The sequence below is a fragment of the Micromonospora sp. NPDC050397 genome (assembly GCF_044901685.1).
GTDB lineage: Bacteria > Actinomycetota > Actinomycetes > Mycobacteriales > Micromonosporaceae > Micromonospora_G.
Genome location: NZ_JBJDPS010000011.1, coordinates 111,488 through 210,358, shown reverse-complemented (window position 1 = coordinate 210,358; position 98,871 = coordinate 111,488). Strand labels below are relative to the sequence as shown.

Annotated in this window: 85 protein-coding genes and 2 pseudogenes (1 of these 87 running past the window's edge); 38 read left to right on the top strand and 49 right to left on the bottom strand. The window is 71.8% G+C overall.

The window, feature by feature from the left end; genetic code table 11:
- Positions 1–97: 97 nt before the first annotated feature.
- The 5 genes from ACI2K4_RS28215 to ACI2K4_RS28195 form a co-directional block, all read right to left on the bottom strand.
- On the bottom strand, positions 98–403 hold the full coding sequence (locus ACI2K4_RS28215) for a hypothetical protein (RefSeq protein WP_404515669.1): 306 nt from the start codon (positions 401–403) through the stop codon (positions 98–100).
- Positions 404–461: 58 nt separating this feature from the next.
- Positions 462–929: a DUF948 domain-containing protein gene (locus ACI2K4_RS28210; RefSeq protein WP_404515667.1), complete on the bottom strand. Its 468-nt coding sequence runs from the start codon at positions 927–929 to the stop codon at positions 462–464.
- 159 nt (positions 930–1,088) lie between these two features.
- Complete coding sequence (locus tag ACI2K4_RS28205) at positions 1,089–1,733, bottom strand: hypothetical protein (RefSeq protein WP_404515695.1); 645 nt, start codon at positions 1,731–1,733, stop codon at positions 1,089–1,091.
- A gap of 2,462 nt (positions 1,734–4,195) precedes the next feature.
- Positions 4,196–5,695 carry a replication-associated recombination protein A gene (locus ACI2K4_RS28200; protein WP_404515665.1) on the bottom strand — a complete coding sequence of 500 codons (1,500 nt, stop codon included), beginning with the start codon at positions 5,693–5,695 and terminating at the stop codon, positions 4,196–4,198.
- 74 nt (positions 5,696–5,769) lie between these two features.
- Complete coding sequence (locus ACI2K4_RS28195) at positions 5,770–5,976, bottom strand: hypothetical protein (protein ID WP_404515663.1); 207 nt, start codon at positions 5,974–5,976, stop codon at positions 5,770–5,772.
- A gap of 106 nt (positions 5,977–6,082) precedes the next feature.
- On the opposite strand from ACI2K4_RS28195, the pseudogene ACI2K4_RS28190 reads away from it, so the two are divergent.
- Positions 6,083–6,748: pseudogene (locus ACI2K4_RS28190) on the top strand (GNAT family N-acetyltransferase); the annotation flags it as partial.
- Between the two features lie 17 nt (positions 6,749–6,765).
- Here ACI2K4_RS28190 and ACI2K4_RS28185 read toward each other — a convergent pair.
- From ACI2K4_RS28185 to aspS, 4 genes are all read right to left on the bottom strand, one after another.
- Positions 6,766–8,181: an MFS transporter gene (locus tag ACI2K4_RS28185; protein WP_404515661.1), complete on the bottom strand. Its 1,416-nt coding sequence runs from the start codon at positions 8,179–8,181 to the stop codon at positions 6,766–6,768.
- A complete protein-coding gene (locus tag ACI2K4_RS28180) occupies positions 8,178–8,870 on the bottom strand; it encodes a winged helix-turn-helix domain-containing protein (RefSeq protein ID WP_404515659.1) in 693 nt (230 codons plus the stop codon). Before ACI2K4_RS28180 ends, ACI2K4_RS28185 begins: the two co-directional genes overlap by 4 nt.
- A 114-nt stretch (positions 8,871–8,984) precedes the next feature.
- Positions 8,985–9,806 (bottom strand): SDR family oxidoreductase, encoded by an 822-nt coding sequence (locus ACI2K4_RS28175; protein WP_404515657.1) that lies wholly within the window; start codon positions 9,804–9,806, stop codon positions 8,985–8,987.
- 4 nt (positions 9,807–9,810) lie between these two features.
- On the bottom strand, positions 9,811–11,619 hold the full coding sequence (gene aspS / locus ACI2K4_RS28170) for an aspartate--tRNA ligase (protein ID WP_404515655.1): 1,809 nt from the start codon (positions 11,617–11,619) through the stop codon (positions 9,811–9,813).
- A gap of 456 nt (positions 11,620–12,075) precedes the next feature.
- On the opposite strand from aspS, the gene ACI2K4_RS28165 reads away from it, so the two are divergent.
- The 14 genes from ACI2K4_RS28165 (at position 12,076) to ACI2K4_RS28100 (ending at position 27,115) form a co-directional block, all read left to right on the top strand.
- Positions 12,076–13,638 (top strand): ABC transporter substrate-binding protein, encoded by a 1,563-nt coding sequence (locus tag ACI2K4_RS28165; RefSeq protein WP_404515653.1) that lies wholly within the window; start codon positions 12,076–12,078, stop codon positions 13,636–13,638.
- Positions 13,639–13,651: 13 nt separating this feature from the next.
- Complete coding sequence (locus tag ACI2K4_RS28160) at positions 13,652–14,602, top strand: ABC transporter permease (RefSeq protein WP_404515651.1); 951 nt, start codon at positions 13,652–13,654, stop codon at positions 14,600–14,602.
- Positions 14,599–15,501, top strand: a complete 903-nt coding sequence (locus ACI2K4_RS28155) for an ABC transporter permease (RefSeq protein WP_404515649.1) — start codon at positions 14,599–14,601, stop codon at positions 15,499–15,501. The genes ACI2K4_RS28160 and ACI2K4_RS28155 overlap by 4 nt, the downstream gene beginning before the upstream one ends.
- Positions 15,498–16,319 (top strand): ATP-binding cassette domain-containing protein, encoded by an 822-nt coding sequence (locus ACI2K4_RS28150; protein WP_404515647.1) that lies wholly within the window; start codon positions 15,498–15,500, stop codon positions 16,317–16,319. The genes ACI2K4_RS28155 and ACI2K4_RS28150 overlap by 4 nt, the downstream gene beginning before the upstream one ends.
- Complete coding sequence (locus tag ACI2K4_RS28145; RefSeq protein ID WP_404515645.1) at positions 16,316–17,140, top strand: ABC transporter ATP-binding protein; 825 nt, start codon at positions 16,316–16,318, stop codon at positions 17,138–17,140. Before ACI2K4_RS28150 ends, ACI2K4_RS28145 begins: the two co-directional genes overlap by 4 nt.
- Positions 17,137–17,925, top strand: a complete 789-nt coding sequence (locus tag ACI2K4_RS28140; protein ID WP_404515643.1) for a DUF1684 domain-containing protein — start codon at positions 17,137–17,139, stop codon at positions 17,923–17,925. The genes ACI2K4_RS28145 and ACI2K4_RS28140 overlap by 4 nt, the downstream gene beginning before the upstream one ends.
- A gap of 858 nt (positions 17,926–18,783) precedes the next feature.
- A complete protein-coding gene (locus tag ACI2K4_RS28135; RefSeq protein ID WP_404515693.1) occupies positions 18,784–20,373 on the top strand; it encodes a cellulose binding domain-containing protein in 1,590 nt (529 codons plus the stop codon).
- Positions 20,374–20,753: 380 nt separating this feature from the next.
- A complete protein-coding gene (locus ACI2K4_RS28130; protein WP_404515641.1) occupies positions 20,754–21,056 on the top strand; it encodes an urease subunit gamma in 303 nt (100 codons plus the stop codon).
- 192 nt (positions 21,057–21,248) lie between these two features.
- The gene (locus tag ACI2K4_RS28125; RefSeq protein WP_404515639.1) at positions 21,249–21,572 is read left to right on the top strand and encodes a DMT family transporter; all 324 of its coding nucleotides are present in this window, start codon (positions 21,249–21,251) and stop codon (positions 21,570–21,572) included.
- Positions 21,573–21,636: 64 nt separating this feature from the next.
- Positions 21,637–22,332 carry a DUF998 domain-containing protein gene (locus tag ACI2K4_RS28120; RefSeq protein ID WP_404515637.1) on the top strand — a complete coding sequence of 232 codons (696 nt, stop codon included), beginning with the start codon at positions 21,637–21,639 and terminating at the stop codon, positions 22,330–22,332.
- 103 nt (positions 22,333–22,435) lie between these two features.
- Complete coding sequence (locus ACI2K4_RS28115) at positions 22,436–23,272, top strand: GDSL-type esterase/lipase family protein (RefSeq protein ID WP_404515635.1); 837 nt, start codon at positions 22,436–22,438, stop codon at positions 23,270–23,272.
- A gap of 125 nt (positions 23,273–23,397) precedes the next feature.
- Entirely contained in the window at positions 23,398–23,922 is a 525-nt protein-coding gene (locus tag ACI2K4_RS28110; RefSeq protein WP_404515633.1) for a PadR family transcriptional regulator, read from the top strand.
- A complete protein-coding gene (locus ACI2K4_RS28105; RefSeq protein ID WP_404515631.1) occupies positions 23,919–24,755 on the top strand; it encodes an ABC transporter ATP-binding protein in 837 nt (278 codons plus the stop codon). The genes ACI2K4_RS28110 and ACI2K4_RS28105 overlap by 4 nt, the downstream gene beginning before the upstream one ends.
- Positions 24,752–27,115 carry an FtsX-like permease family protein gene (locus ACI2K4_RS28100; protein ID WP_404515629.1) on the top strand — a complete coding sequence of 788 codons (2,364 nt, stop codon included), beginning with the start codon at positions 24,752–24,754 and terminating at the stop codon, positions 27,113–27,115. The genes ACI2K4_RS28105 and ACI2K4_RS28100 overlap by 4 nt, the downstream gene beginning before the upstream one ends.
- A 69-nt stretch (positions 27,116–27,184) precedes the next feature.
- Here ACI2K4_RS28100 and ACI2K4_RS28095 read toward each other — a convergent pair whose 3' ends face one another.
- The 3 genes from ACI2K4_RS28095 to ACI2K4_RS28085 form a co-directional block, all read right to left on the bottom strand.
- Positions 27,185–28,129: an acyl-ACP desaturase gene (locus tag ACI2K4_RS28095; RefSeq protein WP_404515627.1), complete on the bottom strand. Its 945-nt coding sequence runs from the start codon at positions 28,127–28,129 to the stop codon at positions 27,185–27,187.
- A gap of 90 nt (positions 28,130–28,219) precedes the next feature.
- Positions 28,220–29,548 carry a histidine--tRNA ligase gene (gene hisS, locus ACI2K4_RS28090; RefSeq protein WP_404515625.1) on the bottom strand — a complete coding sequence of 443 codons (1,329 nt, stop codon included), beginning with the start codon at positions 29,546–29,548 and terminating at the stop codon, positions 28,220–28,222.
- A gap of 70 nt (positions 29,549–29,618) precedes the next feature.
- Positions 29,619–30,335 carry an MBL fold metallo-hydrolase gene (locus tag ACI2K4_RS28085; protein ID WP_404515623.1) on the bottom strand — a complete coding sequence of 239 codons (717 nt, stop codon included), beginning with the start codon at positions 30,333–30,335 and terminating at the stop codon, positions 29,619–29,621.
- Between the two features lie 365 nt (positions 30,336–30,700).
- Here ACI2K4_RS28085 and ACI2K4_RS28080 point away from each other — a divergent pair, with 365 nt between their 5' ends.
- Positions 30,701–31,585 (top strand): peptidylprolyl isomerase, encoded by an 885-nt coding sequence (locus ACI2K4_RS28080; protein ID WP_404515622.1) that lies wholly within the window; start codon positions 30,701–30,703, stop codon positions 31,583–31,585.
- A gap of 64 nt (positions 31,586–31,649) precedes the next feature.
- A complete protein-coding gene (locus tag ACI2K4_RS28075; RefSeq protein ID WP_404515620.1) occupies positions 31,650–32,492 on the top strand; it encodes a peptidylprolyl isomerase in 843 nt (280 codons plus the stop codon).
- A 99-nt stretch (positions 32,493–32,591) separates the two neighbouring features.
- Here the strand turns inward: ACI2K4_RS28075 and ACI2K4_RS28070 are convergent, their stop codons facing one another.
- The 8 genes and pseudogenes from ACI2K4_RS28070 to ruvC form a co-directional block, all read right to left on the bottom strand.
- Positions 32,592–34,991, bottom strand: coding sequence for a RelA/SpoT family protein (locus ACI2K4_RS28070; protein ID WP_404515691.1), 2,400 nt, complete (start codon positions 34,989–34,991; stop codon positions 32,592–32,594).
- An 822-nt stretch (positions 34,992–35,813) separates the two neighbouring features.
- Positions 35,814–36,377 carry an adenine phosphoribosyltransferase gene (locus ACI2K4_RS28065; protein WP_404515618.1) on the bottom strand — a complete coding sequence of 188 codons (564 nt, stop codon included), beginning with the start codon at positions 36,375–36,377 and terminating at the stop codon, positions 35,814–35,816.
- Positions 36,378–36,483: 106 nt separating this feature from the next.
- Complete coding sequence (secF, locus tag ACI2K4_RS28060) at positions 36,484–37,704, bottom strand: protein translocase subunit SecF (protein ID WP_404515616.1); 1,221 nt, start codon at positions 37,702–37,704, stop codon at positions 36,484–36,486.
- A 72-nt stretch (positions 37,705–37,776) separates the two neighbouring features.
- Positions 37,777–39,678 carry a protein translocase subunit SecD gene (secD, locus tag ACI2K4_RS28055; protein WP_404515615.1) on the bottom strand — a complete coding sequence of 634 codons (1,902 nt, stop codon included), beginning with the start codon at positions 39,676–39,678 and terminating at the stop codon, positions 37,777–37,779.
- A 160-nt stretch (positions 39,679–39,838) separates the two neighbouring features.
- Positions 39,839–40,132: a preprotein translocase subunit YajC gene (gene yajC, locus ACI2K4_RS28050; protein ID WP_404515689.1), complete on the bottom strand. Its 294-nt coding sequence runs from the start codon at positions 40,130–40,132 to the stop codon at positions 39,839–39,841.
- Between the two features lie 192 nt (positions 40,133–40,324).
- Positions 40,325–41,383 (bottom strand): Holliday junction branch migration DNA helicase RuvB, encoded by a 1,059-nt coding sequence (gene ruvB / locus ACI2K4_RS28045; RefSeq protein ID WP_404515613.1) that lies wholly within the window; start codon positions 41,381–41,383, stop codon positions 40,325–40,327.
- Complete coding sequence (gene ruvA / locus ACI2K4_RS28040; RefSeq protein ID WP_404515611.1) at positions 41,380–41,982, bottom strand: Holliday junction branch migration protein RuvA; 603 nt, start codon at positions 41,980–41,982, stop codon at positions 41,380–41,382. The genes ruvB and ruvA overlap by 4 nt, the downstream gene beginning before the upstream one ends.
- A gap of 128 nt (positions 41,983–42,110) precedes the next feature.
- A pseudogene (gene ruvC, locus ACI2K4_RS28035) lies at positions 42,111–42,635 on the bottom strand (crossover junction endodeoxyribonuclease RuvC); the annotation flags it as partial.
- Positions 42,636–42,853: 218 nt separating this feature from the next.
- Here ruvC and ACI2K4_RS28030 point away from each other — a divergent pair.
- Together ACI2K4_RS28030 and ACI2K4_RS28025 are read left to right on the top strand one after the other, a co-directional pair.
- Positions 42,854–43,636, top strand: a complete 783-nt coding sequence (locus ACI2K4_RS28030; RefSeq protein ID WP_404515610.1) for a 3-hydroxybutyrate dehydrogenase — start codon at positions 42,854–42,856, stop codon at positions 43,634–43,636.
- Between the two features lie 17 nt (positions 43,637–43,653).
- On the top strand, positions 43,654–45,570 hold the full coding sequence (locus tag ACI2K4_RS28025) for a helix-turn-helix domain-containing protein (protein WP_404515608.1): 1,917 nt from the start codon (positions 43,654–43,656) through the stop codon (positions 45,568–45,570).
- A gap of 45 nt (positions 45,571–45,615) precedes the next feature.
- Here ACI2K4_RS28025 and ACI2K4_RS28020 read toward each other — a convergent pair whose 3' ends face one another.
- The 3 genes from ACI2K4_RS28020 to ACI2K4_RS28010 form a co-directional block, all read right to left on the bottom strand.
- A complete protein-coding gene (locus tag ACI2K4_RS28020; RefSeq protein WP_404515606.1) occupies positions 45,616–46,224 on the bottom strand; it encodes a TetR/AcrR family transcriptional regulator in 609 nt (202 codons plus the stop codon).
- A 10-nt stretch (positions 46,225–46,234) separates the two neighbouring features.
- On the bottom strand, positions 46,235–47,818 hold the full coding sequence (locus tag ACI2K4_RS28015; RefSeq protein ID WP_404515604.1) for an MFS transporter: 1,584 nt from the start codon (positions 47,816–47,818) through the stop codon (positions 46,235–46,237).
- A gap of 150 nt (positions 47,819–47,968) precedes the next feature.
- A complete protein-coding gene (locus ACI2K4_RS28010) occupies positions 47,969–49,027 on the bottom strand; it encodes an aminotransferase class V-fold PLP-dependent enzyme (RefSeq protein ID WP_404515603.1) in 1,059 nt (352 codons plus the stop codon).
- A 90-nt stretch (positions 49,028–49,117) separates the two neighbouring features.
- Here ACI2K4_RS28010 and ACI2K4_RS28005 point away from each other — a divergent pair, with 90 nt between their 5' ends.
- Positions 49,118–49,858, top strand: a complete 741-nt coding sequence (locus ACI2K4_RS28005; RefSeq protein ID WP_404515602.1) for a phosphatase PAP2 family protein — start codon at positions 49,118–49,120, stop codon at positions 49,856–49,858.
- 20 nt (positions 49,859–49,878) lie between these two features.
- On the opposite strand, the gene ACI2K4_RS28000 is transcribed toward ACI2K4_RS28005, so the two are convergent.
- A complete protein-coding gene (locus ACI2K4_RS28000) occupies positions 49,879–51,069 on the bottom strand; it encodes a hypothetical protein (RefSeq protein WP_404515600.1) in 1,191 nt (396 codons plus the stop codon).
- Between the two features lie 213 nt (positions 51,070–51,282).
- Positions 51,283–52,677, bottom strand: coding sequence for a cation:dicarboxylate symporter family transporter (locus ACI2K4_RS27995; RefSeq protein WP_404515599.1), 1,395 nt, complete (start codon positions 52,675–52,677; stop codon positions 51,283–51,285).
- Between the two features lie 139 nt (positions 52,678–52,816).
- Between ACI2K4_RS27995 and ACI2K4_RS27990 the strand changes: the two genes are divergently transcribed.
- Positions 52,817–54,424 carry an ATP-binding protein gene (locus tag ACI2K4_RS27990; protein ID WP_404515597.1) on the top strand — a complete coding sequence of 536 codons (1,608 nt, stop codon included), beginning with the start codon at positions 52,817–52,819 and terminating at the stop codon, positions 54,422–54,424.
- On the top strand, positions 54,421–55,104 hold the full coding sequence (locus ACI2K4_RS27985; RefSeq protein ID WP_404515595.1) for a response regulator: 684 nt from the start codon (positions 54,421–54,423) through the stop codon (positions 55,102–55,104). Before ACI2K4_RS27990 ends, ACI2K4_RS27985 begins: the two co-directional genes overlap by 4 nt.
- Positions 55,105–55,135: 31 nt before the next feature.
- Here the strand turns inward: ACI2K4_RS27985 and ACI2K4_RS27980 are convergent, their stop codons facing one another.
- Positions 55,136–55,486 carry a hypothetical protein gene (locus tag ACI2K4_RS27980; RefSeq protein WP_404515594.1) on the bottom strand — a complete coding sequence of 117 codons (351 nt, stop codon included), beginning with the start codon at positions 55,484–55,486 and terminating at the stop codon, positions 55,136–55,138.
- A 305-nt stretch (positions 55,487–55,791) separates the two neighbouring features.
- On the opposite strand from ACI2K4_RS27980, the gene ACI2K4_RS27975 reads away from it, so the two are divergent.
- The 5 genes from ACI2K4_RS27975 (at position 55,792) to ACI2K4_RS27955 (ending at position 63,793) form a co-directional block, all read left to right on the top strand.
- Positions 55,792–56,616, top strand: a complete 825-nt coding sequence (locus ACI2K4_RS27975; RefSeq protein WP_404515593.1) for an RNA methyltransferase — start codon at positions 55,792–55,794, stop codon at positions 56,614–56,616.
- A gap of 170 nt (positions 56,617–56,786) precedes the next feature.
- The gene (locus ACI2K4_RS27970) at positions 56,787–59,159 is read left to right on the top strand and encodes a glycosyl hydrolase family 95 catalytic domain-containing protein (RefSeq protein WP_404515592.1); all 2,373 of its coding nucleotides are present in this window, start codon (positions 56,787–56,789) and stop codon (positions 59,157–59,159) included.
- A 213-nt stretch (positions 59,160–59,372) separates the two neighbouring features.
- Positions 59,373–61,265 (top strand): LamG-like jellyroll fold domain-containing protein, encoded by a 1,893-nt coding sequence (locus ACI2K4_RS27965; RefSeq protein WP_404515591.1) that lies wholly within the window; start codon positions 59,373–59,375, stop codon positions 61,263–61,265.
- A 157-nt stretch (positions 61,266–61,422) separates the two neighbouring features.
- A complete protein-coding gene (locus tag ACI2K4_RS27960) occupies positions 61,423–62,619 on the top strand; it encodes a low temperature requirement protein A (protein ID WP_404515590.1) in 1,197 nt (398 codons plus the stop codon).
- A 1,027-nt stretch (positions 62,620–63,646) separates the two neighbouring features.
- Positions 63,647–63,793, top strand: coding sequence for a hypothetical protein (locus ACI2K4_RS27955; RefSeq protein WP_404515589.1), 147 nt, complete (start codon positions 63,647–63,649; stop codon positions 63,791–63,793).
- An 84-nt stretch (positions 63,794–63,877) separates the two neighbouring features.
- Here the strand turns inward: ACI2K4_RS27955 and ACI2K4_RS27950 are convergent, their stop codons facing one another.
- From ACI2K4_RS27950 to pgsA, 7 genes are all read right to left on the bottom strand, one after another.
- Complete coding sequence (locus tag ACI2K4_RS27950; protein ID WP_404515588.1) at positions 63,878–64,627, bottom strand: YebC/PmpR family DNA-binding transcriptional regulator; 750 nt, start codon at positions 64,625–64,627, stop codon at positions 63,878–63,880.
- 240 nt (positions 64,628–64,867) lie between these two features.
- Positions 64,868–65,473 (bottom strand): pyridoxal 5'-phosphate synthase glutaminase subunit PdxT, encoded by a 606-nt coding sequence (gene pdxT / locus ACI2K4_RS27945; RefSeq protein ID WP_404515586.1) that lies wholly within the window; start codon positions 65,471–65,473, stop codon positions 64,868–64,870.
- 25 nt (positions 65,474–65,498) lie between these two features.
- On the bottom strand, positions 65,499–66,416 hold the full coding sequence (pdxS, locus tag ACI2K4_RS27940) for a pyridoxal 5'-phosphate synthase lyase subunit PdxS (protein ID WP_404515585.1): 918 nt from the start codon (positions 66,414–66,416) through the stop codon (positions 65,499–65,501).
- 212 nt (positions 66,417–66,628) lie between these two features.
- Positions 66,629–67,195, bottom strand: coding sequence for a hypothetical protein (locus ACI2K4_RS27935; protein ID WP_404515584.1), 567 nt, complete (start codon positions 67,193–67,195; stop codon positions 66,629–66,631).
- Positions 67,196–67,277: 82 nt separating this feature from the next.
- On the bottom strand, positions 67,278–68,438 hold the full coding sequence (locus tag ACI2K4_RS27930; protein ID WP_404515583.1) for a glycosyltransferase family 4 protein: 1,161 nt from the start codon (positions 68,436–68,438) through the stop codon (positions 67,278–67,280).
- Between the two features lie 13 nt (positions 68,439–68,451).
- The gene (locus ACI2K4_RS27925) at positions 68,452–69,384 is read right to left on the bottom strand and encodes a phosphatidylinositol mannoside acyltransferase (protein WP_404515582.1); all 933 of its coding nucleotides are present in this window, start codon (positions 69,382–69,384) and stop codon (positions 68,452–68,454) included.
- Positions 69,385–69,481: 97 nt separating this feature from the next.
- Entirely contained in the window at positions 69,482–70,111 is a 630-nt protein-coding gene (gene pgsA / locus ACI2K4_RS27920; protein WP_404515687.1) for a phosphatidylinositol phosphate synthase, read from the bottom strand.
- A 196-nt stretch (positions 70,112–70,307) separates the two neighbouring features.
- On the opposite strand from pgsA, the gene ACI2K4_RS27915 reads away from it, so the two are divergent.
- The gene (locus ACI2K4_RS27915) at positions 70,308–72,479 is read left to right on the top strand and encodes an elongation factor G-like protein EF-G2 (protein ID WP_404515581.1); all 2,172 of its coding nucleotides are present in this window, start codon (positions 70,308–70,310) and stop codon (positions 72,477–72,479) included.
- Positions 72,480–72,561: 82 nt separating this feature from the next.
- On the opposite strand, the gene ACI2K4_RS27910 is transcribed toward ACI2K4_RS27915, so the two are convergent.
- Positions 72,562–73,572: an aldo/keto reductase gene (locus ACI2K4_RS27910; protein WP_404515579.1), complete on the bottom strand. Its 1,011-nt coding sequence runs from the start codon at positions 73,570–73,572 to the stop codon at positions 72,562–72,564.
- A gap of 145 nt (positions 73,573–73,717) precedes the next feature.
- On the opposite strand from ACI2K4_RS27910, the gene ACI2K4_RS27905 reads away from it, so the two are divergent.
- A complete protein-coding gene (locus ACI2K4_RS27905) occupies positions 73,718–75,262 on the top strand; it encodes an MFS transporter (protein WP_404515577.1) in 1,545 nt (514 codons plus the stop codon).
- Positions 75,263–75,270: 8 nt separating this feature from the next.
- Positions 75,271–76,020 carry a TetR/AcrR family transcriptional regulator gene (locus ACI2K4_RS27900; protein WP_404515575.1) on the top strand — a complete coding sequence of 250 codons (750 nt, stop codon included), beginning with the start codon at positions 75,271–75,273 and terminating at the stop codon, positions 76,018–76,020.
- On the opposite strand, the gene ACI2K4_RS27895 is transcribed toward ACI2K4_RS27900, so the two are convergent.
- The 3 genes from ACI2K4_RS27895 to thrS form a co-directional block, all read right to left on the bottom strand.
- Entirely contained in the window at positions 76,000–76,470 is a 471-nt protein-coding gene (locus tag ACI2K4_RS27895) for an HIT family protein (protein WP_404515685.1), read from the bottom strand. The genes ACI2K4_RS27900 and ACI2K4_RS27895 overlap by 21 nt on opposite strands.
- Positions 76,471–76,558: 88 nt before the next feature.
- A complete protein-coding gene (locus ACI2K4_RS27890; RefSeq protein ID WP_404515573.1) occupies positions 76,559–77,614 on the bottom strand; it encodes a pectinesterase family protein in 1,056 nt (351 codons plus the stop codon).
- 138 nt (positions 77,615–77,752) lie between these two features.
- The gene (thrS, locus tag ACI2K4_RS27885) at positions 77,753–79,810 is read right to left on the bottom strand and encodes a threonine--tRNA ligase (protein ID WP_404515571.1); all 2,058 of its coding nucleotides are present in this window, start codon (positions 79,808–79,810) and stop codon (positions 77,753–77,755) included.
- A gap of 114 nt (positions 79,811–79,924) precedes the next feature.
- Here thrS and ACI2K4_RS27880 point away from each other — a divergent pair, with 114 nt between their 5' ends.
- The 3 genes from ACI2K4_RS27880 (at position 79,925) to ACI2K4_RS27870 (ending at position 83,355) form a co-directional block, all read left to right on the top strand.
- A complete protein-coding gene (locus ACI2K4_RS27880) occupies positions 79,925–81,067 on the top strand; it encodes a class I SAM-dependent methyltransferase (protein WP_404515569.1) in 1,143 nt (380 codons plus the stop codon).
- A gap of 177 nt (positions 81,068–81,244) precedes the next feature.
- A complete protein-coding gene (locus tag ACI2K4_RS27875; RefSeq protein WP_121159681.1) occupies positions 81,245–81,934 on the top strand; it encodes a response regulator transcription factor in 690 nt (229 codons plus the stop codon).
- Positions 81,935–82,068: 134 nt separating this feature from the next.
- Entirely contained in the window at positions 82,069–83,355 is a 1,287-nt protein-coding gene (locus tag ACI2K4_RS27870; protein WP_404515683.1) for an ATP-binding protein, read from the top strand.
- A 632-nt stretch (positions 83,356–83,987) separates the two neighbouring features.
- On the opposite strand, the gene ACI2K4_RS27865 is transcribed toward ACI2K4_RS27870, so the two are convergent.
- Entirely contained in the window at positions 83,988–85,013 is a 1,026-nt protein-coding gene (locus tag ACI2K4_RS27865) for an adenosine deaminase (protein ID WP_404515567.1), read from the bottom strand.
- Complete coding sequence (locus ACI2K4_RS27860; protein WP_404515565.1) at positions 85,010–85,834, bottom strand: trans-aconitate 2-methyltransferase; 825 nt, start codon at positions 85,832–85,834, stop codon at positions 85,010–85,012. The genes ACI2K4_RS27865 and ACI2K4_RS27860 overlap by 4 nt, the downstream gene beginning before the upstream one ends.
- A gap of 85 nt (positions 85,835–85,919) precedes the next feature.
- Here ACI2K4_RS27860 and ACI2K4_RS27855 point away from each other — a divergent pair, with 85 nt between their 5' ends.
- Entirely contained in the window at positions 85,920–86,903 is a 984-nt protein-coding gene (locus tag ACI2K4_RS27855; RefSeq protein WP_404515563.1) for an aldo/keto reductase, read from the top strand.
- Between the two features lie 103 nt (positions 86,904–87,006).
- On the opposite strand, the gene ACI2K4_RS27850 is transcribed toward ACI2K4_RS27855, so the two are convergent.
- The 7 genes from ACI2K4_RS27850 to ACI2K4_RS27820 all read right to left on the bottom strand — a co-directional run bounded on the left by ACI2K4_RS27850 (position 87,007) and on the right by ACI2K4_RS27820 (position 91,542).
- Positions 87,007–87,210, bottom strand: a complete 204-nt coding sequence (locus ACI2K4_RS27850; RefSeq protein ID WP_091424054.1) for a cold-shock protein — start codon at positions 87,208–87,210, stop codon at positions 87,007–87,009.
- A 337-nt stretch (positions 87,211–87,547) separates the two neighbouring features.
- Positions 87,548–87,820 carry a DUF4235 domain-containing protein gene (locus ACI2K4_RS27845; RefSeq protein WP_404515560.1) on the bottom strand — a complete coding sequence of 91 codons (273 nt, stop codon included), beginning with the start codon at positions 87,818–87,820 and terminating at the stop codon, positions 87,548–87,550.
- Complete coding sequence (locus ACI2K4_RS27840; protein WP_404515558.1) at positions 87,817–88,167, bottom strand: DUF3618 domain-containing protein; 351 nt, start codon at positions 88,165–88,167, stop codon at positions 87,817–87,819. The genes ACI2K4_RS27845 and ACI2K4_RS27840 overlap by 4 nt, the downstream gene beginning before the upstream one ends.
- On the bottom strand, positions 88,164–88,598 hold the full coding sequence (locus ACI2K4_RS27835) for a phage holin family protein (RefSeq protein ID WP_404515556.1): 435 nt from the start codon (positions 88,596–88,598) through the stop codon (positions 88,164–88,166). Before ACI2K4_RS27835 ends, ACI2K4_RS27840 begins: the two co-directional genes overlap by 4 nt.
- A 165-nt stretch (positions 88,599–88,763) precedes the next feature.
- Positions 88,764–89,993 (bottom strand): mechanosensitive ion channel family protein, encoded by a 1,230-nt coding sequence (locus ACI2K4_RS27830; RefSeq protein WP_404515554.1) that lies wholly within the window; start codon positions 89,991–89,993, stop codon positions 88,764–88,766.
- Between the two features lie 218 nt (positions 89,994–90,211).
- On the bottom strand, positions 90,212–91,045 hold the full coding sequence (locus tag ACI2K4_RS27825) for a DUF1206 domain-containing protein (RefSeq protein WP_404515552.1): 834 nt from the start codon (positions 91,043–91,045) through the stop codon (positions 90,212–90,214).
- 167 nt (positions 91,046–91,212) lie between these two features.
- Entirely contained in the window at positions 91,213–91,542 is a 330-nt protein-coding gene (locus ACI2K4_RS27820) for a hypothetical protein (RefSeq protein ID WP_404515550.1), read from the bottom strand.
- A 100-nt stretch (positions 91,543–91,642) separates the two neighbouring features.
- Here ACI2K4_RS27820 and ACI2K4_RS27815 point away from each other — a divergent pair, with 100 nt between their 5' ends.
- On the top strand, positions 91,643–92,872 hold the full coding sequence (locus ACI2K4_RS27815) for a cysteine desulfurase-like protein (protein WP_404515548.1): 1,230 nt from the start codon (positions 91,643–91,645) through the stop codon (positions 92,870–92,872).
- A gap of 98 nt (positions 92,873–92,970) precedes the next feature.
- On the opposite strand, the gene ACI2K4_RS27810 is transcribed toward ACI2K4_RS27815, so the two are convergent.
- Both ACI2K4_RS27810 and ACI2K4_RS27805 read right to left on the bottom strand, forming a co-directional pair.
- On the bottom strand, positions 92,971–93,750 hold the full coding sequence (locus tag ACI2K4_RS27810) for a DUF6042 family protein (RefSeq protein ID WP_404515546.1): 780 nt from the start codon (positions 93,748–93,750) through the stop codon (positions 92,971–92,973).
- A gap of 108 nt (positions 93,751–93,858) precedes the next feature.
- A complete protein-coding gene (locus ACI2K4_RS27805; RefSeq protein WP_404515544.1) occupies positions 93,859–95,397 on the bottom strand; it encodes a glycoside hydrolase family 3 protein in 1,539 nt (512 codons plus the stop codon).
- Between the two features lie 149 nt (positions 95,398–95,546).
- Between ACI2K4_RS27805 and ACI2K4_RS27800 the strand changes: the two genes are divergently transcribed.
- The 3 genes from ACI2K4_RS27800 (at position 95,547) to ACI2K4_RS27790 (ending at position 98,237) form a co-directional block, all read left to right on the top strand.
- Positions 95,547–95,681 carry a hypothetical protein gene (locus ACI2K4_RS27800; protein WP_404515542.1) on the top strand — a complete coding sequence of 45 codons (135 nt, stop codon included), beginning with the start codon at positions 95,547–95,549 and terminating at the stop codon, positions 95,679–95,681.
- Positions 95,682–95,846: 165 nt separating this feature from the next.
- Positions 95,847–96,350 (top strand): hypothetical protein, encoded by a 504-nt coding sequence (locus ACI2K4_RS27795; RefSeq protein WP_404515540.1) that lies wholly within the window; start codon positions 95,847–95,849, stop codon positions 96,348–96,350.
- 60 nt (positions 96,351–96,410) lie between these two features.
- Entirely contained in the window at positions 96,411–98,237 is a 1,827-nt protein-coding gene (locus ACI2K4_RS27790) for a protein kinase (protein ID WP_404515538.1), read from the top strand.
- 95 nt (positions 98,238–98,332) lie between these two features.
- On the opposite strand, the gene ACI2K4_RS27785 is transcribed toward ACI2K4_RS27790, so the two are convergent.
- Positions 98,333–98,871: the 3' portion of a hypothetical protein gene (locus tag ACI2K4_RS27785; RefSeq protein ID WP_404515536.1), read on the bottom strand. Its footprint extends 490 nt past the window's final position; 539 of the gene's 1,029 nt are visible here — the last part of the coding sequence; its start codon lies off the right edge, out of view; it ends in the stop codon at positions 98,333–98,335.

Here is a 98,871-nt window from a genome sequence, read left to right as displayed (position 1 = left end):
TTCGGATCGTTGATGGCGGGCAGCGGAGCGGACGGCACCACGGTATGGCCATTCGCCGCGAAATGCGCCAGGTACCGCCGCTTGATCTCCGCCGTTTTCATCGGGAGCCATCCTCCGGGAAAATCTCGTGATCGCCGATCCGCGGGTCCCCGCGCAGGTCGGCAAACTGGTCGTCGAACGTCACGCCCTCGGCGAACGCCTCGTGGATCTGCTGCTCACGTTCGGCCATGCCGGCCCGAACGTCGTCGATGAAGCTACGGAACGACTCGACCGCGCCGCCAGCGGACTCGGACAGCGACGTGGCGATGCCACCCGGTGTGTACGACTGCGCCTTCTGGGTCACCTTCCGGACGACCAGCGCCCCGACGGCGAGCCCGATGCCCAGCCAGAGCAAACGCCTCATGGCCCTATCCTCTCTCCCCGGTCCGGCGACGCCGGCACCAGGTCGGTGGCGCTCGCGGTCAGTGGCCCTCGCCGCGCTTGGCCGCCCGGCGCTGCTGCTTGAGCGTGGCGCGTACCTCGCGGTCCTCCTCCGCGTTACGGCGGGCAGCCGCCGCCTTACGTACGCCGTAGCCGAAGGCGGCGACCTTGACCAGCGGGTTCGCCGCGGCGGCGGAGACGACGGTGGCGAGGTTGGCGACGTTCGCGGTGACGTTCTGCGCGTGGCCGGTCATCGTGTCGATCTTGGCGAGCTGGATGTTCACCCCGTCCAGCGAGGTGTGCACCTGGGTGAGAGCGACGTTCACGTTCTCGATCGTGGCGTTCGCGTTGCCCAGCAGCGGCGCCGTACGGTCGTTCAGGTCGTTAATCGCCCGGGTCGCGGCGTCGACCGTGTGCCGCAGCCGCAGGATGGGCACGATCAGCGCGCCCACCAGCAGCAGGAACGCCCCCGCGGCAACGAGCGCGGCGATCTGTCCAAGGGAATACACCCGTGTTCTCCTCTACCGAACCGTCTTACCGGACGTCGTCGTGGGCATGGCCGCCGCTACCTAGGCGCGGTACGCCAGCGGTAGGCAAAGCGGCACCGGGCACGTAACAGCGCACTCCGTACCAACAGGCAGACCCTACCGTCCGTGACGAGACCCGTCTCACGACGGTGGGGCGGTGAGCCCGCTGAGCGGATCGTCGGTCAGGATCGGATCGGGATCCTCACCGGTGAGCGACGGGTCCGTACTCGGCTGCGGCTTGAGTCGTTCGTCGTCGATCGCGTTCCGTACCTTGATCGACACCACCGCGCCGTCGCAGGCCGGCGGCTCCGCGCCGGGTGAGACCGGCGCCCCCTCCTCATCGGCCGGTGGTTCGACGGTCGGGCGCCCGGCGAGCGGATCGGTGGTGCAGGTGGGCGGCCGGACCCACAGGTCCAGGGTCAACTCGTCTCGCCGCCAGCAGGTGTAGTGCCCCTCGACCTTCTGCTCCGGACAGGGCTTGACCTGCCAGGTCTTCCAGCCGTCATCGGTGAGCGCCTGCTGGTACGCCTGCGCGGTCTGGTCCGCGCCCTGCTCGGACTCGACGGTCCGCTCCCGGAACCGGCACTCGTACAGGCACCACCGGCTGCCGTACACGTCGTCCTCGACCTGGGTCGCGGCCCACTGCGGCACGCTCAGCGCGTCGAGCGCGCTGAAGACCGGGTCACGGGTCGCGGCCCGGATGCCGAAGAAGAGCGGCAGCGCCCCCAGCACCAGCAGGGTGGCCAGGACCAGCGCCGCCACCTTCAGCCGACGCTTCTCCCGCATCTGCCGCCGGATCTCGGACCGGGGTTCGCGGATCTCCCCGGTGCCCGTGGTCGCGGGTCCGTCGAGCGCACCGTCGTCGTCTCCCGCCGGGCCGCCGGAGGCCGACACCCGCCCGGGTACGGCAGCCGACCGCACCAGGGCGTTGCCGGCCGGTACGACCGCAGCCTTCGCCACCGTTCCCGGGTTCGCCTCGCCCATCGGGCGCGGCCCACCCTGGCTGGGCCCACCCATCGGGTTCGCGCCCATCGGGTTCGGCCCACCGGGCGGCCCCGGCTGGTGGCTTCCCGGCTGGTTCGGTGCGCCGGTCGGCGTGGGCGCGGTTACCGACGCCGCTCCGGCGACCGGGACGGAGGCGGCGCCACGGCCCGCCTGAGCCGGGCCGGCGCCACGCGCGGGCGGCATCGCACCGGCGGGTCCCATCGGCCCGCCCGGCGGCATTAGACCGGCCGGCGGCATCGGGCCAGCCGGCGGCATGGCCCCGGTCGGTGGCACCGGACCAGCCGGCGGCATCCCACCGGCCGGCGGCACCGGACCGGGTCCGGACGGACGGGGTGGCCTTCCCGGGGCCTGCGCCGGGAACTGCGGTGAAGTCGGAGGGCCGCCGACGGTCGCGCGTCCCGGCCGATCCGTCGGTTCGGTGACCGGCGGCACCACGGCGGCACCACGTGGGCCGGCGGATCCGGGCTGCGGCGGGACGGCGCCCGGCGCTCCCGGGACAACGGCACGGCCGGCGCCACGGGGGTCGCCGGTCACGTCGCCCCGGCCACGCTCCGGGCCTCCCCCGGGCGGGCCGGCCGGTCGGGCCGGCGGGAAACCGGGGCCAGCCGGATCCACCGGCGGCCGACCGACCGTCGGCGGGGCATCGACCGGGGCGGAGCGGCGGGGACGGAGTTCGGGCCCGACCGGTGGCCGGGGACCCTCTCGACCCGGAGGAGTTGGCTCGGTCGGGGGACGCTCACCCGGCGCCCACTCACCACGACCCCGCGTACCCTGCGTCGGCTGAGCGCCAACCGGTGCGGTCGGGGCCGGTCCCCCGGCCGGACCGAAGCCCTCGCCGACGCCGGCCGGGCCACCGGCGCCGCCCGCCGGACCGCCCGGGACCCGTGCGTTGCCACCGGTGGCGCCGGCAGGACGTACGGCCCGTTCGCCCCGGGTGGGTCGCCCCACCCAGTCGGCCGGACGGGCCGTACGGTTGCCGCCGGTCGCCTCGCCCAACGCGTCCGGCGGACGGACCGCCGCCGCGCCGGTGGCTGCCGACGGTGGCAACGGTGGGGCGTTGCCGGACCGAGGAACCCCGGGAACGCCCTGGTCGGCGCCCCTCGATGCTCTCGGGTCGGAAGGATCGACCATGCCCCGACCGCGCGGGTCGGTGGGATCGACCATGCCCCGACCACGCGGGTCGGTGGCGTCAGCACTCCGCCGCCCGCGAGGCTCCTCCGGTTCGGCGCTCCGCCGCCCGCGAGGCTCGTCCGGTTCGGCGCTCCGCCGCCCGCGAGGCGGCTCCGTGGGCTCGGCACTACGACGACCACGCGGCTCGACCGCATCCGTGGGCTCGGCACTACGACGACCACGCGGCTCGTCCGGGTCGGCGATCGCCCGACCGCGCGGATCCGTGGCGTCCCGGGGTGGGCCGGGCTGCTCGGGGCGCCCGGTGGCGGGGCCTCCGGGCACCGGCGGGGTGGCAACGGCGCTGCGCCGTCCGGTCGGCGGCTGCTCGGTGGGGAGCCTCCGGGGCATCTCGGCCGGTGCTCCGTGCCGAGGTTGCGGCTCACGTCCCTGCGGCGGCGTCGGGGTGCCGTGCCGTCCCGACGGCGGATCGCCGACCGGCGGCTCCGGGCGGCGGAAGGCGTCCGGCTCCGCCGGCCGGTTCTCTCCGTGCCGTCCGGCCGGTGCCGACGGCGGTGGGTCCATCGGTCGCCGGTCGAGTGGCGGCGGGGTCCAGCCCCCGCTCGTGTTCGGGTCAGCGGGCGGCGCGGGCGGAACCGCCGCCGAGGCACGTTCGGCACGAGCCGGGTCGGGTCCGGTCAGCGGGTGCCCGACCGGGGGCACCACGGCGGCACGGCGTACCGGCGGTGGGTTGTCGGCGGCACCGAAGTCGGCGCCGCCGGCCGGTCCGACACCCCGGCCACCCGGTGGTTCGCCCGGCCCCGGCTCGCGGGGTCCGGGAGCCGCACGTCCGGGAGCCGCGTCACGCGGTCCGGGAGCCGCGTCACGCGGTCCGGGAGCCGCGTCACGCGGTCCGGGCGCGGCGGGTCCGCCCCCGGCCGCCACGCCGCCCGGCCCCAGGTCGGTCTGCTGCTGCTTGGCCGTACGCAGGTCGGCGATCCAGCCGAGTTCCTCGCCGCTGACCTCCGGCTCCTCGGCCACGCTCTCGGACTTGCCCCGGCCCCAGCGTCGCCGCGTGGATCGAGGTTCCCGTTGCTCCTCAGTGCCGTCCTCGGGCAGGTCGGAACCGCGCGATTTCACTGGTGATCCTCCCCGGCAGGCGTGCTGCCGTCGTCTTGCGCCGCCCGGTCCGCGACGGTGCCGGTGGCCGTGCTGGCGCTGTTGCCGGTGGCCGCGCCGGTCCTCGCCGAAGCCGGAACGGGCGTGCCCCGGACGATTCCGCGCAGCAGCGGCAACCGGGTGGCCACCGCTCGTTCCGCGCCGTGTCCGGTCGGCCGGTAGTAGTCGACCCCGACCAGGTCGTCCGGGGCGTACTGCTGGGTGACGACGCCCCGCTGGTCGTCGTGCGGGTAGCGGTAGCCGGTGCCGTGGCCGAGGCCGCGCGAGCCCGGGTAGTGGGCGTCGCGCAGCGAGCGCGGTACCGCCCCGCCCCTACCGGCCCGGACGTCCCCGCTGGCCGCGCCGATTGCCGTGGTGACCGCGTTGGACTTCGGTGCGGTGGCCATGTGGATCACCGCTTGGGCCAGGTTGAGCTGGACCTCGGGCAGGCCGACGTACTCGACGGCCTGGGCGGCGGCGGTGGCGACGCTCAACGCGGTCGGGTCGGCCATGCCGATGTCCTCGCTCGCGAAGATCACGATCCGGCGGGCGATGAACCGGGCGTCCTCGCCGGCCACCAGCATCCGGGCCAGCCAGTGCAGCGCGGCGTCCACGTCCGAGCCGCGCATGCTCTTGATGAAGGCGCTGGTCACGTCGTAGTGGGCGTCGCCGTCCCGGTCGTAGCGGACCGCCGCCACGTCGACCGCCTGCTCGGCGGTGGCAAGATCGATCTCGGTGCCGCCCAGTGCCGCCGCCGACCCGGCCGCCGCCTCCAGCGCGGTCAGGGCCTTGCGTACGTCACCGCCGGCAAGACGTACGAGATGGTCCTCGGCCTCCGGCGCCAGGGTGAGCGTGCCGCCCAGCCCACGCTCGTCGGTCATCGCGCGGCGCAGCAGCTTGCGGACCGCCTGCTCGTCCAGCGGTTGCAGGGTGAGCAGTACGCAGCGCGACAGCAGCGGCGAGATGACCGAGAAGTACGGGTTCTCGGTGGTCGCCGCGAGCAGGGTGACCGTCCGGTCCTCGACGGCGGCGAGCAGCGAGTCCTGCTGGGTCTTGCTGAACCGGTGCACCTCGTCGATGAAGAGCACGGTCGGGCGCCCGCCGACGCGTCGGTCCCGCCGGGCGGTCTCGATCACCGCGCGGACGTCCTTGACCCCGGCGGAAAGCGCCGACATCGCCACGAACCGTCGCTCGGTGGCCCCGGCAACCAGGTGGGCGATGGTGGTCTTGCCACTGCCGGGCGGACCCCAGAGAATGACCGACATCGGCGTGCTCCCGGTCACCAGTTGGCGCAGCGGGGCACCCGGTGCCAGCAGGTGGTCCTGACCGATCAGCTCGTCCAGGCTCGCGGGCCGCATCCGGACCGGCAGCGGGGCGTCCGCGCCGGGGGCGCCGAAGCCATCGGCGGTGCCCGATCCCGTGGGCGCGGGGCGCGCCCCACCGCCACCGGTGAGGGAGAACAGACCGTCGGGCTCCATCACGAAGACATTACCGGCCCGGTCCCGAACGCTCGAAACGCGCCGATCCCGGGCCGGTTCGCGTCGGCCGACGGTCAGCCCCGACCGGGACGACGACCCCGCCAGCGCCCGCCGCCACCGCCCGGGGCGCGGCCGACACCGGCCAGGTAGAGCGCCAGGCAGAGCAGGCCGATCAGCAACAGGGTGTTCCAGTTGAACAGGTCCGGCGCGCCAAGATCGGAATCGAACAGGTCGAGCAGGAGCGCGAAGCCGAAAACGCCGGCGGCGATGTAGGCGAGCATCTCGGTCCTCCGAGGGGGTGGGGGTGGGACGACCTGGCAGTACCCCGCCGTCGTACCGGTCAATCTCCACCGTGGAACCCGAGGCCGCAGCGTTACAGTTGCCCCCATGATCACCAGAGCGACCCTGGTCGGCGGGCGGTCGGCCATCCTGGCCGCGGCCGGTGACCACCCGTACGTGCGGCTCTACGCGGGACGCGACGACGAGCTGACCGGCTACGCGGTCGACGGCGCGACGGTCTGGACCGTACCGGGGCCGCACGGACCCGCCGGGTACGCGGCCGGTGACCCCGAACCGACCGCCCGGTTGGCCGGCGAGCTGTTCCACGCCGGGGCGCTCGGCGACCTGCGCCGGCTGCACCTGCCCCGGGTGGCCGCCGACACGCTGGCGACGTACCTGGCGGTCACCCATCGCGACGACTGGGACTTTCGCTGGACGGTGACCCCGCCACCGTTCCAGCCCGGCGAGGACCGGGTGGTACGCCTCACCGCCGCCGACCACGACGCGATCGGCGACCTGGTCGAGTCGTCCTTCCCGACCAGCACCACCCGCCCCGGCGACCCCCGGGTGCGCCACTGGTACGGCATCCGCGCCGGCCGCCGCCTGGTCGCGGTCGGCGCGGACCGCAGCCGGGGCGGCACCGGTTTCCTGGCCGGGATCACCGTCGCGGTGGACGCCCGGGGGCAGGGGTTGGGTGCCGCGCTCACGGCCGCGATGACCCGCACCCTGTTCGACCGGGTGGAGGAGGTGACCCTGGGCGTGATGACCGACAACCTCGGCGCGGCCCGGCTCTACGAACGGCTCGGGTTCGCCGGCTCCACGCCGCGTACCTCGGTGGAGGTGGTGTCGACCGGGCTCCTGGGTGCGGGTACGACCGGCTGGACCGCGCCGGCCTCCGCCGCCGACGCCGTGGCCTCCGCCGCCGGCACCACCGCCGCCGCCGTGGCCTCCGTTGCCGGCACCGGCTCGGCGGATCGGCGGGCGACCCGCCACGCGGGCAGGTAGAGCGGTGCCGCCACGGCCAGCACGACCGCGCCGACCAGCATCGCCGTACTGACCGAGGTGGCGCCGGCGATGCCGGTCAGCACCACCCCGCCGAGCGCCCCGGCCGGCTGGGCGACCATCGAGTTCAGCGAGATGACGCTGGTCCGGTACGGGCCGTCGACCTGCCGGTGCAGCAGGCCCATGTGCAGCGGGTTCGACGCGCCGTGCACCAGGTAGCAGGCGAGGTAGGCGGCGATCACGCCGACCGGGCCGGCGAGCAGCCCCATCCCGACCACGGTGCCGCCCTGCACGATCCGGAGCAGGGCCGCCGTCGGTGCCACCCCGATCCGCCGGGCGACCACCGGGGCGAGTGCCGCGCCACCGGCCGAGGCCAGCCAGGCGACCGAGCCGGCGGGGCCGAGCAGCGCCGCCGCGTGGTCCGGGTCGCCGATCACCTCGGCGAGCCGGACCGGGAGCAGCGTCTCGAAGGTGATCATCCCGAACCCCCAGAAGAGTTCGACCGCGACCAGGGCGAGCAGGACCCGGGAGCGGCGCAGCAGGCCGAACGCGCCGCCGATCGCGACCGGCACCCCGCGCAGCGAGTCCCGCAGCGCGGCGGTGCCCCGGACCGGTCGCACCTCCGGCAGCAAAGTGATCACCGCGACCAGGGCGACGACCTGCAACCCGAGCGCGACCAGCACCGGTACGGTCAGCGCGCTGACCCCGCCGAGCGGGCCGAGCGCGACCAGACCGCCGCTGAGCAGCGCGCCGGCACCGATCGCCACCCCGACCACGGTGCCCCCGCCGCCGAGTCCCCGTTCCAGGTCGGCGTCCGGGTCGGCGGCGAGCATGGCGTCGACGTACCAGGAGTCGAGCGGGCCGCTGTCCAGGGCCCGGAAGACGCCCTGGAGGAGGAAGACGAGCAGCAGCAGGCCGACCGAGGCGGCGAAGGTGAGCAGGACCAGCGACCCGAGACAGAGCAGACCGGCCAGGATCAGGACGGGTTTGCGGCCGATCGCGTCGGCGAGCCCGCCGGTCGGTAGCTCCAGCACCAGGACGACCAGCCCCTGGGCCGCCGCCACCAGGCCGACCTGCGGCAGGGTGAGGCCGCGCTCCAGCAGGAGCAGGGTGGTGACCGGGATCAGCAGGCCGATCGGCAGCCAACGCAGTCCGGACAGGACCAGGTAGCGGCCGCGGGCCTGCCGCAGGGTCAGCGCGCTCATGCCCGCTCCTCGTCGCGTGTGCCGGTCTCCGGTCGCCCGGTCTCCTCCGGCCACCCGGTCTCCTCCGGTGACATCGGCGCGGGCGGACCGGCGACCCGGGGGAAGGCGTGCAGGATGAGCAGGACCTTCTCGGTCTGCTCCCCGGCCGGCGCCGGGTCGGCCAGGTAACGCTTGATCACCGTGGTCAGCTCCTGGTTGAGCTGCCTGAGCCGGTCCGGGGTGATGGTGAGCAGGCAGTCGTGGTACGCCGCAGCGTCCCGCCAGGCGTCGGACCAGTCGCGCTTGGCCGCGTTCCAGTTGGTGGCCTCTTCGGCGTAGCCGCGCACGATGAAGTCGTCGAACCACTCCGAGGCCGCCCGCGCGTCGGGATCGTCGTCGAAGTCGGTGCTGCGCCAACTGCTGCTCCGGTGCACCGACCGCCACCAGCGCTCCCGCCCCCGGCCCCGGGTCGCCTCCTCGGCCACCAGCCCGACCTCGGCGAGCTGGCGCAGGTGGTAGCTGGTGTTGCCGCTGTTGGTGCCGAGCAGGTCGGCCAGCCCGGTCGCGGTGGCCGGGCCGTCCGTACGCAGCGCGGCGAGCAGCCGGGCACGCACCGGGTGGGCCAGGGCCCGGATCTGCCGACCGTCGAGCCGGACGTTGGACCGGGGTGGGTCCGGCCGGGGCGGGGTGGAGTCGTCGGGTGGGGGCATGCATCGCAGAATAACTGTGCAGAATTCCTTTGCACAAGTACTGTGCAGAAAACTTCCGCATCAGGCTTGGCGGGTGTGCGTGCGGGGATCTAGCCCGGGTGTGCGTGCGGGGATCTAGCCGGCGAGCAGTTCGCGTACGCCGCGCAGCCGGGTTTTCAGCAGGTCGGCGGCGTGCGAGCTGTCCAGCCGGATCACGGCCGGACGGGGCACCCCGGCGTCGGCGATGGTGCCGACCGTCAACCGGGCCGGGTCCAGGCCGTACCGCCCGGCCACCAGCAGCGCCAGCTCGACCCGGCTGACCGAATCCGGGCCGGCGACGTTGAGCAGCCCGGCGTGGTCCGAGTCGACCAGCTCCAGCACCGCCGACGCCAGGTCCGACACGTCCACCGGGCAGCGGATCTCGTCGCTGAACATCCGCATCCCGGAGCCCGGGGAGAGGGCGTCGAGGCAGCGCCGGATCTGCCGGCTCCGCTCGTCGCCGACGATCAGCGAGGTACGCACCAGCGCCGCCGCCGGGGCGACCAGGCGTACCGCCGTCTCGGCCGCCGCCTTCGCCGCCCCGTACGCCATGATCGGGGTCGGCACCTCGTCGTCGCGGTACGGCTCCGCCCGCCCACCGTGCACCGCGTCGGTGGAGATGTGCACCAGCCGGGCTCCGGCTTCGGCCGATGCCAGCGCGACGTTGCCGGCCCCGTCGGCGCAGACCGCCCAGTCGCCGTACACCGAGGCGCTGTTCACCACGGCGGCCGGTCGCACCCGCCCGACCAGCGCCCGCACCGCCGCCCGGTCGCGTACGTCCAACGGCTGCCAGTCGACGCCGTCGGGCGTGCCCGGCGCCCGGTGGTAGGTGCCGACAACCGGAAGGCCAGCGGCTACCGCCCGACGGCAGAGTTCGCCGCCGAGGTAACCGCTGGCCCCGACGATCAGCAGGGTCAACGGGTCAGACCGGCTCGACCGGTGCGGCCACCCCGGCGGTGCCGGCCTGGACCGGGGTCGGCGGCTTCGGCTTGGCGTCGATGCCCGCCTCGGTCCGCTGCTGGCCGGTGATCGGGGTCGGCGCCCCGGTCAGCGGGTCGAACCCGCCCCGGGTCTTCGGGAACGCGATCACCTCGCGGATCGACTCCGCACCGGCGAGCAGCATGCAGACCCGGTCCCAGCCGAAGGCGATGCCGCCGTGCGGCGGCGGGCCGAACTTGAAGGCTTCGAGCAGGAAGCCGAACTTGTCGTTGGCCTCGTCGGGCGAGATGCCGAGCAGGTCGAAGACCCGGCTCTGCACGTCGCCCCGGTGGATACGGATCGAGCCGCCACCGATCTCGTTGCCGTTGCAGACGATGTCGTACGCGTACGCCAGGGCCCGGTCCGGCGCCTCCTCGAAGCGCGCCTCCCAGTCCGCGTTCGGCGAGGTGAACGGGTGGTGCACGGCCGTCCAGCCACCCTCGTCCGTACGCTCGAACATCGGTGCGTCCACCACCCAGCAGAACGCCCAGGCGGACTCGTCGACCAGGTTCGACCGCTTGGCGATCTCGACCCGGGCCGCGCCGAGCAGCTCCTGTGCCTCACGCTGGTTGGCGGAGGCGGCGAAGAAGACCGCGTCGCCGGGCTTGGCGCCGACCGCGTCGGCGAGCCCGCCGAGGTGCGCCTCGGAGAGGTTCTTCGCCACCGGTCCCCGGGCCTCGCCGGTTTCCGCGTCGAGCACCACGTACGCCAGCCCGCGCGCGCCGCGCGACTTGGCCCAGTCCTGCCAGCCGTCGAGCTCCTTGCGGGTCTGGCCGGCGCCACCGGGCATCACCACCGCGCCGACGTAGCCGCCCGCGTCGATCGCCCCGGCGAAGACCCGGAACTCGGTGCCGCGCAGGTAGTCGGTCAGCTCGGTCAGCTCGACCCCGTAACGCAGGTCGGGCTTGTCGGAGCCGTACCGGGACATCGCCTCGTGCCAGGTGATCCGGGGGATCGGCGAGCTGATCTCGTGTCCGGCCAGCTCGCGCCAGAGGGTGCCGACGATCGCCTCGCCGAGGTCGATCACGTCGTCCTCGGTGACGAAGGACATCTCGATGTCGAGCTGGGTGAACTCCGGCTGCCGGTCGGCGCGGAAGTCCTCGTCCCGGTAGCAGCGGGCGATCTGGTAGTAGCGCTCCATCCCGCCGACCATCAGCAACTGCTTGAAGAGCTGCGGGGACTGCGGCAGCGCGTACCACGAGCCGGGCTGGAGCCGGACCGGCACCAGGAAGTCGCGGGCGCCCTCGGGCGTCGACCGGGTCAGGGTCGGCGTCTCGATCTCCAGGAAGTCACGGTCGTGCAGCACGCCCCGGGCGAGTTGGCTGGCCTTCGAGCGCAGCCGCAGCGCGTTCGCCGGGCCGCTGCGACGCAGGTCCAGGTAGCGGTAGCGCAGCCGGACGTCGTCACCGGCGACGACCTGGTCGTCGACCGGCAGCGGCAGCGGCGCGGCCTCGGAGAGCACCACCAGCTCGGTGGCGGTGACCTCGATCTCGCCGGTCGGCAGCTCGGTGTTGTCGTTGCCCTCCGGGCGGCGGGTCACCTCGCCGGTGACCAGCACGCAGAACTCGTTGCGCAGCGCGTGGGCCGAGTCCATCCCCTCGCGGAACACGACCTGCACCACGCCGGAGGCGTCCCGCAGGTCGACGAAGATCACGCCGCCGTGGTCACGCCGGCGGGCCACCCAGCCGGCGAGCTTCACCGTGCTGCCGGCGTGCGTCGCGCGCAGGCTTCCGGCGTCATGGGTACGGATCACGACAGGGCTCTCCTCATGGGTCCAGGATGTGGCTCCTGCATTCTGTCAGGGCGGCTCGGCGTCCCAGGTGCCCTCCCCCGGACGCCCCACCCACCCCGTCCCGACCACGGGAGACGGCCTCGGCGCAACGTGGCCAAGATTACTCCGATCGGGTTGGTAGGGAATTTGCGAACCGGAGTAGGGTCCCTGGCATGAGCGTCGCGTATCCGTCCCAGTGTGCTGGGCCGATGGCCGGCGTCGCGCCGGTACGCGGCTGTTGTTGTTGTCGCTGACCGTCCCGTCGCCGACACCACGGTCCCGCCCGCCGCATTCGCGGCGATAGCGCCGGCACCACCCGGCCCATCCCCCGAACGGCGCGCACGACTTCCCCCTTCGCAGTCCGCTTCACCCCCGGTCACCCATCCCACCCGATGTTGATCTTCGCCATCGCGGTCCACCCATACCTGGAGCCAGCAGATGTCCGACCCATCCCCGGGCCGTACGCCAACCGCCCGTCACCTCCGCCGCCGGCTCGGCCTGCTCACCGCGGGCGCCGCGGTCGGCGCCCTGCTGTTGAGTGCCTGCTCCGGCGGGGGTGACGGCCCGTCCGGCGACGCCGGTGGCGCCGACCCGGACGCGACCGTCACGATCGGCTCGCTGAACGAGCCGACCACGCTCAACACCGTCAAGGGCGGCAACACCGGCCACGCCCAGGTGCTGCTGCGCAACGTGGTCGAGGGGCTGACCGTGCTGACCGACGACGGCAAGGTCGAACCGCTGCTGGCGAAGTCGTGGGACATCTCGCCGGAGGGCACCACCTACACGTTCCACCTCCAGCCCGGCGTGACCTTCTCCGACGGCACGCCGCTCAAGGCCGCCGACGTGGTGACCACGCTCAAGCGGGTCACCTCGGACGAGTCGACCAGCGCCCGCAAGAAGGACCTCTCGGTGATGAAGACGATCGAGGCACCGGACGACGGCACGGTGAAGATCGAACTCAGCCAGCGGTCACAGTCGTTCCTGTTCTACCTGACCGCCACCGGGGCGGCGGTGACCAAGCCCGGCGCCGGCAACCCGGAGACGACCGTGGTCGGGACCGGCCCGTACACGGTGGGGACCTGGAAGCAGGGCGACTCGATCAACCTGGTCCGCAACGACAGATACTGGGGCACGGCGCCGAAGAACAAGGAGGTGGTCTACCGCTTCTTCAAGGACACCACCGCCGAGAACAACGCCCTGCTCGCCGGCCAGCTCGACCTGGTGACCCAGGTGACCTCCCCGGACGTGCTCGCCCAGTTCGAGAACCGGCCCGAGTTCACCGTCGTCGAGGGCACCTCGACCACCAAGGAACTGTTCAACTTCAACGACTCCGTCGCCCCGTTCGACAACGTGGACGTACGCAGGGCGATCCGGCAGGCGACCGACCGCAAGGCGCTGCTCAACGCCGTCTGGGCCGAGCGCGGCCAGATCCTGGGCTCGATGGTGCCGCCGACCGACCCCTGGTACGAGGACCTGACCAGCATCGACGACCACGACGTCGAGGGCGCCAAGCGGTTGCTGGCCAAGGCCGGTCTTGCCGGCGGGCTGTCGTTCACCGTGGACTACGTGCCGTCGGACTCGATCAACATCGTGGCGCAGGGGCTGAAGAGCCAGCTCGCCCAGGCCGGCATCACCATCACGCTGAACCCGATCGACGACGCCACCTGGACCGACAAGGTCTACAAGAACCACAACTTCCAGGCCACGATCATGACCCACGTCAACCAGCGCGACCTGGTCTGGTACGGCGACCCGGACTTCTACTGGCAGTACGACAACCCGCAGGTCCAGCAGTGGGTGAAGCAGTCCGAGACGGCCGCCACCCCGGCCGAGCAGACCGAGCTGCTGAAGAAGGTCGCCCGACAGATCTCCGAGGACGCGGCGAGCGACTGGCTCTACCTCGACCCGGCGATCAAGGTCGCCTCCAGCGCGGTCAGCGGCTACCAGAAGAACCTCACCACGGACAGCTTCTATGTCGCCCCGATCAGCAAGCAGCGCTGATTCCCCGTCCGGCATGTTCCGATACCTGCTGCGTCGGCTCGGCTGGCTGGTCGGCTCCCTCTTCCTCGCCGGCTCGGCGGTCTTCTTCCTGCTCCGGGTCCTCCCCGGTGACCCGGCCGTCACCCTGCTCGCGGTCGGCTCGCCACCGGAGCAGATCGAGGCGATCCGGCGCCAGCTCGGCACCGACCGACCACTGCTGGAGCAGTACGGCGACTGGTTCGGCGGGCTGCTCACCGGCCACCTCGGCGACAGCCTGTTCACCCGTACGCCGGTGCTGGACCAGATCGTCGACCGGTTGCCGGTCACGTTGCCGCTGGCCCTGAGCGCGTTCGTGGCCTCGATCCTGGTCGCCGTACCGGTCGGGGTCTTCGCCGCGCTCCGTCGCCGGCACGCCGCCGGGCTGGCCGTCTCCGGCCTGGCCCAGCTCGGCATCGCGCTGCCGATCTTCTGGGTCGGCATCGTGGTGGTCTGGCTGGTCGCCGTCCAGTGGCGGCTGCTACCGCCCGGCGGCTTCCCCCGCGACGGCTGGCAGGAGCCGGGCGACGCCGTACGGTCGCTGGTCCTGCCGGTGGTCACGCTGACCGTCGCCCAGGCGTCGCTGCTGGTCCGGTACGTCCGCTCGGCCACCCTCGACGTGCTCGGCCAGGAGTACATCCGGAACGCCCGGTCGCTCGGCTACAGCCTGCCCCGGGCGCTGTGGCGGCACGGCCTGCGCAACGGCGCCGCCCCGGTGGTGAACGTGCTCGGCGTGCTGCTCGCCGGGTCGCTGCTCGGCACCGTCGTGATCGAGAGCGTCTTCGCCCTGCCCGGCCTCGGCAGCCTGCTGCTGGCCAGCGTGAAGTCCCGGGACCTGCCGGTGGTGCAGGGCACGGTCTTCCTGATGACCGCGACCGTGTTGCTGCTCGGACTCGCCGTGGACCTGGTCCAGCGGCTCATCGACCCCCGACTGCGAGGGCAGGCGTGACCGTACCGTTGCTGGAACCCACCACCGCGACGCCGGAAGCCCCGGTCGCGGCCGGTCGTCGCGCGCGCCGGGGCTGGTCGCCGTCGTTGGTCGCCGGGGCCGTCCTGCTCGGCCTGATCCTGGCGCTCGCCCTGGTCAGCCTGGTCTGGACACCGTACGCGCTGGACCAGGCCACCCCCGGCGGCCGGCTCGCCGGCCCGTCGGCGGAGCACTGGGCCGGCACCGACCGGCTCGGCCGGGACCAGTTCACCCAGCTCATGCTCGGGGCGCGGACCGCCGTCTGGGTCGGCACCGCATCGGTCGCGGTGGCGTTCGCGCTCGGCCTGCCGCTCGGCCTGCTCGCCGCCTCGGCCGGGCGGATCGCCGACGACGCGGTGATCGGCGTGGTCGACATCCTGATCGCCTTCCCGACCCTGCTCCTCGCCATGCTGCTGGTCACCGTCTACGGCGCGTCGACCCTGGTGGCGATCGTCGCGATCGGGGTCGGGGTGAGCGCCGAGGTGGCCCGGCTGACCCGGATCTCGGCCAGCCGGATCTTCACCCAGGACTACGTGCTGGCGGCCCGGACCTCCGGCACCGGCCCGATCATGATCCTGTTCCGGCACGTGCTGCCGAACATCTGGCACACCCTGCTGGTCCAGGCCACGCTCGCGTTCGGGATCGCGGTGATCGCCGAGGCGTCGCTGTCGTACCTCGGTCTCGGCACGCCGCCACCAGCCCCGTCCTGGGGTCGGATGCTCCAGGAGGCCCAGCCGACGGTGAGCGTCGCGCCGTGGAACGTACTGCTGCCCGGTTTCGCGGTCGCGGTCGCGGTGATCGGCGTCAACCTGCTCGGCGACGGCCTGCGCGAAACCCTCGACCCGCAACTGCGGCGGGCACGGCGGGCGGTGGCCCGATGAGCGCGATCCTCACCGCCGAAGGGCTCAGCGTCACCCTCGACGACCGTCCGCTGGTCCGGGACATGAACCTCGACCTCACCGCCCGGGACCGGGTCGGTCTGATCGGCGAGTCCGGCTCGGGCAAGTCGCTCACCGCGCTCGCCCTGCTCGGCCTGCTGCCCGAGGGCATGCGGGTGAGCGGGCGGATCACCGTCGACGGCCGGGACCTGGTCGGCGCACCGGACCGCGACTGGCGACGGGTACGCGGAAACACCGTCAGCCTGGTCTTCCAGGAACCGCTGACCGCACTCGACCCGCTGATGCCGGTCGGCCGCCAGGTCGCCGGCCCGCTCCGGCTGCACCAGGGGCTCAACCGCTCCGACGCGCAGGCGCGGGCGGTCGAGTGGGTGGGACGGGTCGGGCTGCCCGACCCGGAACGCCTGGTCCGGGCCCTGCCGCACCAGATCTCCGGCGGCCAGCGGCAACGGGTCGCGCTGGCGATGGCACTGGCCTGCCGGCCGAGGGTGCTGATCGCCGACGAGCCGACCACCGCGCTGGACGTGACCGTGCAGGCGCAGATCCTCGACCTGCTCGACGAACTGATCGAGGAGACCTCGGTGGCCCTGTTGTTCATCAGCCACGACCTGCCGGTGGTGGCCCGGTTGGCGCAACGCCTGATCGTGATGCGCGACGGCCGGGTGGAGGAGTCCGGCGCGACCCATGACGTGCTGCGTCGCCCCCGGTCGGCGTACGCCCGGCAGTTGGTGTCGAGCGCGGCCCAGGTGACCCGCCTGACCACCGGTTCGTTGGTGTCGACCGACGGGACGGTCCGCGAATGAGCGCGCAACTGCTCGCCGGCACCGGGTTGACCCGGCAGTACCCGGGGCGGCCCCGGCCGGCGCTCGACCGGGTGGACGTCACCGTCGACAGTGGCGTCAGCCTCGGCATCGTCGGTGAATCCGGGGCGGGCAAGAGCACCCTGCTCCGGCTCCTGCTCGGGGTCGACCGGCCGAGTTCGGGCACGGTCTCCTTCGGCGGCCAGCCGTTGGCGCGGGTGCCCCGGCACGACTTCCGGCGCCAGGTGCAGGTGGTCTTCCAGGACCCGCGCTCGTCGCTGAACCCCCGGATGACGGTCGCCTCGATCGTCGCCGAACCGCTGCGCTCGCTGAAGATCGGCAACGGTCGGGCGGACCGGGCCGACCGGGTCGCCGAGGTGCTCACCTCGGTCGGGCTGAGCCCGGACGACGGGCGGCGCTACCCGCACGAGTTCTCCGGCGGGCAGCGGCAGCGGATCGCCATCGCCCGCGCACTCGCCCCGTCGCCGAGACTGCTGCTCGCCGACGAACCGGTCAGCGCGCTCGACGTCTCCGTACGTCTCCAGATCCTCGACCTGCTGCGCGGGCTGGTCGACACCCTCGGCCTGACCCTGGTGCTGGTCTCGCACGACCTGGCCATCGTCAGCCAGCTCTGCCAACGGGTGACGGTGATGCGGCACGGCCGGGTGGTCGAGTCCGGTCCGACCGCCACCGTGCTGGAGCGCCCGACGCAGGACTACACCCGCGCGCTGCTGGCCGCGATCCCGCGACTACCCGCCGACCTGGCTGTCCCCCTCGGGGACGCGGCGGCACTTCCGACGATCCGAACCGAGGAGACCGCATGACCGCCGAGGCCACCCTGAGCAGCGACAACTTCGCCGACGAGTGGCGGCGCTGGCACAACCAGCGACAGATCACGGTCTCCTCCCCCGGCGGTGACCTGACCCTGACCGGCACCCACTGGATCTCCGACGGCACCGTCGTCGAGGACGTGCCGGGACGCTGGAGCGTGGAAAACGGTGTGGTCCGGGTCAGCGACGCCGAGGGGTTGACCGTCGACGGCGAGCCGGTCACCGAGGCGGTCATCCGGGACGGGCAGTGGCTCGCCGTCGGTGAGGTGGCGCTGGTCATCATCCGCCGGGGCGACGACACCGCCGTACGCACCTACGACCCGCACTCGGAGGCGGTGCGGAGCTTCGACGGCATCGACGCGTTCGCCCCCGACCCGGCCTGGGTGGTGACCGCCGACTTCCGGCCGGCGAAGGTGGACACCACCGAGCACATCGTGCACACCAACTCGGGGCGCGAGGTCGACTACCAGGTCATCGGCACGTTCTCGTTCGCGGTCGACGGGCACGAGGTGGAGATGGTCGGGCTGGACACCGGCCACGTGGGCGAAGCGCACCTCACCTTCCGCGACGCGACCAGCGGCAAGCAGTCGTACGCCGCCTCGCGCTTCCTCTTCGTCCCGCTGCCGACCGGTCCCGGCCCGGTGACGCTGGACTTCAACCGGGTCGAACTGCCCCCGTGCGCCTTCTCCGACGCCTTCATCTGCCCGCTCCCGCCCCGGCAGAACATCCTCCCCTTTCCCGTCGAAGCCGGCGAGCGCCAGTTGCGTGTCGCCCCTTGATCGTTCGGGCAGCGGGATGGTTTGTGTGATGCGTTGATTTCGTACATGGAATTTCATGTAGTCACACGTTCTTTGATGTACGCGTCCATCAACTGTGTGACGCCTCAGCTCGTTCGCCCCGGTTGACCATGCCGGGCAAGGCGACGGCCGCCAAAAAGCATGAAGCCCGAATAGTTCAAGCCTGCCGAGTCATCAGAACGGCAGACCAGGGCCAGGGTTGGAACGACGGCTCCAGCCGAGGAACCTGTCGAAGAGAGCTGCTGTACGAGGATCCCCGGCAGATCGCTCGCCTGGAGCAGTCGAGCCTGCGAAGCAGGAGCATCTGCGAACTTGAGGGGGACTCGTTCTGGACCGTGTTCGAGGCACCGTTCTGGGCACTGTTCACCAACGCGCCCGACTACCCAGACTGCCCTGCCGACACGGCGCCATCGCAACGATAGGTAGCGGTCGCCCGTAGGCCAGACGGTAACCGTCGGCCGACAGGTCACGCCCCATCTTCGCGCCATCGCTGCCGGAAAGTTTCCGGGATCTAGTGCCGAGCTTCGACCTCGGCCGAGCCGCCGGAGCCGTCCCGACAGCACTCCGGGATATCGACCAGTTTGCCGTGATCAGGTACTCCGGCGTCACCGTCGTCCCGTAACAAGCGACGCGAAGTACCGGAACTTTCCGAAACAGTATTGACACCTTCCGATATCCCGATCGACACTTGGGGAACTCGACATTCGTGATCATCGATCGCTTTCGTCGCTTCCATCCCCTGTACTCGGAAGGAGAGCCCCAGTGATCATCAGCTCGGGCCGCTCTAGAATCCGCTCGACGGTCGTCGTGCTGGCGGTAGCGGCGCTCGCGGTCGCCGGAATGGTGACGGTCGTCGCGAGCACCACCACCGCCGAGGCCGCCGACAGACTGCTCGCCGTCTCGCCCGTGGAGGACGAGGGCGCGGACTGCCCGGTGTCGCTGCCCGGGTCGTTGACCTCCAACTCCCGGCTTCCCGACCCCTTCCGGAAGCTCGACGGCACGCGCATCACCACCAAGGCCGACTGGCGGTGCCGCCGGGCCGAGACCAGGGAGCTGGCGGAACGGTACGTCTACGGCGACAAGCCGGCCAAGCCGACCAGTGTCACCGGTACGGTCTCGAACAGCAATATCACCGTGAACGTGAGCCACAACGGCAGGAGCTCCAGTTTCTCGGCGAGCGTGCAACTGCCGAGCGGCACCGGACCCTTCCCCGCCGTCGTGGTGCTCGGTGGGTTCGGCGCGGACACGGCCGCCATCCGGGCCGCCGGTGCCGCCACCATCAACTACGACCCGTACTCGGTGGGCCGCGAGGGCACGCCGCGCAACAACAAGCAGGGCGCGTTCTACAGCATCTACGGCTCGTCGAGCAGCACCGGACTGCTGATGGCCTGGTCCTGGGGGGTCAGCCGGATCATCGACGTGATCGAGCAGTCGGGGGGCAACATCCTCCGGCCGGACGCCACCGGTGTCACCGGATGCTCGCGGTTCGGCAAGGGCGCCTTCGTGGTCGGCGCGTTCGACCAGCGCATCGCGCTGACCATGCCGATCGAGTCGGGCAGTGCCGGGGTACCGATCTTCCGTGGCATTCCCGGGGAGGGCGCCCAGTCGCTGAGCAGCGCGTACGGTGAGCAGCCGTGGTTGGGCGACGCGTTCGGCTCCTTCACCAGCAGCCCGAACACGCTGCCGGTGGACACACACCAGATGGTGGCCATGGTCGCGCCGCGCGGACTGTTCATCATGGACAACCCGCACATCGCCAACCTCGGGCCACGGTCGGCGAGCGTGGCGGCACTCGGCGGCGCCGAGGTCTACAAGGCGCTCGGGGTGGGGGCGAACATCACGTACTGGTCGGACGTCCAGGACGGCACCCACTGCGCCAACCGCTCCGAATGGCGTACGCCGCTCCAGCAGAACATCCAGAAGTTCCTGCTGGGTACGGGTAACGCCGCCGGCTCGATCAGGATCTCCAGCCGGGCGGCCGGCAACCTGGCCGACTGGCGGGACTGGCAGACGCCGACCCTCTCCGACGGTCCGGGCACCCCGACCACCCCGCCCACCACGCCACCGACCACCACGCCCACGACCCCGCCGACCACCACTCCCCCGACCACTCGGCCGCCCACCACTCCACCGGTCGGTGGCGGCTGCTCGGTGACGGTCTCGATCAACCAGTGGACGGGTGGTTTTGTCGCCACGGTACGGGTGACCGCCGGGTCCTCGCCGATCAGCGGCTGGACGGTCTCGATGACCCTGCCCTCGGGCGCCAGCATCACCAACGCCTGGAACAGCAACCGTAGTGGCAACTCCGGCGCGGTCCAGTTCACCAACGTCGCCTACAACGGCTCCCTCGCCGCAGGCCAGTCGACGGAGTTCGGTTTCCAGGGAACCGGTAACGGCGGGGGCATGACCCCGACCTGCGCCGCGAGATAGTCACCCGCTCCGGGGGCACCAGGGCCCGGTGTGGAGGCGACGAGCCTCCGCACCGGGCCCGATCGTGTCAGCGGTCGCCGTACCGGGCGGGGCCGCGCCGGTGTGGGTGGCGGCGGCCTCGACGGCCCCACGCGGGAGCGGGCGCGGAGGTCGCTCCCGCCCTCGGCTCACCACGGACGGGCAGCACCGATGCGTTCGGTACCAGTACGATCACGCCAACCGTCCGGGCCACCGCCCCTCGCCGGTTCCCGACCGTGGGCCGCCTTCGCTCCACAATCGAGTGCCGCCCCATCCCCGTGTCTCCTTCCCCGGTACGCGGCCACGCTGCGTACATTGACGAAGCCGCCGGGTGCGACCTGGCCATACCGGAGGTACTGATTTTGTTCCTCAGCCGGCACGAGCAGGACCGGTTGCTGATCCACGTCGCCGCCGAGGTCGCGTGGCGTCGCCGTGAGCGCGGATTGCGGCTGAACCACCCGGAGGCGACGGCGGTGATCACGTCGTTCCTGCTGGAGGGCGCGCGTGACGGCCGTAGCGTCGCGGACCTGATGGACGCCGGCCGGCGGGTGCTCGGCCGCGAGGACGTACTCGACGGCGTGCCGGAGATGCTGCCCGAGGTGCGGGTCGAGGCGACCTTCCCGGACGGCACAAAACTGGTGACCGTACACGATCCGATCCCCTAAAAGGCCCCGCCCGCCCCACCCGCCCTGCCCCCGACCACCCCGCCCTGCCCCGTCGGACCGCCGGTCCAACGGGGCGAACGGGTGGGGCGGGGTGAGGAGGGGGCGGTTGGGGGTGTTGGTCGGGTGGGGCGGGGACACAATAAGGTTCGCGTTCGGGAGCGGGGGCCGGGGCGGGAACCGAGGAGGACACGGATGGTCTGGATTCTGTTGGGCGGCGCGATCCTCAGCGAGGTGACCGCGACGATCGCCCTGCGGATCTCCAACGGGTTCTCGAAGCTGGTCCCGTCGGTGATCGTCGTGATCGGTTACCTGATCGCGTTCGGACTCCTGGCCGAGGTGCTCAAGCGCGGCATGCCGGTGGGTGTGGCGTACGGGGTCTGGTCGGCGATCGGGGTGGCCCTGGTGGCGGTGATCGGCGCGGCGTTCCTCGGTGACAGTTTGACCTGGATCCAGGTCGGCGGGCTGGTCCTGGTGATTGCCGGCGTGGCCGCGCTGGAGCTGGGAGCACGTCACTGACAGTGGCGAACCCGCCGGTCGCAATCGCCGGACCTGCACCAATGCCCCGCAGTACGGTGACCGAATGCGACCCGTGCCGTGGTGGGCTCTCCTCTCCGCGACCGGTGCCCCGTTCTTCCTGATCGGTGGCTGGACCGCCGGCGCGGCCCGTCAGCCTGACCACTACGACCCGGTCTTCGACACCATCAGCGTGTTGGCCGGACCCGGCGCCACCGACGCCTGGATCATGCAACTCGGTCTGGCCGCCGCCGGCGCCTGCTACCTGGTCACCGCGTTCGGGCTGGCCGTCGCCGGGCTGCTCGGCCGGGTCCTGCTGGCGCTCGGCGGGATCGCCACCGGCCTGGTGGCCCTCTTCCCGCAGCCGGAGAACGGCGGCTCGGACGAGCACGCGTTTGTCGCCGGGACCGCGTTTGTCGCGCTCGCGCTCTGGCCGGTCGCCTCCACGTTGACGCTGCGCGAGCGGTTCTGGCCCACCTGGGCCGACACCCTCTCGCCGGGGGCGCCCCGCCCCTGGGCGGTACGCCGACCGGCGGCGATCCTCGCCAGCCTGATCCCGATCGGGCTCTGCGCCTGGTTCGGGGTGGAGATGTTCAGCCGGGGCCCGTGGATCGGCCTGACCGAGCGGTTCGCCGCCGGGGCCGAGTCGATCTGGCCACTGGTGGTGGCGATCAGCGCCCGGCTCACCCCGTACGCACTCGCGGGCCGGGCCGAGGCCGTTGCCGAGCCGCCCGGATCGGCCGCCGCGAGCCCGCTCGACTGAGCGTACGGGTGTGTCACCGGCACATTGTTTGCAGCGACGCACGTCTATATGATTCCCGGCACCGTAACCTCCACCACCAGGCACCCGTGATCCGGAGGCCCCCATGTCCGTCACCCGGCGCATCCTGCCCCTGCTCACCACCCTCACCGTCGCCGTCGGTTCGGTCGTCGTCGGCGCCGTCCCCGCTGCCGCCGCACCGGCCCCGCCGAACTCGATGTCCAGCCTCGGCGACTCGATCACCCGCGGCTTCAACGCCTGCGGCTGGTACGTCGACTGCACCTCCCGCTCGTTCAGCACCGGCGACAACGCCTCGGTCAACGCCCACTACCTGCGCATCCGGGCCGCCAACCCGGCGATCAACGGGCGCAACTACAACGACTCGCAGACCGGCGCCGACTCCTTCGACCTGACCGGGCAGGCAAACGCCGCGGTCTCCCGTGGCGTGCAGTACGTGACCGTGCTGATCGGCGCCAACGACGCCTGCACCGGCTCCGAGTCGAGCATGACGGCGGTCGGCACCTTCCGCTCGAACATCGACGCCGGGCTGAACCGGCTCCGGACCGGCCTGCCGAACGCCCAGGTGTTCGTGATCAGCGTGCCGGACATCCAGCGGCTCTGGTCGGTCGGCCGGGGCAGCGGCAGCGCGCGTACGGCCTGGTCGCTCTTTGGCATCTGCCAGTCGATGCTGGCCAACCCCACCTCCACCGCCCAGGCCGACGTCGACCGGCGCAACCGGGTACGTCAGCGGGTGGTCGACTACAACAGCCAGCTCGCCCAGGCGTGTGTCGCGTACGGCCCGAACTGCCGGTTCGACAACAACGCGGTCTTCAACTACCCGTTCGCCCTGAACCAGCTCTCCACCTGGGACTACTTCCACCCGAACGCCACCGGCCAGCAGGTCCTGGCCAACGTCAGCTACGCCGCCGGCTTCGGCTGGTGAGCAAGGAAGGGCCCCTTGTTAACGCATAGCGTTAACAAGGGGCCCTTCCTTCGCTTTGTGGCGGGGAAAGTTGCTGCTCAGGTGCTATACATCGTGCGTATACACCTCGTGTAGAGTCAGCGCTCATGTCAATCGGGCAGACTTTCCTGGGGCTCCTCGAGTCCCGCCCCCGCCACGGTTACGACCTCAAGCGGGCGTACGACGAACGGTTCGGGCGCGGTCGTCCGCTGCACTACGGCCAGGTCTACTCGACCCTCGCCCGGCTGTTGAAGAGCGGGCTGGTCGAGGTCGACAGCGTCGAGCCCGGCGAGGGTCCGGAGCGCAAGCGCTACGCGGTCACCGCGTCCGGGGTGACCGATGTTCAGCGCTGGCTGGCCAACCCGGAGAAACCCGACCTCTACCTGCAGAACACCCTCTACACCAAGGTCCTGCTCGCGTTGATGACCGAGCGGAACGCGGCCGAGATCCTGGACGTCCAGCGGGCCGAACACCTGCGCCTGATGCGTGAACTCACCCAACGCAAGATCAACGGCGATCTCGCGGACCAGCTCATCTGCGACCACGCCCTGTTCCACCTGGAGGCGGACCTGCGCTGGCTGGAGCTGACCACGGCCCGCCTCGACCAGCTTGCCATGACGGTTCGCGGATGAACGCCGACGACCGCGCGCTGATGAACGCCGACGACGGCGCGCTGATGAACGCCGAGCCGGCCGGGCAGCGCGTTGCGCTGGACGGGGCGCTGACGGCGGGCGCCGACGACGCGCGTACGAGCAGGGCGGCCGGGGCGACCACCGGCCCGCCCGCCGACGCGCTGCTCGTCGGACTCGACCTGCGCAAGGCGTACGGGGCGACGGCGGCCCTGGACGGGGCGTCGATCGCGATCCGGTCCGGCGAGGTGGTGGCCGTGATGGGCGCCTCCGGATCCGGCAAGTCGACCCTGCTGCACTGCCTCGCCGGCATCGTCACGCCCGACTCCGGCCAGATCCGCTACCGGGACCGGGAGCTTTCCGCGATGTCCGACGGCGAACGCAGCGCGCTGCGTCGCGCCGACTTCGGCTTTGTCTTCCAGTTCGGCCAACTGGTGCCCGAGCTGACCTGCCTGGAGAACGTGGCGCTGCCGCTGCGCCTGCACGGGATCCGGCGTCGGGAGGCCGAGCGGCGGGCCGGCGAGTGGCTGGAACGGCTGGAGGTGACCGACGTCGCGCGGAAGCGGCCGGGCGAGGTCTCCGGCGGCCAGGGGCAGCGGGTCGCGGTCGGCCGGGCGCTGGTCACCAGCCCTCGGGTGATCTTCGCCGACGAGCCGACCGGCGCCCTGGACTCGCTCAACGGGGAGCGGGTGATGCGGTTGCTCACCCAGGCCGCCAAGGAGACCGGGGCCGCCGTACTGCTGGTCACGCACGAGCCACGGGTGGCCGCGTACTCCGATCGTGAGGTTGTGGTGCGCGACGGACGTACCCGGGATCTCGAGCTGGTGGCGGGGTGAGCCGCGACCGCGCCGACCGACGCCCCGGGCTCGCGCGCTGGCGCGACGACCTGTTCCTCGGCGCCCGGCTGGTCTTCGCGGGCGGCCGGGAGGGGCTGCTGCGGACCACGCTCGCCGCCGTCGGCGTCGGCCTGGGGGTGGCCCTGCTGCTGGTCGCCGTCTCGATCCCGACCATGCTCGGCGCCACGTCCGGCCGTGGCGACGCCCGGGAGGAGCAGTCGTACGGGGTGGAGCTGGCGGCCGGGCGCGGCACCCTGCTGGTCGCCCCGGCCGACACCAGCTTCGGGAAGCATTCGATCTGGGGACGGATACTGCGACCGGAGGGACCGGACGCGCCGCTGCCACCCGGACTGGGGCGACTGCCCGCGCCGGGCGAGATCGTCGTCTCGCCGGCCCTGACCGAACTGCTCGCCGCCCCGGAGGGCGCCCTGCTCCGGCCCAGGTTCGCCTACCCGGTCGTCGGCCTGATCGGCGACCGGGGACTGACCGGCCCCGGCGAGTACGCCTTCTACCTCGGCAGCGACCAGCTCACCGGGGACCAGTCCCGGGTCACCCGGGTCGACCGGTTCGGCGCCCCCGGCGACAGCCCGGAGCTGGACCCGGTCCTGCTGCTGCTGATCGCGATCATCCTGGTGGTCCTGCTGCTGCCCATCGCCGTCTTCATCGGCACCGCCGTACGGTTCGGCGGCGAACACCGCGACCGCCGGCTGGCGGCGTTGCGGCTGGTCGGCGCGGACCGACGGATGGCCACCCGGATCGCGGCCGGGGAGGCGCTGGTCAGCGCCGTGCTCGGGCTGGCCGCCGGGGCGATCTTCTTCCTGGTCGGGCGCCAGTTCGTCGGCCAGTTCTCGGTACGGGAGATCAGCGTTTTCCCGTCCGACGTACGGCCGGACCCGGCGCTGGCCGTGCTGATCCTGCTCGGTGTCCCGGCCTCCGCCGTGGGGGTGGCGCTGCTCGCCCTGCGCCGGGTCGTCATCGAGCCGCTCGGGGTGGTCCGCAGCGCCTCGGGCAGCCGGCGACGGCTCTGGTGGCGGCTGATCCTGCCGGTCGTCGGGGCGGCGCTGCTGCTGCCGCTGTTCGGGCGGGTCGACCAGACCGGGCAACCGGCCAACCAGGCACAGGTCACGATCGGGGTGGTACTGCTGCTCGGCGGGGTGACCACGGTGCTGCCCTGGCTGGTCGAGACGGCCGTACGCCGGCTGCGCGGCGGTGGCGTCTCCTGGCAGTTGGCCACCCGACGGTTGCAGCTCGACAGCACCGCCTCGGCGCGCATGGTCAACGGCGTGGCGGTCGCGGTCGCCGGTGGGATCGCGCTCCAGATGCTCTTCTCCGGCGTCGCCGCCGACTACCAGGTCAGCACCGGCCAGGACCCCTCCCGCGCCAGCATGTACGGCGCCGTCCCGTTGGCGAGCACCGGCGGCGCCGGGGCGACGACCATCACCGACCGGCTCCGCGCCACCACCGGCGTCACCTCGGTTTCCCAGCACGTCCGGACCAGCATGGTGCGGACCGACGGGCCGATCGGACCGGACGGCTACCCCCAGGTCTGGCCGCTGCTGGTCGGCGACTGCGCCGCCCTGGCCGAGTTGGCCACCCTCGACGACTGCGCCGACGGCGACATCTTCGCGGTCGAGCACGCCGAACAGCTCGCGGCCCCGCTCCCCTCGGCCGGGCAGCGGGTGGAACTCGGTTCACCGTACGACGACCGGCCCGACCGGTCGTGGACGGTCCCCTCGGGGCTGCGCCCGGCGGCGGCGCGTACCGCGCCGGACGGCAGCGAGTTCCCCGGCCTGCTGGCCACTCCCGGCGCGGTCGAGCTGACCGACGCCCGGGACTGGACCATGACCCTCTACCTGGGACTCGACCCGGCCGTGCCGGAGGCGGAGGAGCACGCCCGCAACACCCTCGCGGTGATCAGCCCGCAGATCCAGATCTACCGGATGCGGGCGTCGTTCGAGGACGACACCTTCCGCGACATCCGCCGGGGCCTGTTCATCGGGGTGGTGGCGGTGCTGCTGCTGCTCGGTGCGAGCCTGCTGGTCACCACGGTGGAACAGCTACGGGAACGGCGCCGGCTGCTCGCCGTGCTGGTCGCGTTCGGCACCCGGCGCAGCACCATGACCTGGTCGGTGCTGTTCCAGACGGCGGTGCCGGTGCTGCTGGGGCTGGCCCTGGCCACCGTGCTCGGCACGACGCTGGGCGCCGTGTTGCAGCGGGTGGTACGCCAGCCGGTGCGGCTGTACTGGGACAGCCTGGCCCAGCTCTCCGGGGTCGCGGCCGGGGTGGTGCTGCTGGTGACCGTACTGAGCCTGCCGGCGCTCTGGCGCCTGATGCGACCCGACGGCCTGCGTACCGAATAGCCCCTGAAGTGAAAGGAAGGGCCCCTTGTTAACGCATAGCGTTAACAAGGGGCCCTTCCTTTCACTGAATCAGCGGGCGAGGCGGGCGGCGCGGGCGGCGCGCTTCTCCTCGAACCGGGTGGCCGCCTTGTCCACCTCGTCCAGGTGCGCGGCCAGTTGCTCGCGGGCCGCCTCACCGTCGGCGTCCAGGCCGGTGACGTTCCAGACGTCCCACTGGCGCAGCACCGGGACCAGCACCTCGTCCCGGTGCTGGCGCAGGTCGTAGATGCCGGCCAGGGCGATCGCCACGGACTTGCGGGCGAAGCCGTCGATCCCGGCGCCGGGCATCTGGAAGTTGGCGGCGACGTCCGCCACCGCCCGCATCGCCTGGCTCGGCGCCAGCTCGAACGCGGCGGCGAGCAGGTTGCGGTAGAAGATCATGTGCAGGTTCTCGTCGGCGGCGATCCGGGCCAGCAACTGGTCGCAGAGCGGGTCGCCGGTCGCCTTGCCGGTGTTGCGGTGCGAGATCCGGGTGGCGAGTTCCTGGAACGAGACGTACGCCAGCGAGTGCAGCACCCCGTCCGGGTGGGCGTTCTCGTACCCGGTGGACATGTGCGTCATCCGGGCCCGCTCCAACGCCACCGGGTCGACCGCCCGGGTGACGGTCAGGTAGTCGCGGATCGCCACCCCGTGCCTCCCCTCCTCGGCGGTCCACCGGTGCACCCAGGTCCCCCAGGCGCCGTCGCGGCCGAACAGCTTGGCGATCTCGTGGTGGTACGAGGGCAGGTTGTCCTCGGTGAGCAGGTTGACCACCAGCGCGGTCCGGGCCACCTCCGGGATGTTGCTGTCCTCGGGGGACCACGCCTCACCGCCGAGCAAACCGTCGAACGTCCGCCCGTCGCTCCACGGCACGTACTCGTGCGGGAACCACTCCTTCGCGACCGCGAGGTGCCGGTCGAGGTTCTGGGCGACGACGGAGTCCAACTCGGTCAGCAACGCGGTCTGGCTGAGCGGACGGGCGATGGCGGAAGTCACAGGCTCTCCCTACGGTAGCGTAAGTTACGCCACCGTAGGTCAAGCCGGGGCCAAACGCCAGTCCGGCACCGCCCGAGCGGTGCCCCTGGCCTAGCTGACCAGCGGACGAAGGTCCTCCGAGGGCGGCGCCCAGTCGTCGGCGGTGGCCGGGACCTGCTCGCCGGAGCGGATGTCCTTCACCTCGTCCGCCGCCCCCTCGGCGCCGGGGAACCAGACGTACGGGATCCCGCGCCGCTCGGCGAAGCGGATCTGCCGGCCGTACTTGGCCGCCGACGGGGAGACCTCGGTGGGGATGCCGCGCCGACGCAGCGCCGAGGCGATCCGGTCGCTGGCCGGTCGGTGCTCCTCGTCGGCCAACGCCACCAGTACGCAGGTCGGCACCGACCGGGAGACGGTGAGCTCGCCCGCGCCGAAGAGCAGGCCGAGCAGCCGGGTCACCCCGATCGAGATGCCGACCCCGGGGTACGTGGTCGAGCCGGCGGTGGCGAGGTTGTCGTACCGGCCGCCGGAGCAGATCGAGCCGAACCGCTCGTAGCCGCGCATCTGGGTCTCGTAGACCGTCCCGGTGTAGTAGTCCAGGCCGCGCGCGATGCGCAGGTCGGCCACGCAGAGGCCGGGCGAGTGCGCGGCGGCCGTCTCGACCACCGTGACCAACTCGGTTAGCCCCTCGTCGAGCAACGGGTGTTCCACCCCGAGGGCCCGGACCGCGTCGGCGAACGAGGCGTCCGGCGCACTGATCTCGGCCAGCGCCAGACACGCCTTGGCCTGCGACTCGTTGGCCCCGGCGGTCTCCACCAGCAGCGTGGCGACCTTCTCCGGACCGATCTTGTCGAGCTTGTCCACCGCGCGCAGCGCGGCGTCCGGATCGGTCAGCCCGATGCCCCGGTAGAAGCCCTCGCTGACCTTGCGGTTGTTGACCTGGATCACGATCGGCGGGATCGGCAGGCCGCCGAGGGCGTCGCCGATGACCAGCGGCAACTCGGCCTCGTAGTGCGCCGGCAGGGTGTCCCGGTCGACGATGTCGATGTCGGCCTGGACGAACTCGCGGTAGCGCCCCTCCTGCGGGCGCTCCCCACGCCACACCTTCTGGATCTGGTAGCGGCGGAACGGGAACTGCAACTTGCCGGCGTTCTCGAGCACGTAGCGGGCGAACGGCACGGTCAGGTCGAAGTGCAGGCCCAGCGCGTCGTCGCCGCCGGACCCGCCCGGGTCCTCCTGCAACCGGCGCAGCAGGTAGACCTCCTTGGAGGTCTCCCCCTTGCGCAGCAACTGGTCCAGCGGCTCGACCGAACGGGTCTCCAGGGGCGCGAAGCCGTAGAGCTCGAAGGTCTGTTGGATCCGGCCGATCACGTACTGCTCGATCATCCGCTGGGGCGGGGCCCACTCGGGGAAGCCGGAGATCGGGGACGGCTTGCTCATCATGCTCCTTGCACATCCGCGCGGCGCGCGGAAACGATTCGGTGACGCGGGGCGACGCGAACGGGGCGAGTTACCAGCCGCGACGCGGGGCGGCGGGGCCGACCTCGTCGGGCTCGGCCGCCTGGCGCAGGTACGGGTTGCTCGTCCGCTCCCGGCCGACGGTGGTCTGCGGGCCGTGGCCGGGCAGGACGACGGTGTCGTCGGCGAGCGGGAGGATCTTCTCCCGCAGGCTGGTCAGCATGGTTGGCATGCTGCCGCCCGGCAGGTCGATGCGACCGATCGAGCCGGCGAAGAGGACGTCTCCGGAGAGGCAGATCTGGTCCGCGTCCCAGACGGAGCCGGCCGCCGGCAGGCGGAAGAGCACCGACCCGCCGGTATGGCCCGGCGCGTGGTCGATGGTGATCTCCAGTCCGGCCAGGGAGATGGTCGCGCCGTCGGTCAGCTCGGCCACGTCGTCCGGTTCGGTGTAGGAGAGCTGACCCTTGAAGAACTGGTTGATGTCGCTCGTGAACCCCTTGGACGGATCGGCCAGCAGCTCCCGGTCCCCCGGGTGCACGTACGCGGTGATCCCCCGGGCGCCGCAGACCGGCGCGACCGAGAAGGTGTGGTCCAGGTGGCCGTGGGTCAGCAGGACGGCGGCGGGGTGCAACCGGTGCTCGGCGAGGAGCTCGTCGAGTTGGTCGACGGCCCCGATGCCCGGGTCGACCACGACACACTGCTCCCCGGGCGCGGGCGCGACCACGTAGCAGTTGGTGCCGAAGACCGCAGGAAACCCGGCGACGAACACGTACGCTCCCCTCCCGTCGACAGTTGGCGTCCCACGCAGCCTATCCGCCCACTTCGGCGAGGGGTACGCCAGACGTACCGTCCCATCCGGCCGAGGGTCGGCACCAGCGATTCGGACACCGTACGACGTAACCGGCAGCCGGCTCTGGGCGGCGTGAACGGCGTGAGGGAAATGTCCGACAAGCCGGTCTGGATGGTCGCCGTGCCGCCGTCCAGGGGCATGGATCCACCCGGCGGCCACCTCGTACACCACATTCTCAGCAGATAGCCGTACACTCTGGCGGGCGTGTGGCGTGGCGCACTTGACGCCCGGCGGCGGGTATCTTGCCGTCCGCCACGACCAGGGTAGAGGGAAAAGGAGCGCGGGTGGCTTCCAGCAGGGACCGGCAGCGCAAGTTGGCGCGTGCCAAGCTCGACCGGCAGATGGCTCGGCGGGCCGCCTCCGCCCGACGCCGTCGCCAGATCCAGGCCGGGGTGGGCGCGGCGCTCGCGTTGGCGCTGATCGTGGTCGGCTCGGTATGGGCGCTCGGCGGGTTCGACCGCGAGCCGAGCCCGGCCGCCGCGCCGGAGATCTGCGCCTGGACGCCGCAGGAGGCGAGCGGCAACGCCAACCTCAAGGACGTGGGCGTGCCCGCCACCACCGGCCTGCCCACGGCCGGCACCCGCCCGATGACGATCACCACCAACCAGGGCAGCCCGGTGACGGTCGATCTCGACCTGACCAACGCGCCGTGCTCCGGGGCCAGCTTCGCCCACCTCGCCAGCAAGTCGTTCTACGACAACACCAACTGCCACGAGGTCACCGCCGAGGGTGCGCTGCGCTGTGGCGACCCGAGTGGGACCGGGACGGGTGGCCCGACGTACACCTTCACCAGCGAGAACGAGCCGACCGCACCGAGCCCGGCGGCCACTCCGGCGGCCGGTACCCCGGCGCTCTACCCGGCCGGCACGGTCGCCCTGGTGGGAAGCGCGCCCGGCGCCAACGGCAGCCAGTTCCTGATCTTCTTCAAGGACTTCAGCCCGGCCGAGCCGACCTACCCGATCGTCGGCAAGGTCAGCACCGGTCTGGACGTGGTGCAGAAGATCGGTGGCATGGAGCTGGTGGACAATGGCAGTGGTCAGAAGGTCAAGCCGAAGACCGACGTGGTGATCCAGAGCCTGACCGTCGGCGAGGTCGCCCCTGACGCGCCGGCCGCCGCACCGACGGCGGCGACTCCGACCGCCAGCCCCTCGGCGGCCGGGCAGTCCTGAGCAGAGCCCCAGAGACCAGCCGCGGACGCAGCACCGCAGCGAAGATAGTCCAGGAGGAGTCACCGTGACGTCCACGAGAGAGCGGCAGCGGGCCGCGGCGCGGGCCCGGCTCGAACGGGAGATGGCCCAGCGGGCCGCCTCCGCCCGCAAGCGCCGCCAGCTGCAGACGACCGTCGGCGCCGGGCTGGCTCTGCTGCTCGTCGTCGCCGGCACCGTTTGGCTGGTCGTCAGCCTCGGCGACGACGACCAGCCGACCGACACGGCCACGGCGGGTGGTCCCGGGACCGCCCAGTGCGTCTGGACCGAACTCCCCGCCGACCAGCGCTCGCCCACGACCAAGGACGTCGGGCTGCCGGCGGCCTCGGCACCGAACGTCGGCTCGCAGACGATGACGATCGACACCGGGCTCGGGCCGATCACCGCCCGGCTGGACCTGAGCAAGGTCCCCTGCACCGCGGCGAGCTTCACCCACCTGGCGGAGAAGAAGTTCTTCGACAACACCAAGTGCCACCGGCTGGTGACCCAGGGCCTCCAGGTGCTCCAGTGCGGCGACCCGAGCGCGACCGGGGCGGGCTGGCGCGAGACCGACGGCACCGGCGGCCCGAGCTATCGGATGGCCGAGGAGAACCTGCCGACCGAGCAGCGCCCGCCGTACCCGGCCGGGGTCATCGCGATGGCCAACTCCGGCCAGCCCGGCACCAGCGGCAGCCAGTTCTTCATCGTCTACGGCGACTCCCAGCTCGACGCGACGTACACCGTCGTCGGCACCGTGACCAGCGGCATGGACCTGGTCAAGGAGGTCGGGGCGGCCGGTGACGACGGCGCCTTCGCCCAGCAGGCGGGCGGCGGTCACCCGAAGAAGGAAGTTCTGATCAAGTCCCTGACGATGAGCGCCGTGGCGAGCTGAGCGCTCGACACACCGACGGAAGGGGCGGCCCGCTACGGCGGGCCGCCCCTTCCTCGTTTCCGTCTGACGCCGATCGTCTCCCGGCGCTCCGGCGCCCGGTCAGGCGCCGGAGGTGACCCGGTACGCGTCGAAGACGCCGTCGACCTTGCGGACCGCGGCCAGCAGGTGGCCCAGGTGCTTCGGGTCGGCCATCTCGAAGCTGAACCGGCTGACCGCCACCCGGTCCCGGGTGGTGGTCACCGTGGCGGAGAGGATGTTGACCCGCTCCTCGGAGAGCACCCGGGTCACGTCGGCTAGCAGTTTGTGCCGGTCCAGCGCCTCGACCTGGATCGCCACCAGGAAGGTCGAGGCACTGGTCAGCTTCCAGCTCACCTCGACGATCCGCTCGCCCTGGACCCGCAGGTCCTCGGCGTTGGCGCAGTCGTCCCGGTGCACGCTGACCCCGCCGGAGCGGGTGACGAAGCCGAAGACCGAGTCCGGTGGGACCGGGGTGCAGCACCGGGCGAGTTTGATCCAGACGTCGCTGACGCCACGGACCACCACGCCCGGGTCGTGGCTGGAGGTACGGCTGCGCGGGGGTCGGGTGGCGACCGCCGTCTCGGCGATGTCCTCGGCCGCGCCCTCCTCGCCGCCGTAACCGGCCATCAGCCGCTGCACGACGGACTGGGCGGAGACCTGGCTGTCGCCGACCGCCGCGTAGAGCGAGGCCACGTCGGCGAGGTGCAGGTCCCGGGCGATCGCCATCAGGTTGTCCGAGCTGAGCATCCGCTGCAACGGCATGCCCTGCTTGCGCATCTGCTTGACGATCGCGTCCTTGCCGGCCTCGATCGCCTCCTCGCGCCGCTCCTTGTTGAAGTACTGGCGGATCTTCGTCCGGGCCCGGGGGCTCTTGACGAAGCCGAGCCAGTCCTGGGTCGGGCCGGCGGTGTCGGACTTCGAGGTGAAGATCTCGATCACGTCGCCGTTGGAGAGCGTCGACTCCAGCGGCACCAGCTTGCCGTTGACCCGGGCGCCGATGCACTTGTGCCCGACCTCGGTGTGCACCGCGTAGGCGAAGTCGACCGGGGTCGACCCGGTCGGCAGCGGGATCACGTCGCCCTTCGGCGTGAAGACGTACACCTCCTGGCTGGAGAGGTCGAAGCGGAGCGCGTCCAGGAACTCGCTCGGGTCGCTCGCCTCCCGCTGCCAGTCCAGGAGCTGCCGCAGCCAGGTCATCTCGTCGATGTTGGCCGGCGGGCCGACCACGGTCGCGCCCTTCTGCTCCTTGTACTTCCAGTGCGCGGCGATGCCGAACTCCGCGGTGCGGTGCATCGCGTACGTCCGGATCTGCATCTCCACCGGCTTGCCGCTCGGGCCGATCACGGTGGTGTGCAGCGACTGGTACATGTTGAACTTCGGCATCGCGATGTAGTCCTTGAACCGGCCCGGTACGGGCTGCCAGTTCGCGTGGATCACACCGAGTGCCGCGTAGCAGTCGCGCACCGTCTCGACCAGGATGCGGACCCCGACCAGGTCGTAGATGTCGTTGAAGTCCCGGCCCCGGACGATCATCTTCTGGTAGATCGAGTAGAGGTGCTTGGGTCGCCCGGTCGTCTCCGCCTTGATCTTGGCGGCCTTGAGGTCGACCTGGACCTTCTGCGTCACCTGGCGCAGCAGCGCCTCCCGCTGCGGCTGGTGCTCGCCGATCAGCCGGTTGATCTCCTCGAAGCGCTTGGGGAACAGGGTGCCGAAGGCGAGATCCTCCAGCTCCCACTTGATCGTGTTCATACCCAGGCGGTGCGCCAGCGGCGCCAGGATCTCCAGCGTCTCCTTCGCCTTCTGCTCCTGCTTCGCGCGGGGCAGGAAGGTCAGCGTACGCATGTTGTGCAGCCGGTCCGCGAGCTTGATCACCAGGACCCGGGGGTCCTTGGCCATGGCGACGACCATCTTGCGGATCGTCTCGGCCTTCGCCGCGTCACCCAGCTTGACCTTGTCGAGCTTGGTGACCCCGTCGACCAGCAGGGCGACCTCGGCGCCGAAGTCGATCCGCATCTGGTCGAGGCCGTAGTTGGTGTCCTCGATCGTGTCGTGCAGCAGCGCGGCCACCAGGGTCGTGGTGTCCATGCCGAGATTCGCCAGGATCGTGGCCACCGCGAGCGGGTGGGTGATGTACGGGTCCCCGGACTTGCGGTACTGACCGGAGTGCCAGCGGGCGGCCATGTCGAAGGCGCGCTGGAGCATCCGGGGGTCCATCTTGGGGTGCGCGGCCCGATGGGTGGCGATCAGGGGTTCGAGCACCTCGCTCACCTGCGGTGTCTGCCAGGGAGCGTTGAACCGGGCCAGCCGGGCCCGGACCCGCCGCCCGGTCGGCGCGCTGGCCAGGCCGAAGGTCGAGGTGGGCGAGCCGGGTTCGTCCGCGGTGACGAGTCGCCCGGCCGCGCCGACCGGGACCACGACACCGCCGGCCGGGCCGGGCAGGGCCACGTTGCCGGCCGGTCCGCCGGCCGGGGCGACCGCGATCGGTACGGCCGAGGCGGGAGCGTCACCGGCGGCCACCACCGGCGGCGGGGCCGGGGCGCCCGCCGCCGTGGCGTTCGCGCCCACCGAGGTCGGACCGTGCGCCGTTCCGCCCCTGGCCGACGTCGCGCCGTTGGAGCCGTTGGCCGCCCTGCTCTGGCGCGCGGCGCCGGGCGTGGCCGAACCGCCGGAACGGCCCGTGCCGGGCTTGCTCGCGGCGGAATTGCTCGCGCCGGGCTTGCCCGAGGTGGAACTGGTCGACTTGGTGGCGGCTGCGCCCGACGGCTTGGCCGAGGCGGTCGTCCTGGCGCCGGCCGGGGCGGTCGTCCTGGCGGTGCCGCCCGGGGCGCCGGCCCTGGCCTGGCGGGCGGTGCCGCCGGTGCCGGACGTTCGGGCCGCGCTCGGGTGGGATACGGGCTCACCGACGGCCGCGCTCGGGTGGGATACGGGCTCACCGACGGCGGATACCCCGTTGCCGGCGGTCGATCCGGCTACGGGTTCAGCCTTGTCCGGCTGGTCGGCGGCGGCTGGGCTGGCACCGGCGGTCGTCGGGTCCGGCCCGCTTGCGGGCGCGGTCGCCGGGGTGGCGACAGCGCCGGCCTCGCTGGTCGAATGCACCGTGCCCTCCGCCGGAGGGGCGACATCGTGGGACACCGGCCTCCTCACACCTCGCTTGGGACGAGCCGACCGTAACCGGTCGACCAGGTCCGACGCCAGCCTGGTAGAACGGCCTCCACCTGGTCAGCGAAAGGCAATGCTACCTGTCCCGACGGCCGGATGCCGCTCCCCCGCACGCACCGGATCGACGCTGATGGACAAGCCTCGTCAAACAGTCAGAAGGGCATGAACGGGACGGGGCGCCAGCCGTTCCCGCCCGCCGAGGAAGGAAAGCTCCAGCAGTACGGTGAAGCCCGCCACGGTGCCACCGGCCCGCTCGACCAGCCCCAACGTCGCGTCCGCGGTCCCGCCGGTGGCGAGCACGTCGTCGACCACCAACACCCGGTGACCAGCGGTGAAGGCGTCCTGGTGCACCTCGAGGGTGGCCTCGCCGTACTCCAGGGCATAGGAGGCGGCGTACGCCGCGCGGGGCAGCTTGCCGGCCTTGCGCACCGGCACCACACCCACACCCGTGGCGTACGCGATCGCGGCGGCGAGCACGAAGCCGCGTGCCTCGATCCCGGCCACCACGTCGAACGAGTCCCGCCCGTGGTGCTCGATGATCCCGTCGATCACCTCACGGAAGACCGCACCGTCGCCGAAGAGCGGCATCAGGTCCTTGAACACCACTCCGGGCTGCGGAAAGTCCGGTACGTCCAGCACCCGGCTGGCCACCAGGGCCGCCGTGGCCGGGCCGCTGTCGCCCCGTACCCCGATCTGGGTCTCCGTCACGCTGCTCCTCCCACCGGTCCTCGACCGGTCGCGCCCCACGCGAAGGGCGCCCGGTATGCCGTCGAACTCAGCATGCCGGACGCCCTTGTCGCCTTTTCCGCCAGGGTCAGCGGCGCTTGGCCCCACTCGGCCGGTTGCCGCCGCCACCACCCGGTCGACCGCCCCGGGCGCCCGAGGAGCGCTTGCCCGCCGGGCGCGCGCCGACCTTCGGGGCCGCGCCGGAGAGCGCCGCCGCCTCGTCCACCGCCGCCTCGTCACCCGACTCGCCGGCCGGCTCGTCGCTGGCCTGGGCGGCCGGACGACGGTTGCCGCCGGCCGGACGGGGGGCACCGACGGTCGACCGCCGGGCCAGGACCCGCTTGGTGTGCGTCTGGATCCTCGGCTCGTAGTCCTTGAGCAGGCTGAGCACCGGGGTGGCGAAGAAGATCGAGGAGTAGACCGCGATCCCCATACCGACGAACAGCACCAGACCCAGGTCCTCCAGGGTGCCCGCGCCGAGCAGGCCGGCACCGATGAAGAGCAGACCGCCGACCGGCAGCAACGCCACCAGACCGGTGTTGATCGACCGCATCAGGGTCTGGTTGATGGCTAGGTTGGCCGCCTCGCCGTAGGTCTGGGTGTTGCTCGCGGTGATCCCCCGAGTGTTCTCCTGGACCTTGTCGAAGACCACCACCACGTCGTAGAGCGCGAAGCCGAGGATGGTGAGGAAGCCGACGATGGTCGACGGGGTGACCTCGAAGCCGACCAGGGCGTAGATGCCGGCGGTCAGCACCAGGTTCAGGAAGAGCGAGGAGACGGCGGAGACCGCCATCCGCCACTCGAACCGCAGGATCAGGTAGATCATCACCAGTACGACGAAGACCACCAGACCGAGCAGGGCCCGCTCGGTGACCTGGCTGCCCCAGGCCGCGCTGACCTGGTTGATGCTGATCTGGTCCTCGGCGATGCCGAACTTGCCGGCCAGGTCGGCCTGCACCGCGTTGGACTGCGCGGTGTTCAGCTCGGTGGTGCGGAACTCGTAGAACGAACCACCGACGCCGTTGACCGACTGGCTGGACACCACGTGCGACGTGCCGCCCTCGACCTCGGCCAGCGCCGCGTCGACCTGCTCCTCGGTCCCGGTCAGCGTGCCCACGCTGGCCGGCACCTGGAAGGAGTTGCCACCGGAGAACTCGATGCCGAGCTTGAAGCCGGGGATCGAGATGCCCAGGATCGCGATCAGGACCAGGCCGGCGGCGATGCCGAACCAGAGCCGGCGGCGCCCGATGATGTTGAGGCCGGCCTCGCCCTGGTAGAGCCGGGTGGCCAGACCCTTACGGCCGCTCATGCCGCTACCTCGCTTTGTTCGGCGCCGGCCCGGAAGGCCGGAACGCTGCCCTGGATGACTGGCTCGCTCATGCTAGGCCTCCTTGGCCCGCGGGTTGCGCGGGTCGGTCGGCGCGGCCTCGTCCTTGTGCAACACCCGTCCGAGGCCACTGACCCGTGGGGACAGGAACGCCTGGGTCCGGGCGAACATGGTCATGATCGGGTGCCGGAAGAGGAAGACCACGACCAGGTCGAGAATGGTCGCCAGGCCGAGCGCGAAGGCGAAGCCCTTGACCGTACCGACCGAGACGATGTAGAGCACGACCGCGGCCAGGATCGAGATCGCGTTCGCGGAGATGATGGTCCGCCGGGCCCGGGCCCAGGCGCGGGGAACCGCGCTGCGCGGGCTTCGGCCCTCCCGGATCTCGTCCTTGAGTCGTTCGAAGTAGATCACGAACGAGTCGGCGGCCACACCGAGCGAGACGATGAAACCGGCGATACCGGCGAGGGTGAGGGTGAAGCCGATCTGCCGGCCGAGCACGATCAGCGCGCCGAAGACCAGCGCCGCCGAGAGCACCAGGCTCAGGATGATCACGGTGCCGAGCAGGCGGTAGTAGAAGAACGCGTAGAGCGCGACCAGCAGCATGCCGATACCGGCGGCCAGCAGACCGGCCTTCAGGTGGCTGGAGCCGAGCGTCGCGGAGACGCTCTCCTGCTCCTGCGGCTCGAACGTCACCGGCAGCGCGCCGTAGCGGAGCTGGCTGGCGAGGTTGTTCGCGTCCTTGCTGGTGAAGTTGCCGGTGATCTGCGAGTCACCGGTCAGCACTCCCTGGATCTCCGGCGAGGAGACGACCGTGTTGTCGAGCACCACGGCGACCCGGCACTTGCCGTCCGGGCCGACGGCGCTCTGGTCGCAGGCGCCGCCCTCGTTGTTGAACGCCTCGCGGGTCAGGTTGGTCCAGTTCTTCTGCCCGTCGCCGGTGAAGTTCAGGCTCACCACCCAGGAGCTGTTCTGGTCCAGCACGGCGCTGGCGTCGTCGACGTCGGTGCCCTGCACCTTGGCCACGTCGAGCAGGTACTTCACCGGGCCCTCACAGGCCACGACCTGCTGGTCCTTGGCGCTGATCGAGGCCGGCGGGCGCTGCTCAAGCAGCTCGCAGGTGATCGTCGGTACGTTGAACTGCATCGCCGCCGGCAGCACGGCGACCTCGCGACCGGTCAGCTCGCCGAACGGCTTGAGCTTGTCGAGCAGAGTCGGGTCGGTGGTCAGGTCGGCCGGCGCCTGGAGCGCGCTCGCCGCCTGCCATGCCTCCGGGCCCACCTTCTGCTGGACCGCGGCCCGCTGCTGCTCCACGTTCTGCGACACCGGGGCGGCGGAGGCCGACGCGCTCGGCGTCGGGGTGGCCGCGCCGGTGGCCGATCCGCTCGGCGTCGGCGCCGGGGCCATTCCGCCCTGGCCACCGGCGGACGGCGTGCCGCTGGACGCACCGGCCGAGGTGTTCGGCGTCGGGTTGGTCGACGGGTTCGCCGCGCCCGACGGGTCCGGCGTCGCGCCGGCCGGCGGCGGGGTGGGCTGGGTCGCCGCGCTCGGCGCCCCGCCGTCGGCGGTCTTGAGCACCTTGCGGAACCGCAGCTCGGCCGCCTCGCCGACCTCACTCAGGTCCCGGCTCTGGCCGGGCAGCGAGATGACGATGTTGCGGTTGCCCTCGGTCACCACCTCGGCCTCGGCGACGCCCAGGCCGTTGACCCGGTTCTCGATGATCTGCCGGGCCTCTTCCAGGTTCTCCTGGGTCGGAGGCTCGTTGTTCACGCTGGTGGCCTCGAGCGTCATCCGGGTGCCACCGACCAGGTCGAGACCCAGCTTCGGTTCCAACCGGTCGCGGAAGCTCCCGCTAGCACCGCCGGCGAAGAAGACTAAGAGGTAGAGGACGACAAACATGCCACCGAGTACGGCAAGTTGCCGCCCGGGGTGCATCTGTCCCTGAGGTGGTGCCACGGCTGTCCTGTCTCCCTGCACGGTTCGGCCGCTGGTGGTGGGCGGCGGTGGGGGCGCCGGCATGCCCGGCGACATGCGTACCTCTCCGGCGCGGTGACACGCCGGCACAGCTATTAACTATCTTCGATCGGTGATCGGCCCCGGTCACCGGGGCCGGAGATCACTCTTTCGCTTCGACCTCGTCCGGGATCGACTCGAGCTTCGGCGCCGAATTGACCACCCGGGCGACCGCCGGCCGGGCGTACTTGGTGTGCACGCCGGGCGCCACCTCGAGGGTCACCGTCTCGTCATCGACCGAGGCGACGGTGCCGTAGAGGCCACCAATGGTGACCACCTCGTCGCCGGGGCCGATCGAGGACTGCATCTGCTCAGCCTCACGCCGCCGCTTCTGCTGCGGCCGGATCATCATGAAGTACATGACACCGAACAGCAGGACAATCATGAGGATCGGCATGAAGCTACCGGCTCCACCGCCGCTACTTGCCGCTTCGTAATGCACGTTATGACCTTCCCATTGGCCCCGTCGTGACGCGGTACGTCACGGCGAAAGCGAAATCTCCTGTCTGTACAGACAGATCGCGGCGAAGTCTAGTCGGTGAGTCTGTGTGCGCCGAATGCGGCACGGATCACAAACAGATCACGACAGTTACGACTCTGCACTGAACAGATCAGGCGTTGTACCTGAACTACCCGCAAATGTACCATTTGGTGGCGTACGCCCGAGATGGTGCCAGGCGGCCTCGGTCGCCACCCGGCCCCGGGGTGTCCTGGCCAACAGTCCGGCCCGGACCAGGAAGGGCTCGCAGACCTCTTCCACCGTGTCCGGCTGCTCCCCCACCGCCACGGCCAGGGTGGAGAGGCCGACCGGCCCGCCCCGGAACGAGTCGATCAGGGCTTTGAGCACGGCCCGGTCCAGCCGGTCGAGCCCGAGCGGGTCGACGTCGTACACCCGCAGGGCCGCCTGGGCGGTCTCCAGGGTGACCACGCCCTCGGCCCGGACCTCGGCGAAGTCCCGCACCCGGCGGAGCAGCCGGTTGGCGATCCGGGGCGTGCCGCGCGAGCGGCGGGCCACCTCCACCGCACCCTCCTCGGTGATCGGCACGCCGAGAATGCGGGCCGACCGGTGCAGCAGCGACTCCAGGTCGGCCGCGCTGTAGAAGTCGAGGTGCGCCACGAAACCGAACCGGTCCCGCATCGGGCCGGTCAGCAGCCCGGACCGGGTGGTCGCGCCGACCAGCGTGAACGGCTCGACGTCGATCGGGATCGCGGTCGCACCCGGCCCCTTGCCCACCACAACGTCGACCCGGAAGTCCTCCATCGCGCTGTAGAGCAACTCCTCGGCCGGCTTGGCGATCCGGTGGATCTCGTCGATGAAGAAGACGTCGCCCGGGGCGAGGCTGGTGAGGATCGCGGCCAGGTCACCGGAACGCTCGATCGCCGGCCCGCTGGTGACCCGGATGCCGGTGCCCAACTCGGCCGCGACGATGTTGGCCAGGGTGGTCTTGCCCAGTCCCGGTGGGCCGGAGAGCAGGATGTGGTCGGGCGGGGCGCCCCGGCCCATCGCACCCTTGAGCAGCAGGTCGAGCTGGTCGCGTACCCGGTGTTGGGCGATGAAGTCGGACAGCCGGCGCGGTCGGACGCTGACCTCGGCGTCCCGCTCGGCGTCGTCCGCGTACGCCGAGACCAGCTCCCCGGGTTCGGTCATCGGGTCTTACCGAGCAGCCGGATGGCCTGCTTGAGCAGGACCGGCACCGGTGGGGTGGGGCCGTCGATCGTCTCCGCCACGGTGGCCACCGCCTGGTCGGCCTGTGCCACCGTCCAGCCGAGCCCGACCAGGGCCTGCCGGATCTGCTCCGGCCACGCGCCACCGACCGTGCCGCCCACGCCGTCCGGGCCGATCGCCACCGGGCCGATCTTGTCCCGCAACTCCAGCACCAGTCGCTCGGCGCCCTTCTTGCCGACCCCGGGCACCCGGGTCAGGGCGGCCAGGTCGGCGTTGGCGATCGCCTTGCGTACGGCGTCCGGGGTGTGCACCGCCAGTACCGCCTGGGCCAGCCGGGGGCCGACCCCGCTCGCCGTCTGGAGCAGCTCGAAGAGGTGCTTCTCGTCGTCGGCGGCAAAGCCGTAGAGGGTCAGCGAGTCCTCCCGGACGACCAGGGTGGTGGCCAACCGGGCCTCGCTGCCGAGCCGCAGCCCGGCCAGGGTGCCCGGCGCGCAGTGCACGGCCAGTCCGACCCCGCCCACCTCGATCACGGCGGTGTCGGGCCCCAGCCCGGCCACCACGCCCCGAACGCTGGCGATCATCCCGTTCCTCCACCCCGGGCGGCGCCCGCCCCTGATCCCGCGTCCGCCCCTGATTGCGCACCGGTCCCCGCCGCCCCGGCCCGGCGCGTGCGAGTGGCCGGCACACCGGCCCGCCGGAGCACGGTGGCCCGGTTGTCGGACTGCCGGACGGCGGCCTCGGCGGCGGCCAGCCGGGCCCGGGTGCCGCCCCGCCAGACATGACAGATCGCCAGTGCCAGGGCGTCCGCCGCGTCCGCCGGCTTCGGCGGCGCGGCCAACCGCAGCAGCCGGGTGACCATGGCGGTCACCTGGTCCTTGTCCGCCCGGCCCGAGCCGGTGACCGCCGCCTTCACCTCGCTCGGCGTGTACGTCTGCACCGGCAGCCCGGCCCGCGCCCCGGCCAGTACGGCAACCGCGCTCGCCTGCGCGGTGCCCATCACGGTCCGGGTGTTGGACTGGCTGAACACCCGCTCCACCGCCACGCTCTCCGGCTGGTGTTCGGCGACCAGTTCGGTCAACGCCCGGTCCAGGTGCAGCAGTCGCAGCGACAGGTCGGCGGCCGGGTCGGTACGCACCACCGTGTACGCGACCAGGGTGCAGGGCCGGCCGGGAACTCCCTCGACCACGCCGACCCCGCACCGGGTCAGTCCCGGGTCGACGCCGAGCACCCGCACGCCGCCCCCTCCCCTACGCACCGGCAGTACACGTGTTCGACACCCTACTGGCGTCGCCGAAACGCCCGTACGCCGACACGCCCGACCACCGGTCGCACCACGCCTGCGGCGGGCTGGCGGCGGGTCGGGCCGGTCGGTCGGGTCCACATAGCCCTGCCGGGCGTTATGTGTGTGGTGCCCATGTGCGACCGCCCGTGGGGGTCGTAGCTTCATGCGCCATGACGGCAGAAAGCGTGGCTGATCCCCACGTCGTACAGCTCGACCTGTCGGGGCGCACCGCACTGGTCACCGGTGGTGGGAGCGGCATCGGCCGGGCCTGTGCGGTACGGCTCGCGGCGGCCGGCGCCGAGGTGACCGTGGTCGACCGGAACGCCGAGACGGCGAAGGCGGTGGCGGCCGAGATCGGTGGGCACGCCGTCGCGGTCGACCTGGCCGACCCGGTGGCGATCTCGGCGATCGACGCGCGGGTGGACATCGTCGTCAACAACGCCGGGCTCCAGCACGTCGCGCCGGTGGAGGAGTTCCCGGCCGAGCGGTTCGCGTACCTCCACCGGGTGATGGTCGAGGCGCCGTTCCTGCTGATCCAGCGGGCGCTGCCCCGGATGTACGAGCGCGGCTGGGGCCGGGTGATCAACATCTCCTCGGTGCACGGGCTGCGCGCGTCGGCGTACAAGTCCGCCTACGTCTCGGCCAAGCACGCCCTGGAGGGGCTCTCGAAGGTGGTCGCGCTGGAGGGGGCCGCGCACGGGGTGACCGCCAACTGCATCAACCCGGCGTACGTGCGTACCCCGCTGGTCGAGGGGCAGATCGCGGCCCAGGCGGCGAGCCACGGCATCGCCGAGGACGAGGTGATCGAGAAGATCATGCTGGCCCGGGCCGCGATCAAGCGACTGATCGAGCCGGAGGAGGTGGCCGAGCTGATGGCGTACCTCTGCTCCCCGGCCGCCTCGTTCATCACCGGGGCCGCGATCGCGGTGGACGGGGGCTGGACGGCAAACTGAAGATCCCCACCCGCACAATGGGTCCCATGTCGTCGCCGATCGAATTCCTGGAGCTGCTGGCCCGCGAGGCCGCCGCGGTGGAGTTCGAGGGGCCGCTGGTCGCCGCCCGCGCCGAGGGCCTGCCGGCCGAGCGGCTGGCCGAGCTGGAGCAGGCCAAGGTGGTCGCGCTCCGGGTCCGCGCGCTGCTGGAGCGGCGGCGTCAGCGCGAGGTCGAACTCTCCGGCCTGTACGACACCGCCAGCGACCTGGCCGGGCTGCGCGATCTCGACGCGGTGCTGCGGGCGATCGTGCACCGGGCCCGGCACCTGCTCGGCACCGACGTGGCGTACCTGACGCTCAACGACGACGAGCACGGCGACACGTACATGCGGGTCACCGACGGCTCGGTCTCGGCCCGGTTCCAGCGGCTGCGGCTGCCGATGGGGGCCGGACTCGGCGGCCTGGTGGCGCAGTCCGGCACCCCGTACGCGACCGCGAACTATCCGGAGGACGCCCGGTTCCACCACACCGGCGAGATCGACGCCGGGGTCGGCGAGGAGGGCCTGGTCGCCATCCTGGGGGTGCCGCTGCGGCTGGGCCCGAGCGTGATCGGGGTGCTCTACGCGGCGAACCGCTCCGCCCGCCCGTTCGCCCGCGAGGAGGTCGCGCTGCTGGTCTCGCTCGCGGCGCACGTCGCGGTGGCGATCGACACCGCCCGGCTGCTGGCCGAGACGCAGGCCGCGCTCGCCGAACTCTCCTCGGCCAACGCCACCATCCAGGCGCACAGCGCCTCGGTCGAGCGGGCCGCCGCCGCGCACGACCGGATGACCGCGCTGGTGCTGCGCGGCGGCGGCGTGGAGGACGTGGCGGCGGCGGTGACCGAGGTGCTGGGCGGGGCGCTGCTGGCCCTCGACGCCGACGGGCGGCCACTGGCCCGGGTCGGCACCATCGGCGAGCCGGAGCGGGCGGTGCTGGTCGAGGCCGTGGTCGCCTCCCGGACCGAGGGGCGCAGCGTCCGCCGGGGACCACTCTGGTACGCCGCCGTGGTCGCCGGTACGGAGAACCTCGGCGCGCTGGTGCTGCATCCCGACGACGAACTGGTCAACGCCGACCAGCGGATCCTGGAGCGGGCCGCGCTGGTGACCGCGCTGCTGCTGCTCTTCCGCCGGACCGTCGCCGAGGCGGAGGGACGGGTCCGGGGCGAGTTGCTCGACGACCTGATCGCCCGCCCGGTACGCGACGCGGAGGCACTGCGCAGCCGGGCCCGCCGGCTCGGGGTGGAGCTGGACGCTCCGTACGTGCTGGTGGCGGTCGGCGACGACGTCATCGCCGCGACCGGTTCGGCCCGGCAGCGGGTGGTCTCCTGGGCGATCACGTACGCCTCCACCCGGGGCGGTCTGGCCGCCGCCCGGGACGGTCGGGTGGTGCTGATGCTGCCCGGTCAGGATGCCGGAGCGGCGGCGCGGGCGGTGGTCCGGGACCTGTCCCGGGTGACCGGTCGCCCGGTGACCGCCGGGTCCAGCGGACCGTCCACCGGACCGGCGTCGCTGGGCAACGCGTTCCGGGAGGCGGACCGCTGCCTGACCGCGCTCTGGGCGCTCGGCCGGGCCGGCGAGGGGGCGAGCACGGCCGAACTCGGCTTTGTCGGGCTGCTGCTCGGGGCGGTGACCGAGGACGGCGACCGGGACGTGGCCAGGTTCCTGACCGACACGGTCGGGCCGGTGGTCGACTACGACGCCCGACGGGGCACCGCGCTGGTGAAGACGCTGGAGGCGTACTTCGGGGTGGGTGGCAGCCTGGCCCGGGCGGCGGAGCAGTTGCACGTACACGTGAACACGGTGACCCAGCGGCTGGAGCGGGTCGGGCAACTGCTCGGCCCGGACTGGCAGAAGCCGGAACGGGCACTGGAGGTCCAGCTCGCGCTCCGACTGCACCGGCTCCGTACGCCGGCCTGACCCGGCACGGCTCGCCGCGCACCGCGACGGGCCGGCGAGCGGGCGTCAGTCGGCGGCGATCCCGCCGAACAGGGCGTCGATCACCCGCTCGGGCAGGCTCTCCTCGTCGAGCTTCGGGTGCCACCGGAGCAGTCGCTGGAGCAGCACCGGGGCGGTCAGCATGGCCAGGGTCAGCTCGATGTCCAGGTCGGCACGGAGTTCGCCGCGTTCGATGCCCCGGCGCAGCACGTCGCGCATCACCTGCCGGCGCGGTTCGAGCAGTTCCTGGTAGAGCCGGTGCATCGCCGGGTCGCGCTGGAGCATCGGCATCATGCACGGGAAGATCGACGCCGCCCGGGCGTCCGGGGTGCGACCCACCGCGCTGAGCAGGATCACCAGGTCCGCGCGGACGTTCCCGGTGTCCGGCACGGGCGGCGGGCCCTTGAGGGTCCGCAGCGTGTCGACGATCAGGGCTTCCTTGCCGGACCAACGGCGGTAGATGGTCGCCTTGCCGACGCCCGCCCGGGCGGCGATCGCCTCGATCGACAGCGCCTCGAGCGTGCTCCCCTCGGCCAGCAGGTCCAGGGTGGCTTCCACGATCGCCTCGTCGACGCGGGTGCTCCGCGGTCGCCCGGGCGACCGCGGAGCATCAGCGGTGGTGGTCATGTCGGTCATTGTTTCCGACTTATGACGCGGGTGCCAGTTCCGGCGTATCCACCGTTTCCGGCTGGACGTGCGCCTGGTCGGCGGCCCGGCCCGGCATCCAGCGCAGCACCACCAGGATGCCGACCACGATCACGATCGCCGAGAGTCCGGAGGCCCAGTGCATGGCCGAGACAAACGCGTCGTTGGCCGCGCCGATCACGCCCTGCCCGGCCGGGCCGAGCTGGGCGGCGGCACCGTACGCACCGGAGATGGACTCGTTCACGGCGTCCCGGGCGGGACCGGGGAGCGAGCCGGTGGCCGGGGCGATCTGGTCCCGGTAGACCCCGGAGAGGACCGAGCCGAGCACCGCGACGCCGAGGGCACCGCCGACCTGCCGGATGGTGTTGCTGACCGCCGAGCCGACGCCGGCCTTCTCCCGGGGCAGCGCCGACATGACCGACTCGGTGGCCGGGGCGACGATGTTCGCCATGCCGACACCCTGGACGAAGAAGGAGACCAGCAGCACCCAGATCGGTGTCTCCGCCCCGATGAAGACAAACACCGCGAGCGCCAGCGCAGTCAGGGTCAGGCCGACCGCGGAGACGGCCTTGGCACCGTACCGCCGGACCATGGCCGCGCTGCGCGGGGCGAAGATGAGCTGGGCCGCCGCGAACGGCAGGAACAGCAGGCCGGTGTGGAGCGGCTCGTAACCCCGGACCAGTTGCAGGTAGAACGAGCTGAAGAACATGACGCCCATGGCGGCGAAGAAGGTCAGTCCGACCACCGCGACCGGGGCGGCGAAGCGGGGCACCCTGAACAGCCGGACGTCCAGCGACGGGAACTCGATCCGCCGCTCCCAGAGCACGAACGCGGCCAGGACGGCCAGACCGCCGATGATCGACACCCAGACCAGCGGACGACCGAAGCCGTGCTCGCCGCCGTCGATGATGCCGTAGCTGAGGGCGACCAGTCCGATCACCGAGAGCAGTACGCCGACCACGTCGATCCGGTTGGGTCGGGGATCGCGCGACTCCGGCACCATGATGCCGGCGGCCACCAGGCCGACCAGCACCACCGGCACGTTGATCAGGAAGACCGAACCCCACCAGAAGTTCTCCAGCAGCAGTCCGCCCAGGATCGGGCCGACCGCGACGGCGAGCCCGACCGCACCGGCCCAGATGCCGATCGCGCGGGCCCGCTCGCGGGGGTCGAACACGTTGGAGATGATCGAGAGCGTGGCCGGCATGATCGCGGCGCCGCCGAGGCCCATCAGCGCCCGTGCGCCGATGAGCTGACCGGGGCTCTGGGCGTACGCGGAGAGCAGCGAGGAGAGCCCGAACATGGCGAGCCCGAAGAGCAGGAATCGCTTGCGGCCGAGCCGGTCGCCGAGCACCCCGAAGGTGAACAGCAGGCCGGCGAAGACGAGGGTGTAGGAGTTGATCGCCCATTCCAGCTCACCCTGGCTGGCGCCGAGCCCGTGCACCGGGTCGGAGAGCGTACGCAGGGCGACGTTCAGGATGGTGTTGTCCAGGACCACCACGAGCAGGCTGATGACCAGCACACCGAGGATGGCCCAACGCCGGGGATGCCCGGTGTTCTCGAATGGTTGTGGTGGGTTCTGCATGTTCGCCTCTACCCCCGATACCCCGTACCTTGAATCGATACGGAACAGACTCGTAACGAAACGAAACTAGTCCTCGGGTTTGCGATACGAAACCGTCTCGTATCGAAAAGTGATCGGCCTCACGTTCCGCCGCCCCGCGCGGGCCGCCCGTCAGCCCGGCCCGGGTACCGGCCCTCGGCGCAGGGCGGAGAGGGCCTGGTCGACGTCGTCCTCGGTGGAGTAGAGGTGGAACGACGCCCGTACCCGCCCGGCCCGGACCGCCGCCCGTACGCCGGCCGAGGCGAGCCTCTCCTCCGCGCCCGGCACGTCCACGGTGACGATCGCGCTGTGGCCGGGCGGCTCCCCCAGCCCGGCGAGGAACCGGTTGGCCAGGGCGACGTTGTGCTTTCGGATCGCCGGCAGGCCGATCTCGGCGAGCAGTTCCAGCGCCGGGGCGGCCCCGACGTAACTGAACCAGGCCGGCGACAGGTCGAACCGGCGGGCGTCGGCCGCCAACCGCAACGGCGGTCCGTAGTACGACGAGTGCGGGTCCTCGCCCGCGTACCAGTTTGCCGCCAGCGGGGTGAGCCGCTCCCGCAGGGTCGGGGCGAGATAACCGAAGGCCGCGCCCCGGGGCGCCATCAACCACTTGTACGCGCCCACCACCACCGCGTCCGCCAGGTGCGCGTCGAACGGCAACCAGCCGCACCCCTGGGTGGCGTCGACCACCACCAGGGCACCGTGCTCACGCGCCGACGACACCACCGCGTCGTACTCGGCCACCGCCCCGGTGGCGGACTGCACCAGGCTGAACGCGACCAGATCCGTACTCGCGTCGACCGACTCGGCCAGCCGGTCCGCCGGCACCGTGCGCACCCGTACGCCCCGCTCCCCCTGCGCCAGCCAGGGGAAGAGGTTCGAGGTGAACTCCTCGGCCGGGACCAGGACGTTCGTCCCGGCCGGCAGCGCCGCCGCGATCGGCGCCAGCAGTTGGGAGACCGTGCTGCCGACGGTGACGTCGCCGACGGGCACCCCGAGCAGCCCGGCGAAGGCCCGCCGGGACCGGTCGGTCTGCTCGCCCCACCCCTCCCACGAGGTACGCCCGACCCGCCACTGCGCGAGCGCCACCTGTAGCGCGTCCCAGGCGGGTCGTGGCGGCAGCCCGTAGCTGGCGGTGTTGAGCCAACCCGGCTCGGGGTCCCACAGTCTCCGCGCCTCGACCAGTTCCATGGGGGGCAGGATAGGACTCCCGGCGGGGCCGTGACGAAACCATGACGCGCGATGGACAGGATCTTCATATCCACGTCCGACCATCGACGGATGCGCTCGGGAACGCTGTACTCCTCGGCCCCGTACACCTCGCCGCCGGGTCCGACCACGAAGCGGAAGGTGCCGGCGGGCCCCGGCTCCGGTCCGGGGCCCGCTCGCCGGCTCCCCGAGGGAGCGCTCGGTTACCTCGCGGCCACCCTCGCGTGCCTGCTCGCGTTCGGCCTGACCTGCCGGGTGTTCGTCTGGACACCCCGTGGTCAGCGACTCGACGGTCTCCTCCTGCCGCCGGGACAGTGGGGCGGCTACGAGCAGCAGAGCGTGCTGACCGGACCCGCGAAGGACCTGCTGGCCCTGTTCGGTGACACCACCGTGCTCGCCGTCCTGCTCGCCGCACTCCTGCTGGTCGGCGCGCTCGGTCGGCGGCTGTACGCGGGCGTGGCCGCGGTGCTGCTCGTCCTCTGCTCGGTGGGCCTGGCCGGGGCGGCGAAGTCGGTGATCTCCCGGCCGGAGTTCGACCTGCCGGGCTCGACCGCGCACAACAGCTTCCCCAGCGGCCACGTGACCGCCGCGATGGCCCTGCTGCTCGCCTTTGTGCTGGTGCTGCCCGACCGGGCCCGTTGGTGGCTCGCCGTGCCGGGGGCCGTGGCCGTCTCGGCGGTCGCCTCGGCCACCATGATCGCCGGTTGGCACCGGTTCAGCGACGTCATCGGCGCCGTGCTCCTCGCCGAGGCCCTGTTCTTCCTGGCCTCCGCCGCCCTGCGCGTTAAGGAAGGGCCCCTTGTTAACGCATAGCGTTAACAAGGGGCCCTTCCTTAACGGATGTTGGCGGTGTGGCCGAGGGAGTAGCGGCCGGGTTGGGGCCAGACGGTGAGACCGTGCGGACCGGAGCCGACCGGGATCCGGGCCAGCAGCCGGCCGTCGGCGGTGCTGAGCGCGTAGACCTCGTCGTGGTAGCGGCCGGAGAGCCAGAGCACCCGGCCGTCGGCCGAGAGTCCGCCCATGTCCGGGCTGCCACCGCCGGGAATCCGCCAGATCCCGGCGGCGCTGAGGGTGGCCAGGTCGATCAGGCTCACGCTGCCCTCGTCCCGGTTGGTGACGTACGCCAGGGTGCCGTCCCGGCTGAAGTAGATCCCGTGCGCGCCCTTGCCGGTCGGGATGAAGCCGGTACGTTCGGTGGCCGCGCCGTCGAAGACGTACACCCCGCCGGCCATCATGTCGGCGACCAGGAAGTGCCGACCGTCCGGGGTGAGCCGGGTGTCCTGCGGCATCCCGTCCGGGACCACGTCCAGGTCGAACTGGCGCAGCTTGCGCCGCTCGGCCACGTCGACGACCAGCATCCGGTTGCCGAACTCGCAGCTCACCAACAGGGTCCGGCCGTCGACCGAGTAATCCATGTGGTTGATCCCGGCGCACTCGGGAAAGGTCACCGAAGCGGTCCGACGCCAGGTCGAGGCGTCGTAGAAGTCGAGCCGCTGGTAGTACTCGGCGACCACGATCCCCTGCTTGCCGTCCGGGGTGAAGTAGAGGTTGTAGACGTCCTCGACGTCGATCGCCTGACCCGGCCGACCGGTGCGCGGGTCGATCGGCAACAGGCCGCCCGACGGCACCCGGCTGGACGCGACGTAGAGCGTACGCAGGTCGTAGGAGGGGACGACGTGCTGCGGTTCCGGGCCGCCGGGGAACTTGTCCACCACCTTGTACGTGACCGGGTCGATCACCCAGACGTCGTCGCTGCCGGTGTTCGGCACGTACACCAGTGGTTTGTCACCGCGTACCGCCTCGCTGAGCTGGTCGGGACCAGCGGCGGCGTACACGTTGGTGGTGGAGGTGTAGGGCGGCATGCCCGCGATGAGTTCCAGACCCGGGGTCGCCTCCGGCTCGGCCTGGGTGCCGGAGCTGGCGGAGGGCGGGCCGGACCGGGGCGGGCGCTGTTCGGTGCAGCCGCCGAGCGCGGCCAGCAGGGCCACCAGCGACCCGGCGAGGATTCTCTGCCCTCTCGTCACAGCGCCACTTTAGCGACGAATCCTCGTGTTATTCGCATAATAGGCATTTCGGGCCGCCCACCCCGGCACCGGGTGAGCGGCCCGAAGACCGGTGGTCCGAAGACCGGTGGTCCGAAGACCGGGTGGGCGGTCCGAAGACCGGTGAGCGACCCGAAGGCCGGGTAAGCGGTCCGAAGGCCGGTGAGCGACCCGAAGGCCGGTCAAGCCGTACGGTCAGGCTCGGTTGCCCGCCGTCGAGGCGAGGCGGTCGGAGTCGGCGTCCTGGGCCGCCGACTCGTCGGACTCGTCGAGGTCGTCCGCCGGTCCGTGCTCGTCGACCATGGTCGCCTCGTCGAACGGACGCTCGCCGGCCAGCACCGCCCGCGCCTGGTCCCGGTCGAACTCGCCGGTCCAGGTGCCGATCAGTACGGTCGCCACCGCGTTGCCGGCGAAGTTGGTCAGCGCACGGGCCTCGGACATGAAACGGTCGATGCCGACGATCAGGCCGACGCCGTCGACCAGGTCGGGACGGTGGCTCTGCAAGCCACCGGCGAGGGTGGCCAGCCCGGCGCCGGTGATACCGGCCGCCCCCTTGGACGCGATGATCATGAAGACCAGCAGGGAGATCTGCTCGCCGACGGCGAGCGGCTTGCCCAGCGCCTCGGCCACGAAGAGCGAGGCCATGGTCAGGTAGATCGCGGTGCCGTCGAGGTTGAACGAGTAACCGGTCGGGACGGTGATGCCGACCACCGGCTTGCTCACCCCGAAGTGCTCCATCTTGGCGATCAGCCGGGGCAGCGCCGACTCGGAGGATGAGGTGGAGAGGATCAGCAGGAACTCCCGGCCCAGGTAACGCAGCAGGGAGAAGATCGAGATGCGGGCGACCAGGCGGAGCAGCAGGCCCAGGATGACGATCACGAAGATGACGCAGGTGGCGTAGAAGCCGATCATGATCTGGGCCAGGCTCTTGAGCGCGTCCACGCCGGTCGCGCCGACCACCGCGGCGATCGCGCCGAACGCGCCGATCGGCGCCAGCCACATGATCATGGTCAGGATCTTGAAGATCAGCCGCTGGATCGTGCCGATCGCGCGCAGCACCGGCTCGCCCCGGCGGCCCATGCTCTGCACGGCGAAACCGACCAGGAGCGCGACCAGCAGGGTCTGCAGCACCTCACCCTCGGTCAGCGCGGAGAGCAGCGAGGTCGGGATGATGCCGAGCAGGAAGTCGACCGTACCCTCGCTCTCGCCGCTGACCTGGGCCTGCCCGGCGGCGGCCTGGGCCGCGCCGAGGTGCAGGCCGGAGCCGGGGTGCACGATGTTGCCGACGACCAGGCCGATGGCGAGCGCGACGGTCGACATGACCAGGAAGTAGCCGAGCGCGAGCCCGCCGACCTTGCCGACCTTGGCGGCCTGCCGGACCGAGCCGACGCCGAGCACGATGGTGCAGAAGATGATCGGGCTGATCATCATCTTGATCAACGCGACGAAGCCGGTGCCGATCGGCTTCAGCTCCTTGGCCACCTCGGGGGCGGCGAAGCCGAGGACGATGCCGGCGACGACGGCGACGATGACGGCGAGGTAGAGGAAATGGGTACGGTCCCGTCGTGGCCGGGCGGTAGGGGTGTCCATGCCGAGACAGTGGCCTGGATCTCACCTGAGCACAGCCTTGCGTTCATTGTGTTCACCGGCCCGACGCGAAGTCGAAACAAGGGGCTGATCCACGGCGTCAACGAGCGGATCAGCCCGGGTACAGGGAACACTGGAGCGCATGTCCAGACGACGGTGGAGCATCGCGGGCCAGCTCTTCGCCCTGCAGGTCCTGGTCGTCACCCTGCTCGTGGTGGCCGGGATGACCGGCGCGGTGCTGCTCGCGCGCGCCGACGTACGCACCGCCGCGCAGGAGGAGGTGCTCGCGGTGGCCGAGGCGGTCGCCCGCTCCCCCGACGTGGCGACCGCGCTCCGCTCCGCCGACCCGGCCGCCGCCCTCCAGCCGTACGCGGAATCCACCCGCCGGGCCACCGGCACCAACTTCATCGTGGTGATGGCACCGGACCGGACCCGCTACTCACACCCCAACCCGGCACTGATCGGCCAACCGTTTGTCGGCGAGATCGAACCGGCGCTCGCCGGACGGGCGTTCACCACGATCAACATCGGCACGCTGGGCGAGTCGGTCCGGGCGGTGGTGCCGGTACGCGGCGAGGGCGGCGCCGTGATCGGGCTGGTCTCGGTCGGCATCACCACCGAGGCGATCAACCAGAAGCTGCTCGCCCAGGCGCCCGCGCTGCTCGGCGCCACGCTCGCCGCCCTGACCCTGGCCGGTGCCGGGTCCTGGCTGCTCAGCCGCCGCCTGCGCCGCCAGACCCACGGCCTCGGACCGGCCCAGATGACCCGGATGTACGAGTACTACGACGCGGTCCTGCACTCGGTCCGGGAAGGGCTGGTCGTGCTCACCCCGGACCGACGGGTGGCACTGGTCAACGACGAGGCGCGGCGCCTGCTCGGGCTGACCGGGGTCGACCCGGTCCAGGACCGCCCGGTCGTCGAGTTGGGCTTCCCGCCGGCCATCGCCGACCTGATCCTCTCCGGGCGCCCCGCCCACGACGAGCCGATGCTCGCCGGTGACCGGGTGCTGGTCGCCAACCAGCGGCCCACCACCTTCGGCGGCCGGTCGGTCGGCACCGTACTCACTCTGCGCGACCACACCGAACTGCGCACCCTGGCCAGTGAACTCGACTCGGTACGCGGGCTCAGCGAGGCGCTACAGGCGCAGGCGCACGAGTCGGCGAACCGGCTGCACACCGTACTGACCCTGGTCGAACTGGGGCGTACGGACGAGGCGGTGCAGCTCGCCACCGCCGAGCTGACCCTCGCCCAGCAGCTCACCGACCGGGTGGTCGGCGCGGTCACCGAACCGGCGCTGGCCGCCCTGCTGCTCGGCAAGTCCGCCCAGGCCGGCGAGCGGGGCATCGACCTCGTGGTCGACCCCGACTCCCGGCTCGACGGGCATCCGCTGCCCATCGGTGACCTGCTCACCGTCGTCGGCAACCTGGTCGACAACGCGTTGGAGGCGGTCGGCGGCACCGAGCCGCCGCGCCAGGTCCGGGTCTTCGTCGGCGCGACCGAACGGGAGGTCACCGTCCGGGTCACCGACAGCGGGCCCGGCCTGGATCCGGCCCAGGTGACCGACGCGTTCCGGCGCGGCTGGTCGACCAAGAGCGCCGGCCGGGGCCTCGGCCTGGCCCTGGTCGGTCAGGTGGTCTCACGTTACGACGGCAAGGTCGACGTGACCCGTCCCGCCGCAGGTGGCACGCTGTTCAGCGTCCGGCTGCCGATCCCGGCCCGGCTACCTGTCCCCCGGGAGTCCACGACGTGACCACCATCCGGGTGCTGGTCGTGGAGGACGAGCCCCTGCTCGCCGACGCGCACCGCGCCTACACCGAACGGGTGCCCGGCTTCGGTGTGATCGGGGTCGTGCACACCGCCCGGGACGCGATGGCGGCGCTGCGCGCCGACGGCGGGGAGGGTGTTGATCTCGTACTGCTCGACTTCCGCCTGCCGGACCTGCACGGCCTCGACGTCTGCCGGGCGATGCGGGCCGCCGGCAGCACCACCGACGTGCTCGCGGTGACCTCGGCCCGGGACCTGACCATGGTCCGGGCCGCGGTCGCCCTCGGGGTGACCCACTACCTGCTGAAGCCGTTCACCTTCGCCGCGTTCCGCGACAAGCTGGAGCGGTACGCGGAATACCGGCGGCAGGCGCTCGCCGACGGCGTGGTGGCGGCCCAGCACGAGGTGGACCGGATGTTCGCCACCCTGCGCGGCTCCGACGCCGACACCCTGCCGAAGGGGCTCGGTACGGAGACCCTGGACATGGTGCTCGCTGCGCTTCGGGCCGAGCCGGGGCTCTCCGCCACCGAGGTGTCGACCCGGACCGGCACCTCCCGGGTCACCGCCCGCCGCTACCTCGAACACCTGGCCGCGACCGGCCGGGTGAGCCGCAGTCCCCGCTACGGCGCTCCCGGCCGACCCGAGGTCGAATACCGTCCGATCTGACGGTCGACCGATATCGTTCGTTTCGCTGTTGTCAGCAGTTGACGGTGTGCGTGTACCGGTTACTGCGAACACCCACCGTCCAGGTCTCGTATCCGTTGAACGTGGCGTATCCGCGTCCCTTGATCGAAAAACACTTGCTGTCCGAGCCGAGATCCACCATGGCCTTCTTCTTCACGGTGCTGGTGCCACAGTTGTAGTAGCTCCAGTACCACCGGCGCTGTTGGTTCGCCCCGGCGCCGGTGAGCGCCCGCCAGGCCGTGTACTCCACGGTCACCCCGCACGGGTCGGGCGCGGCGAGGGCCGGGCTCGGCGCCACCAGCACGCTCGCCACGAGCATCCCGCCCAACAGCAGACCGAGCGACTTTCGATTCGACCGCAACACGCAATCTCCCCATTAATTCGACAGGTCCAGCAATCATCGCCGTACCTCCCCCGACAATGGCGGAGGTACGGGGAGGCGGATTCCCGACCGCTTCTGCCGCAGATACTCGCAGCCATCCATTGTGGTCAGAGCGGATCGTCGCGTCTCCTGAGGAAATCTTGAGGTTCGCGTACCCCGGGTCCTCGAATTCGAATGGGTGCCGGAAAATCAAGATCGGAATTGTCGGGTCGACCTCCGTCCGAGGCGTGCGGGGTCGGCGGTATGGTCGGTCCCTTGACGCCTGACCAGGAGGGTTGATCCGCGACGTGGCGAAGACCTTGAGGATCACCACCCGGAACGCGAGCTTCCAGCAGTGGCAGGCGTTGCTGACCAACCGCACCAAGCGCCAGCGGGCGGGTGAGTTCCTGGTCCAGGGGGTACGGCCGATCAGCCTCGCGGTGGAGCACGGCTGGACCGTGCGCGCGCTGCTCCACCCGTACGGGCAGGGGTTGTCCCGGTGGGCGCGGGACCTGCTCGACCAGGCCGGCGGCACCCGGGTCGCGATGGCCCCCGAGCTGATGGCCGAACTCGGCGGCAAGGACGAGGAGTCGCCGGAGCTGATCGCGGTGGTGGAGCTGCCCTCGGATCGGCTCGACCGGCTGCCCGAGGGGCCGGACGCCCTGGTGGTGGTCTTCGACCGACCCACCACGCCGGGCAACATCGGCACCCTGGTCCGTTCGGCGGACGCGTTCGGCGCCGCCGGGGTGATCATCACCGGGCACGCGGCCGACCCGTACGACCCGAAGGCGGTCCGGGCCAGCACCGGTTCCCTCTTCGCCATCCCGGTGGTACGCGCGGCCAGCCACCGGGAGGTGGTCGACTGGGTGGCCGGGTTGCGCGAGCGGGACGTACCGGTGGAGATCGTCGGCACCGACGAGCACGGCGACCTGGACGTGGCCGACTACGACCTCACCGGCCCGAGGCTGGTGCTGGTCGGCAACGAGACCCATGGGCTGAGTTCCGCCTGGCGGGAGGTGGCCGACCGGACCGTACGCATCCCGATCACCGGCGCCGCCAGTTCCCTCAACGCGGCCACCGCCGGCACCGTCGTGCTCTACGAGGCCGCCCGGCAACGCGCACGCGCCAAATAGATCGGATCACCTCGAATCGGGCCGGTGGTACCGACGCCCGATCTGTTGACATGCCCGAAACATCCGCCGTATGTTGCGAAACATCGGATCTATTGAGGACTTCGAGACCCGACACGATCGGTGATGATCCTCCACTTCGCCCAGAGGTCCGATCATTGAAGGGAGAGGCAGTGCTCGAATCTTCCCGCCGTGGCTTTCTCGGCCTCACCGGCGCCGCCGCGGCCGGTCTCGCGCTCAGCGGTGCCCGGCCGTTCACCGCGCACGCCGCACCGGCCCGCCCCGCCGACGCCGCGCTGGTCCCCGACGCCAAGGCGACCACGCTCTGGTACCGGACCCCGGCCAAGGAGGACCAGATCATCCGGGAGGGTCTGCCGATCGGGAACGGCCGCCTCGGTGCGCTGGTCAGTGGCAATCCCGTCGACGACGCGCTCTACCTGACCGACGGCTCGTTCTGGAGCGGTGGCCGCAACGACACGCTGACCAGCGACGGCCAGTTGGGGTACGACGCCTCCGGGTTCGGCAGCTTCGGCGTACTCGCCCAGGTGCACGTCACGCTGACCGGGCACGGCCCGGAGAAGTACACGGACTACCGGCGGCAGCTCGACCTCAGCAACGGGATCGTCTCGGCCGGCTACCGGATCGGCAAGGCGCAGTACCGCCGCGAGGTCTACGCCAGCCATCCGGACGACGTGGTCGTCCTCCGGCTCACCCAGTCCGGCGGCGGCAGCCACACCGGCGCGGTCTCCCTCGTCGGCACCCACGGCGAGACCACCACGGCGACCGGGGAGCGGGCCAGCTTCGCCGGGTCGCTCGCCAACGGCCTGCGGTACGCGGCGGCGGTCACCGTACTCGGCAGTGGCGGCCGGGTCCGCGCCGACGGCGCCAAGGTCATCTTCGAGGGGTGCCGGGAGGTGCTGATCGTGATCTGCGCCGGCACCGACTACTCCCCCGACGCGGCAAAGGACTTCCGCGACCCGTCGACCGACCCGCTGGCTCTCGCCCGTACCAAGGTCGCCGAGGCCGCCGGGGTCAGCGCGACCAAGCTCCTGGCCACCCACGTCGCCGACTACCGGCGGCTGTACGACCGGATGACGATCGACCTCGGCCCGTCGTCGTCGGTGCAGCGCGCGCTCGACTCGTGGTCCCGCCTTGCCGTGCGGTACACCGACCCCACCACGGTGGACCCCGAGCTGGAGGCCACCTATCTCCAGTTCGGCCGCTACCTGACCATCACCGGTTCGCGTGACGGACTGCCGATGAACCTCCAGGGGCTGTGGATCCACAACAACAACCCCGACTGGTACGCCGACTACCACACCGACATCAACATCCAGATGAACTACTGGCTCGCCGACCCGGCGGGGCTCGGCGAGTGCGCGGACGCGTTGGCCGACTACTGCGTCTCCCAGCTCCCGGTCTGGACCGACGTCACCCGACGGCTGTACAACGACCCGAAGAACCGCTTCCGCAACAGCAGCGGGAAGCTGGCCGGCTGGGCGGTGGCGTTCTCCACCAACATCCACGGCGGCAGCGGCTGGGCGTGGCACCCCTCCGGCAACGCCTGGCTGTGCAACTCGCTGTGGCGGCACTACGAGTACAGCCAGGACCGCGCGTACCTGGAGAAGATCTACCCGGTGCTCAGGGGCGCGGCGGAGTTCTGGCAGGCCCGGCTGATCCCCACGACCGTGACCGACCCGGACGGCACCTCCCGGGACGTGCTCGTCGACGACAACGCCTGGTCACCCGAGCACGGCCCGGACGCCAAGGGCATCACGTACGCGCAGGAGCTGGCCTGGGACCTGTTCCAGCAGATCAAAGTCGCGAGCGAGCGGCTCGGCCGGGACGCCGAGTTCGCGGCCGAGCTCAAGGAGCTACAGGGTCGGCTCTACCTGCCCCGGGTCAGCCCGAAGACCGGCTGGCTGGAGGAGTGGATGAGCCCGGAGAATCTCGGTGAGACCACGCACCGACACCTCTCCCCGTTGATCGGGTTCTACCCCGCCGACCGGATCGCCTTCGACACCAGCCCGAAGGAACTGCTCGACGGCGTACGCAATCTGCTCCTTGCGCGCGGCATGGACAGCTTCGGCTGGGCCTGCGCGTGGCGCTCGTTGTGCTGGGCCCGACTCAAGGACGCCGAGCGGGCGTACCAGCTCTACCTGACCGTGATGCGCCCGTCGATGAACAACGGCAACGGCACCTCGGCGAACTTTTTCGACATGTACAGCCAGGGCAGCTACACGATCTTCCAGATCGACGCGAACCTCGGCGGCGCCACCGCGGCCCTGGAGATGCTGCTCTACTCCCGCCCCGGCGTGATCGAGCTGCTGCCGGCGCTGCCCCGCGCCTGGGCCGCGCAGGGTTCGGTCACCGGTGTCGGAGCCCGGGGCGGCTTCGAGGTCGATCTCACCTGGCGCGACGGAAAGGTCTCGCGGGCCACGGTCCGCAGCGTCGGCGGCACCAGCACCGAGGTACGCGCCGGCACCTGGACCCGCCAAGTAACCCTCCGGCCAGGCGAAGAACTGACCCTGACCCCAGCCCACTGACCCCTTCGCCAAGCACGGCTGACGATCCACGCGCTCCGATCTGTCCAACGGGACTCGGCCAGGACAGCCTGGAGCGCGTGGATCACGGTCCCCCCGCAGCCGCGATCCTTCACTCCGCGTTCGGCTGGCGTTGCCCAGGCTGGTGATCACCGTTCGAGGCCGTCGCTCCTAATGTGCCGGATCCCTTTCCGTGCAGATCAGGAGCCCCAGACAATGCAGCAACCCGTCGACAACACGCTCCCGCCGGTGGCGGGCGCGGCGAACCGCCGTACCTTCCTGCGCGGTGCCGGGCTGGTTGGTGCCGGCGCGGCGGCGGCCGGGGTGCTCGGCACCGGCGCGCAGTCCGCCTCCGCCGCCGAGGCGACCGGCGCCGGCAACGGCAAGATCGACCCGGAGAGCCCGCGCTTCACCATCGCCGTCATCCCGGACACGCAGTATCTCTTCGACGGCGACCGGGGCGACCCGGCCCCGCTGACCGCCTCGCTGCGCTACATCGTGGACCACCGCGAGGAGCAGAACATCGTCTTCGCCGCGCACCTGGGCGACGTGGTGGAGAACGCCGCCGCCGCCGAACTCGACGCCGCTGGCAAGGTCTTCGAGGTCTTCGACAAGCGCAAGATGCCGTACAGCGTGCTCGCCGGCAACCACGACATCGACTCGCGTACGGACGACCAGCGTGGGCCGAGCGCCTACCTGGACGTCTTCCCGCCGTCCCGGTTCGCCCCGCTGTCCACCTTCGGCGGGTCGACACCGGACGGCTACAACACCTACCACCTGGTACGCGCGGCCGGTCGGGAGTGGCTGATCTTCGCGCTGGACTGGCGGGCGTCGGCCGGCACGATCGCCTGGGCGAAGCAGGTCCTGGCCGCCCACCCGCGTACGCCGGCGATCCTCACCACCCACGAGGTCGCGTTCGCCGACGCGGCCGGCAAGGCGACGCTCTCCGGCTACGGCCAGTCGCTCTGGGACAACCTGATCTCCGACAGCGACCAGATCTTCCTGACCCTCAACGGCCACTACTGGCCGCCGGGGCGGACCGTGCTCACCAACGCCGCCGAGCACGACGTGCACGTGCACGTCACCGACTACCAGGACCGCTACTACGGCGGCAGCGCGATGATCCGGCTCTACCACTTCGACCTGGCCCGCAACACCGTCGACGTGGAGACCTTCTCGCCGTGGATCATCGGCAAGCAGGCCGACCGGCGAAACCCGCTGGAGCAGGGCGAGATCGAGCTGACCAGCGCGGTCGACCGGTTCAGCCTTGAGATCGACTTCCCGGCCCGGTTCGCCGGCTTCGCCCCGGTGCCGCCGATCGCCCCGCGCCCGGTCAAGGAGATGCTGGTCAAGGGGACCGTCGGCTACTGGCGTTTCGACCAGTCGAGCACCGACGGTGCGGCGGTCCCGGAGGGTTACCGGGTCGAGGACCTGTCCGGCAAGGGCAACCACCTGACCCGGGTCACCCTCGCCGGCAGCGACTCCACCGCGCTGCGCTGGTCGACCGAGCACCACCCGGCGCAGCCCACCCGGGGCAGCATGCGGTTCAACGGCGGCAAGAAGCCGGCCCGGGGCGCCTACCTGCGTACGGTCGACACCGCGCCGATCAACGACCTGACCTTCGCGGGCGGCTACACGATCGAGGCGTTCGTGAAGCTGCCCGAGGACGTACGGGCGGCCAACCACGCCTGGATGAGCGTGGTCAGCCGGTTCGGTGCGGGACGCGACGGCGGCAAGACCGGTGGCGACCCGTCGGAGCCGCTGGCGACGCTCTCACTCTCGGACGGGATGGCGTTGCAGTGGGCGGTCTTCCCGACCAACCAGAACGACATCTCCAGCAACTGGGGTCACGAGATGCGGGCCGGTGAGTGGTTCCACGTTGCGGTGGTCAACGACGGCCAGCACACCACGCTCTACGTCGACGGGGCGCCGCTGCTGCGCAACCCGAGCACCCCGGCGGTCGGCCTGGCCACCTCGGGCGAGTCGTGGCTGTTCGGCGCGTACCACTACGACCGGGTCGTGGAGCAGGGCTTCTACGGCTGGATCGGCGACGTACGGATCGTCGACCACGCCCTGCCGGTGGCCCGCTTCATGAACGCCACCGCCTGACGACCCGCGCCGAACGACCGCCGAACGACCGGCGGCCAACCGGCGGCGGGTAACCCACCACCGGCAGCGGCCCGGCACCGCCACCATCGGCGGTGCCGGGCCGCTCGCCCGTACCGAACCGGGTCCTTCCTGGTCACAGCGTCGGTACGCTGTCCCGGTGGGGCGCCAGCTCGCGGAGAAGTGGGTCACCTGGGAAGAACTCTTCTTCGACCTGGCCTTCGTCTTCGCGCTCACCCAGTTCTCCCACCTGCTGCACGAGGAACACAGCTGGGCCGGGCTCGGCAAGGTCCTGATCCTCTTCGTCATCGTCTACTGGCTCTGGGGCGGGGTCGTCCTCTACACCGACCAGCAGAACGTCGCCATGGCACCGGGCCGGCTGGTGATCCTCGCGCTCGGTTTCGACAGCTTGGTGCTCTCCATGACCATCCCCGAGGCGTACGGCGATCGGGGGCTCTCCTTCGTCTGCGCCGCCCTGTCCGGCCGGATCCTGCTCGGCCTGGTGACGCTGCGCAGTCGCCCGCTCTGGCGATCCTTCGTCCACGGCCCGCACGGGGTGGTCCTGGTGATCGCGCCGCTGCTGGTCACCGGTGCCCTGCTGGACGGAGCGCCCCGGATCGCGCTCTGGGCGGTCGCCGCCGCCATCGACGTGTTCAGCCCCTGGCTGGCTCGCGGCTCGGTGCGCAAGGTCCGGGTGGAACCCCGGCACTACACCCACCGCTACGGACTGCTGATCATGCTGGTGATCGGCGAGTCGGTGATCCGGCTCGGGGCGGTGGCCGTCCAGGAACCGCTGACGAACATCCGGCTGACCAGCCTGGCCGCCGCGTACGGCCTGGTCTGCGCGCTCTGGTGGGTGTACTTCGGCTACGGGGTGCGGACCTTCCGCTGGGCCCTGGAGCACGCCGAGGACCAGGCGAGCGTACGACGCGCCGTGCTGGTCTACGGGCACGTCCCGTTCAGCCTCGGGATCATCGCGGTCGCCGACGGTCTGGGCGACGTGGTGACGTCGCCCCTCGACTCGCTGGAGACCGGCGTCGCGGGCTTCCTCTTCGCGGGCAGCGCCCTCTTCCTGATCACCTGCGTCTACACCGACTGGCGGATCTACCGGAAGATCACTTGGCAGCGGCTCGGCGCGAGCGCCCTCTGCCTGGCCCTGCTGCCGCTGGCCGCAGTGGTGCCGGCACTGGTCGCGGTCGCGCTGCTGACCCTGGTGGTGGCCGGGCTCGGCGCGCTGGAGGAGTGGATCCGCCACCGCCGGCACGGTGGGCCGGGGTATGACCGCCCGGACCCCGGCCCGGCCGTGGATCGGGACGACGACCTGGACCTGGACCAGGGGCCGGTGTCGGGCGAGTGAGCGGCCGGGCGGCTCACCCGCCCGGCGCCGCCGAGGTGCGACAGCGGGGCGAAGCGCCGTGAACCGCCACGCCGGGCCGGTCGTTTCCGTAGCAAGAATGAACGGCCACTCGGAGCGAAGGGCGAAGAATGCCAGCGACCAGTTACGACGAGATCTGGAACAGAGTTGGACTACTCCAGCAGTATTACCGCCGGGCTGCGGGGCAGACGTCGCACCACGGGATTATCGCCAAAATGATGCGTGAGGACGGCTGCATGAGTCAGTTTCCTCGCGCGATAACCAATGACACTTTGATAGAGGTGTACATTCCCAAGCTAGAGCAGGCGGAGGCACTGGGGCTTGAGGAAGCGAAGCGACGGGCTACCGCCGGTCGGAGGGCTCAGCGCAAGGAAGCGCGCGTCAGCAACGCAGCCGCTCGCCAGCAGGCCCCCGCCGCGACTTCCTACACCTCGGTGGCTCCACTAGGACCTCCGCCCGTGCCCGCCGCCCCGGCTCGGAGACCCGCGCCCGTGCCCGCCGCCCCGACCTGGGGAACCGCGCCCGTGCCCGCCGCCCCGACCTGGGGAACCGCGCCCGCAACGCGTCCCGCACCGGTCGGCTTCGCACCACCCAGCGGCCCGGCGACTGCCCGACACTCGCCCCCGATAGGTCCATACCACCCCCCGGTCGCGCCAGCCCCCATCGCACCCGGCCCGGGACGTGCCCCCGCAACGCGTCCCGCACCGGCCGGCTGGCACTCGCCCCCCGTCACTCCGTATGTTCCTGGCGCAGCTCCCGGGGCAGGACCGGAACTTGCTACCGCCGCCGCCGTGACATCGCCGTTTGGACACCCGCCGGCTGCGCGTCCCGATCCTTCCGACCCCGAAAGGATCGGCGAGCGTCCCTCCGCGTTCTCTCACCCACAGCAGAGAGACTCGTCATCGTCGCAGCCGGTTCGACATCGTTAAATGCCGTACCGCAGATCGTAAATCTTGCACGTCACGGGTTTCAGCGGCGAAGAATTCACCGGAACCGGGATATCCAGCAAATGATGGACGTGCTGCGCCGAATCTCGTTTCTGCCGGCGCAGCACGTCGGAAAGACCAGCAACGACGCGATCCCGTACGCGGTCCGGATTGGTTACTCCCGGCGGAGGTTGCCGGGCGACTTTCCGCCCTGGCCGACCGCGAACTGATTGGCGCCCCGTCGGAAGCACCGGGTGCCCGTGGGGGCCGCCAGGTCGGACCGCACCGGCCCGACCTGGCACGGGGGCGCCGAACTAGTCGACGGCCGCCATGACCTCGTCGGAGACGTCGAAGTTGCCGTAGACGTTCTGCACGTCGTCGGAGTCCTCCAGCGCGTCGATCAGCTTGAAGATCTTCCGCGCGCCCTCCTCGTCGAGCGGCACGGTGACGCTCGGGACCAGCGAGGACTCGGCTGACTCGTACTCCATGCCGGCCTCCTGGAGGGCGGTGCGGACCGCGATCAGGTCGGTCGGCTCGGAGATCACCTCGAACGCCTCGCCGAGGTCGTTGACCTCCTCGGCGCCGGCGTCGAGGACCGCGAGCAGCACGTCGTCCTCGGTCAGGCCCGCCTTCGGCACGATCACCACGCCCTTGCGGGTGAACATGTACGACACCGAGCCGGCGTCGGCCAGCGACCCGCCGTTGCGGGTGAGCGCGGTACGCACCTCGGTCGCGGCCCGGTTCCGGTTGTCGGTGAGGCACTCGATCAGCAACGCGACACCGTTGGGGCCGTAGCCCTCGTACATCACCGTCTGCCAGTCGGCGCCGCCGGCCTCCAGGCCGGAGCCACGCTTGACCGCGCGGTCGATGTTGTCGTTCGGGACCGAACTCTTCTTCGCCTTCTGGATGGCGTCGTAGAGGGTGGGGTTACCGGTCGGGTCACCGCCGCCGGTCCGCGCCGCGACCTCGACGTTCTTGATCAGCTTGGCGAACATCTTGCCGCGCTTGGCGTCGATGACCGCCTTCTTGTGCTTGGTCGTCGCCCACTTTGAGTGGCCGGACATCTGTTACCTCCGTCGCTAACCCACGCGTCAACAGTCGACTGCCCGCTCGTCCTGCCGGCGCTTTCGCCGATGTCGCGACAATCAGACCGGGTGAAGATCCGCCGTCGGCACAGGGGGCGGAAGGCGATCCACGCGCTCTGCCCCGGCCGAACCCGGCAATCCTACCGGCGCGGACCGGTCGGCCGTCACACCCCGCCAGGCAGTGGCGTTCCACCCGCCCCGGCGCGCACCCGGGCCGGCTCAGGTGGTGGCTTCCCGGACCAGGTCGACGAAGTACTGGTGCACCCGCAGATCACCGGTCAGCTCCGGGTGGAACGCGGTGGCGAGCAGGTTGCCCTGCCGTACCGCCACGATCCGGCCCGCCGCCGGCCCCTCGGTGACCCGCCCCAGCACCCGCACCCCGTCGCCGACCCGTTCCACCCACGGGGCGCGGATGAAGACGGCGTCGAACCGGGGACCGGGCACCCCGGCGATCTCCACCGGGGCCTCGAACGAGTCGACCTGCCGACCGAACGCGTTGCGCCGGACGGTCATCTCGATGCCGTCGAAACCGCGCTGGTCGGGTCGGCCGTCGAGCACCTCGGTGGCAAGCATGATCATGCCGGCGCAGGAGCCGTAGACCGGCATGCCGTCGGCGATCCGCTTGCGGATCGGGTCGTACAGCTCGAACTCGCCGACCAACTTGCTCATGGTGGTGGACTCGCCGCCCGGGATGACCAGGGCGTCGACGTCGTCCAGTTCGGCGGGGCGGCGGACCGGCCGGGCGATCGCGTCGTCCGTGCTGGCCAGGGCGAGCAGGTGTTCGCGTACGTCACCCTGCAACGCGAGCACGCCGATGGTGGTCATCGGGCACCTCGTCCGGTTACCGGGTTCACCAGCCACGCTCGGCGAGGCGGTGCGGCACCGGGATGTCGTCGACGTTGATCCCGACCATCGCCTCGCCCAGCCCGCGCGAGACCTTGGCCAGCACGTCCGGGTCGTCGTGGAAGGTGGTCGCCTTGACGATCGCGGCGGCGCGCTGCTCCGGGTTGCCGGACTTGAAGATCCCCGAGCCGACGAACACACCCTCGGCGCCGAGCTGCATCATCATCGCGGCGTCGGCCGGGGTCGCGATGCCTCCGGCGGTGAAGAGTACGACCGGCAGCTTGCCGGTCTCGGCCACCTCGCGGACCAGCTCGTACGGCGCCTGGAGCTCCTTCGCCGCGACGTAGAGCTCGTCGGCGGGCAGCGAGGTGAGCCGGGCGATCTCACCCCGGATCTTGCGCATGTGGGTGGTCGCGTTCGAGACGTCGCCGGTTCCGGCCTCGCCCTTGGAGCGGATCATCGCCGCGCCCTCGGTGATCCGGCGCAGCGCCTCGCCCAGGTTGGTCGCGCCGCAGACGAACGGCACGGTGAACGCCCACTTGTCGATGTGGTTGGCGTAGTCCGCGGGGGTCAGCACCTCGGACTCGTCGACGTAGTCGACACCGAGCGCCTGGAGCACCTGGGCCTCGACGAAGTGGCCGATGCGCGCCTTCGCCATGACCGGGATGGAGACCGCGTTGATGATGCTGTCGATCATGTCCGGGTCGCTCATCCGGGAGACGCCGCCCTGGGCCCGGATGTCGGCCGGCACCCGCTCGAGCGCCATCACCGCGACCGCGCCGGCATCCTCGGCGATCTTCGCCTGCTCGGCGGTGACCACGTCCATGATCACGCCGCCCTTGAGCATCTCGGCCATCCCGCGCTTGACTCGGGCGCTGCCGACGACGGGGCTGGCGGACTCGGGCTGCTGGGCGGAATCGGACACGGCGTAGTCACTCCTCGGAGCTGGTCAGGGGGTAGGTTTCACGTTCCGCAATCGATGTTACGCGCGCCCGGCGGCTCCTCCGACAGCCAATCAACCCACCCGTGGCCTGCCCTGTGGTCAGCCTCACCCGGGTACGCCGACCGCCTCGGTCGGCGGCTGCCGGCGTCACCTCCCGGCCGCGCCGGCTGCCGGCCCGGTCAGCCCCGGCCCCGTCAGCTCCCGGCCGCGCCGGAGCGCCCCTCGTTGCCGGAGAGCGTGGTGATCCTGGGCGGGGCGGGAGCCTCGGCCTGCTCCGGTCGGGGGTGCAGGGTCGGGTCGTCCACGTCGAAGTAGGTCGGGCGCTCGTGCTTGCGGGCCATCCGGAACAGCCGTACGACCGGACGACGGCGGGCACCGAGCGCGTCGCGTACGAGATCGGTGTGCACCTGGCGGGCCAGGCCGAGCCGGCGGCTGGCCGCGACCACCGCCGAGGTCGCGGCGTCGTCCTCGGTCAGCGGGATGCTCCGGAGCTGGCGGGTCAGGTCGTTCTCGGCCGCCTCCCGCTCCTGGGGACCGGCGTCGAGCGCGATCCGGGCGGCGGCGTACAGCTCGACCGAGTAGCTCTCCTCCGCCAGTACGGCGGCGGCGGCGGCCCGCCGCAGCAGGTGCGCGTCGAGTGACCGGGCGGCCGAGGCCACCCGGACGTGCAGCCGGTCGACCCGGCCGGCCGTCCAGGACAGGTAGATCGTGACCAGGGCGATCACGACGATCCCGCCCACCACCCACCACATGTGCGGCATCGTAGTGCGGCTCCTCATCCCGTCCGGCCGGGGCGCCCCAGACGCCGCCGGCACTCCTTGCGGGCCAACCGCGGGACCCGGGTCAGCGCGGTCCGACCCACTCCTGGTCGATCACCCGACCGTCGGTGGCCTCGATCGCTGCTGCGTATACCTCCAGAACCCGCCGGGCAACCGTGGGCCAGTCGAATGACGCCACGACCTCCCGCGCGCAGGCCGACAGGTCCGCCCGGCGAGCCGGGTCGTCCAGCAGTTGGACGAGCGTACGACGCAGCGCGTCGGCGTCGCCGGTGGGGAAGAGCTGCCCGGCCCGGCCGCCGTCGAGCACCCGGCGGAACGCGTCGAGATCGCTGGCGACGATGGCGGCCCCGGCGGCCATCGCCTCGGTGAGGATCATCCCGAAGGACTCACCCCCCATGTTCGGTGCGACGTAGAGGTGGACACTGCGCAACATGCGCGCTTTGTCCGCTTCCGAGACCAGGCCGAGAAAGGTGATCCGGTCCCGCAACTCCGGCGGCACCCCCTCCGTCAACTCCTCCGGCTCCCCCGGGCCGGCGACCAGCAGGCGCAGGCCGGGGCGCTCGGCGGCGAGCGCGACAAACGCCTCCCGGAGCACGGCAAAACCCTTGCGCGGCTCGGTGAACCGGCCGAGAAAACCGATCGTGCCGCCGCTGCCCGGCCCGATCTGCCCCGGCCAGCCCGGCAGCGGCTCGGCGTCGGCGAACTTCGCCACCGCCACCCCGTTGGGGATCTCCACCGCACCGCCGTCGAGATGCTCCACCTGCACCTTGCGGGCCAGCGCGCTGACCGCGATCCGCGCGGTGATCCGCTCCATCACGATCTGCAACATGCCCTGGGCGGCGGCCAGCGCCCGGGACCTGGTCATCGCGGTGTGGAAGGTCGCCACCACCGGCCCGCGCGCGGAGAGGACGGCGAGCAGCGACAGGCTCAGCGCGAACGGCTCGTGCACGTGCAGTACGTCGAAGTCGCCCCGGGCCAGCCAGCGGCGTACCCGCGCGGTGGAGACCGGGCCGAAGGTGATCCGGGCCACCGACCCGTTGTACGGGAACGGCACCGAACGTCCCGCCGGCACCACGTACGACGGCAGCGGCGAGTCCTCGTCCGCCGGTGCCAGCACGCTCACCTCGTGTCCGAGACCGATCAGGGCCTCGGCCAGGTCCACGATGTGGTTCTGCACCCCGCCCGGAACGTCGAAGGAGTACGGGCACACGATGCCGATCCGCACTGCGCCCTCCCCCTCAGGCCGGCCCTGGGGCGGCTGGTGCCACTGGGTCCGTCGTGGTCCGATCCTCCTCGGCCAGCCACATCCGCTGCAACATGTGCCAGTCTTCCGGATGTCGGGCGATACCCGTCGCCAGTTGGTCGGCAACCCGCTGGGTCAACGTCCGGACCCGCTCGGTCAGCGTGCCGCTGGCCGGGTCCGGCACCTCCAGCGGGCCGATCAGCTCGGCGCGGGCGAGGTCCGATTCGTACCACATCGAGGCGACGTAGAGCGGCGCCCCGGTCCGGAGCGCGAGCAGCGCCGGCCCGGCCGGCATCCTGGTCCGGGCGCCGAAGAAACGCACCTCGATCCCCCGCCGGGTCAGGTCACGGTCGGCCAGCAGTGGCACCACGTGTCCCCGGGCCAACCGCTCGGCGAGTACGTCGAACGGCGGCGCCTCGCCACCGGTGAGCGGGATGATCTCCATGCCGAGCCGCTGCCGGAACTCCAGGAACCGGTGGTAGACCGCCTCCGGCTTGAGCCGCTCGGCCACCGTGGTGATCGGCCAGCCCTTCGCGGCCACCCAGGCCCCGGCCGCGTCCCAGTTGCCCCCGTGCGGCAGCGCGATCACCGCACCCCGACCCGCCGCCACCGCCCGGGCCAACTCCTCGGTGCCGATCAACTCGAACGTGGTCAGCCGCTGGGTGTGCGACAGCGACGGCAGCCGGAACATCTCCAGCCAGTAGCGCGCGTACGACCGCAGCCCGCGCCGGACGAGTTGGTCGAACTCGGCCTGCGGCAGCTCCGGGCCGACCACCTGGCGCAGGTTGGTGGCGAGCCGGCGCACCCCCGGTCCGCCCCGGCGGTACGCCCGGTCGGCGCCGAACCGGAACACGGCGGCGGCCAGCGACTTCGGCACCGCGCGGGTGATCCGCCAGCCGACCAGGTAGCCCAGCTCGACCAGGTTCACCCGACCACACCGTTCCCGGCGGCAGGACCACGAACCCCGGCTGCGGGGGCGGGGTCCGCTGGGGCCTGGCCCGGATCGGCCGGGTCGGCTGTGCCGCTCACCGGCCCACGCCCGGCTCGACCCGCTGGGCCTGACGGTAGACGTGGGTCATCCGCTGCCCCACCGTGAAGACGGAGACGGCGGCCAGCAGCCAGAGCGCGACGGTCAGCGCGTGCGGTACGCCGGCACCCTCCAGGATGCCGCCCACCCCGACGATGATCAGCCGCTCGGTGCGCTCGGCGATGCCGACGTTGGCGGTCATCCCGAGCCCCTCGGCGCGCGCCTTCACGTACGAGACCACGCCGCCGGCGACCAGGCAGACCAGCGCGCCGGCCACACCCCAACGGTCGCCCTGGGTGGCGAGCCAGTAGGCCACCGCCCCGAAGACCGCGCCGTCGGCGACCCGGTCCATGCTGGAGTCCAGGAAGGCGCCGAACTTGGTGGAGCCGCCCGACATCCGGGCCATCGTCCCGTCGAGCAGGTCGGTGAGCGCGAAAAAGGTGACGATCACGGCGCCGGTGACCAGCTCACCACGGGCGCCGAAGCCGAGCGCGCCGACCAGCACGCCGACGGTTCCGGTCACGGTTACCGCGTTGGGGGTCACCCCGCGGCGCAGCAGCGCGCGGGCGACCGGTTCGATGACGCGGGCCAGGCCCGCTCGGGCAGACACTTGGAAGATCTTCGCCATGGCGGTCTCACGATAACGGTCCACCGGCCGACCGTGGTACGCCCGGTCTGCCTACTTCCCGCTGCGGGGTTGTGTACCGTCCGGCGCGGGTGTGGGATCAGGTGAGGGATAGTGACCTAGGTCACGTTGTCAGAAGGCGCGTCCCCGTCACACGGCAGGCCACCCGAGCGACCACCGGCAGAGGGAGGTGCGCCCGATGGCGCAGAAGAGTCAGGACAAGGGCACGGGCGCCCTGGCGCCGATGGCCGACGACCCCGCCCGGATCCGCAACGTGGTCCTCGTCGGTCACTCCGCAGCGGGCAAGACGACGCTGGTCGAGGCGCTGCTCGCGGCGACCGGCACGATCAGCCGGGCGGGCACGGTCACCGAGGGCAACACCGTCTGCGACCACGACCCCGCCGCCGTACGTCAACAGCGCTCGGTCAGCCTCGCCTGCGCCCCGCTGCTGCACGACGGGATCAAGGTCAACCTGCTCGACACCCCCGGCTACGCGGACTTCGTCGGTGAACTCCGGGCCGGGCTGCGCGCCGCCGACGCCGCCCTGTTTGTCGTCTCCGCCGCGGGCGGGATGGACGCGGCCACCGTCAACCTCTGGGAGGAGTGCGCCGCCGTCGGCATGCCCCGGGCCGTCGCCGTCTCCCGACTGGACCACCCCCGGGCCGACTACGACGAGACGGTCGCGCTCTGCCAGCGCCTCTTCGGCGACAACGTGGTCCCGCTCTACCTGCCGATGCTCGGTGACGACGGGGTCTCGACGGCCGGTCTGCTCGGGCTGATCACCCGCCGGGTCTTCGACTACACCGGCGGCCTGCCGGCCGACGTACGCGAACCCGACCCGCAGCACCTGCCGGCGATCGACGAGTCCCGCGACGAGCTGATCGAGGGGATCATCGCCGAGAGCGAGGACGAGACCCTGATGGACCGCTACCTCGACGGCGAGGAGATCGAGGTAGCGGTGCTCGTCGACGACCTGGAGACGGCGGTCGCGCGGGGCCACTTCTACCCGGTGGTGCCGGTCTGCGCGGAGACCGGGGTCGGGCTCGACGCGCTGCTCGAGGTGCTGACCGCCGGCTTCCCCTCGCCGCTGGAACACGACCTGCCGGTGGTCACCGGGGTGGACGGCACACCCCGCCCGCCGTTGCGGTGCGACCCGGCCGGGCCGCTGGTCGCCGAGGTGGTCAAGACCACCGTCGACCGTCACGTGGGGCGGGTCTCACTGGTCCGGGTCTTCTCCGGCACGCTCCGGCCGGACCAGGCCGTGCACGTCTGCGGCCACGGGCTGGCCGAGCGGGGGCACCCGGACCACGACGCCGACGAACGTGTCGGGCACCTCTACACCCCGCTGGGCGCGAGCCTGCGCGAGGTCTCCAGCGCCGTGGCCGGCGACCTCTGTGTGATCACCAAGTCGGGCAGCGCCGAGACCGGCGACACCATCTCGGCCAAGGACGATCCGCTGCTGGTCGAGCCCTGGGAGATGCCCGAACCGCTGCTGCCGGTGGCCATCGCGGCGAAGACCCGCAGCGACGAGGACGCGCTGGCGAGGAACCTGTCCCGGCTGGTCGCAGGCGACCCGACGCTGCGGTTGGAACGCAACCCGGAGACCCACCAACTCGTGCTCTGGTGCATGGGTGAGGCACACGCCGACGTGGTGCTCGACCGGCTGCGGGCCGGCGGGGTCGAGCTGGAGACCGAACCGGTACGGGTGGCGCTGCGGGAGACCTTCGTCGCGGGCGGGACCGGGCACGGGCGGCACGTGAAACAGTCCGGTGGCCACGGCCAGTACGCGGTCTGCGACATCGAGGTGGAGCCACTGCCGCGCGGCGCCGGCTTCGAGTTCGCCGACCGGGTGGTCGGCGGCGCCGTGCCGCACAACTTCGTCCCGTCGGTGGAGAAGGGCGTCCGGGCCCAGATGGTACGCGGCGTCCTCGCCGGCTACCCGGTGGTGGACCTGCGGGTCACCCTGGTCGACGGCAAGGCGCACAGCGTCGACTCCTCCGACGCGGCGTTCCAGACCGCCGGCGGGCTGGCCCTGCGGGACGCGGCCGAGAAGGGGCAGCTCACCCTCCTGGAGCCGGTCGACGAGGTGGTCGTCCGGGTGCCGGACCCCTCGGTCGGCGCGGTGATGAGCGACCTGTCCGGGCGGCGGGCCAGGGTGCTCGGCACCGAGGCGGACCCGGACGCGGTGGAGCGGACCCTGGTACGCGCCGAGGTCCCCTCCACCGAACTGGTCCGGTACGCGGTCGAGCTGCGCTCGATGACCTCCGGCTCGGGCACCTTCACCCGCTCGTTCGCCCGATACGAGCCGATGCCGGCGCACCTGGTCGAGCAGGTACGCAAGGAGCACGGCTCGGCCGGCGGCCACTCCTGAGTCGACGGCCCGGACCCGGGTCCGGCGGGCGGACCGAAACCCGCCGTCGCCGCACCGGGCCGTCGACCGTGGCCGAGGGGCGTCAGCCCGGCCCGGGTGCCGTACCCAGGTCGGACAGGAGTTGTTCCACCTCGGCCAGCTCGGCCGGGGTGAGTGGCCCGTGGGCCAGCGCGCCCGCGTTCTCCTCGACCTGCGCCACGGTGCGGCAGCCGGGGATCGGCACGGTCGCACCGCTGCGCGCCCAGAGGTAGGCGAGCGCTCCCTGGGCCAGGGTGCGCCCGCCGACGGTGAGCGACTCCCGGACCGAGGCGACCCGGTCGAGCCACTCCGGCGCCGGCCGTCCGTCGCGGAACCAGTCCAGCCACTGCGGCGCGATGCCGCGTACGTCGTCCGGGCCGAGCACGGTCGAGGCGGTGTACTTGCCGGTCAGCAGCCCCATCCCGAGCGGGCCCCGGTTGACGCTGGCCAGGTCGTGCTTCTCGCAGACGGCGAGCACCTGCGCCGAGTCCTGGAGCACCGAGAAGGAGTGCTGGATCGCGGTGGTGTGCGGGCCGCCGAGCGCCCACGACTCGGCCCGGTCGGCGAAGTCGGTGCTCCACCCGTACGCCCGGACCTTGCCCTCGGCGACGAGTGCCTCGAGGGTGCCGAGCAGCGGCTCGGCCAGCTCGATCGCCAGGTCGTTGAGGTGGAGCTGGTAGAGGTCGATCCGGTCGGTGCCGAGCCGCCGCAGCGACGCCTCGGCCGCCCGGCGCAGGTGCGCGGGTGACCAGTCCGGAGCGGTCGACTGCCTGGTCCGCTCGTCGAAGGTGTTGCCGAACTTGGTGGCGACGACCGTCTCGTCCCGGCGACCGGACAGGGCCCGGCCGAGCACCCGCTCACTGTGCCCGGCGCCGTACGTGTCGGCGGTGTCGAAGAAGGTCACGCCGAGGTCCAGTGCCCGGTGTACGGCCCGCACCGACTCGTCGTCGTCCACCTCGCCCCAGCCCAGTGGCTGGTCACCGGCGTACCAGGGTCCGCCGATGGCCCAGCAGCCCATGCCCAGCGCGCTGACCCGGATCCCGCTGCGCCCCAACACCCGTGTGCTCTGTGTCATGCCGCCGAGCGTCCCATCCGGCGGGCCGCTGATCCAGGTCGATTTTTCGGCGAGTCGATCAACACCGGACGCTTCACTTAACGCTTGTAAGTTAACTTCTGTTTGGCTAACATCGGCTTACACCCGTTAACTTAAGGAGCGGATCGTGGCTGTGGTAGCCGAGGACCACCTGATGGGGCATCCCCGCCGTTGGACGGCGCTGGCCGTACTTAGCCTCACCCTGGTCGCCGTGACGCTGGACAACTCCGTACTGAACACCGCACTGCCGTCACTCGCCCACGCGATGAATGCCACCACCTCCGATCTGCAGTGGATCGTCGACTCGTACACGCTGGTCTTCGCCACCGCGCTGATCCTCGCCGGAGCCCTCGGCGCCCGGATCGGCGCCCGCCGGGCCCTGGTCGGCGGGCTAGCCGTCTTCGGCGCCGGCTCGGTCGCCGCCGCCCTCTCCGACACACCCGACCAGCTCATCGCCTGGCGGGCGGTGATGGGGCTCGGCGCCGCGTTTGTCATGCCGGCCACGCTGGCGATCGTCACCCGGATGTTCCCGCCCGCCGAGCGGGCGAAGGCGTTCGGCATCTGGTCCGCCGCCGCCGGGGTCGGCGTGCTCGTCGGGCCGGTGACCGGCGGCGCGCTCCTGCTCCGCTTCGAGTGGAGCAGTGCGTTCTGGATCAACGTGCCGATCGTGCTGCTCACCCTGGCCGGGATTCTCGCCGTCGTACCGAGGATCGCCGGGCAGCCGACCGGGCGGCTCGACATCCTCGGCGCACTGCTCTCGACCGGCTCGATCGCCGCGCTGGTGGACGCGATCATCGAGGCGCCGCAGCGCGGCTGGACCGACCCGGTGACCCTCACCGAGTTCGGGGTCGCGGTCCTGCTGGCCGCCGCGTTCGTCGGTTGGGAACTGCGGGTGGCCAACCCACTGGTACGCCTCGACCTGTTCACCAACCGCCGGTTCGCCCTGGCCGCGCTGGCGCTGGCGGTGACCTTCTTCGCGCTCTTCGGCACGCTGTTCGAGCTGGCGCAGTACCTGCAACTGGTGCACGGCTACTCGCCGCTGAAGGCCGGGCTCGGTGCCGTACCGTTCGCCCTCGCCATGTCGGCCACCTCCGCGACGTCGGCGCTGACCACGGCCCGCCTCGGCACCGCCCGCGCGCTCACGCTCGGCCTGCTGCTGGTCGCCGCCGGACTCGGCGCGCTCTCCACGTCCACCACGGAGACCGTCTTCCCGGTCGTCGCCGGCTTCACCGCGATCGTCGGCGCCGGCATGGGGCTGCTCATGGCACCGGCCAGCCTGGTGATCAACGCCTCGGTGCCGGCCGCCTTCGCCTCGATGGCCAGCTCGCTCCAGAGCGTGATCCGCGAACTCGGCGGGGTGCTCGGCATCGCCGTGGTCGGCTCCATCGTCTCGGCCCACTACCGGTCGGCCATGACCGGCGCCCCCTCCGTCGCCGGCCACGACCTGCCCTCGGCGCACGCGGTCGCCGCCGCCGCCCCGCGCCCCTCGGCCGAGGCGCTGCTGGCCACGGCCGACCACGCGTTCACCGTCGCCATGGGCCGAGGGCTGGTCGTCGCGGCCGGGGTGGCGCTGGCGACGGCAATCGCCGTCGGGATCGGGCTCCGGGCCGACCGGACACACCGGTCGCGGCCGGTGGACACGGCCGAGCCCGAGTTGCTCGTCGCGGGATGATGTTCGACATGAGCCCGACGACCCGACGTGCCCGCAACCGCCGAGGCGAAGGCGACCTCCTGCGCGACGAGATCCTCTCGGCCGCCGAACGCCTGGTCAACCAGGACGGCAGCAGCGACGGGCTGACGCTGCGGGCGATCGCGCGGGAGGCCGGCATCTCGGCACCGTCGATCTACGCGCACTTCGCCGACCGCGAGGCGGTGCTCGACGCGGTGCTCGACGCCGGTTTCGAACGGCTGCACCGTACGCTCACCGATCGGGTCGGCACGGTGGACGGGTCCACCGACCCGGTCCGGCGTCTGCTGGCCGGCTGCCGGGGCTACGTCGACTTCGCCATGGACGAACCGGCCGCCTACCGGCTGCTGTTCAGCCGGGGGCGGCCCTCGTTCGGCGACGCGCGGCAGGATTCGGAGGCCGGACACGTACCGCCGTCGCCGGACCCGGCTTGGCTGAACGCGGCCGGACCGAACCCGGCCGCACCGATCTCGTCCTGGGCACCGCCGGGGTGGGGACCCAGGATCGAGGCCTTCCAGATCCTCGTCGACGCCATCGCCACGTGCGTGGCGGCCGGTCGGTCGACCAGTGCCGACCCGTTCGCCGACGCCACCGCCCTGTGGACCGCGATGCACGGGGCCGTGACGCTTCGTCAGTACCTGCCGAAGTTCCCGTGGCCGCCGCTGCACGAGGCGGTGGACCGGTTCGCGGTGGAGCTGGCCCACGTCACGGTGGACCGACCGTCAGTGCCAGGCGGCGGCTAGCAGCTCACGGGTGTCGGTGAGCAGTTGGGGCAGCACCTTGGTCCGGCCGATCACCGGCATGAAGTTGGCGTCGCCGCCCCAGCGCGGCACCACGTGCTGGTGCAGGTGGGCGGCGATGCCGGCGCCGGCCACCCCACCCTGGTTCATCCCGATGTTGAACCCGTGCGCGCTGCTGACCTGCCGGATCACCCGCATCGCCGTCTGTGTCTGCGCGGCCAGTTCGACGGTCTCCGCGGTGTCCAGCTCGCTGTAGTCCGCCACGTGCCGGTACGGGCAGACCAGCAGGTGCCCGGGGTTGTACGGATACAGGTTGAGCACCACGTAGACCCGTTCGCCCCGGGCCACCACCAGGCTCTCGTCGCCCTCCTTGCCCGGGGCCAGGCAGAACGGGCAGCCGGATGGTTTCTCGTAGCCCTCGGCCGGCTCGTCCTGCCCCGAGATGTACGTCATCCGGTGCGGGGTCCAGAGCCGGTCCAACCCGTCCGGCGTACCGGTCTGCGTCTGCTGCGCCGCCCCTGTCACACCGGTGATCCTACGGTCAGCGCAGTGGATTCCACCCGTCCGGACCGGCGAGGTAGGCACGCGGGGTCAGCAGGGCGGCCTGGGCCGCGGTGAGTTGTGGCCGGTCGGCGCCGGTGGCCGCGCCCGGTCCCCGGTTGCGGTACTCGGCGTAGCGGGCGTCGCGCCAGGACCAGGTGCCGAAGTCGGTCCACGGGGCCGGGTTGACGTGCGCGCCGAGGGTGCAGTCGCGGATCACCGTCTGGGCGATGGCGAGCGGGTCGTTGCTCGGGTGCCAGGGACGGCCGAGGTAGACCGTACCGGGGGCGGCGGTGCCGGTCAGCTTGCTGTCGACGATCAGGAAACCGTACGGGTTCGCGCTGTCGGTGCTGGCCGCGGTGACGTACCCGTTGTTGGTCGTCGACCCCCGGTCCAGTGAGTGGATCTCGCACCGGTCGAGCACCGCCGTGCCCCGGCCGAAGACGAAGTCGACGTCTCCCTCGACGTAGCACTTGCGCAGGTAGACCCGGTTGACCGTGGCCACGTCGACGCTGTTCAGGTAGAGCGTGTCCTGGTTGCCGAGGAAGCGGCAGTTGTCGAAGACCACCCGGTCGGCCCGGGTGAGTACGGCCACCGCCTGCTCGCCGCTGGTGCCGGGGTTGGCCGCCTCGTCGAACGAGTTGGCGAAGGTGAGATTGCGGGCGGTGAAGTCGGCACCGGAGATGGTGACGGAGGCGCTGCCGGAGGTGCCCCAGGTGCCGCCGTCGGGTCTGGGGGTGCCGTTGGCCCGGTTGTCGACGATCACCACCTCGCCGGGGTTGGCGCCCTGTCCCCGGAAGACCAGGTGCGGCTTGTCGGCGGGGACGATCACCTGTCCGGCGTACCGTCCGGGTTTGATCTTTATGGTGAAGGTGGACGGGTTGCCGGCCGGCACCGCGTCCACCGCCGCCTGCACGCTGGTGACGTCGCCGCTGCCGTCCGCGGCAACGGTGAGGTACGGTCCCGGCCACGCCCGCGCCTCCCGGCGCCCGAGCGGTGCGCCCACCACTCCCGCCCCGACGGCGAGCCCGCCCGCGAGCAAACTCCTACGCCTCATACGCCCACCGTCCCCGACAGGAAAGGGCTTTCCTTATCAGGGCAGGTTACGAACCCCAACGACTACCGTCAATACCCCCACCCCGCCCCACCCCGGGGCCGTTGATCCGGGGCGGGCGGGCTGGCCGAGTTGGGGGCGTCAGACGGCGGGTTGCTCGGTTGCCGGGTCGGCGGAGGGGCCGGAGTTGGCGCGGGAACGGACCACCTCGACCACGTGGGCCACCGCCTCGGCCAGCGGGATGCCGTTGCGCTGCGAGCCGTCGCGGTAGCGGAACGAGACCGAGCCGGCCTCGACGTCCGCGTCACCGGCGATCGCCATGAACGGGATCTTCTGCTGCTGGGCGGTACGGATCTTCTTCTGCATCCGGTCGTCGGAGTAGTCCACCTCGGCCCGGATCCCCTCGGCGCGCAGCGCCTCGACGAACCCGGCGAGGTAGTCGGTGTGCTCCTCCCGGATCGGGATGCCGACCACCTGGACCGGCGCCAGCCAGGCCGGGAACGCCCCGGCGTAGTGCTCGGTGAGCACCCCGAAGAAGCGCTCGATCGAACCGAACAGGGCCCGGTGGATCATGACCGGCCGCTGGCGGCTGCCGTCCGACGCCTGGAACTCCAGGCCGAACCGCTCCGGCAGGTTGAAGTCGACCTGGATGGTGGACATCTGCCAGGTCCGACCGATCGCGTCCTTGGCCTGGACCGAGATCTTGGGACCGTAGAACGCCGCGCCGCCCGGGTCCGGGACCAGGTCGAGCCCGGACTCCTCGGCGGCCGACCGCAGCGCCTCGGTGGCCCGCTCCCAGTTCTCGTCGGTGCCCACCGACTTCTCCGGGTTACGGGTGGACAGCTCCAGGTAGAAGTCGTCCAGGCCGTAGTCACGCAGCAGGTCCAGCACGAAGCGGAGCAGCGACTTCAGCTCACCGGCCATCTGCTCCTGGGTGCAGTAGATGTGCGCGTCGTCCTGGGTCATGCCGCGCACCCGGGTCAGCCCGTGCACCACCCCGGACTTCTCGAACCGGTAGACCGAGCCGAACTCGAACAGCCGCAGCGGCAGTTCGCGGTAGGAGCGGCCCCGGGCCCGGTAGATCAGGTTGTGGAACGGGCAGTTCATCGGCTTGAGGTAGTAGTCGGCGCCCTCGACCGACATGGGCGGGTACATGCCGTCGGCGTACCACTGGAGGTGGCCCGAGGTCTCGAACAGGTGCCCCTTGGTGATGTGCGGGGTGTTCACGAACTCGTAGCCGGCCCGCTCGTGCCGCTGCCGGGAATAGTTCTCCAGCTCACGCCGGATGATCCCGCCCTTCGGGTGGAAGACCGCCAGGCCGGAGCCGATCTCGTCGGGGAAGCTGAACAGGTCGAGGTCCGAGCCGAGCTTGCGGTGGTCGCGCCGGGCCGCCTCCTCCAACAGCTTCAGGTACGCCTTGAGCGCGTCCCGGGTCGGCCAGGCGGTCCCGTACACCCGCTGGAGCTGCGGGTTCTTCTCCGACCCGCGCCAGTACGCGGCGGCCGAACGCATCAGCTTGAAGGCGCCGATCAGCCGGGTGTTGGGCAGGTGTGGCCCCCGGCACAGATCGGACCAGCAGACCTTGTCGGAGCTGACGTCCAGGTTGTCGTAGATGGTGAGGTCACCGGAGCCGACCTCCATCACCTCGCCCGCGTCGAGCCCCGACCCGCCGGCCGGGTCGCCGGCCCCCTTCACCTCGATCAGCTCCAGCTTGTACGGCTCGTCGGCCAGCTCGGTACGGGCCTCGTCCAGGCTGCCGAAGCGGCGGCGACGGAACCGCTGTCCGGACTTGACGATCTCCTGCATCCGCTTCTCGAGCTTCTCCAGGTCCTCCGGCTGGAACGGCTTCGGCACGTCGAAGTCGTAGTAGAAGCCGTTCTCGATCGGCGGCCCGATGCCGAGCTTCGCCTCCGGGAAGATGTCCTGGACGGCCTGGGCCAGCACGTGCGCGGTGGAGTGACGCAGCACGTTCAGCCCGTCCGGCGAGTCGAGGCTGACCGGCTCGACCTCGGTGTCGACCTCGGGAATCCAGTCGAGGTCACGCAGTGCGGCGGTGCCGTCGGCGGCCACCTCCCGGACGACCACGATCGCCTTCGGGCCGGCTGCGGGCAGGCCCGCCGCGGCTACCGCGTCGGCCGCCGTGGTCCCGGCCGCGACGACGACCGGGTCAGCCACGACGGGGGTACGGGGTGCGGACACGGTGAGCTCCTTCAATTAAGACAAAACGGGCATGACCCTTGGATCGGCTATCCGATGCTATCGGTCCTGGTTTTACGCCTCCCAGCGACGCGACTGCGGCGTTAGATTGGCGCCGTGGCACCCGCGGACGTGGTCAGCGCCCTACAGCGCAGGTACGAGACTTTCTTCGCCTCCCAACCGGCAATGCCGTTTGCGGTGGCGAACGCCGGCGCGCCGGCACACCTATTCGGCTCCGGTGACCCGAAGTTCACCATCACCATCAGCGACCCCCGGGGCGCCAAGGCCCTGGCCGGGCTCGACCAGTTCGGCGTCGGGGTCGCGTACCTCCAGGGGTGGCTCGACGTGGAGGGCGACCTCGCGGCGGCGCTACGGATGCGCGCCTTCTTCACCGACTTCCACCCGATCGCCTGGATGGGCAGGTTCCTGCCCGCCCTGGTCCGGGGTCGGCGGGAGGACGACCGCCGCTCCATCTCCCACCACTACGACGAGGACTCCGAGTTCTTCCTCACCTTTCTCGACACCCGGCACCGGTGTTACACCGAGGGCGTCTTCGCCTCCGACGACGAGCCGCTCGAGGACGCCATGACCCGGAAGATGGACCTGGCGCTGGAGGCGATCGGGGTCGGCCCCGGCGACCACGTGCTGGAGGTCGGCGGCGGCTGGGGCGCGTTCTCCGAACACGCCGCCCGACGCGGGATCAACGTCACCACCACCACCCTGGCCAAGGAGTCGGAGCGCTACCTGATCGACCTGTTCAACCGGGAACAACTGCCGGTACGGGTGGTTCGCGAACACATCTTCAACTACTCCCCGCACCAGCGCTTCGACGCGATCGTCAACATGGGCGTCACCGAGCACCTGCCCGACTACCGCACCACCCTGCGCAAGTACGCCGAACTGCTCCGTCCGGGCGGCCGGGTCTACCTGGACGCGCTGGCGATGCGGCGCAAGCACGCGGCCTCGACGTTCCTGAAGCGCTACATCTATCCCGGCGCCTCCGCCCCGCTGCTGCTGCACCAGTACCTACGGCACGTGGCCCGGTCACCGTTCGAGCTGCTGAGCGTCACCGACGACCGGCACAACTACTACCTGACCTGCCGGGAGTGGGCCAACCGGCTGGACGGCGCCCGGGACGAGATCGTCCGCAACTGGGGCGAACCGCTCTACCGCCGGTTCCGGCTGTTCCTCTGGGGCTCCGCCGCCGGCTTCGACACCGGCCTCGTCCAGGCCTACCGCTGGGTCCTCCGCCTCCCCTGAGCTGTAAGGAAGGGGAGGCGGGCAGCGGCTCGCGAGCGGACAGACCGGTCAGACTGTCCCGAGCCAGGGCAAGTCGCGCGTCGTCGACAAGTACGAAGGACATGGTACGAGGAGCATGCCGGCAAAACGCACGTGGCCGCAACACGCCGCACTTGCCAGGGGCAGTACGGTGCTCACGTGGCCACGGTGCTCCTGGTCGAGGACGACCACGTCGTGCGCGGCGCGATGCTGCGCTCCCTGGCCGACCGTGGGCACGCCGTGCACGCGGTCGGCACGGCTCTCGACGCCCTGCGCCGGGTCGCCGCCGAAACACCCGACCTGGTGGTGCTCGACCTCGGCCTGCCCGACCTCGACGGCGCGGACGCGCTGCGGATGCTCCGGGGCATCACCGACGTGCCGATCATCATCGCCACCGCCCGGGACGACGAACAGTCGGTGGTCCGCCTGCTCCGGGCCGGCGCCGACGACTACATGGTCAAACCGTTCACCGGCGCGCACCTGGACGCCCGGATCACCACCGTGCTGCGCCGGGCCGGACGGGCCAGCCGGACGGTGGCCCCCGCCGTACACGAGGTGGGTGGGCTCCGGGTCGACGTCGGCGAGCGCAGTGCCCTGCTCGACGGGGTGCCGCTCGCGCTCACCCGCAAGGAATTCGACGTGCTGGCCTATCTCGCGGCGCGGCCGGGACGGGTAGTGTCCCGCCGGGAGCTGTTGGAGGAGGTATGGCGTCAGCCATCGGTCGGCGAGGATCAGACAATCGACGTACATCTGTACTGGCTTCGTCGCAAACTGGGCGAGTCCGCGGCGAAGCCGCGCTACCTGCGCACCGTGCGGGGGGTCGGGTTCCGGTTGGTGGTACCGGACTGAGGTTGGCGCTGGCCTACCTCGGGGCCGGCATGACCTCGATCGTCGCGCTCGCCTTTCTCATCCCGCTCGGCCTGGCCCTGCAACAGGAGGCCCGGGAGCACGCGCTCGCCGACGCCGGCCGGCAGGCCGCCGTGGTGGCCGGGGCGCTGGCCGCCGGGGCTGACCCGACCCGGCTCACCCAGGTGATCGACCAGTTCGACGACAGCGTGGCGGACCGGCCGGTGGTGCACGGGCTGGAGACCGGCGGGGCGCCGCACGCCGCCGAGGCGGACGTGCAGCGGGCCGGCGACAGCGGCGAGGTGGTGATCGCCGACGTACCCGGCGGCGTGGTCCGGCTGGAGCCGGTGCGGCTCGGCGACCGGGTCGCGGTGGTGGAGGTCTTCGTGCCCTCCTCGGCGCTGCAACCGGGGGCCGCCGGACGCTGGCTCACCCTGATCGCCATCGCGGTCGGGCTGGTCGTGGTCTCGGTGATCGTGGTGGACCGGCTGGCGGCGCGCGCGGTCGCGTCGGCCCGGGGGCTGGTCCAGGCGGCGCTCGCGGTCGGCGACGGCGACCTCGAGGTACGGATCGAGCCGAGTGGCCCGAGGGAGTTGGCCGAGGCCGGTTACGCGTTCAACCGGATGGCGGACCGCCTGGTCACCTCGCGTACGGACGAACGTGAACTCGTCGCCGACCTGTCGCACCGGCTGCGTACGCCACTGACGGTGCTGCGGCTCGACGCCGACGCGCTCGACTCCGACGACACCAGCGTCGGCTCGTTCAGCGAGGCGGAACTCGACCGACGGCGCACGATCCGGCGGATCCGGCAGGCGATCGTCACCCTCGAGGGTGAGATCGACGTTCTGATCAACACCACCCGCAAGACGGTTTCCCAGGAGGCCGCACCGGGCATGTGCGACGTCAGCGAGGTGGTCCGGGACCGGATGGTCTTCTGGGCGGCGCTCGCCGGTGACCAGAACCGGCCGCACCGGATCAGCGGCGCGCAGTTGCGGATTCCCGTACCGGTGCCCCGGGCCGAGCTGGCGGCGGCTCTCGACGCGGTGCTGGGCAACGTGTTCCGCTACACCCCGCAGGGGACCGCGTTCGAGGTGGCGGTCTCGCGGCGGGACGGCTACATCGCGGTCCGGGTCGACGACGCCGGACCGGGGATCGCCAACCCCGACCGGGCGCTGCGCCGGGGGGCGAGCGACCGGGGCTCCACCGGACTCGGACTGGACATCGCGCGACGGGTGGCGTTGCAGGCCAACGGCTCGGTCAGCATCGACCGGGCTCGGCTCGGCGGGGCGAGTGTGGTCATGCTGCTGGCCGATCCGGAGGCCGTACCCCGTCAGGTCAGCCGGTTCGGGCTGGTCGGGCGACTGGCCCGGGAACGTGACGGCAAGGGCCGTCGCCAGGCCAGGACCGGCGGCTCCGAGACCTGAGCCGGCCCTCAGGGCCTGTCCCGACTCACCGGGCTCGTGTCATAACGGCTGTCCGGAGAGTTCCGGTACCGCCGTCCACAAGGGTCTCTGCCGCGCCGCCGGTCGGGCCTCGGCCCCTCTTCGCCCTCCGCCGTCCCGGTACCCGAGGGACCACTGTGGACGGGAGACCACTGTGGACGGTCGGGCGACGGCCGATTCCCGTAACAAGCAAGAAATCTTCAAGTTCAGCTTAGGTCTGGATTAACCCCACCGTTGGCGCTGCCCGCCGATGGCAGGATTAGCACCGATCCCATCCAGTTCCGCCGGACTACCACCAGTTTCCCCATCCGGTCCGGCGGGAAGTCGTGCGCGCGGCGGGATGCGGTCCCCCACACCCCGTCCCGTCGCGCGCGCCAGCCAACCGGTGGATCCGACGATGTCGGATCCACCGGCACGCATCACGTCGGCGACGGTCCCCGTCCGCCGGTCCGACCCGCCCGTCGGCCCGGCGAGGCGATGTCGCCCGCGTACGCCGGCCCGGCGCGGCCGCCCGCAGCACCCCGCGCCGGGCCGGTCCCTTCTTGCCCGGGGCCGGCACGCCCGGCCATCGACCGTGGCGTCCGACCCCCCGGCACACCCCACCCTGCGGCGGGTCAGCCGCCCGTGGCGGCGAGGTAGCCGTCGATCTCGGCGATGATCCGGGCCTGCTCCGGGGCGGGCAGGAACGAGGCGGTGACCGCGTTGCGGGCCAGCGACGCCACCCCGTCCGGGCCGAGGTCGAGCAGGTTCGCCGCGACCGCGTACTCCTGCTCCAGGGTGGTGCCGAACATCGGCGGGTCGTCGGAGTTGATGGTGACCAGCACCCCGGCGGCAACCAGGGCGGGCAGCGGGTGCTCCTCGATGGCCGGGACCGCGCGGGTGCGTACGTTCGAGGTCGGGCAGACCTCCAGCGCGATCTGCCGCTCGGCCAGGTGTTCCAGCAGCCGGGGATCGCGGGCGGCGGAGATGCCGTGCCCGATCCGTTCGGCGCCCAGCTCACGCAGCGCGTCCCAGATGGTCTCCGGGCCGGTGGTCTCCCCCGCGTGCGGTACGGACCGCAGCCCGGCCGCCCGCGCCTGGTCGAAGTACGGCTTGAACTGCGGCCGGGGCACGCCGATCTCCGGCCCGCCGAGGCCGAAGCTGACCAGCCCGTCCGGGCGCTCGTCGAGCGCGATCCGGAGCGTCTGCTCGGCGGCCGGCAGTCCGGCCTCGCCCGGGATGTCGAAGCACCAACGCAGCTCGATGCCGAGTTCGGCGGCGGCGGCCTTGCGGGCGTCCTCGATCGCCTCGCAGAACGCCGGCGCCGGGATGCCCCGACGCACGTGCGAGTACGGCGTGACGGTCAGCTCGGCGTACCGGACCTCCTGTCGGGCCAGCTCGCGAGCCACCTCGTAGGTCAGGATCCGCACGTCCTCGGGGTCCCGGATCAGGTCGACCACGCTCAGGTAGACCTCGATGAAGTGGCGGAAGTCGCGGAAGGCGAAGTAGTCGGCGAGGGCCGCCGGGTCGGCCGGCACCGGGGTGTTCCCCTCGTGCCTGGCCGCCAGTTCGGCCACGATCCGGGGCGAGGCGGAACCGACGTGGTGCACGTGCAGTTCCACCTTGGGAAGTCCGGCGATGAAGGCCGACAGATCGGTCACTGGTTCTCCCTGGGTGCGGGTTGTCGATCCGCCACGGCCCGCGCGCCGGTCCGGGCGACGAAGAAGTGGCGGCGGAACGGGAAATACACCAGACCGTCCCGGACCGGGTACGCATCGCGGAGCCGAGCGCCGAGCGCGGCCCGGAATTCGGCCCAGGCCGGCGTGTCGCCGCCCAGGCTCGCCCGGACCGGACGCAGCCCAGTCCCCTCCAGCCAGGTCAGCACCGGATGGTCGATGGCGTCGTGGGCCGGGAGCAGGTGCACGTAGGTAGTCTCCCAGGCGTCCACCGCGCACCCCGCGTCGGTCAGCAGCGCCGCGTAACCGACCGGGTCGGCGACCGGCGCCGGACGGAGCAGGTCCTCGAGCCCGCCGCGCCAGCGCGGGTCCTCGGCGACGGCCCGCAGCGCCCGGTGCGAGGCTGCGTCGAAGTTGCCCGGTACCTGGACCGCGAGCCACGTCCCGGGGGCCAGGCGGGTGGCCCAGCGGGTCAGCAGCGCCTGGTGTCCGGGCACCCACTGGAGTACGGCGTTGGAGACGACGACGTCCACGCCGGGCTCGGGTTCCCAGTCGCGTACGTCACCGACGGTGAACTCCACCCCGGACGCCAGACCCCGCGCCCGGTCGATCATCTCGGGCGACGAGTCGAGCCCGGTGATCCTCGCCCCCGGCCAGCGCCGGGCCAGTTCCACCGTCAGGTTGCCCGGCCCGCAACCCAGGTCGACCACCTTGCCCGGCGAGTCCACCGGCAACCGGGCGATCAGGTCGTGGAACGGACGGGCCCGCTCGTCCCGGTAACGCAGGTAGCTGCTCGGATCCCACATCGCGACCTCCAAACCGTACGTACGTTTTGTTTGAGCATAGGGGCGCACCGCTGGTCCCTCAACCCGGGGGGACTAGGCTCGGGCCGTGGAAAAGCGCAGCTTCCCCCGTTTGGGGCGTGAGGTCGGTGTGGTCGGGCTCGGCGCCTGGCAGCTCGGCGCCGACTGGGGCACGGTCGGCGAGGACGAGGCCCTGGAGATCCTCGCGACGGCGGTCGACGGCGGGGTCACCTTCCTCGACACCGCCGACGTTTACGGCGACGGCCGCAGCGAGCAGCTCATCGGCCGGTTCCTCCAACAGCGGCCGAACGCCGGACTGACCGTGGCGACCAAGATGGGCCGGCGGGTCCCGCAGACGCCCGAGGCGTACACCCTGGACAACTTCCGGGCCTGGACCGACCGGTCCCGGGCCAACCTGGGCGTGGACCGGCTGGACCTGGTCCAGTTGCACTGCCCGCCCACCCCGGTCTTCTCCACCGACGCCGTCTACGACGCCCTCGACACGCTGGTCGAGGAGGAGCGGATCCGCAGCTACGGCGTCAGCGTGGAGACCTGCGACGAGGCGCTGGCCGCGATCGCCCGGCCCGGCACCACCAGCGTCCAGATCATCCTCAACGCGTTCCGGCTCAAGCCGCTGGAGCGGGTGCTGCCGGCAGCCGCCGAGGCCGGGGTCGCCATCATCGCCCGGGTGCCGCTCGCCAGCGGCCTGCTCTCCGGCAAGTACGACGAGCACACCCGGTTCGCCGCCGACGACCACCGCAACTTCAACCGACAGGGACAGTCGTTCGACGTCGGCGAGACCTTCTCCGGAGTGGACTTCGAGGTCGGGCTGACCGCCGTACGGCGGCTGCTGCCGCTGGTCCCCGAGGGCGCGACGATGGCCCAGTTCGCGCTCCGCTGGGTGCTCGACCAGGCCGGCGTCACCGTGGTCATCCCCGGCGCGCGCAACCCGGGACAGGCCCGGGGCAACGTCGCCGCGGCCGAGCTGGCGCCCCTGTCCGCCGAGACGCTGGCCGGCGTCAACGTGGTCTACGACGAGTTGATCCGGCCGCAGGTGCACGACCGCTGGTGACCGGTGCAGCAGCGCGCCCCGTGACCGGTCCCGGTCGCGGGGCGCGCTGTTCGATCCGGTGATGGATCAATTACTGGGCCGGCGGCGGCCGGCCGTCACTGAGTCAGATGGGGCGGACCTGCTCAGCCTGCGGGCCCTTCTGGCCCTGAGCGATCTCGAACTCCACCCGCTGGTTCTCCTCCAGCGTGCGGTAGCCGCTGGACTGGATCGCCGAGAAGTGGACGAACACGTCAGCACCCCCGCCGTCGACGGTGATGAAGCCGAAGCCCTTGTCTGCGTTGAACCACTTCACGGTTCCCTGCGCCATGTGTATCTCCTTCTAAACTGGCGGCCGAGCACGCCGTGCGGCCGGTTGGCCGTTTTCGAGCAGCGGCGCCTGAGGCGGCCCCCACGAAGGGAGACTTCTCAACCCCGCTGTGCTCTAACAGCGGGGAACAGCAAACCACGTACGCAAAAACTTCGCACAGCCTACCCGACGAAATTCTCCGACATGTGACCTGAACGGCCGTGACTTCTTCGGAAAGCCATCGATGACCGACGGTGTTCTTGGCCCTTCGGTCACCAGCGGTGGCGACTACGAAAGACGGCCGATACCGTCAGCGATCGGTGCCACGTTCGACGGAGAGTCGTGGCGGCGTAGCGGGTCACCGGGGCCAGCTACCGGTCATCCTCCGTACGCCCATCGCCCCGCCCCGGTCGACCGCGGCCCGGACCACCGCGAAGATCGCCCCCTGCAACGCGGCGGCGGCCAGGATCTCGCCCCAGCCCCGGTCCTCGTCGGTCGCGTCCGGCGCCTCGCCGTCGCCCGCGGTCACCTTCCAAACCTGCCGGAACAGGGCGCCGGCCAGTATGCCCGCGCCCATCCCGAGCAGCAGCCCGACCGGCTTGTACGCGGCCCGACCGAACCCGCTGCTCACCGCTGTCCCCGCCGCATCACCAGGACCACGACCGCGGCCGCCAGCGCCGCCACCGCCAGGGCTCCGGCGCCCCACGGCAGCGGCCGGCGGCGGACTGCCCGGTTCGCCCCGGCGACCGTGGACCGGACCTCGCCGACCCGCTCCCCCGCCTGCGCCCGGGCCTGGCCGGTGACGTGCGCGGCCTGACCGCGCAGCCGGCCGGTGACCTGACTGGCGGAACCCTTGATGCGCGCCTTCACGTCCGCCTTGTTGGCGAGTGCCTGGACCGTCTCGGCCAGTTCCGCCCGGGTCTGTCTAATCCCGTCCCGCAACGCTTCGTGGTCACCACTCCCATTACTCAGCGTCATTGTTGTCCCCTGTCCTTCACCGCTGCGGTGACCGTGTCGACATCGGCCCGCACGCTCCTGACCGCAGCGGTGGGTACCGGTGGCACCGCCCGGGTTACCTGCCGTTTACCGACGAGCGCGAGCAGTCCGGCCATGAGGAAGAGGGCTCCGGCGATGACCAGGGCCGCCGCCCACGCCGGCAGGACCACGTCAAGCGCCAGGATCGCGGTGACGACCAGCGCGCCGAGGCCGTAAAAGGCCAGTGCCCCGCCGCCGCCGAAGAGGCCGACACCGATGCCGGCGTGCTTGCCCTTCTGGGTGAGTTCGGCGCGGGCCAGCGCCAGCTCGTCGCGGACCAGCCTCGACACCTGCTCGGTCGCGCGTTGCACCAGCTCGGCGATCGACTGCTCGGCCACCGGCCGGGTTACCTTGCCGTCGCGCAGGTCGGCCATGGTGTCCTCCTATCCGCGTGCCCGACCTGTATGCCCCGACTTACCCCTGGTCAATCCTCGTCACCCCAACTTTCCCGCCCACCGCCCCCAGGAGTGAAGGAAGGGCCCCTTATTATCGGATTTGGTAGAGGAAGGGGCCCTTCCTAACGCTTGACCGGGCGGGCGTCACCGGTCGCGGGGGCTGATGTCGACGCCGTTGATCCGGCCGGCGTCTACCGGCTCGTCGGGGCCGACGAAGGTGTTGCTGCGGGCGTCGCCGTCGTCGCTGCCGCCGAACACCCGAGCGTCGTCCGGCGCCTCGGACGCCGGCACCGGGCCACCCCGGCGGCCGACCTGGACCCGCTGCCAGTCGAAGCCGCCCTTGGCGTCGCCGACCTCGGCCCGCGTACGCGGCAGGGCGATCGGCCGCTGGTCCCTGATCCAGCCGACCAGGTGTTCGCGTACCAGGCAGCGCAGGTCCCAGAGGCTCGGCGCGTCGGCGGCGCTGACCAGTGCGCGTACCCGGACCAGACCGCCGACGGCGTCGGTGACCTGGAGGACGCAGACCCGCCCGTCCCACAGCTCCGTACCCTCGACCAGCCGGCGCAACTCCTCGCGCATCGACTGGACCGGCACCGACCAGTCGACGTCGAACTCGGCCGTGCCGAGCACCGCCGCCCGGGTACGGGTCCAGTTCTGGAACGGCTTGCTGGTGAAGTACGAGGTGGGCAGGATCAGCCGCCGGTCGTCCCAGATCTGTACCACCACGTAGCTGAGGGTCAGCTCCTCGATCCGTCCCCACTCCCCCTCGACCACCACCACGTCGTCGAGGCGTACCGCGTCGCTGAAGGCGAGTTGCAGGCCGGCGAAGACGTTGCCGAGCACGGACTGGGCAGCGAGCGCGGCGACCACACCGATCACTCCGGCGGAGGCGAGCACACTGGCGCCGACACCGCGTACGTTCGGGAACGTCATCAGGCTGGCGCCGACCGCGAGCACCACGATCACCGCGATGGTGACCCGGCGCAGCATCACCACCTGGGTCTTGATCCGCCGGGCCTGCCGGTTGTCCGGTACGTCGGTCCGGAACCGGGCCAGCGCGGTGTCCTCGGCGGCCAGCAGGAGCGCGGCCACCAGCCAGGCGGCGCTGGCGATGATGCCCAGCACCAGCGCGTGCAGCAGGACCTCCCGCCACTGCGAGTGTCTCGCGTACCCGGTGCTGGCCCGGACGGCGAGTTGGACGGCGAGGACGGTGCCGGCGAACTGGAACGGGCGGTGTCCGTGCTCCGACAGTTCGATCAGCAGTAGTGACCGCCGGCCCAGCCAGTGCAGGGTGCGGTAGAGCACCTCGGCCACGAGCAGGGCGATGGCCGCGGCGCCCAGCGCGGCGGCGATCGTCTCGGCGTATTCCGGCACAACGTTCTCCCCTGGGCCTGAGCCGGGCTTCGCGTACAGGCGACCGGTGGGCTCCACGCAGCGCTGACCGGTGCCCCGGGCCGGTCGGCGACGTCGCGCCGACCAGCGGGGGAACACCGGTCAGGTGGATCGGGAGCCCTCAGCCTTCGAGCAGGTGCGGTAGCCTCAGCTTTTGAGCATTTGCAGTAGATTGCCCAAAATAACCATTTACTCCCTGGTTAAACCTTGCGGTAGCGGGCCTGCAAGAAGCAGTAGGCGCCGAACGCGGCGATGCCGAGCGCGACCAGCGAGAGCAGCAGGGTGCCGTAGGACTGCTCGCGCAGGGTGTGCAGCGCGGCGTCCAGCCCACGGGCCCGGTCCGGGTCGTACGTGACGGCGGCCGTCACCAGCAGCAGCCCGGCGATGCCGTACGCGACGCCCTTGGCGCTGTAGCCGGCGACACCGAGCCGACGGCTCAGGGTCCGGGTCGCCGGGCTCATCTCCCCGGTCATCAGGTGCTTCTCGAACTTCTTCTTCGCCCCGTAGACCACCAGCCCGATGCCGAGCGCGGCGAGGGCGATCCCGGCCAGCCCGACCAGCCAGCGCCCGCCGGACGAGGCCATCAGCTCCTCGGTCAGCGCCTGCTGCTTGTCCGCACTCGAGGAGTTGGCGTGGTTGAAGACCTGGTACGCGGTCCAGGCGAAGTAGAGGTAGACCAGTGTCCGGCCGGCGGAGGCGAGCCGTTCGAGGGTCCGCTCCCTGCCCCGGTCCTCGGTGTGCCCGATCGCCGCCTCGAACGCCTGCCAGATGGCCATGGCGAGCAGGCCGATCGCGATCGCGATCACCAGGAAGGTGCCCAGTGGCTGTTCGGCCAGGGTGCGCAGGGCGCCGGACTGGTCACCGTCGTCGGCCGGTCGGCCGAACGCGATCTGCAACGCCAGCCAGGCGAAGAGGAGGTGGACAATGCCGTAGCCGACGAATCCGGCCCGGGCCAGGGCGGCCAGGGCGGGGCTGTTCGCGGCGCGGGACGCGGCTCGGGAGGCGGTGGCTTCGGCACCGCGGGTCATCGACATGCGCTGTCTTTGACCGGACGACATGATTCCCAAACGTCGACCGAGACCGCGCGCAACCAGCTCGGGGACGGCGGACGGTCGCAACCGGGCCAGGGACGCGGGGCCGGTGGCGGCCGGGACGCGACCCGACCGCCACCGTACGTCCGCGACTCCCTGACCGTCGAGGGTCAGTTACGGCCGATCCGCACCACGACCTGGCTGTCGGTGATGCTCTGCACGGTCACCGCCATCCCGCCGACCTCGGCGGCCTGCTGCTCCGTGGTGAGGGTGAGCTGCTCACCGGCGACGTCGATGGTCACCTGGTCGCCCTCGGCCTTGACCAGCTTGGCGTCGACGCCGAAGATCGAGGCGCTCGCCTCGACCCCCCGGTCGAAGGTGACCGTGCACTGGTCGATTCCACAGTCGGTTTCGGCGCCCTCGGAGCTACAGCCGGCGAGCAGTGCGGCACCGAGAGCCAGGCCAGCGGCGAGACCGGCGATTCGTCGGACATTCGTCATTCTGGGATACCTGCGGGGGCTATTCACCCCACCAAGGGTACGGGCGCGGTGCGACCCAACTCATTCCCCGTCTTGATCGCCGACCGGTTATCGTGCCGACATGCCGTACGACATCGCCCGGGTCCGGGCCGCCTACCCCGCCCTCGCCGAGGGATACCTGCACTTCGACGGGGCCGGGGGCAGCCAGGTCGCCGCCGGGGTCGCCGACGCGGTGGCGGAGACCATGCGCACCGCGGTGGCGAACCGGAGCACCGCCTTCGTACCCGGGCAGCGGGCGTACCGGCTGGTGACCGAGGCGCGGGAGGCCGTCGCCGACCTGGTCGGCGGGGTGCCCGAGGGGGTGGTGTTCGGACCGAGCGCGACCGCGCTGACGTACACCGTGACCCGGGCGGTGGCGCGGAGCTGGCGCCCCGGCGACGAGGTGGTGCTCTCCCAGCTCGACCACGACTCGAACGTCCGCCCGTGGGTGCAGGCTGCCGAGGGCGCGGGCGCGACCGTACGCTGGGCCCGGTTCGACCCGGACAGCGGCGAACTCCCCACCGACCAGTACGCCGACCTGGTCACCGAGCGGACCCGGCTGGTCGCGGTCACCGGCGGCAGCAACGCGATCGGCACCATCCCGGACGTGCCGGCGATCGCCAAGCTGGCCCACGCGGCCGGCGCCCTGGTCTACGTCGACGGTGTGCACGCGGCCCCGCACGCCCCGACCGACCTGGCCGAACTCGGCGCCGACTTCTTCGTGACCAGCGCCTACAAGTGGTCCGGCCCGCACCTGGCCGCGGTGGTCGCCGCCCCGGGCGTCTGGGAGCCGCTGCGACCGGCGAAGCTGATCCCGTCGCCGGACGGCGTGCCGGAGCGGTTCGAGTTCGGCACCCCGAGCTTCGCCGGGCTGGCGGGCGTACGCGCCGCCGTCGACCACCTGGCCGACCTGGGCCGGTTGGCCGGGCTGGCGGACACCCCCGCCGACGACCGCCGGGCCCGGCTACGGTCCAGCCTGGAGGCGGTACGGGCGTACGAGGAGTCGGTCTTCGACCGGCTGCTGACCGGGTTGGCCGCGCTGCCCTCGGTGACCGTCTACGGCTCGCCCCGGCACCGTTGGCCCACGGTCTCGTTCCGGGTCGCCGGGCAGGCCCCCGCCGAGACGGCGGCGGCCCTCGGGGCGCTCGACATCTGCGTCTCCTCCGGCGACTACTACGCCTACGAGTACTTCCAGGCGATGGGTCTGCGCGACACCGGCGGCGCGGTACGGGCCAGTGTCTACCACTACAACACGGTGGACGAGGTGGACCGGCTCCTCGGCGAGTTGGAGCGGCTGAGCCCGCGCGGCTGAGCGGGGCCGGCTGAGCGGGGCCGGCTGAGCGGGGCCGGCTGAGCGGGGCCGGACGGCACTCGAACGACGGGACCCGGGCGGCGCGACAGACGGCCGGGTCAGACGGCGTGCTCCGGGGCGGGTAGCTCGTCGAACGGAAATCGCAACCGGAAGTCGGGCCAGGGCACGGTGAGACGTACCCGTTGGTCCCGGTCCCGCCAGTCCAGGCCGAGGTCGGCGATCTCGCCCAGGTCCGCGAGCGCCACCCTGGTCTGCTCCGCCGGCAGGTTGGTCAGCTCGGCCAGTCCGTCCAGCGTGGTGGCGACCACCCGGCGCCGCCAGCGGCGCCGGGTGCGCAGGGCCAGCCGACGGATCGCGATGGCGACCAGGACCGCCCGGTCGTCGCGCTGGGCGCGGGCCTCCAGTTGCCGCTCCTCGAACGAGAGCGGCAGCACGTCCATCGGGTCCCGGTCGAGCAGCGGGCGCACCCAGGGGTCGTCGGTGGTGTCCCGGTGGTCGAGGTCGAACAGGCCGAACCCGGCCAGGCAGGCCAGCAGTTCGCTGACGGTGTGCGGCACCGGCAGGTCGCGACGACGGCACATCTCGCCGAACAGCTCGATCCGCGCGCCGCGTACCTCGACCATCCAGTCGTAGTGCTCGCGCGCGTGCAACTCGGCGTGGACGGCCTCCCGGCGCGGGTGCCGGTGCCGGGACCGCTCGACCCAGTCCTCCACGTCACCGGGATCGCACCAGAGAGCGTCCTCCCAGGGCACGAGGCCGTTCCAGGCCGAACGGCGGAACGGCACCGGATCGGGGACGACGGTCAGGTAGACAAAGGAGCAGGGGAGCCAGCGGATCCAGGACGGCATCATCGCGGCCCGCTGCCAGCGGGGGGTCACCGGACGGAGGATACCGCGACTCGACGTGAAGGTGGGGGCACCCTTCGTGAGGATTGGATCAGTTCCGTTATGGACCGACACCAATCGCCCGAAGGGCTGTCCGTCCTCTCAGGAACGACCGACGGCCGCATCGGCACGACCCGCGAGCAGTTCGGCGGCGGCCCGCGCGCCGGCCCGGGTGGCACCGAAGGTGGCCAGGTGGACCCGGCCGGTGACCGTCTCCGGCACCCCCAGTTCCACCACCACGGCATCGGGGCGTACCGCGAGCACGCCGGCCACGGTCGCCGCCATCCACTCGTGCCGGTGCAGGTCCCGGACCACCAGCACCAGCGGTCGGCCCGCCGCCGGGGCGAGCAGCGACGGCGGCACCGGGTCGCCCGGGGACAGTTCCTCGGCGGTCAACCGGACCGTGGTCGTGCCGGGTAGCAGCGCGGTCAGCGGCTCGCCGATTCCCCACGGCGTCTCCGCCCCGATGGCGATGTTGCGCGGCGGCGCGAACTCCACCACGTGCGCCGGTCCGGCCAGGGGCAGCGGTACGGCATCCGGCGTCGTGGTCAGCCTGAGCGCCCGCCGAGCGGCGGCCAAACCGACCGCCGAACCGTCCGGGCCGGTCCCGGGCCACGGCGGCTGCTCGGCCCGGGTGGCGGTGGTCCAGGCGGCAAGCTGCGCCACCCGCTTCGCGGCCTCGACCAGCCGCTCCTCGGGCAGTTCGCCGCTGATCACCGCCGCGACGACGGCGTCCCGCAGCCGGCGGGCGGTCTCCTCGTCGGCGTGGTCGCCGCCGACACAGATCGCGTCCACCCCGCTGGCCAGTGCCCGTACGGCGACCGCCTCCAGACCGTACCGGTCGGCGACCGCGCGCATCTCGATCCCGTCGGTGATCACCACGCCCTGGAAGCCGAGTTCCTCGCGGAGCAGTCCGTTGAGCACCCGGTGGCTCAGGGTCGCCGGCCACTCCTCGTCGATCGCCGGGACCAGCAGGTGCCCGGTCATGATCGCCTGCACCCCGGCGTCGATCGCGGCCCGGAACGGCGGCAGTTCGACCAGTTCGAGCCGGGCCCGACTGGCGTCGATCCGGGGTACGTCGACGTGCGAGTCGACGCTGGTGTCGCCGTGTCCGGGGAAGTGCTTGGCGCAGGCGGCGACACCGGCCCTCTGGAGGCCGCGTACCCAGGCGGCGGTCTGGCGGGCCACCAGGTCGGACTCGGCCCCGAAGGCGCGTACGCCGATGACCGGGTTGTCCGGGTTGGAGTTGACGTCGGCGACCGGCGCGTAGTTGAGGGTGATGCCGGCGGCGGCGAGTTCGGCGCCGAGGTCCCGGGCCACCCGCTCGGTCAACTCCGGGTCGTCGATCGCGCCGAGGGCGAGGTTGCCCGGACGGGAACTGCCGGTACGCGACTCGAACCGGGTGACGTCGCCGGCCTCCTCGTCGATCGCCACCAGCACGTCCGGTCGCTCGGCGCGCAGCGCGGCGGTCAGCGCCGAGACCTGTTCGGCGTCGCGCACGTTACGGGCGAAGAGCGCGACGCCGCCGAGCCCTTCTCCGAGCCAGCGGCGCACCCAGTCCGGCGGGGCCTCGCTTCCCTCGAAACCCGGCTGGAGAACCGCCGAGGCCAGGATCGACAGGCTGCCCGTCGCTGTGCTCATCAGGCCGTGTACCCCCGCTATGTCCACAGTGAACACACGCCGGTCCGGTCGCGGCGCGTGCTGTCATGGTCACACCGGCCCCGGAAATAGTCAATAAACCTTTCTATTAGCGGGATGCGCCGTTCCGGCGGTAGTACGACAATGCTCGGATGGGTCAGATTCCGTTCGCCGCCGAAGACACGAGCTGGTACGACGTTCCCGGCGTACGGCTGCTCGGCGCCGTACTGGGCACACTGCTGCTGATCGCGGCGATCCGCTCGATGTTCGGCCGGGGTGGCCGCTGACCCGATCACTCGGCGGGGCACGCCGCTTCGGCGGGGCACGCCGCTTCCGAGCCGGCCGACCCGACCTGTTCTAACCTGTCACCTGATCCGAATCCGTCCGGTACGCGACCGATGTCGCCCGCCGGACGCTTACATACTGATCGACGTACGCGAAAGGGGCATGCCGTGACGGACCAACCGGTATTCACCGAGTTCGGGTTCTCCGACGACGAATGGGGTCTGCTCGTCGGCCTGCCGCAGGCGGTGCTCACCGCGGCGAGCGCGGCCGAGTCGAACGGGGCCCGCCGCACCCGGAACGAGAACGCCGCCGGGCTGGAGACGATCTCCGCCGGCCGGGAGTCCGCCAGCCCGCTGGTCGCCGCGGTGGCCGGAGAGGTGATCGCCCGGACCGGCGACCCCGAGGCCGGCGAGGAGTTGCCGGTGATCGAGCCCGAGGACCCGCAGGCGTTGATCGACGACGTGCTGCGCCGGGCCAGGAGCGCCGCGGGCCTGCTCGCGGGTCGGGTGCACGAGGGCGAGGTCGGCGCGTACGAGCACTGGCTGGTCGAGATCGCCGACCAGGTGGTCTCGGCGGCGCCCAGCGGGGGCATCCTCGGCCTCGGCGGCGAGGCGGTCAGCGCCGCCGAGCGCCGGTTCCGGGACCGGTTGGCCGAGGTGCTCAACGACTGATCCGCGAATTTTCCCCACATCCAGGTGTGGCCGCCCCGCCATCGGGCAAAGAAGGCGCTCATGGGTGGGGCGGAGAAGCACGGCACGGAGTTGCTCGGCGGCCGGTACCGGTTGGTCGAGCGACTCGGTGCCGGCGGCATGTCGGTGGTCTGGCGCGGCTACGACGAGGTGCTCGGGCGCCAGGTGGCGGTGAAGGTGCTCGCCTCCCGGCTGGCCGACGACCGCGCCTTCCGACGCCAGATCCGGGTGGAGGCGCAGGCCGCCGCTCGTCTGGTCCACCCGCACATCACCGGTGTCTACGACTACGGCGAATCGGTCACCGACGGGCTCACCGTGCCGTACGTGGTGATGGAACTCGTCGACGGCGACTCACTGGCCAGCCGCCTCGCGGGTGAGCAGCGCCTGCCCTGGCGGCAGGCGGTGACCGTGGTCGCCGAGGTCGCCGCCGCCCTCGCCGCCGCACACGCCCGGGGCGTGGTGCACCGGGACGTGACCCCGGGCAACGTGATGCTGACCGACTCGGGTGTCAAGGTGGTCGACTTCGGCATCTCGGCCCTGACCGGCGAGAACGACACCGGCCCCGACGGGCGGCTGCTCGGCACCCCGGCCTACTGCGCACCGGAACGACTCGAAGGCGGGCAGGTGTCGCCCGCGACCGACGTCTACGCGGTCGGCCTGCTGCTCTACCGCGCCCTGACCGGGCGGCTGCCGTGGCGGGCGAGCACCAGCACCGAGATGCTCCGGGCGCACGTGTACCGCCCACCGGCACCGATGCCGCCGGTCTTCGGCCTGCCCGACGAGGTGGTCGAGCTCTGTGCGCGCTGTCTGGAGAAGGTGCCGGGACGGCGGCCGAACAGCGCCGAGGTGGCGCGTACCCTCGCCGAGGCGGTCGGCATCGCGTCGACCCTGCCGGTCTCCCCCGCACCGGCCGGTGCCGGTTCGACCGCCGACCTGGCCGGCGCGGGCACCACCATCCTGCCGTGGGCACCCGACACCGACGCGTTGCCGCTGCCGCGCCGTACCGCCGGTCGCCGGGTCGGTTGGCCGTTCGCCGGCCGGCGGCGTGGCTCCACCGGCGCCGAGCACGGGCCCGGCTCGGCGATCAGCGACCGGCGGCGGGGCCGGGCGGGACTCTGGCGCGCCCTGCGACGCCGTCCCGGCGGCCGGGCACTCGGTCTGGGCCTGGTCGCCGTGGCGGGGCTGGCCTGGGCCGCCACCTCACTCACCCCGGTCGGCGGGACCGACGGGCCGCTGCGCGCCGAGGCGGCGGCTCCGACCACGGCCGGCTGCGAGATCGGGTACGTGCTGCGCGCCGACACCGGCCGCGCGTTCGAGGCCGACGTGACCGTACGGAACACCGGTGACCAGCCGGTACGTGACTGGGCGCTCGCCTTCGACTTTCCCGCCGACCAGACCGTCACGAACGCCGCCCCGGCGACCTGGCAGCAGCGGGATCGCGGGGTGGTGCTGCGACCCGCCCCCGGTGGCACCGACCTGCCCCCCGGCGCCGCCGCCACGCTCCGGCTCGGTGGCACGTACGCCGGCACCAATCCCCTCCCGGTCCAGTTCCGCCTCGACGAGTCGGTCTGCGCGGCCCAGGTCTCCGGCGTCGCCGGCAAGCCACCGGCCGTCGCCGCGACCGGGACCGGGACCGGGACCGGGACCGGGACCTCCGGGCAACAGGGCACCAGCAAGCAGGACAGCCGACCCGGGTCCCCGCCGGGCAAGCCGGCACCCGGCCCGGGACCGGCACGGGTCTCCCCACCCGACCAGAAGAAAATCGCGCCGCCCGAGCCGAAGAGGCCCGACAAGCACAGCCACGGCAACGAGGACGAAGGCGACGAGGAGGAGGACGAGGAAGACGAGGACGGCGACGACGAGGAGTGAGCGCCGGGCGGGATGTGCCCGGCGCAGGTGACCGGCGGGTGGTGACCGTGACGCTCACCCGCGCGGGTGACCATCGCGCTCGCCCGCCTGGCTGGTCAGCCGCCGTCGTGTCGGTCCGCCCAGCGCTGCCAGGCGTCCAGGCCGATCCGCCGGTCGTCGGCCCAGGCACGCTGCGCGTCCACGCTGGACACGTTCGGCTCGCCGCTCGCGGTCACCCAGACGATCTCGTCGATCGCCCGTCTCCGTAGCCCGTCCCGCTCCCACCAGGCCGCGCTCTCCTGGAGATCGCCGACCTGACCGACCATCGCGGTGACGGCGTCGCGGGCGTCGGCGGTCTCCTGGTCCCGCAACTGCCGCTGCCGGCGGATCGCCGCCTCCCACCGCACCCCCCAGTCGGCGGGAAGTGGGCCGGTGGGACGGTTCTGGGCCATCCTCGCCGCGTGCTCGGCCCGGCACGCCATCGTCATCTCCAGCAGGCCGTGGTGGGCCCAGAGCGGTCGGTCGTGGTCCGGTCCGGTCAACGGCTCCGGTCCCGGCCGACCGGTGCCGCGCATCGCCGCCAGAGCGACCCGTGTCCGGCGGGCCGCGTACGAGCCGAGGTCGGTGAGACGGACCAGGCCGGGCAGGGTCACCA

What these genes read in the sequence shown, in the direction of transcription:
- ACI2K4_RS28180 (WP_404515659.1), bottom strand. Translation starts at nt 8,870, where the DNA reads ATGCCCCCACCCGACGACTCCACCCCGCCCCGGCCGGACCCACCCCGG.
- ACI2K4_RS27890 (WP_404515573.1), bottom strand. Translation starts at nt 77,614, where the DNA reads ATGAGGCGTAGGAGTTTGCTCGCGGGCGGGCTCGCCGTCGGGGCGGGA.
- pdxT (WP_404515586.1), bottom strand. Translation starts at nt 65,473, where the DNA reads ATGACCACCATCGGCGTGCTCGCGTTGCAGGGTGACGTACGCGAACAC.
- ACI2K4_RS28025 (WP_404515608.1), top strand. Translation starts at nt 43,654, where the DNA reads ATGGGTCCCATGTCGTCGCCGATCGAATTCCTGGAGCTGCTGGCCCGC.
- ACI2K4_RS28215 (WP_404515669.1), bottom strand. Translation starts at nt 403, where the DNA reads ATGAGGCGTTTGCTCTGGCTGGGCATCGGGCTCGCCGTCGGGGCGCTG.
- ACI2K4_RS27900 (WP_404515575.1), top strand. Translation starts at nt 75,271, where the DNA reads ATGAGCCCGACGACCCGACGTGCCCGCAACCGCCGAGGCGAAGGCGAC.
- ACI2K4_RS28010 (WP_404515603.1), bottom strand. Translation starts at nt 49,027, where the DNA reads ATGGAACTGGTCGAGGCGCGGAGACTGTGGGACCCCGAGCCGGGTTGG.
- ACI2K4_RS27895 (WP_404515685.1), bottom strand. Translation starts at nt 76,470, where the DNA reads ATGACGTACATCTCGGGGCAGGACGAGCCGGCCGAGGGCTACGAGAAA.
- ACI2K4_RS28165 (WP_404515653.1), top strand. Translation starts at nt 12,076, where the DNA reads ATGTCCGACCCATCCCCGGGCCGTACGCCAACCGCCCGTCACCTCCGC.
- ACI2K4_RS27835 (WP_404515556.1), bottom strand. Translation starts at nt 88,598, where the DNA reads ATGGCCGACCTGCGCGACGGCAAGGTAACCCGGCCGGTGGCCGAGCAG.
- pgsA (WP_404515687.1), bottom strand. Translation starts at nt 70,111, where the DNA reads ATGGCGAAGATCTTCCAAGTGTCTGCCCGAGCGGGCCTGGCCCGCGTC.
- ACI2K4_RS28150 (WP_404515647.1), top strand. Translation starts at nt 15,498, where the DNA reads ATGAGCGCGATCCTCACCGCCGAAGGGCTCAGCGTCACCCTCGACGAC.
- ACI2K4_RS28140 (WP_404515643.1), top strand. Translation starts at nt 17,137, where the DNA reads ATGACCGCCGAGGCCACCCTGAGCAGCGACAACTTCGCCGACGAGTGG.
- ACI2K4_RS28115 (WP_404515635.1), top strand. Translation starts at nt 22,436, where the DNA reads ATGTCCGTCACCCGGCGCATCCTGCCCCTGCTCACCACCCTCACCGTC.
- ACI2K4_RS27850 (WP_091424054.1), bottom strand. Translation starts at nt 87,210, where the DNA reads ATGGCGCAGGGAACCGTGAAGTGGTTCAACGCAGACAAGGGCTTCGGC.
- ACI2K4_RS28185 (WP_404515661.1), bottom strand. Translation starts at nt 8,181, where the DNA reads ATGAGCGCGCTGACCCTGCGGCAGGCCCGCGGCCGCTACCTGGTCCTG.
- ACI2K4_RS27800 (WP_404515542.1), top strand. Translation starts at nt 95,547, where the DNA reads ATGGGTCAGATTCCGTTCGCCGCCGAAGACACGAGCTGGTACGACGTT.
- ACI2K4_RS27910 (WP_404515579.1), bottom strand. Translation starts at nt 73,572, where the DNA reads ATGACACAGAGCACACGGGTGTTGGGGCGCAGCGGGATCCGGGTCAGC.
- ACI2K4_RS28005 (WP_404515602.1), top strand. Translation starts at nt 49,118, where the DNA reads ATGCGCTCGGGAACGCTGTACTCCTCGGCCCCGTACACCTCGCCGCCG.
- ACI2K4_RS27825 (WP_404515552.1), bottom strand. Translation starts at nt 91,045, where the DNA reads ATGTCGATGACCCGCGGTGCCGAAGCCACCGCCTCCCGAGCCGCGTCC.
- ACI2K4_RS27915 (WP_404515581.1), top strand. Translation starts at nt 70,308, where the DNA reads ATGGCGCAGAAGAGTCAGGACAAGGGCACGGGCGCCCTGGCGCCGATG.
- ACI2K4_RS27955 (WP_404515589.1), top strand. Translation starts at nt 63,647, where the DNA reads ATGATGGACGTGCTGCGCCGAATCTCGTTTCTGCCGGCGCAGCACGTC.
- ACI2K4_RS28120 (WP_404515637.1), top strand. Translation starts at nt 21,637, where the DNA reads ATGCGACCCGTGCCGTGGTGGGCTCTCCTCTCCGCGACCGGTGCCCCG.
- ACI2K4_RS28020 (WP_404515606.1), bottom strand. Translation starts at nt 46,224, where the DNA reads ATGACCGACATGACCACCACCGCTGATGCTCCGCGGTCGCCCGGGCGA.
- ACI2K4_RS27995 (WP_404515599.1), bottom strand. Translation starts at nt 52,677, where the DNA reads ATGGACACCCCTACCGCCCGGCCACGACGGGACCGTACCCATTTCCTC.
- ACI2K4_RS27950 (WP_404515588.1), bottom strand. Translation starts at nt 64,627, where the DNA reads ATGTCCGGCCACTCAAAGTGGGCGACGACCAAGCACAAGAAGGCGGTC.
- ACI2K4_RS28110 (WP_404515633.1), top strand. Translation starts at nt 23,398, where the DNA reads ATGTCAATCGGGCAGACTTTCCTGGGGCTCCTCGAGTCCCGCCCCCGC.
- ACI2K4_RS28030 (WP_404515610.1), top strand. Translation starts at nt 42,854, where the DNA reads ATGACGGCAGAAAGCGTGGCTGATCCCCACGTCGTACAGCTCGACCTG.
- ACI2K4_RS28135 (WP_404515693.1), top strand. Translation starts at nt 18,784, where the DNA reads ATGGTGACGGTCGTCGCGAGCACCACCACCGCCGAGGCCGCCGACAGA.
- hisS (WP_404515625.1), bottom strand. Translation starts at nt 29,548, where the DNA reads ATGAGCAAGCCGTCCCCGATCTCCGGCTTCCCCGAGTGGGCCCCGCCC.
- ACI2K4_RS27805 (WP_404515544.1), bottom strand. Translation starts at nt 95,397, where the DNA reads ATGAGCACAGCGACGGGCAGCCTGTCGATCCTGGCCTCGGCGGTTCTC.
- ACI2K4_RS28015 (WP_404515604.1), bottom strand. Translation starts at nt 47,818, where the DNA reads ATGCAGAACCCACCACAACCATTCGAGAACACCGGGCATCCCCGGCGT.
- ACI2K4_RS28160 (WP_404515651.1), top strand. Translation starts at nt 13,652, where the DNA reads ATGTTCCGATACCTGCTGCGTCGGCTCGGCTGGCTGGTCGGCTCCCTC.
- ACI2K4_RS27815 (WP_404515548.1), top strand. Translation starts at nt 91,643, where the DNA reads ATGCCGTACGACATCGCCCGGGTCCGGGCCGCCTACCCCGCCCTCGCC.
- ACI2K4_RS28105 (WP_404515631.1), top strand. Translation starts at nt 23,919, where the DNA reads ATGAACGCCGACGACCGCGCGCTGATGAACGCCGACGACGGCGCGCTG.
- ACI2K4_RS28145 (WP_404515645.1), top strand. Translation starts at nt 16,316, where the DNA reads ATGAGCGCGCAACTGCTCGCCGGCACCGGGTTGACCCGGCAGTACCCG.
- yajC (WP_404515689.1), bottom strand. Translation starts at nt 40,132, where the DNA reads ATGCCGATCCTCATGATTGTCCTGCTGTTCGGTGTCATGTACTTCATG.
- ACI2K4_RS27840 (WP_404515558.1), bottom strand. Translation starts at nt 88,167, where the DNA reads ATGACGCTGAGTAATGGGAGTGGTGACCACGAAGCGTTGCGGGACGGG.
- ACI2K4_RS28195 (WP_404515663.1), bottom strand. Translation starts at nt 5,976, where the DNA reads ATGCTCGCCTACATCGCCGCCGGCGTTTTCGGCTTCGCGCTCCTGCTC.
- ACI2K4_RS27990 (WP_404515597.1), top strand. Translation starts at nt 52,817, where the DNA reads ATGTCCAGACGACGGTGGAGCATCGCGGGCCAGCTCTTCGCCCTGCAG.
- ACI2K4_RS27820 (WP_404515550.1), bottom strand. Translation starts at nt 91,542, where the DNA reads ATGACGAATGTCCGACGAATCGCCGGTCTCGCCGCTGGCCTGGCTCTC.
- ACI2K4_RS27790 (WP_404515538.1), top strand. Translation starts at nt 96,411, where the DNA reads ATGGGTGGGGCGGAGAAGCACGGCACGGAGTTGCTCGGCGGCCGGTAC.
- ACI2K4_RS28125 (WP_404515639.1), top strand. Translation starts at nt 21,249, where the DNA reads ATGGTCTGGATTCTGTTGGGCGGCGCGATCCTCAGCGAGGTGACCGCG.
- ACI2K4_RS28200 (WP_404515665.1), bottom strand. Translation starts at nt 5,695, where the DNA reads ATGGAGCCCGACGGTCTGTTCTCCCTCACCGGTGGCGGTGGGGCGCGC.
- ACI2K4_RS27935 (WP_404515584.1), bottom strand. Translation starts at nt 67,195, where the DNA reads ATGCCGCACATGTGGTGGGTGGTGGGCGGGATCGTCGTGATCGCCCTG.
- ACI2K4_RS27860 (WP_404515565.1), bottom strand. Translation starts at nt 85,834, where the DNA reads ATGTGGGATCCGAGCAGCTACCTGCGTTACCGGGACGAGCGGGCCCGT.
- ruvA (WP_404515611.1), bottom strand. Translation starts at nt 41,982, where the DNA reads ATGATCGCCAGCGTTCGGGGCGTGGTGGCCGGGCTGGGGCCCGACACC.
- ACI2K4_RS27965 (WP_404515591.1), top strand. Translation starts at nt 59,373, where the DNA reads ATGCAGCAACCCGTCGACAACACGCTCCCGCCGGTGGCGGGCGCGGCG.
- ACI2K4_RS28205 (WP_404515695.1), bottom strand. Translation starts at nt 1,733, where the DNA reads ATGCGGGAGAAGCGTCGGCTGAAGGTGGCGGCGCTGGTCCTGGCCACC.
- secF (WP_404515616.1), bottom strand. Translation starts at nt 37,704, where the DNA reads ATGAGCGGCCGTAAGGGTCTGGCCACCCGGCTCTACCAGGGCGAGGCC.
- ruvB (WP_404515613.1), bottom strand. Translation starts at nt 41,383, where the DNA reads ATGACCGAACCCGGGGAGCTGGTCTCGGCGTACGCGGACGACGCCGAG.